Origin of the sequence: Roseateles sp. So40a, from assembly GCF_048081605.1 — a bacterium.
Classification (GTDB): Bacteria; Pseudomonadota; Gammaproteobacteria; order Burkholderiales; family Burkholderiaceae_C; genus Roseateles.
Map to the genome: position 1 here is coordinate 1347881 of NZ_CP182288.1, position 112896 is coordinate 1460776.

A 112896-nucleotide genomic window follows, 5' to 3' on the forward strand; every position below is an offset into this window, starting at 1 on the left:
AGTGGCACGCCATGCTGATGGCCGACGTGGAGGAGTTGACGATACGAGCTGATGGCGCTGGAGGCCTGAGTTCCGTAGTCAAGTCCGTTGAGCGCAGTTTTGGGGCGCGAGCAGGGCAGGCAGTCTTACAGCGAGGCAGTCAGCAGCGCGAGGACTACAGGACGCTTGGAAAGGCAGGCTTCGTAGTCGCCGGTGCTGTGCCGGTCGTAGCCAGCGCTCGTGGTCACACATATTTCGGTGGTCCGGAGGCATGAAGTTCCCGACCAAGCTTCCGTCGCTCGCGCAACGGCATGCTGAGCTCAACGCCATGAAGTGGCCGGATTCACGCCTATACCTCACGGCGGGCCGAGAACTTCGCTATGTCTTCAGCATCGCGCCGACTGTTCTGTCTCGCGTGTATCGCTGCATGGTGAAGCTGAAGGTGTCGGGTAGCCCGGAAGCGTTTGTCCTGGAGCCGGATTTGGTCGAGCTCGCCGGCGGGCGGCGGCTACCGCATGTGTACCCCCACGAGGGGCGCGGGACCAAGCTCTGCCTATGGCTGCCTCGTGCGGGCGAATGGAGCAGCGAGCTAACCATGCAGGAGTCCTATCTCCCCTGGACCGCCGAATGGCTGAACTACTTCGAGGAGTGGCTCGTGACGGACGAATGGGCCGGCGGCGGCGAGCATCCCGTAAATCGGCAGAAGCGTTGGATGAATCAAGGTCGATTCATGGTGATGAGGTGAGCATGATGAACGACATCGGAAGCAGGCAAAACGAGAACCGTATGGTTGCGCTTTTGCGCGCCAGGCGACGCCTGTGCTCACGACTCAAGGTCTATCAAGGCATGGTCGTGGCCGTTACGGCCGCGTTGCCAGTGGCAAGCTGGTGGATGGCGATTCATCAACCGTCGTTGAAGCCCTACGTCGCATCGTTGGCCCTCGTGTTCACGTTGTGCGAAGTCGTGTTTCTGGACCGATGGCTCAAGGGTCAGGTGAAGACGACGGCCAAGCTCCAAGAAGAATTCGACTGCCATGTGCTCGACCTGTCACCCAACGAGTTCCTCGTCGGCACCTACGTCGACCCAGAAGATGTGCACCACCTCGCGGCGAAGACCTTCGATGAAGTCGGTGAGAGGCAACTGCGCGATTGGTACCCGGTTGCTGTAGGTAGGGTCCCTCTGCATGTTGGCCGCATCTTGTGCCAGCGCGAGAACCTGATTTACGACGCGGACGTCCGCAAGTTCTACAGCCGTCTGTTGAGGCTGGCCTTGGTCGCGGCTGTCGTAGCGCTTCTATGGACGGGCATGCACGTACCGCTTGAAGATTTTCTGCTCACCTACGTGGCGCCAGCCATGCCAGCAATGACTTGGATGCTGCGAGAGTTCTTCCGCCAGAAGGACACCATCGAAACACTCACACGCCTAAAGGGCGAAGCCGAGAAGCTGTGGCGCAAGACCATGGATGGGTTGCTCCCGCAGGCAGCGGCGGAACGCTCTCGCGAGCTGCAGGACGCCATCTACAGCCATCGAGTGACCAGTCCGCTAGTCTTCGACGTCATCTACTGGCTCAACCGCGGTAGCCGCGAAGGAGCGATGAACGCCGGCGCGGACGCTCGCGTATCGGACTATCAGCTTAAGAACACGCCGACGAGCGTTTAAGACCAAGGATGCAGGCACTTCTCCAGCCGCAGTTCAATATGCTTGCGTTGGCCAAGCGCATTGAGCCGCTCGAATCAGCACTGCTTGCAGTGCAGTCCCACAAGGGCGCAGTCCGCGCGCGGTTACAGAGGTCGTTTGTTGTCAGCGGCATGAGGGACATAGGGAGTCACACGCGTGGCACGGCCATCCGCACCTACAGCGATGTGGACTGTATGGTGGTGCTGGCGAAGGACGAGATTACGTGGGGAGGCCGGATGATTGCCTCGAACACGGTTGTGGGTCGAGTTCTGGCGGAGCTCAGGAGCAGGTTCCCGGCTTCTGAGGTTCGCAAGGATGGTCTTGCCGCGACGATTTCCTTCGGTAGCACGAACCAGAGCATGGATGTGGTACCTGCAGTGTTCACCCGTTTTGATAGGACGCGCGCTCGACCAGTATTTCTCATTCCCGATGGCTTGAACGGATGGTTCGAGACCAGCCCACATGCCCATGACCACTACTTTGCCCAGGCACAAGCGGCTAGCGGCAACAAGGTGCGAAAGGTCTCGCAGCTCATAAAGTGGTGGAAGTACGCGCGTGCGAAGCCGTTGCCATTGGGGAGCTTTTACTCAGACATGGTGCTTGCATCGTCCAAGATATGCTCCATCGGGAAGTCACACGGTCAATGTCTGCACGACTTCTTCGAACTGTTGGCGCTGACCAAATGCGGCGCAGTGAAGGACCCCTGCGAAATCGTGGAGAGAATTCTGGCGACCAATACAGAGGCTCAGCGAGTTCAGCTCGTATCATCGGTTGAACATGCGTGGCGCCATGCTCGAGCAGCGCTTGATGCGCAGGCCCGCGGGCGCATCTCGGATGCCAACGCGCAGTGGGACATAGTGTTCAACGGCCGCTACTGAGCCGCAGTGGTTGTCGAGCACCCGGAGTGCGGTCGTTGACGCGTATTCCGCACTCGGAGACCGAAGAAGTCAACTTGAGGTCAATGAAGGTTGCCCCGGTGCCTGAACGCCAGGCGTCCCCATTAGGTCGAAAGGCCTGCCGATGCAGTTAAAGAAGTCCACTGCGCCGGCGCAGCGCGGCCCCACAAACCTAGACTTGCAACGCAGCAACTACTGCTGCAGCTCTGTCCTCCAGGCTACCGGCGGGCTGTGTAATCAAACGCTCCAGAGCTGGTCAAGTTCCGCTCAAGTACAGGCCAGAGTGACCTCGTGAACTGATTGTTACCCCTTCGTTCCAGCGAGCGGTCATCCTTTCGCCAGCTACGGTTTGGCGCGCATGATGACCAGCCGCCCTAGGTGCCCAACGCCGGCGTTAGATGGTGCCGTCCAGCAGGTCCAGCATCAGACAGATGTGATGCTCTAGTTGCAGAACCTTGTTGGCACCTAATCCAGGATAGTGCTTGCTCGCGACGTGCTTCGCGTATGTATCAAGTGCGAAGTTCGTACCGAACTCGTTAGGTCGGGCCTTCGCGGCTTTCACAAGCTTTCGAGCTGCCTGCAAGAATTTTTCGTCTGTGCTACCGACATCCTTGTCGGTGTCGTCAGACACAAAATGCTCAATCCAGACGTTGCCGGACTTGTGTTTGTAGATTGCGTGCGCTGCCACGGCCGCGGGCTTGCCGCCACCTGGCGCGAAAGCCGAGCCGATGGAGGCGTAGTCGCCAAAGCCCGCCCAACCCGGCTCGAAAGTCTTGTGTCGGTCGGTGAAGAGTTCGGTGCCGTCGTAATCGGAATTTCGGTCTAGCTTGTTGAAGTAGTCGCGGATGTCTACGCGTTTGGCAGCAGGCAGTGCCTTCTGCTCAGCGGCCGTCATCTTCTCGTTCAGCACGATGTGGAAGCGAATGCTGGCGTGGGCAGCCAGTGTTTTCAACTCAGCGTCGGTCAGTGACGGACTCGAGTAAGCCAGAGCGACCTCGCGCCCTTCAAAAGCATTGAGGAACGCCGTCACCTGCGCCAGTGTCGTAGAGGCAACGCAGCGGAAGGTCGGAAGGATTGAACTGTGCTCCTTGACTACCTTGATGACTTCCTTGCGCCAGTCCTTGGCCGCGTCCTTCGCTTTCAGCTCATGCTTGTCCGGGGTGAGGATGACCGCGAGTGTTTCGTCGGCCTTGCCGAAGGCCTCGATGCATCTGATGAGGTCAGCGCTCTTTCGCTTGACCGGCTCGATTACCGGAACCAGCGCATCGAGAGACCGATGGTCCTTGAGCATCGCGCGCAATGCCAAAAACTCGGACTGACGTCCGTAGACGAACGGGAAATACATGGAACCTCCCATCGCGCATTTGTAACGCGATTTAATAGTTAGGAGGCAAATGTAGTTGGACTAAATGGAAGCGGCAAGTGCGTCCAACAGACGCTGACGCATCGGTCGAGACAAGGGCGTCTCATAGGCCAAGACGCGCAAGCTCTCAGGAACGGCAGAAACGAACTGCACCATCTCTGCGTCAGTCGTGCGTGCGCGCATGGCGGACACGAGCACATCGTGGGCCTGCTCGCTAGTCAGAAGGCAGAAGAGCTTCTCGTAGTTCTGATGGACCAGACCGTTTGGCATCGGGGGTTGCTGCCCGAAGTGCTTGTGCACTGCATCCATGTACTCTGGACGTCGGAGCATGCGGAAGACGACCCGAGGCTCAATTCGAGAAACGTCGCGGATGGACTTGCGTACCTCTCGCAGGCTTCCCCTTTCGGTAAGGCAGAGGATGCCAACGCGGTCGTCGACCAGAGACGCATAGCGTTGAGCCAGGTCTGGGTGCGTCACAACGTAGACGCTGTCAAAGGCTTGCAGGTACGCGGGCGTCTGGGTGCTCAGGCGCCGATGGCTGTCGTACTCGGTCTTGACCTCGTACGCCGTGGAGGTTCCGTTGAAAACAGCCACGTCGATGATGGAGCCCGCTACGCCGAGCTCGATGCTCATGCTGGAAGTGCGCGGACTGTGCCGACCGAAGACTATGCGGTTGGCAATGGCCGCCTTGTAGACGTACTCGCAACGGAAGCTTTGTCCCAGCTCACCAAGCGACGCATCGAAGAGGTCTCCCACTACGGCCCCGCGACTTGCCGGCTGCACACCGAGCCCCGAGAGCTGCTTTGCGACGTGCGCTGCCGTCCCCCGGCGTGCGATGTCATCAAGCACGGGTCGGGAGAAGATGCGAGCAATCAGGCGGGAACGTTCGGTTTCGGTCATGGAGGTGGGCCGTGGTCGCTCAAGCTCCTGTGTAGGAACGACCGCTTAAACGCGCCAACCTGGCGGCGCAGCCGCGGAGTGTAACTTCCCCGACGGAGCCGCCCGGCGCAGCCTTGGTTAGGTGAAACCGCCGGGCAAGGCGGAGAGAATGGGCTCCTAAGATAGGCGCTGCCCCACGCTCCGGGAAACTTTCAATTGCCGACGCCTATGTCAACTGAAGTGCCACTGGTGGCCGAAGAACCCCCTCCTTTCAGGACTTACGAGCCTCCAGAGCGAATCTGGCGCTCGCTGAAGCGAATGGCGCGGCGAATCAGTTGGAAAACATGGCTGGGCGTTGTGGCTTGCATCGCCATCCCACCAAGTGTCTGGTACATCTGGGTGACTGCGGGAAGCTCTTGGGTGCTGAGTGAATTGAAGGACCCGAGGGGGGCCGCACCACGGGCCGTTCAGACTCCCGCTGCCGTAGCCTCCAGCGACATCGCCTCCGCGCCAGTAATAGGCATAAAAGTCAGAGGCGCGGAGACGCTGCTTTCATCGCAAGGCAAAGGAGGTGGCGCAGCTCCAACGACGTCACGCGCGGCGTCCTCCACCGAAATTGCATTCGAGGTGGTGGTGCCAAGGGAGCTCCTTCCCTCTCAAGAACAGCCCAGTCGATTGGGTGAACTTGGACTGGCTGGCGATTCTTTCGGTGGGTTGAATGCGTTGCTGTCCGCGGTTGCAGCTGGGCTTCTCACTATGACGGCCTGGTTTCAACATACGGCGTTGAAGGAGTCTCGCGCGACCAATCGTCGCCAAGCGCTCGACACCACCTTCTTTGAACTACTTACGCTGACGCGCGGGCTTGAAGAGCGGTTCCGACGGCCATACCCCCGGCGACTCGTTGGCCCCAATCCGTATCAACTTGGAGGAATGAGGATTGAGGTTCATCCGCCATCCCCACCAGCGCCGCCCCCGGACCTAGTGGGCGCGGATGCCGTGAAGGCTTGGGCTAGCGCCCTCGCGGGGGTGATAAAGGGTCACACGACGCCGGCCCGGACTACAGCACGCGACCAACTTCGCATGCTGGCCGAATACTTTCATCAATACATCTACAAGCCGCATTCCGGCGCGTTTGGCCCCTACTTCCGAACGCTATATCAGACGTTCAAGCTCATTGATGGAGCTGACATTCCAGAAGAAGATAAGGTCTCGTACGGGAAGATTGCCCGAGGACTGCTTTCGGAGGATGCAGTCTTCCTTCTGGCCGCTAATGCGTACGGTCCGTACGGAAGAGAATTCATTAAGTACATCGAAAAGTTCGGACTTCTGGAACACATGAATCCGCAGCACGGAGACGTCGTAAATCTGGCGCTTGCGCTGGGGTTCTCGCCGGCGGCCACGCAGGGCGGTGACGAGGAGTTTCCCTGGTGGGAGGAGTTCGTTAGACCGTCGAGAGAGGACGTCGACGCGGCAGCGGAGCCTCGCGAACTGCAGCCTGGCGAGCTGTTCTGAAGACCAACGTAGTTTGGGGCACCCGGGCTCAGCGGGATGCCGTACGCATCTACTTTGGCATCTCCTTCGTTATGTCGAAGATGTACAACCTGTTCGCCGCCAACTCCTTTCAGTAAATGTGCCACGGAGGTCTGGACATCACCTGAACCGAGATGTGCAGCGCCGCATCAGGGTTCTTTCCTCCCTCGTGACGTGCTGCGGTGATTTGCTAGCGCTTCGTTGCCATCTGCATCAATAGCTCTTTCGCACGCTCTCTGTCTCTCGGTCCCAGGCGGATACGAGCGCGTTTAGCGACATGCATGGTTCAACGGTGAGGGTGCTCAGCCTCAATGGCGCGCAGTCTGCGCTGGCAGCGATGCCAACAAGAAGTTCGTTCAGGACTTCGTCGCGGCCTAGGTGAAGGTGATGGAGCTCGACCGCGTTGACCCCTAGCGCGACTCAGCGCAGTGAGGGTGAATCGCCGCCGCGCGTGCGACGAAGGGCAAGTCGACACGAGCACCTTAGGCGGCCATGCGGCCGCTCTCGGTCAATCCTGCACCCGTCACTTGACAATGAGGTCGGCAAGACTTCCGCTCTTGATGCGGGAGAGGCTGTCGATGGCCTGCTGCCGGCGGCCAAAAATCTCGCCTGCGAGCGGTATGCTGACAACAAAGCTCCATCGGCCCTGGCTCGCTTTGGTGACCGCGAACGAATACCCGTCCCAGTGGAACATGGGGCCATAGCCAATCTTCCGCTCGTTCTGAGTGTCCGTGTAGCTTGCGGCCAGTGAGACGCCCCAACGGTTCTTCATCTTGGCTGAGCTCGGACCAGCCCAATCCCAAGAATAGAAGCCGATGAGCTCGACGGTGAGGGCAGGTTTGAGCTCATCCGAGCTCTTCGCCGTCCTGGAGAAGCGCAGTGCTGAATCGGGATGCAGTAGCACCAGCTGCTTGGTGGGAACGTCGCAGAAGCCAACTCGCGTTTCGCCCAAGTTGGCGCACGGCGCCGTACCTCCTTCACCAAGCAGGCTCGAGTCCATCAACCGGCCGTTGACGAAGACCTCCCACCAATACAAGGAATGGGCGTTGTCGCGGTAGGCCCCCCAACGGTCAAGCCGAACCTTTGCGTCGGCGAAGCTTGCAAGGGTCGCGTCCTTCTCAAGCTCCTTGTCGATAAAGGCCATGAGAGCTGCGACGCGTACCGTCGCGACCAAGTCCTCAAACTTCGGACACGGCGAGTTGGCGACGCAATCCTGGGGGACCGCGTCCAGTACGTACTTCTTGTCTCCAAGGACAAGGGCGCCATTGTTCGCGTTTTTCCAGCTGCTTGAGACGAGGAGCTCCGACCTCTTTCTAAAGGTGGCTTGGTCCGAGGGGTCGCCTAGTCGGCCTGCGTTGCTTGCAATCCGGCCCACTTCCGCAGCAATCTCCGCCCACATCGTGTCAGGGTTGCCCCTGCGCGCGCGCCTGCGCCTCGAGACCTATCGCATCAAGAGCTTTGACGATGCCTTTCGTGGACGGCGGCGGAGTCTCCAGAGCCGTTGCCACCTCCTTGGTGAGTGGGTACGGGTCACGAGTAGCGTCTCCAACGCAGAACTTCAGCGCGATGAGGCGAGCTTGGTAGTCCGCAACCGCCTCGCTGGGCGTAGGAACCGGACAAGGCGTACCAGCAGCCTGCGAAGCATTTCCGCAGACGAGCAGCAGGAGCGCAGCGCAGGTAGTAAAGATGTTGTTTGCTCTCTTCATCATGCGTCTCCGTCGGGGCTCTTCGACTGGGAATCAAGTGCAAGGGCGCGGAAGGCCTGAACCAGAGCCAGCTGGTCAATCAGGTTCGGACTGAGCTTGAGCAAGAGCGCGCCCAGCGTCTGTTGAGCTTGGTGCTTGAAGATGTCGTCCCGCTTTTTCCGCCAATCTTCGATTGCCTGCTCTTCGACCGGCTTGCTGATGGCGTTCGAGCTGACCAGATGACGGAGTATTGGGATGTGTACGCTCGGATGCCCTAGATAGTGGGATAGGGAGTGCACGTTCAGCTCTTGCACGTCGGTCTCCTTGAGCCAGACGTCCAGATAGGTGCTGTCCTTCATGCCCGGGTCAAACCAAGCCGTGGGAGGGTCGAAGGGCCGAAGCCTCGCCACGGGGTCTAGGCGGTGCCCGAAGTTGGCCATCTTGAAACACCATCCCCTGTCTGAAGCAAGGTTGGGAGCCACTTCCGGTCGATAGATGTCAGGCCCGCGTTGCCACAGTGCTGCCGCGGTGTTCGCAATCATGAACACGTTGTCTGGGCGCGACGCTGGGGGCAGCGGCTTCTTGCTGCTCAGATTTGCATGAAATGCCTCATACGCAACGACCGTTCCCAGCGAATGGGCGATGAGGCTATATCTGAAGCTCGGGTCGGTCTTGCTCCCCCCTGCATAGACCTTGCCCACCGTGTCGATGACCGTGAGCATCACCTCGTCGCTGATTTGTCGGCAGAAGCGGTACAGCGCGACATCGAGCACATGGGTTCTCAAGAGGCCGTCTCCTACAGGTGCGCCTGCAAGCTTTATCAAGTCGCTCGCGATTCCCTTGCTTATTCCAAGGGCGGTTGCGGCCGCAGCTGCGCTGGAGGAGTTCTTCTTCCAAATTTCTCGCCACTTCTCGAAGACGGTGTTGTAGTTGACCTCGTGGATTTGAAATTCGTCGGCGACAGGCGCTGTGTCTTTGTAGCCCTTGAAGAACCCCTTCAGCTGAGCCTGGACGCTTGGGTCACCGTTCTGGGACCACTTGTCTTTGAAGTCACCCATCCCGTGGATGAGGAATATGTGGTGTGCCATCTCGCTTCCCTGTCGCGACGTTTGGGTCGGCGATGTTACGGATGCGCGATGACATCGTCGTCAGCAATCTTGTGGACTTCCCGATGAGGTGGCACGTCGCTTCTAGCGGGATATCAGGGCCATACGGCTTTGCGCTAACGTTGGTTGGGTGACTCATCAAACCTGATGATTTCGCTGCTAGACCGTCAACTCAGAACTTCTGCGTCGAGGTGCCGACCATCTGCTCGGCAGGCGACGTGGCGCCGCCGCCCTGGGGTTAGCAGGTAAGTGGCACAGACCTGGGAGGTCTGCGATGTCGACTGGGCTGGAGCGCAGTTTCTCGGTCGCATACACGGGGGTGCTGGTACCTGACGGCCCAACACAGCGACATGTCGCTACTGCTTTGGGTCGGACTGGGACTGGTGGCCTTCGGACTGCTTCAGGCCGCCTACCAATGGTGGCGCAAAGAGCAGGAGGCACGCGCGCCCATCGCGCCACGTCTGCGGCCGCCGCAGCGCGCACGAAGTCCGAAGCTGCCGCGCCAGAGTGAGGCCCCCATTTCCCGTGGCGGCTACTCTTGGCTGAGGTTGCTGTTGGACTATTTCGCGAAGCAGGACTCGGATGACGGATAGGTTGAACTGTTCAGCGCCCGGGTGCTACGCATCGAGGCGCGTGGTGTGCTCATTGGCGGCGAGGAGGACTTTTGGAACCTAATGATTTGTAGCACCTACCGCCAAGCGCTGTGGGCATGGCCGAGCCCGCCAGACATGCCGGAGCCGCCGCCGGCCACGGGTGTGCGCAGTCCAGAGGTTCGCAAGCTGCTTGAGGCTTTGGATGCGATGGCTTGAACTGCTTGACGGCTTGATGGTGAAAGGCTACAGCTTGGCGGAAGGCTAGTTGCGGGTCATCGCTGCGAAGGCGTCGAGCGCCGCCCATTCGGCCGCCTCCGTTGAATCGTAATCCCCTGGGACTCGATAGCGAATGGGAGGGCCCACCTCCGATGGGGGCGTCAAAGTGAGGACGGCAGCGAACTTGCCCGAGGGCATTCGCTCCGCCGCTATATCTGCGGACCAGTCTTCGTCGAGAAGCACTTGTCACTCCTGAAGTGTGCTCGCCAAGGGCGGCAAAGGTCTCCAGAACCAAGAGTCGGAAGGGCCCTTGCCACTACAAACTTCGGCCGATGCGAGCCACCCCGGTCTTGATAGCGCGGTGACCGGCTCCGCTTTGCAGGTCGTAGCCTTGTTCAACCAAGGCAAGTATCAAGCAACGAACGGCGATGCCGGACGCCTCCGACTTGCTTCCGAGGTCGTCGCCCGGCACATAGAGTTCGCGTTCGAGCCTGTCGGTGCCCAGCATGAAGGTTAAGCACTGTGACCCAACAGACTGGACGGTCATGCCGAAGGGCAACTGCTGGGTCCATGGAGGTGAGAGGGGACTGACCATTTCTATGAATAGTCAGTCGCGTTTATCTGCTGGCAGCTCTCTCCTTAATGGGGCGGCGTTAGACAGTCTTGATAAGGAGGTTTTCTGCGGTCTTCCCTGCTTCCAATGCCTGGACGAACCAACTCGGGCACTTGCCTTGGCCCGTCCACGTCTTCGCGCCGCCGTCGCTGTACTTCGGTACTCCGACCTTCTTTGCCGGCTTGGTGGCCTTGCCGCGGCGTTTGGGCGATGGCTTGGTCGATGCAACCTCCGCTGCACCAGGATTGACCAGCAACTCCTCGGCGGTTTTGCCGGAGGCAGGTGCCTCGACGAACCAAGCAGGGCGCTTAAGGTGGTTTATCGGTCTTTGGTTTAGCCGTTGGCTGGGCACAAGGTGGCTGTGGGCACGGCAATCGCCGTGTAGTTTCTTAGTTCTAGCAGGAGCCACCCATGGCCATCTTTTCCGCGCCTTTCTCCATGGCGCAGGCCTGCGAATTCCTGGGCGTCACTGAGCTTCAAATTGAGGCCATGATTGCTCGTGGAGTCGTGTTACCCAGCCGTGGACGACGCTTCACCTACCAGGACTTGGTGCTTCTCAAGGCCGCGCAGCAGCTTACAGAGGCAGGCATCCCTGAGCATCGTCAAACATCGGCTCTCGTGGCGGTCCAGAACTCGTTGAGCCTGTAGCCGGTAGCCCTTGGACAGGACTGCCCGAAACGTGTGAGGCGCTCGAACGCAGACACCCTCGTGCGCTCAATGCAGTTGCTGCAGCAGATGCTGGTAGTCAGGAGACGACCGCAGTTGAATGCGGGCGTGTTGTCGCAGCGCTGAGACTTCCTCAGGAGTCAGCTGCAGCGTCGTAGGGATAGCCTGCAGCCTCTCGCTGAGCTCAGCGTCTCCCGCGGCAGTCAGATTCACTTCAATCACGAAGAACTGGATATCCGGAGCGAAGACGCTGTAGTCACTGCGCGCATGAGCGGAGCGAACCTCCTCCTTCCAATTATCGACGGTCGCTCTCATCTGGGTGAGGGCGGCCGAGGAGTTTCGGTTGATTGGGATGTCAGCCAGAGCTAGCGCAGTTCGCAGTGGACCGGGAACATGGGGGCTTCGGTCTTCGGGTGACCGGGCGCTGGTTTCTGCATTCACAACGATGAACACCATCCTTCGCAGTCCCCTATAGCCTGCGAACCTTGCGCCGTTGGCCAAACTGCCGAATTGGGCGATGTAGTCGGCCGCGCCGCGAGCGTTCACGTTGTCCGCGAGGCCTCCATCGATGAGGTGGATGAAGGGGCGCCGTAGCTCTCCCTTTCGCTGCTCTTTGTAGCCGTCCAGCTCCGCCAGCCGTCGGCTTTGGACGCCAAGGCGTGCCGCAGCCCGCTTGACAGTTGGCTCGCCACATCCGGCCTCGTTGGCATCAGCGCTGTGATTCCAAATGGTGATGGGGCTTAGCACCAGCGGCACGGCGCTCGATGCTGCAACAGCCCGAGCCAACTTGACTTGGCTAAGGTCGCTGCAGAGAAAGTCAAATTGGTCCTGAACGAACTCGAAGCGTCCGCCCGTCACCATGTCGGTGGCATAAATGACCGCGAAGGGCTTCCTCGGGGTCCTTGAGATGTCGCCGAAGGTCGCGCCCCGGTAGAGCCTCTGGTCGAGGAATCTTTCCAGGGCGTCGCTGCGACCAAAATTCGGCGAGGTGATGCGCCACAGGTTGGAGGGCCGAAGGAGGCGAGATTTGAAGTCGTCCTGAAGCGTGGCGCTCAGAAAGTCGGATTCGAACCGCTCGAGCGAATCAATGCCGTTCAGCGCGACGGCTGCGGTGAGCATGCTGCCACCGGAGACGCCCATGAGCACGTCGAGGTCGTCTATTAGGCGCTCGTGCTTCCCATCCCAGTGCACCCTCGTCGCCTTAAGCTCCTCCAGGACTCCGTATCCGAGGGTGGCCGCGCGCGCGCCTCCGCCGGAAACCGTGACCTGCATGAACATGTGGTCTTCGGGCTCCGTGTCGATGAAGCGCTGGAGGCGATACCCGACCTCTGGCTCCACCATCTTGATGGGCGGGTTGACCTCATAGTGAAGGGTGGAGCAGCCTGCCAGGGGCAGAATCGCCGCAGCAAGGAAGAGCTTGTTCGGTGGCAGCTTGCGTGTCTTCTCGCCCCGAAATGCTGTCGGTTCACACGAACGCCGCCAAAGGCGCGACCTCGCCGTGAAGAATGTGCTGCGAAGGAACGCGGTCAACGTCATGTTCTGCTTCTATACATTCCGTCGCGAGCCAGGTGTTGCCCCAGGCCTCTGAACGCAAGAGGCGATGGAGAACCGAGCTGGGGCGCGGCTCCAACTGCGTCTCAAACTCCGGCGAGTAGAGTTTGCAACCGACCCGAGCGGCGAACGTGCACAGGTCAAGTATGAAGTCGCCGGCGTAGAAGCTGGCATCAAGACGAATGTGAAGCTGGCACTCGTCGTCTTCATCCCAGACCAGCTCCAGCAGTGCTCCGTCCACGCTGGCGTAGACGTGCCAGCCTGTGGCGCGAACCGCGGGCCCCATGAATTCGCTTGCGAGCCAGACTTTGACCTGGCTGGCCATGACGCTTGTCAGGAGGAAGTCCTCTCGGCCATGGCAGAGGATGAGTTCGAAGAATCTCGTGCACATGGGGACCTCCTGAGGCGAGCGTTTTGTCGGGACTTCGGGCGGAGGGCTACTCACTCAGCCCGACTTCCAGTCCGTCTACTCGAGTGGCGTGGTCTCTACGAACGTAGCGATGTGGCGAGCCACGGCCTCGGGATACTGGTGCTGCGGTCCATGCCCAGAGGACGGGAACGTCAGCAGATGCAGGGTCGGGAGCACCTGGTTCAGGGCATACCAGTTCTCGACCGGGAAGATGATGTCGTGGTCACCGCCGATATGCAGGATGGGAATGTTGGTCGCCTTCATCGCGTCGAGAACCGGGTCCGCCGGGAACAAGGGGCTCTTCGGCTTATCACCGAGGTTCTCCTTGGCCCAGTCCAGCGGCACGGGGTTGCTGAGCCCTTCCTTGCGCTGGGCAATTCGGTCCACGGAACGCTTCGCCGCTGCACGGCTTTCGGCCGACTTGGGTTCGAAGAACAGGATGGTCTGGTCCTCCAGCGTGTAGTTGGGGATGACGGCCGTGTCGTAGAAGAGTTGCTCAGCGCCCTTCACATTCGGGCCTGCCGGAACTGTTCCGATAAGGACGGCATGGCTGATGCGCTGCGGGTGCGCGGCCACGACCACTTGAGCGGCCAAGCCGCCCAGCGACCAGCCGCTGATGACGGCGCGGCTGATGTCGAGCGCTTCGATGAGGTCAGCCGCATCCTGCGCCAAGCTCATCGGGTGCATGCTCTTCTCGCCAGTGGAGAGTCCGATGCCGCTGTAGTCGAACGTGATGACGCGGAAGCCGTTTGCGGCCAGCCCATCCAGGAAGGCCGGGTCCCAGATATCCATGTTGCCGCGGAAGCGCGCGCACAGCACGATGGGCGTGCCGGAGCCGATGGAGCGATACGCCAGGGTACGCCCCTTGGTCTCGACGCTCAGATTCGGGGCGTTTACTGCGGTGTATTGCGAAGCGGTCATGACTACCTCCTGATGAAATCACCCGCGAGACGACCGCGTTTCCGGGTGCGATGACGGACAACGCCCTGCTCGGGCAGGAAGTCCAATTTCGATGTGCTCAACTGGCTTTGAGCTGGGAGCCGATGGGCAGCGTTCGAATGCGCTTGCCGGTGGCAGCGAAGGCGGCGTTGACCACGCTCGGAATGGCTGCGGAAGTTCCAGGTTCACCGACGCCGCCTGGTGCCTCAGCGCTTGGAACGATGTGCACGTGGATTGCGGGAGCCTCGTTCATGCGCACCACGCGGTAATCGTGGAAATTGCTCTGCTCCACCCGACCAGCCGCTACCGTGATGTCTTGCCAGAGGACAGCCCCCAGCCCAAAAACGATGCCGCCCTCCATCTGGGCGGCTACCGTGCTGGGATTGATGGCAAAGCCGCAGTCCACGACGCAATCCACCTTGAGCACCTTGAGCTCGCCTTCCTTGTCGACTTCGACCAAAGAAACCTGCGCAACGTAAGTTCCGAAGGCGTGCATCAGTGCGACGCCGCGTCCCTGGCCAGTTGGCAGCGGGCTGCCCCATGCGGACTGCTTGGCAGCCAGCTCCAGGACGTTCCGCGCTCGCGGGTCTTTCGTCATTCCCAGGCGATATTCGACCGGGTCAACGCCGGCCGCCGCGGCAAGTTCGTCGACGAATCCTTCCACGACGAAACCGTTGTGGGTGGGACCCACGCCGCGCCAGAACGCAGTCCGAAGCGCGGCGGGCTCGACCCTCGTGTACTCCACCAGTTGTGAAGGAAAGGCGTAGGGCGTCTCGACAGCACCCTCGACGGCGTCTCGGTCCACTCCGTCCTTGAAGGCAGGCGGGAGGAAGCGGGCAATGATGGAGGACGCGGCAACGCGGTGTTTCCAAGCCTGCACCGCACCCTTCGAATCCGTCACCGCATTCAGCTGGTCGACGTAGTAGGGGCGGTACATATCCTGCTGCATGTCCTCCTCACGGGACCACACCACCTTCACGGGCGCCCGCACGTGCTTAGCGATTTCCGCCGCCTGAGCAATGAAGTCGACCTCCAGGCGGCGACCAAAACCGCCGCCCAGCAGTTGGTTGTTGATGGTGACCGCTTCTGGCCTGAGACCAAGCGCTGCAGCGACTACTGCACGTGCTCGGGTGGGCACCTGGGTACCGACCCAAACCTGCGCCACGCCGGGTCCGACGTCGACCGTGCAGTTCATCGGTTCCATCGTTGCGTGGGCCAAGAATGGCGCGTGGTACCTAGCGTCATGGCTCTTGCCGCCGGCGGACTTTGGCGCGGAGACGTCACCCACTTTGGCTGCGACTGCGCCAGGTGCCTGCACGGCTGCGTCGAGCGCGGCAATCATGTCAGCCGTGCCCACCGCCGTGTTGGGACCGTCCGACCAGCTCGGTGCCGCGGCTGTCAGGCCCTGCCGGGCGGCCCACGTGTTCCTCGCGACGACGGCCACCGCAGCGGTCAGTTGAACCACTTGCACGACGCCAGGGGTCTTGAGCGCGGCTTGTTCGTCGACTTTGCTGAGCTTGCCCCCTAGCACGGGGCTCGCCTGCACGCTTGCGTAGAGCATGCCGGGACGCTTCACGTCCATGCCAAAGACTGCTGAGCCATCAACCTTGATGCGGCTGTCGAGCCTTTTCAGACCCTTGCCGACCTGCCGGAAGTCTTTCGGGTCCTTGAGTGTGATGACCTTCGGAACCGGCAACTGAGCGGCCTCAGTCGCGAGTTCACCGTAGGACGCTTTGCGCCCGCTTGCCAAGTGTGTGACCGCGCCGTTTCGAGCGGTGAGTTGGTCGGCAGAGACGTTCCAGCGCCTCGCCGCAGCTTCCTTCAGCATCATGCGGGCGCATGCTCCAGCCTCTCGCATAGGGCGCCATGCGCCTCGGATGGACGTGGACCCGCCAGTCATCTGAAGACCACCGAACAGAGGTTCACCGTATCGGGAGTCATCGGCCGGAGCTTCTTCCAGCCGCACGGAGGACGCATCAACCTCAAGCTCCTCGGCGATGAGCTGAGCAAGCGCAGTGGAGATGCCTTGACCCATCTCCGCCTTCATCATTACCAGCACGACTTGGCCGGACGGCTCGATGCGGATGAATGCATTGGGAACGAATGCCCCTGCGACGGCGGCTGAGCCGGAACCGGTATAGGAGGTCGCGAGTACAAAGCCTCCGGCGGCAGACGCTGTGACCTGCAGGAAGGCTCTTCGCGAGAGCTGGGTGGGAGAAGACTTGTCCATGGTCAGGTCGATGCCGACTTAATGGCCCTGCGGATGCGCACGTAGGTGCCGCACCGGCAGATGTTTCCGGACATGGCGTCGTCGATGTCGCTGTCTTTCGGTTTGGGCTTCTCCGCGAGCAGAGCGCAGGCGGACATCACTTGACCTGATTGGCAGTAGCCGCACTGGACGACGTCTTCGTTCACCCAGGCTTGCTGGACACGTTGGCCGATAGCGGTGGCGCCGACGCCCTCGATGGTCGTCACCTGCTTGCCGGCGAGCGAGCCAATCGGCGTGATGCACGACCGGACAGCTTGACCGTCCACGTGCACCGTGCAGGCACCGCAAAGGCCCATCCCGCACCCAAACTTCGTGCCTGTCAGGCCGGCGACGTCTCGCAGAACCCAGAGAAGTGGCATCTCCTCAGGAACGTCCAGGTCGACGCTCTTGCTGTTCACCATGACTTTCATGGTGCCGCTCAGTTGGTGGCCATGGCAGCGATGACCGCTTCCGAAGTGAGGATGGCATGGGCATAGGTCGGCCCGTTGATTTCATGAGCCACCTTCATGGCCTCTTGAGAAAGTGCGGCCGTCGCATCCTTCACCAACGTCACGTGATAACCAAGCTCGACGCCGAACTTGCCGGTCGTTTCGATGCAAGTGTTGGCGATGAGGCCCACCAGAATCAGCTTCTCGATTCCATGCTGCCGCAATTGGATATCGAGGTCCGTATTTGCGAAGCCGCTGGAATTCCAGTGCTCCTTGACCATGATGTCCTCAGTCTGCGGCACGAAGTCCGGATGCCACTCGCCACCCCAGGTCCCCTCCTGGAAGATGAGGCGCTGGAAGCCCGCCAGCGTGTACGGCGACGGGCGCTTCCACATGCTCAGGTCCGAAGGGCGGAACCTGCGGTGGGGCACATAGATGACGCGGATGCCGGCTTCGCGGGCCGCATCCACGACCGCCCTCATGTTCTTGACGGTCCCCGTGGATTCAATGACCGCCTTGGCCAGCGGGAAGAGCTTGCCACCCTCCGAAATGAAGTCGTTGTAAGGGTCGACGAGCAGCAGTGCCGTGGTGGACGAGGCGTATGACTCAGACATGGGGTCGCTCCTGAAGGATTGCCACCTCGCGGAACTCGGATTGGCTCCTTGCTGGTGGCGAGCTTCAGCATCGACGTTCAACCCCGCTCGGTCATCGGTCTGGTGTTCCACTTAGTAGGGGTGCTTTGGCCCCCCTTTCGTCTCTCACCAAAGTTCTATGCGGCCGAGGCTCAACCTCTGGTGCGGACCTCAACGAGAACTGACATCCCCGGCCGCAGCCGTGCCAGGACCTCGGGCGATGCCTCAATTCCTATGCGCACCGGAACACGCTGAGGAATCTTGGTGAAGTTGCCGGTGGCGTTGTCCGTGCGCAGAACGGAGAACTCGGAACCGGTGGCTGGCGAAAGCTGTTCGACCTTCCCAGTTAAGGCAATGCCGGGAACGGCATCAACATGCAGCTCCGCAGCTTGCCCCTCGCGCATCTCAGCGGTCTGGGCCTCCTTGAAGTTCGCGATGACCCAGACTCTCCTCGGAACCAGAGACAACAGCTGGGCGCCGGGAGTGACGTACTGGCCCAGCTTGACGCCAATCTCCCCGGTTCGACCTGTTGCGGGGGCGCGTACTACGGTGTTTTCTAGGTCGATTTCCGCGAGCTTCACCGCTGCTTGTGCCGAGCGAATTCCTGCTTCAAGTGCTCGCCGATTGACCTTGACCGTCTCCAGGTCCTGCTGGGCGACGGCACGAGCCGCCCTTGACTGCTCGACCGCTGCGGCGGCCTGCAGTTGGCCCGCCTCGGCCGCTCGGAGAAAACCTTCGGATTGGTCACGCTCTCGAATAGAGATGGACCCGTCGCCGATGAGTGAATCCGCGCGCGCTTGGTCGGCACGTGTGCGGCTGAGCTGGGCCGCAGCATTCACCCCCTGAGCCCTTGCGGAGGTGACGGCAGCATCGGCACTGCGTATCGCGGCCTCTCGAGCCCGCATCGCCTGAGTCAGGTTGTCTAAGTTCGCCTTCGCCAGCTCCAGAGCGGCTTGAGCTTGCTCGAGTTTTTGTCGATAGTTGCGGTCGTCGAGACGGACCAGCGGTTGTCCCTTCTCGACCGGGCTGAAGTCGGAGACGAGCACTTCGGCGACATAGCCGTCCACTTTCGGAGCGATGACGGTGACGCTGCCGCGAAGATATGCGTTCTCAGTGCTGACTCTTCCGAATCCGAAGGGCGGGAGCCGCCAGGTGTAGAGCACCAGAAGAATGGCCGAAACCGCAACGGCTGCGATGGTGAGGGTGGTCCAATGGGTTCGCTTCACGATGTCGCCTTCAGTTGGTCGACGCAGGCGCGACTGCGGGAGTTGAGGCGCTGGTCGCCGACGAAGATGCTGCTTTGGCAGCCGCCGCGGCGACGCCGTGAGCAATTCGCCGCGCGCGCAGCATGAGGAAAGTGAACCACAGCAACATGCCGGTCCCGATGAGCGCTACTGCGTGAAAGAGGTCTACGTAGGCGAGCACCAGGGATTCCCGCTGGATAGATTGCGCGAGCAGAGATAGACCTTGGTGCAGCTGCTCGGAGCGGTCGCCGACCACGCGGGAGACGACTGAGGTGTAGGTGCGGAGCCGCGCGCCGACCGAAGGGTCGTCGACCCGAAGGTGTTGCCACAGCAGCTGCAAGTGATACTGCTGGCGCTCGTATACGTAGCTGCTGACCCACGCTGCTCCGATGAGACTTCCCATGAACTGAGCAAAACTAAACGCGGCAAGGAAGCTCACGATGTTGACGTTGCCCTCGCGAATCACAGGGCCGAAGCCTAGAAGGCAGGAGGCCGAGAAGAAGACCGCCAATGCAACCGCGAGCAGGGTCTGGCTGACGTAGAGCTGTTCCGGTCGGGTTAGCGCCGTAGCCTGCGCATCCATCAATCCGCTGATGACCACCAGGGCCGAGCCGAAGATGGCAAGCCAATATGGCCACCCCTTGATGGCAAACCAGATGGCCACGCCAAAGCCGAGCATGGTCCCAATCAGCACGTAGACGAAGAGCGCCTGCATCTGCTCGTTTGACTGGCCCAGAGCGGCCATCAGCCCGACAACACCAGTCGTCTGCTCGGAGAGAACAACGCGAAACAGGATGACCGACGCCATGAAGCGGAGCATGTAAGGACTGAAGGTCCAGCGCAGGTCAACCATCGGATTCGAGCGAGTCAGCTCGACGACCGCATACAGCGCAAGCAAGGCTATGCCAGCGACCAAGCACCAACCAAGCCAAGAAGCATCCGTCCACCAATGCGAACGCCCTTGCGAAACGACGATGCAGATGAGCGCCAGCCCGCCGGCGTACAAGGGCGCGGTGATTGCATCTGCGGGGCAGAACGCGTTGCGCTGCGGCATAGCGGGCAGCTTCACGACAGAGATGGCCGCCATACTGACCATGGCTAGCGCCACGTCGACGACGAATAGCCCATGCCATTGACCCATCTCCAGCAAATCTGTGGAGATGACCCGCGACAAAGGCATTCCGAGCTGCAACGTACCGAACCCCAGCAGCAAGCCGACAACGACCAACGGTCGGGGCATGGCTGCCATCATGTAGTACACGGCAAGGGTGCTCAGCGGCGCTGCGGCCAAACCTAGGGCGGCGCGCGCTGCAAGGGCCGTGGCTAGCGAGTTCGCATGGAGGTGGAGATAGCTTGCCGCAAGGAAGGCTAGAAGCCCGACAACCGCAAACGGGCGTAGACCGAAGTGCAGCCGAAACTTTGCCAGCAGCATCGTCGCGCTGAGCGCTGTTGCGAAGTACGCGGTCGTCAACCAGCCCGCCTCGGTGGCGGTGGCGCCTATAGAGCCTTGGATGTTGGACAGGTTTCCGCTGACCAGGTGAAGTCCGAGGCTTTGAGCTAGCCCGATGGTGAGCGAGGTGCCCGCGCACGCGAGCCGCCACCCTAGAGGCGCGTCCCCGCTGCCGGCCGAGGCAGCCGACGCAGCAGGAGACGTGGGTGCTGAAACACCCATTGCGACGTCAGGCGAGGGCCGCCGAGCGACGGACGCCGCGGTTCGCCTTGAGGCGCCGGACTTGATACACGACGCCGATGACGAAGAGAAGGAAGAACGCGCCTACAACCTTCTGCAGCGCCGGGTCCTCAGGGTTGGCAAAGAGCGGCTTGGCAGAAGGCAAGCGGGTGAAAGTCTCCGTGAGGGCCGGAATCATGTGCAGGAAGAAGGTGAACGTCAGGCTGACGGTCTCGACGTAGATTGAGGCGTTCCCAAACTTTCGCTTGTTGGCCAGCCAAGCGACGGCGAGCACGAGCAGGGTGAAGACGCCCAAAGCATGCGGTTTCCCGAACCCACCATGTCGGAAGAGAAAGAACCCGGTGACGCAGGTCAAGACCGTCATCCAGATGTACACACGGCCCGCGGTGGTCCCGGGCACGATGGCGCCGTCACGGAAGAAGTTGACAGCGCCGGCAATCACTGCAACCAGGCTGATAATGGTGTGAATGACGCCGAAGGGCGAGAGGGCGAGCGACGAGTCCATGGCTTTCTCCTGAGAGGTGCACCGCACTCTACGCAGCGGCTCCCGTTGTACGAGAGGCTGGGGACCATGGCAGGGGTAGAACTTTGGTTCTATGGTGAACTCGTCAATCTGTGCGAAGAAAACTGGACCTATAACTTTTGACTAGGATGAAATACACCGGAAAGTGTGATGTGAGCTTCTCGTGATGGGAGGACCCTGTAGAGCCATTTCGTACGTGGTACTTCACTACAGAGGAGAGCGCGATGAAGATTGTCAAGACAGGGTCGGTCGGTTGGTCCGGTGGCATCAAGGACGGCGCTGGAAGCGTTTCGACGAAGAGCGGTGCTTTGGCCGGGGTGCCGTACGGCTTCGGCAGCCGATTTGAGGGCGGTCCGGGAACCAACCCTGAGGAACTACTGGGCGCAGCCCATGCAGCCTGTTTCACGATGGCACTCTCGCTCATCCTCACGGAGGCGGGGCTGAAGCCAACCTCGCTAAAGACATCTGCCGATGTTGCGTTGGAGAAGGTTGGGGATGGCTTCGCCATCACGAGCATCCATCTCACGCTCCGTGGCGAGGTGCCCGGAATCGATAACGCGAAATTCATCGAGCTGGCGAACATGGCGAAGGTCGGTTGCCCGGTCTCCAAGGCGCTGAACACCGAAATCTCTCTGTCTGCTGAACTCGTTTAGCCGACAAGCGGTGCTGGACCGACCGGATACTCTTTCCAAAGCGGGTCGCCTGCCAGGAAGCGACTTGCTCGTTGCTCCTCCGAAGAGAGAGCGTCCGACTCCGTGAGATTGAAAGCTTCGACTACTTGCCCGAGCGCAGAGTTCTGCGGGGAAGCACATTCTTCCAAGGCGGCCAAGGACAGCGCAGCGCGCAGTTGCCATCCGTGCGCTCCCTGAATCCGCGCTAGGTCTATCGCTTGATGCAGCTGCTCGGAAACGGTCGCCTTAGATGAGCCGCTCGCGGCATTTCGAAGCGCTGCAACGCGAAGCACTTCGGGTCGGGCCCACTCACACTTTCCTCCCTCAGTGCGAGCTACCACCTCGGGAGAGCAATACCCAACGCCCAATGTCGCCAACATGTCTTTGTGGCTCGCGTTGAATCCAAACTCTGCGACCTCTGCGTCGGTGACGGCCTCCTTCAGACGGAGCTTTCGTAGCGCGAATTCGTAGAGGGTAGGCCAAAGTGACCAGAACGGCATGGCATTGCGCGTCGTGGCGTCGCGAAGCAGGGAGGTGTAATGCTCAGCCATTTCCAGCTTCCCCGCCCAAAGCATCACTGCGCACACGCCGTAGGAGAGAGCGTAGACAGGCGACTGCTTTCGGTCGGCCTCCATGGACTCCTGGTAAGCCTCCGCCGCAGCCTCAAGCGCCATCCGCGTCTTTCCGCTCAAGAACAGGATTCGCGACAAGTGGGTCAGGCTCGCGCTTCGGTGGTCCGATTGCTGCGGGTCGCCATGAAGAAGTCGCATTTCTACGCCGGCCATCGGAGCCAACGCCTTGCGCGCTTCGCCCAGGGCTTCGGGCTGCCGGCCCAGCAAGTGGCAGGATAGTGACCTCATGCGGTGGTAGACGAAGACCGCCTCCCGGTCGGACGCGCGCTCTGCGCGGGCTCGGAACTCCTCGCAAAAGCGCAGTGACGAAGCGTAGTCGCCGATGATGATGTCGCGGATGAAGTGCATCCAGGAGCTCTGCATGCGGAGAATCGGGCTGCCAGGCTGTTCAGCAAGCAAGTGCGCCCTCTGCAGACACTCGTCGAACTCCAGAGATGGGCCTTCGAGAATCGTTGCGACATGGGAATACGCGAGGGCAGTTCGCAGTTCTACGTCCACAGCGACGCTGGCTGCTGTTTGATGTCGAGCCGCCCATCGCAAGGCGCCAAGTGCTTCACTGAGAAGGCCGAGGTGGAACCAAAGGGGCGCCGAGTAGGCGACCAGCTCGACCAGATGCAGCCTCAATGACTCCCGGTCTCTGGCCCATTTGATTGCGGCGCGAACGTCGTCTATGCGGCCACCGTTGCGCTGGCGCCAAATGGTTGGATGAACGCGCGGGAGCGTCTTCTCCGCCGCGCACAAGGTGTCACGCAGCCACTTCAGATGTAGTTCTGAAATTGCCTCCTGCTCGCCTTCTCCGATGAGCCGCTCTTGACCGTAGGCTCGCGTCGTTGCAAGGAGGCGGTACGGTGCCGCTTCGTTGCGATGGTCGACTGAGACAAGCGACTTCGCTAGCAGTTCAGACAGAAGCTCTGGCACTCGATGCTCACCGCACGCTACGCCGACCGCGCAGACCGCCTCGAGAGAGAAGTTTCCGCGGAAGATGGAAAGGGCTCGGAGTAGCCGTTGCTCCTCCAAAGTCAGGAGGTCATAGCTCCAATCCAGCGCGGCTCGCAAGGTGCGGTGTCTTGGATGAGCCGAGCGACGGCCTTGTCCAAGCGATTCCAGTCGGTCACTCATACGAGCCACCAGCCCTGGAAGTCCCAACATGGAGAAGCGAGCCGCGATGAGTTCTATGGCCAGTGGAACCCCGTCCAGCTCACGACAAATCCAGGCCAGCGTTTCCACATCCGCATCAGAGAAGCTTGCATCGTCGGCCGACTGGCGAACTCGTTCGAGGAATAGCTGCACCGCGGGATAGAGCCTTGCTTCCTCAAGCGTAAGTTTCTCGCCTGGCTCAGGTGCTGGAAGGGGCGAGACACGATGAACCCACTCACCGCTGGCCCGGAGAGCCTCGCGACTAGTCGCGATGATTTGGACGCCTGGAGCGTGCGTCAAAACCTCTTCAGCTAGGGCCGATACGGCCTCGATGACGTGCTCGCAGTTGTCCAAGACAAGGAGTAGATTTCTGTCCTGCAACCCAGCCATGATGGCTTCACGAGGGTTGTCAGACAGAACTCGAATCCCTAGTGCTGCAGCGACCGCGCTATGTAGATGGCATGGGTCGGACAGCGGAGCCAAGTCTGCGAATCTGACGCCGTCATGGAAGCCGAGAGCCAACTGCGCGGCTGCCACCACGGCAATCGATGTCTTCCCGATGCCCGCTGGACCTACGAGCGTGACCAGGCGGCGCTCCGGCAATGCGTCTTGGAGCATCGCGACGTTGGACGACCTTCCGACGAGTTGCGTGATGCGGTGCGGGAGTGGAGCGCCGCCCTGGCGTAGCGACGCGAGGCCGACCATCCCGAGGACCTCGCCGGATGAGGGCGATGTGTCGACTCCGGCGTCGAAGTCGCCGCCGAGGGGCGCAACGAAGACGTAGCCCTGCAGCGGGATGGTCTGGATGTATCGGTGCGTCGCGTCTTCTTCAAGCGCCCGGCGCAGGGCGGTCATCTGTACTCGAAGGTTGTTTTCTTCAACAACCGTGTCCGGCCAAACTGCCTTCATCAGCGCCGCAGACGAAATGACGTTCCCCGGGTTGGAGACCAGCGCGATGAGGATGCTCATCGCCCGTGAACCGATGTTGACAGGAACTCCGTCGCGCAGCAGCAGACGCTGCTCGGGAATCAAGCGAAAGCGGCCAAAACCTAGCTGAGAGGGCTTAGTCTGATGCACCACTTTCTCCCGGTCCGGGCCTCTCACCATCGTTGCATGCGTTATTGCATGTCACCTATCATCCCATAAGACCTGAGACAGGCAATACCCCCTAGGCCAAGGATACGCATGCCCATCAGCAGAAGGAAGATGCTCCTCTCCATCGGGATAGGCTCAATCCACCCCTTACGGGAGAGTTTTGCCTCTCCCAGAGCATGTCATTTCGTCGTTCCTTACACGACGGGAGGCATCATGGATGTAACGGGACGGATGCTTGCGCCATATCTGGAGCACGCGCTCGCGGAGCAACTGTTGGTCGAGAACGTTCCGGGAGCCGCCGGCGTAATAGGACATCACCAGATGCTTACGATGGCTGAGCGCGTGGACGCCGCGTCGCTTGGGTCAGACAGTGACGCCATCTTGGCGCCGCTGGCGAACCCCTCGGCGCGAAGCATCACTGGCGCCGTGAAGCTGACAGGCGTCATTGGCAGTGGGCCGATGGCGCTTGTTGGGGCAGGTGATGTGACCCGAGTGGTTCGCATGTTGCGGGCCCGTGGTGAGCTCACCTGCGGAAACTACGGGGTCGACTCCAACTCACATCTGCTCGCCTCGGAGTTTGCTCGCCGTACAGGTGCGCGACTGACCCACGTGCCGTACAAGGGAATCGCTCCAGTGGTTCAGGATTTGGCAGGTGGCCATATCGACGTGGCGTTTCTGCCTTCCGCAGGTCTGCAACTCCATCTCGATGCTGGCCGAATTCGGTTGGTCGGACTCTGCTCGCCAGCGAGGTCTTCACAGTTTCTTGACGTGCCAACCGTCGGCGAGCTCTTCAGCATCGGAGACTTCAGCTACGAGACCTGGTCTGGATTGCTGGTGTCTCGAACTGCCCCAGCGTCCTTTGCTGAACGGTGCAACGCGGGAGTACGGGCGGCTCTTGCATCGGACGAGTTTCGACGCTCCATGGAGAAGCTTGGCGCGACGCTTGCCGCTCCGATGTCCATCGCGGAGGCTGAGGACTACTTCCGACGGGCGGTGGCCTCGGCGCTGCTCCTGCGAGGTGGCTAAACGGCCCGCCGCTCAAGATTTGGCAAGCTTTAATTTGAGAACCGCTCTCGGCTCTAGCAGGATGAAAGTACAGAACGACAGATAACGCCGAGGTCCAAAAACGCTTCGGCCCTTTCAGGAGCAGGAGCGGACCATGAGCAAGCTTGCAGCATCTTCGGTCAGGGTGTTCATCGACTACCCAACCCATCCCGTCATCGCACTTGGACTCAAAGCTGCGTTGGACCGGGTTTTTGACTTCGACGTTCAGTCCCGGACCGACGATGCGCTCCGATGGGCCGGCGAGTTCGCTGACGTCGTCGTGACCGGTTACAGCGAGGAACTGCGTCCCAGCAAGCGCCTGAGAGCCGACGGCGGCCCGCCGAGCCGCATACTCGTTGTCGCGACTGACGAGAAGGAGCGCGAAATCCGCGGGGCCCTGCAACGCGGTGTGACCGGCTACGTCCTTCTGGGCTCGGAGTTGAATGAACTCTCCGATGCGATTCGCGCTGTCAACCGTGGTCAGAGCTATCTCAGCGCAACGGTCGCCAGGCGCATCGCGGAGAGCTTCACGCGCGAATCCCTAACGCCGCGCGAAAGCGAAGTCCTGCAGCTTCTTTCTGATGGCGCGTGCAACAAGCACATCGCGCAGCAGCTCGACATCGCCATCGGAACAGTCAAGGCGCATGTCAAATCCGTGATGGAAAAGCTCAGCGCAAACAGCCGAACACAGGCGGCGCGCATCGCGGCCAACCGCGGCCTCGTGGTGGACCGCATGCCAATTCTGAATGTTCCACGCGCTGCGGACGTCGGGCGCCAGAAAGCGTTGATGTAAGTCGGTTGCGGAAGGCTGACTAGTAGGTGAGCTAGCTCATGTTGGCCGGCGAATGAACGCTTCTGAAGACCATGCAGAACGGAAATGGCAAGGGAAAAAGTGAGTCGGCCGCAGTGCGGGGGGTCACTGAGCTCGAAGTCGCTGAACATCTTCGCGAGCCATCGGATGCGCTGGAGAGAATGCGAGAACAGCTGCGAAAGCGATGGACGGCGGCTCTCAGCCTCGGCAACTATGAGGCAGCCTTTGGTCTGAGTGAGCAGTTCCAAGACGTTGAACTGCTGTTGCCGCCAGAGCGTACGTGCGACAGCCACCACGGGATGGCTTCTGTCGCCCTACATCTGCTGGGTCGGCACAACGATGCCAGCAAGCGGGCTCAGCAGTTCCTCAGTGCCGCGGTGTCCGAACGCCGAGCCCGACCCACGGCATTCTCACTTGAACTGCAGGCCGCCACCCTGGCAACCGTTGCGAGGATTTCGTGGTTGCAGGGCTTCCCTGAACGAGCGCGCGAAGAGGCTGGCAGAGCGCTCGAACTGGGTGAGAGGTCCAAGCACGACCTCGCGCATTGTTGCGCTCTCACGCTCGCGGCGATTCCAATAGCCTGGTGGAATGGGAACTACGGCGAGGCGCGCGCGTTCGTCGAGCAGCTGAGCGAAAAACCGGTGCTTGGGACGCTCTGGTGCTCTACCGGCGCTGCATATCGAGCTGCCGTGGACAGCTCGTCGCATTCAGCCCTTGGGTGGGGGCAGGAACGGGCGCCGCTGACCGACAGCATTCCGATGCAGGAGATTCTTGCCACCCTTCATCCGCATCTCATCACAGAAGAGCTATTGGCGCGCAGCAGGACTCCCGGAAGTGGATGGGCGTCGTGCGAAATCATCCGAGCCCATGGTGAAATCACTGTCGCTCGATTGGGTGCGGAGGGCTTCGACGAGGCGGAGTACGCGTTCTTGCATGCCATGAACCGCGCACGCCTTCAGGGTGCTCGGAGCTGGAGGTTGAGGGCGGCGACCAGCCTCGCAAGGCTTTGGTTGCTACGCGGGCAGTTCGAAGACGCCCGTGTGCTTCTGGGTCGGCTTACGGACGAGTACACGGAAGGCTTTGACACCGCGGATGTCAACGCCGCTGGAAAGTTGCTTGCGGAGGCTCGCAGCCGTCATCGCGGAGAGAGGTGAAGCGGCGAATAGAACCAAAGTTCAATGCCGCCAGCCTGCCGCAGTCAGATGCAGGTCCAATCTTGGCGGGCGAGCATGGGCTCTTCACAAGGAGCCAGCCATGACTCAAATGTTCGTCTTCGCCAACCTCTTTCGTATCAAGGTCGGTTCGCTCGCAGCGAGCGCCGCGGTAGTGCTGCTGTTGGCGACTTCCGGTGAAGCCAGTGCAAGCGAAGCCCTCGCGAAGAAGTACGCCTGCGCCGCTTGCCACCAGGCGGACAAAAAGGTGGTGGGTCCGGCCTGGCGAGAGATTTCATCAAAGTACAGTGACGGGAAGGTTTCTGCGGACCAACTGGCGGCTTCCATCAAAAAGGGCAGTTCAGGCAAGTGGGGGCCAATGGCGATGCCACCGCAGGCGCAAGTTCCGGAGGCGGACCTCAAGGCGCTTGCCGTCTGGATTCTGGAGGGGGCCAAGTGAGTCCCCGGCTGTTGTTGGCTTCCGTCGCGGGTCTGCTGGTTCTCTGCGCGTCAGCCGTTGTTGATGTGTGCGCAGCCGACGCCCCAGCGGCTGTCGATGAAAAGCGGTTGGTTGCGGCAGACACCGAGCCGGGCAACTGGATGTCGCACGGCCGAACCTACAGTGAGCAACGATTTAGCCCCCTCAAGCAAGTGGACGTGGGAAACGTCTCGAGGCTAGGGCTGGCATGGTCGGTCGACCTGAATACGAACAAGGGTCAGGAAGCGACTCCGCTCGTTATTGATGGTGTGATGTACGTCTCCACGGCCTGGAGCATGGTCCAGGCATATGACGCAGGGACCGGCAAACAGCTCTGGGATTTCGACCCGCAGGTTCCGCGCGACACGCTCGTGAAGGGATGCTGCGACGCAGTCAACCGAGGTGTAGCGGCTTGGGGCGGCAAGGTCTTCGTGGGCACGCTGGACGGCCGGCTGATTGCGGTCGACGCCAAGTCGGGAAAGCAGGTCTGGTCCACCGTGACCGTCGACCAGTCCAAGCCGTACACCATCACCGGCGCCCCGCGCGTGGTGAAGGGGCTCGTGCTCATCGGGAACGGCGGCGGGGAGTTGGGGGTTCGGGGCTACATCAGCGCTTACGACGCTGCCACTGGTGAGATGCGCTGGCGCTTCTACACCGTACCGGGCAACCCCGCTCAAGGCTTTGAAAATGCGGCGATGAAGCGGGCGGCCGAGACTTGGACCGGTGAGTGGTGGAAGCTTGGAGGCGGTGGAACGGTCTGGGACTCTATGGCCTACGACCCCAAGCTCGACCTGCTCTACATCGGGGTGGGAAACGGGTCGCCTTGGAATCGAGCCATTCGTAGCCCAGGCGGCGGAGATAACTTGTTCCTGTCGTCCATCGTGGCTCTGCGGCCATCGACGGGCGAATATGTGTGGCACTACCAAGAGACGCCTGGTGAGAGTTGGGACTACACCGCAGCCCAGCACATCATCGTCGCAGACCTAAAGATTGACGGACGCATGCGCGAGGTGCTTCTCCATGCGCCCAAGAATGGCATCTTCTACGTCATCGACCGCCGCAACGGCCAGTTGGTCTCCGCCAAGCCGTTCGTGCCAGTGACCTGGACGCGTGGGGTCGATATGAAAACAGGGCGACCCATCGAGAACCCGGACATTCGCTTCGGCGAGACAGGTCGTCCGGTTGACATGATGCCGGGTCCGTTGGGCGCGCATAACTGGCAGCCGATGTCCTTCAACCCATCTGCGAGGCTGGTCTACATCCCTGCCCAGGAGGTAGGCACGAAGTACACACCTCAGCCGGACTTCAAGCCTTCCAGCATGGGATGGAACGTCGGTACGGCACCTGGACAGTCCAGTGCAACGGATGTGAAGGGGTACCTCCTAGCCTGGGACCCCGTTCGGCAAAGGGAGGCTTGGCGCGTTCCTTATGCTGGGCCATGGAACGGAGGAACTCTCACCACGGCGGGCAACCTCGTCTTTCAGGGAACAGCCGCAGGCGAGTTCGTGGCCTACAACGCGACCGACGGAAAGCGGCTATGGGCGGCGCCTACTCAAACTGGGGTGATGGCCGCACCGGTGACTTACCGGGTTGGAGCAAACCAGTTCGTGGCGGTTGTGGTCGGGTGGGGCGGTTCGTTCGCTATGACTGGCGGTAAGCGTGCCGCGATGTCCGGCAACATCCGGAACATCAGCCGCATCCTTGTTTACAAGCTTGGGGCTAAGCAAGAGCTGCCTCCCGCTGACCCGCTCCTGGCCCTAGAACTTAGCCCGCCGCCATCTCAAGCGTCGCACGAAGTCATCAACCGAGGCGGTGAACTCTTCGGCCGCTACTGCGTTGTTTGCCACGGCGCGGGCGCTGTCTCAGGAGGGGCCGTACGTGACCTTCGCGCCTCGGCTTTTCTTTCCAACCCAGTGTGGTTCGACGTCGTGCTTCGAGGCGCAATGAAGGAAATCGGCATGGCTGCGTTTGACCCGGTGCTCACGGAGGAAGACGCCTCGGCTATCCGGGAGTACGTCATTCACCGTGCCAACCAAGACAAGCAAGCTGCGACGTCACCTAAGTGACACCTTGAGGTTTCCTGCTTGTTACTTACGGCGGGAGGTGGGTTTGGTCTCGGGACCTCCCGCCGCCAGCTGGAGAGCGGAACGAACGCCTTCGTCCAAGATGGCGTCGGACGCCGGCTCGTCACCCATGAGGCGGGCAATTTGCATCACTCCCACCATCAGCCCGAAAATCACCGTTGCTCGGCGCCAGCGTTCAGCCTTCGGGACCGTCGCGGGGAGCTCTTCGAAAATTAGTTCAACGAAGACGTCCAAGCCTTCCAGGAAGCTTTCCTTGGAATCCGCTGGTCGGCGCGCCATCTCCGCGGTCAGGATGGAGAAAACGCAGCCGTTGTGAGGCGAGTCGCGGCGCGCATCTCGTAGATAAGCCCTCAGCAACCCTTCGAGACCGCCCACGCCCACCTGCTTCTGAGAAGCCAAATAGTCTGAGGTAGCGGCAACCGCTGATGCCACCGATTCCTTGACCAGGGCTTCTTTGGAGGGGAAGTAGCGGTAGAAGCCGCCATGGGTCAGACCGACGTCGGCCATGACGTCCGCGACGCTGACGCTGGCGATACCTTCTGTCCGAAATAGACGCGCAGCGGCGCTCAGAATCTGAGCGCGTGTTTCGTCTTTGTGGTCCTTCGAATAGCGCATGTGCTTTCCAGCCAGGTCGCTTGGGATGATAGCCGCCAGCGCATTGCCCCGTGTGCGCTCTTCGCGTCGTTGGCGCTCGGTACGTGTATCACCTTTGCCCAGTATTTCCGGGCTGCTTAGGACTCAACGATGTTCGGTACCGATTCCCGATTCCACTTCGGTTCTCCTTGAGGAGCATGCACCCATCGTTCACTCAAGGGTCCTGCGGGACATGCGTCATGGAAATCAAGGAACTTGCGGGCAAGCACGCGGTCATTACAGGCGGGAACAGCGGCATTGGCTACGCGACCGCCAAACTACTGGTCGCAGCAGGTGCGAGGGTCGTTATCACCGGACGCGACAAGGCCAAGCTGGGCGAGGCCGCGGCGACTCTGGGCGCCGGCGCCATCCCCGTTGAGTGCGACACCACCGATGCGGAATCGCTCGTCCACCTGGCCGAAAGCGTTAAATCATCGCTCGGAACCGTGGACATCCTCTTCGCAAACGCAGGTATCTCCGGTGGAACGCCACTGGGTAGCACCGAGTGGGAGGCCTTCGAGCGCATCATCGGGACCAACCTGACCGCTGTGTTCTTCACGGTGCAGTCCCTACTCCCTCTTCTGAACGAGGGCGCGTCGGTGGTCCTCAACAGCTCGGTGATGCGCGAAGTCGGCGGACCCGGTAGTTCTGCCTATGCAGCGTCGAAGGCTGGCGTGACGTCCATGGCAAAGGCGATGGCTTCAGAGCTCGCGCCGCGCGGAATCCGCGTCAACACCATCGTGCCAGGCGCCACCGAATCGCCCATCTGGAGCCGCGGTCAGCGGGCGGGCACGGACACGGTTGCGACGGAGCGATTCTTCTCTGCTCGAACCTTGGTGGGCCGCTTCAACGAGGTGGACGAGGTCGCGAAGGCCATCCTGTTCCTGGCGTCCCCGCTTTCTTCGGGTATGACCGCCGCCGAAATCGTCGTTGACGGTGGCTGCATCGGTGCTCCGTGGGGTTACCAAGCACTGCGGCCAGCCTGAGGCGAGAAGCGTGTCTAGCGAGAGCCGAATTCTTCTCGCATTCGCGGCTGCAGTGCTCGCGGGGTGCGCCAAGTACGTCCCGCCTGAACCACCACTGGTCCCGCCACCCGACCAATGGAGCAGGGCGACCGGTTCAGCCAGCGTGGACAGCCAGTGGTGGATGCGCTTCGGTGACCCCCAGCTCAACGGCTTGGTTGCCGAAGCTCTCGCCAAGAACGTCGACATCAGGCTTGCTGCGTCTCGGCTTCGCGAAGCTCGAGCAGTCGCCTCAATCCAAGGCGCATCTCAGCTTCCGACTCTGGACCTCGCGGCGACGGGCGCAAGGGCGAGAACCATCAGCCCAGTCAACGGACTGCCGTATGAGGCGACATCACACCAAACGCAGTTTCAGGCAAGCTACGAGCTTGATGTCTGGGGTCGCGTCGATGCTACCGTTGAAGGCGCGAAGGCGGCTACGTTGTCTGCCGCGGCACAGCGCGACGCAGTTGCGCTGTCCATTGTGGCGACCTTGGCCGACACGTACTTCTCGCTGCTCCGTGTCGATGCACAGCTAGCCATCGCTCGCCAGACTCTTGGCACGAGGGAACGAAGCTTGGCGTTGATGCGCTCTCGTGAGTTACGTGGCCAATCGAGCGCGCTGGAAAGGGCGCAGTCCGAGGCGGAGCTGCACAACACTGCTCAAGCAATCCCAGCGCTCACGCAGACGAGGCAGCGGCTGCTGGCAAGCCTCAACGTCCTTTTGATGCGTCCTCCGGGAGACATCAGGCGAGGGGTCTTAAAAGACCTGCTCATGAAGCCAGAGCTTCCCCCTGGAGGACTTCCTTCTGAGCTGCTGCGCCGTCGTCCTGACATCTACGCCGCCGAGGCCGACTTGATGGCCTCGGATGCTCAGCTCGCCGCGGCACGTGCCCAGTTGCTTCCTTCGCTGCGAATCACCGGAACTCTAGGTCGTGCAGGTAGCACCATTCTTCATAGCGGACCATTCACCGTTTGGAGTCTCGGCGGTAGCGTTCTTGCGCCCATCTTCAACGGTGGGCGCCTACGCGCGCAGGTGACGATAGCTGACACGCATCGAGAGCGTGCACTTTTTGTCTACGAGCGCGCGGTAATGTCCGCTTTCTCTGAGGTCGAGACTCAGCTTGGCGGTCTAGAGAACACTGAGGCTCAACTTTTGAGCGCAAGAGCAGAGGAGGCGGCCCTCAAAGACGCTCTCCGGATTGCGACGCGTCGATATCAGGCTGGATATGCGTCCTTCCTGGACCAATTGCTAGCTGAGCGGAATCTCTTCCTAGCCGAACAGAACGTAGCGGCTTTAAGCGCTGGTGTTTTCCAAGCGGAGGTCGCACTCTACAGAGCCCTAGGAGGCGGCTGGGAGGTTGGCAGAGCTACGGCCGAGACACTAGCAACTGGGCTGGTACCTTGAGGGCGTCGGGCATTGCGCTCTTCCTGGCGCACTTGGCTGTAGGTTGCCTGTGGGTAGGGGCTGCGAGAGAGGTCTTGAGGCAGCCCCAGCCAGCCACTGGTGCGCAGGTGGCGAGAGTGCAGTTGCCGCGCTCGGCCGCGAGTTCAGGGCCGCATAAGAGCGGCTCGGTTGAGCCCACTTCGACTCAGGTTGTCGCGCAAGGCGCTCTACCTCGGGGAGAACTCCCGTAGCTTTCGCAGCCTTCCCATCGCAGCCCACCACCGCTTAACAAGTTCCTCGTCTGCCTCCCAAAGCTTCCCGCTCACACCGGCGAAGTAGTCGATTTCCAAGACCGGGGGGCCGACTACGGTCAAGCCTTCCATCCCAGATGAGCGAATTTCTGCTTCTAGCTCCTCACGAATGGCCGCTACGAGGTCAACGCGGCCGAGACGGAGCATCCCTAGAGACTGGCGAAGGTTGAGCGTGCTCTGGTCGATGCGGTACCCCATCGCGGCAAGTGGCTCTGAGACAGTGGACGTCCGTCGACGCACACCGACGACGGGAGCCTTGTCTGGTGGCAGGCCGTGACCAAGGAGATGAACTTTCTCGCCAGCCCTGGCCACCAGCACCACCTTCACATGTGCAATCCGTTCATCGGCCTTCGCCGCTCCTGCCGGGAAATGGGCAAACCGCCCGACTGAGGCAGTCGGGGCGCCAATCGTGGCGTCAACTTGGTTGCGCTCCAGAAGGGCCATGCAACGGGGCAGAGGGAAATGCTGGACCTGGACTTCGACGCCCACTTCGCGCCCCGCGGCAACCATCAGACGAGCCAGAAGCCCAGGATGAGCAGCGTCGTTGGTGAGATAGGGAGGCATCACCGCTTCAGGCAAACAGGTCACCCAAGTCTTGGCTTGCGCGTTAGCGCCCCAAGGCGTCAGCAGCATCATCGCCGTTACGGTGAGAAGTTCGACAGCACGCTTCACCAAGCGCTCAACGTGTGGATGCGACATTGGCCCAGCCTGCCGAAAACAATGCGAACCGCATCAGCCAAAGGTATTAGATGGAATCCCGTGTCGCGCAGGAGGTGCATGACCAGCGACACTCGCGCGCGCTGGATGGACGTCTCATCCGAGCAGGCGCAGGCGCGCCTCGCGCTCGCCAGAAAATCAATAAAAAAGAGCTCCGTGGCGGACCTGTCAAACCCTCTATTGCGCCGCATAGCGCGCGTTCTTCAAGTCACCCAAATCCTTGCCTTGGTGCTAGTCCTAGCAGCCGGTGCAGCGCTGTTGCTGAATATCCAAAGCTACAACTTGGCCGAAGACCAAGTCGAGCACACGCACGAGGTATTGGGAAAACTCAGCCATCTCCGGTCGACGCTTCTTCGAGCCGGCGTGGCACTGCGCGGATACGCCCTAAAGCCCCAGTCCGCGACCCTTGCATCGTTGAAGGACGCCGCTGCAGAAGCACGTGTTCTCGCAGACGTCTTGTCATCGCTCGTTGCGAAGGACGCAAGCCAGGCTGCTCGCGCCGCGGAGGTCTCCGCCGAGACTCAAGAAGTGACCGGGTGGTTCCTCGCATCAGGAGTCATCGCCGAACGAGATGGGGATGAGGCTCTGCTTCTGCAGCTACGCCGGAAAGATAGCCTGGACAGCTCCATTCGGCTGCGCCAAACGCTCAACTTGATGGAGGGCGCAGAAAGGTCCTTGCTGAACGAGCATCAGGCTCGACAACAGCGCCAGCTGTCGGCGGTGAAGAACTGGGCGTTCGGCCTGGGCGGATGCTTCGTGGCCTTCATGCTCTGGACCATCGGCTACTCAACGAGGCTCGTCCGTCTGGGCGACATGGACATTCAGCACTTGGCTGAGTGTGCCGACACCGACCCACTTACGGGGCTTTCGAATCGGCGAGCGTTAACGCGTCGGATGCGCGAGCTATCGGGCAATCCGCTCAGCCTTCTTGTGCTCGACCTGGACGACTTCAAACCGGTCAATGACCTGTATGGTCATAGCGCTGGCGACGAGGTGCTGAAGGAGGTCGCCCGGCGCCTGAGGCACCAACTGCGTGAGAACGACTTGGTCGCTCGCGTTGGAGGCGATGAATTTGTCCTGGTTCTTCCTGGTCTGGACGACCACATGAGCGTCAACTTGTTGCTGGAGCGGCTCGCCGACGCAATCTCTGAACCCATTGCCGTGGGACATGACTTCGTCCGCGTTGGCGCATCGTCAGGCTATGCAGTGTCGAGGGGAGACCGACCACTCGCCGACCTCGTCGACGCAGCCGACGGCATGGTGTACGAAGAGAAGCGACGACGTCGCATCCAACGTTGAGCGCTCTTGCTCAGTAGCCTGAGCGCCGCTTAGCGAACCAGTTGGCTCCGCCGCAAGAGGGCCAAAAGGGATGGAGGCAGACCATCCGGCGAGCGGCCGGCAAGCCGTCACATTGAGAGCTCGTGTGATTCAACCAGGCCAAGTTCCAGCGCCAAAGCTGCAGCTTCACTGCGCCGCTTTACGCCAAGCTTGCACATCAAAGTCGTGATGTGACTCTTCACCGTGGGTTCGCCAATGTCGAGGGCTCGAGCGATTTCCTTGTTGCTCAGTCCGCTCGCGATGAGCTGCAGGACCTCGGATTCTCTGGGGGAAAGCGACTCCCAGATGCGACTCTCGGATAGTCGCTCCCACATCCGCGGCGGGAGGAAAACCTCGTCTCGTGAAACTCGATGAACCGCGCGCAGGAGGTCTTGTTCATTGCAAGAGCTTGAGATGAGACCTTTTACGCCGCACTCGAGTGCAACCGTAGCGGGGTAATCCTTGACGTAGAAGGCGAGAACCAGCACCCGGGGATGGCGCTGCGACGACTCGTCAACTTTGGCTTCAATGGCCATGGCCAGTCCTTGCTGCAAGTCGGTTACGACTACATCCGTCGGAACTTGCTCGGACGAGAGGCCTTCATGCTCAACGAGAGTGACGCAACCGCTTCGGCGTAGCATCGATTCGGCGCCTGCCTGAAGGAAATGGTTTTGGTGGCGAACCGCGACTCGTAGGTTCGTATTGGCAGGAGAGTTCAAGATGAGGATGGCACGAAGGGCTTGTTGACGGCTTGCTTTGCAAGCCCTTCCTCGCAATGCCGCCTCAGGAATTTTTAGACCGGTTGCGGTCGTTCCAGGCACAACGCGATGCCTTGGCCGCCGCCAATGCACAGAGATACGACAGCACGCCTCTCTCCGGTCCGCTCCAAAGCGTGTGCCACCTTGGTGATAAGCACGGCGCCTGTTGCGCCGATTGGGTGGCCGTGGGCGATGGCTCCGCCGTCCACGTTGAAGCGAGCTGGGTCGACTCCAAGCTGGTCGCGCACGACCAAGGCGACTGCGGCGAATGCTTCGTTGACCTCAAATCGGTCCACTTCGGGCACAGACCAACCCGCCCGGTCCAGCGCGGTTCGAATGGCTGGGATTGGAGCTGCGCCGAAGCGTCCGGGCTCCAACGCAGAAACCGCGACGGACTTGATGACGAGACTTGGGGTGAGGCCAAGCGCGCCCCCGACTTCCAGGTCGGCGACGAGCATCGCGGCAGCGCCGGCGTTGACGCCTGGCGCGTTCCCCGCTGTGATGGTGCCGTCTTCGCGGAAAGCGGGACGCAGCTTCGCTAGTGTCTCGACGCTGGTTTCAGGGCGGTTTCCCTCGTCCTCGACGAAGGAGATTTGGCCTTTCTTCTGTTTCACTTCGACCGATACCACCTCTCGGTCGAACCAGCCAGCGAGCTTGGCCACCGCAAACCTACGCTGGCTTTCCGCGGCGTACTCGTCTTGCTGCTCGCGAGTCAGGCCGAACTCCCTGACAAGGTCTTCAGTGTGCCAACCGGAATGCTTGCCGGAAAAAGCGTCGTGAAGTCCGTCGACGAGCATTGCGTCGACCGCAGTTGCGTTGCCCATTCGCGCACCTGAGCGCATGGACGGCAGCATGTAGGGAGCACGTTCCATGTTCTCCATGCCGCCTGCGACCACGACTGCAGCCTGGCCGGACAAGATTTCGGCATAAGCCGAAGCCACTGCCTGAGCCCCAGAGCCGCAAACACGGTTGACCGTAAGGGCAGGCACATGGACCGGAAGCCCTCCCTTCAGCGCGGCCTGACGAGCCACGTTCATCGCGTTGCCCGCCTGAATGACGTTGCCCATGATGACCGAGGAAACGTCGGAGGACTTCAGGCCCGCGCGCGAAAGTGTGGCGGCGATTGCGTAGCCGCCGAGTTCGGCGGCGGGCACGTCACGCAACGTCCCTCCGAAGGAGCCGATTGGCGTGCGTACGGGAGCAAAGATTGCGATTTGCTTCGACATCAGGGCACCTGGTTGGTGTCCGCGCCGTCTGAGGTGCCGAGCGTAAGCCCTGACTATGAAAAGGCTAGGTGGCGACCATCTTCGCGCGCAGACTGTTTATGATTATGAGCAAAATCATTATATTTTTACGTTGGCTGAGCGCTGGGAACGGCGGATATCACCCGGGACCATGGATGGTCTTGCGAAAAATCCGAAGCAAGACGTCTGCCCCGGCGCTCTATCACTTAGGACCTACGTCCAAGTCTGGCTTCCGTTCGGGCGCCTGCATCTCACCGATGCGGCGAACAAGAACGCCTGCTAAGGGAGGTGGAGTGCAAGTTCTTCTCATTGACGACCATCCCATCATCCGCCTGGCGCTGGGGCGCTTAATCGCACATCGCTGGCCGTCCGCTCAAGTGCTTGAAGCGGACACATCGGCGGGGGGCTTACGCCTGCTCGACTGCATCACGCCTAGTGCGGTGGTCTGGAATCTTTCACTACCGGCCGCGATGCGCCGAGAGGGGATTCAGCGTATCCGTGACGGCGCATCGGGCGTTCCGATGTTGGTGCTGGGTGGAACTCGTGACGAGTGCTCTGACGCAGACCTGCAGTGCCGCGGATTGACGGTCGTGGTGCTCGATGACACCGGAACCCACCAAGTACTTGCTGCGCTGAGCAGCATCATCGACAACTGCGGACCGGAAGAGGCTTAAGGCCTTGCTCCGGCTGATTTTTGGCGGCATCACGACAGCAGGAGGAAGGGATGCAAATCGACTTGCACATCGAAGGTCTAGTGAACGCCCAGCCGCGATGGCAGAGGATGCTTGATTGCCTCGCGCTGCAGCTTGCGATGCCAGTAGCGATGGTCAGTCTCGTAGACGGTGCCGAGTTGACCATTGCCCAAATCACTTCTGAGGAGCAGGGGCCGCGAGCCGGCCAGCGCTTCGACCTCGCCGTCAACACCTACTGTGCCAACGTCGTACGTTCAGGCGAGGACCTCTTCGTCCAGGATGTACAGCGGATGCCGTCCGTAGAGCATCAAAATCCTACGGCCGCCCAAGGTTTGGTCCACTACTACGGCCAACCCATCAGAGATGACCAGGGCAGAGTGGTGGGGACGGTCTGCGTGATGGACCGGAGACCCCGCCCCGAATCTTCATCGGTCAAGCACTTCGTCACCATGGTCAGGGATGCCATCGAGGAGGACATCCGCAACTGCGTACGGGTGGCCCAGTACCAGGAGCGAAGGTTGTCCGCGTTGGACTCTTTGAACTGTGTGTTGCGAGCTTTCGAGCGAACCGGCATCGGTAGCAGGGCTTCACTGCAGGCGCTGGGTTTCACGCATGAAGAGGTGCAGCACTTCTGTGCGCTTTCGGCGCTGGGCGCTTCGATACGAAGTGATGAGGATGGGAAGCCTCAGGGACTGCCATGACAAGTGATATCGCCGTCTTAAGGCTCGGCGATGCTCATTTCTTCCGGTGCGCCCGCCCTTGTGGAGAGAACGAGGCACCGCCTGCGCATCGACCTAAAGGTGGTTGGCTACGCTCACCGTCTCGGTCTCTCCGCCCGGCCTCGTGCCCGGCTTTTTCGTTCATCCCTTCTGCGTGGTGTAGGGGAAATTCCGCAGATTTGTAGGCGGGATTCTGAACCTGTACTGGCTTTGACCACGGCAGATTCCGCCATGCGCCGCTTTCATCAAGACGTCCCGAGTTCAAGAATGGCATTGCCAACTCAAGTCCTAGCGCGAGTTGGTCCCTCGTTCTCCTCTCATGAGCAGGGAGACCACCGGAGGACCACCGGAGGTCGACTTTGGGCCCGGCGGTGCAAACGGCCGGGCCCCTTCTTTTTGTGCAAGCTTCGAGGGGCAGTCGCTCGACGGAGTCTGGAGTCGTTCTTGCCATGGTCTGCTCAAGGAGCCGACCATGAGCGAACCATCTACAGGCCAAATTGAACGAGTCTTGGTGGACTTGAAGGCGCACGCGAAGCTGATGAGCGAGGCCCTATATGCCCTACATGTGCAGGGAACCCATCTCCAAGCTGTCCTGTGTGCCCTCGTCGACACCCATCCGGAGCCAGCCTCACTGCTAGCGTCGTTCTCAGCTCAAATTGAGCACAGCCGCGCGGCCATTAGTCCTCAGGGCTCGGAAGAGTTTGACGTTCAGTCCGACGCCTGGAAGCAGCGAATCGCGGCCCGAGCGCTCGCAGTCGAACATGGCTTCGCTGGCCAAGGAAGGCAGGACGTGGGCGCGGCTCAACACTAACCACGGTCGACCTGCCTCAGGCGATGGCGTCTAGCGCCTCCAGCAATCTCGCTACTTCGGGGCTGCCGATTGACGCACGCGGGGGCTCATCTCTCAAAGGTGGAGGCTCCGGCCAACACCAGAGGACTTGCGGATAGCTCGTCTTCCTTTTTCGATTCCAGAAATCCTCCTCGCCACCGATGAGAAGGCCTCTGGGCTCGATGCGGATAAGTCGCGCGTCGAACAGCTCAACGAGCGGGCGTACTTCGCCGTTGTTCGGCATAAGCAAACACACGTCTTTTCCACGGCCGTCGCGGCCAGCGTAAAGGCTGCGATTCATGCGCAGGACCCCAGCCATCGGCGAGGAAGCTCTTAGCTCCTCGGCCGAGAGCTTCACGCCCAAGCGGCGAAGACAAAGCGCGCGAACCAACATGGTCTTGATACTGTATGAACATACAGTATAGTGGCTTCCTCAACCTTAGGAGCGAGCAACATGCTTCTGGACCTGAATGACGCGCAGAGCATCGTGGACTGGTGGTCAGTCTTCCCGGCCCGGCATGGCAGCCTTCTTTCGGACTGGGCGCGCAGGCGGCCTGAGCATCGTGCGGCCATAGCCGAGGCCCGCAGAATCATCGGTGCAGACCCCGGCCGACGAGCTCTGCTTGAACGTTCTCGGGACTCGGCAGCAGACGCATCCGGCCTTGCCGGCGAGGCGCCGTTGTCGCACGACGAGCTAGCCGCGGGTGAACTGGCTCACTGACGGACTCGATGCGCTCGATGACCAAGAAACCAGCCGATTCGGAGAGCTACGCGCTGTCCGGGCAGCAGAGCTGGCCTGCCAGCGCAACGCTTGAATTCGAGTTCACGCTGCGATATCAGCTTGACGAAGCAGATGGCTTGGCAGACCTCGTAATGGAGCGACTTGAACCGACTGGAATTTGCGACGCGATAGCTGGCGCTAGTCTCAACGGGCACCTGGAGCTGCAGTTCGTTCGCTGCGCGAGGTCGGCGGAAGAGGCTCTGGGAGGTGCGATGGCCGCGGTCAAGATGGCCTTCCCGTCTGCGCGCCTCGTCAAGATTGTCCCGGCACCGGACACGCCGAGGTAGCCGCTAGGCTGCTGTAGTGTAAGGCAAAGAAAAGGGCCCAGCCGGGGCTGGGCCAAGCCGTCGCTAGAGGGAGCTCCATGCAGCGAAGCCTTTGCGAACGACGGCATCACGCACTCTAGGCGGGCCACACCGTTTTCGCATCCGACTAAGGTCGGAGAGGATTTCGAAATCTGCTGAGCTCGCAGGCTGTCGATTACTTTATGAGCAGGTCGTCCGCTGTCTTGCCGCCTTCCAGGGCTGCGATGAACCACGCCGGCCTCTTGCCTCGGCCGGTCCAGGTCAGACCTTCTCCATTGTGAAACTTCGGAATCCCGCTGTTCTTACGAGGGGTCGAAGGCTTCCCGGCTTTCCGCTGACGGCGGCCGGGCTCGCCCACGCTCGGCTGCACCAGAAGCTCTTCTTTCGTCTTGCCGGCCGCGAGCGCCTCATTAAACCAACGCGGCCGCTTTCCCATGCCGCCCCAGCTATTGGTCCCGTCCGAGTACTTAGCCGACGCGGCTCCTTTGCGCTTTGCCGCACCCTTGCCGCTTCTGACCGACTTGGCGCTCGCGCCGAGGCTAGGTCCAAAGAGCTCCTCGGGGGTGAGAGAGTAGTGTCGAATAGCTTCTTGGATGCGAGCGACCACGCCGGCGACTTCTTTCGCCCGCAGTGTCTTGGCCTGCATCTGTAGCTTGTCGATTTGCTCCAGGACTTGTTTCAATGACTTTGCCAATTGGATGCTCCTGTCCTCTGAAGGGAACTAGTTCGCTGCATCTTCATTAGACCACCTGGGCTGCCGAAAGTGTGCCCACTCCGTCGCCACCCGGCGGTCTGGCTGGCCGGGGGCTTTACTTCCCTGTTTTCTTCTGGTCCTGCAGGCCTGCATGGCGTCATTGGAAGACTTTCCCTTCACCGATAACGACTCACGTCGGTCGCTGGAGTCGGCCTACGGAGCGAGGGTCTAAAGGTTGGGGAGCAACGCTCCATTGGGGGCGGAGCTCACTAGGAGCTCAGTGGAGCGGGCGAGGCGTTCACAAGGTGCGACGATGGAGGCTGCTCGTCGGGCATGACGCTTGCACGCGGTAACCATGGACGCGCAGAAGAACGAAGCGATGCAGCTGTGGCTAGAAGCCGAGGCAAAGTCAGCCAAACTGAAGTGGAAATTTGTCGCAGCGCTGCTGAGAGACGAGCCCGATGCCGAGCAACTTATCCTCCAGTTGCACGCGTGTCGAGTTGCTGAAATGGAGCTCCTGGACTCGTTGCGCGCGAGGGTCATCGCCTCTGAGCCCACAGTGGCGTCGGCCACTTTTTCGCCGGAGTAGTCCACCAGTCTCTAGTCGGGGGTGCCGTTGGCGAGGCGGTCAAACTGCCGTTTCAGCAGGCTCGTGGAGTCGACCACTAGGCCAACCAAGAGTCGAGAGTTGTGGTCCAAGCGTGACTTCAACGCGAGTGTAGAAACTTGTCGAACGGCGAGGGAGAGGTCATCGACCGCAGCCACCATCTCCTCGAACGACCGTTCCATCAGGATTGTGAGCTTTACAGATTCGCTGAGCGCGGCCAGGTCCTTCACTCCGGACTTCAAGGTAACTAGCTTCGAACGCCCAAGCGCCGCGCTCAACGCCAGGACTGCATGGTCGAGCTTCTGTACGACCCCAACTATCTGCAACGCTATGTCGGAGCGGAAGCGGGTGTCATGTTCGGTTGGGACGGCAAAATCTTTGTTCACGCTGTTGAGCCCAAGCGGAGCAAGTTGTGTGCCCTCGCACTTATGTGCGCGCGGGAGAACATATTCGCTGATTCGCCGAAGGGCTCCGGCTTTTCCGGTCGCGTCTCCCACTTTTGCCATAGAGAAGTGGCTAGCCGACGGCCGTCCTGCTAGGCGCAATCGGGCCCACTTAGGGTGGTTGCGAGCCCGCGGCCCGCATACGCCGGCGAGTTGGCGCGTAGGCTTTGTTGCCACGGGAGCAACGTCGTGAAGGATGTTGAGTCGATGGGTGGGGCGCTCCCCAGCTTCGAGCTGGGGCCGGTCGAGGTCGCCCGGTCGCTGATTGGCTGCACTCTTCTCATCCACGGTGTGGGCGGAAGGATTGTTGAGGCAGAGGCTTACGACTTCAATGATGAGGCCTCGCATAGCTTTCGTGGCGTCACGCCGCGGAATAAGGCTATGTTCGGTCCACCAGGTACCGCCTACGTGTACCTGTCCTACGGACTTCATTGGTGCTTCAACTTTGTGTGCCGACCCGTGGGACAAGGGGCTGCGGTTCTCGTGCGAGCGCTCGAGCCGACCCACGGCGTGGCCACGATGGAGATTCGACGGGGAACCACTGACCTGAAGCGACTTTGCGCGGGACCTGGCTGCGTTGCTCAGGCGCTCGGCCTCGACCGAAGCTTCGACGGTGCGGTCATCCGGCCGCCTGCGATAGAGCTTTTGCCGCCCAGAATGGAGGTTGAGCTTTCGATAGGGCCTCGCGTTGGAATCTCCAAGGCGGTGGAGCAACCTTGGAGGTTTGCTCTCAAGGATTCCCGGTTCTTAAGCCGGCGCATCGCACTTGTCTGACATGATTCTTTTCACCACTCGGCTGTCACCTGCGGATGGGGCCGCACCAATCGCGGTGACCATGCGTGTTAAGGCGGACCCTCCTGCGAGCTGCGGTGGGAAGCGGATTGGAACTCAGACTGGGCTCGCTCAGTTCAACTGGCCTGTGCGACTCCGCGCGACGATGAGCCGCTCATAGCGCGCCAGGTGTCGAGCCGAGGTGACTGGGTCGCCTAGGCGTGCACAAAGAAGCCCTAGGCGGTAGTGCGGCTCGGCGAGAGTTCTATCAAGGGCCAGCGCTCGCCCAAAAGCCTCAATCGCTGCGGCCAATCGACCTGCCGACTCCAGCGCATAGCCGCGGAAGTAGTGCAGCTTCGCGCTGCTGTCACAGTTGTCGAGCGCAGCGTTGATGACGTCCAGAGCCTCATCCTCCCGGCCCTGACGACAGAGAAGGGTGGCGAGGGCGCCGTAGGCGTTGACCATGCTCGGTTCGGCAGCGATTGCTTCGCGGTAAGCGGCTTCTGCACGAGCTTCGTCGGCGAGCTCGGTGAGAGCAGCCAAACTAACCAGCGCCTCGAGACCATCACGTCCCATCTGGTCCGGTTCGCCAATCTTTTCCGCGGACGGCAAATAGGCCTTCGTCTGAAGGACGGTGGAGGAGAACTCAGTGGTTTGAGCGGCTTCGGTCATGAGTGATGCGTTCGTCGCAGGATTTCCGACAAGGTAGCCCGACGCCCGCGCGTGCGCAGCCAGAGGGCGCCGCCCTTTCTTGTAGGCGAGGGCGCTGTGCCAAGAACTTGGTACAGCCCAATCCTTCGATGGCCCAACGAATCTTCCTGCCGGGGCGCGGTGTGTCGCCTGGAATCCGACTAGACCACCGACGAACTCGGCGCCTGCAGGAGGGGTTCCAAGCGCCACGGCTATCAAACTACCCGCGATGGCCCAGGGCAGAGTCCCGCTGCCGAGCCATTTCTCATCACCTGCACGTGCTCATCAGCTCGGGAGGCCGGCCCCCGACCCGCTTGCTAGAGGGTTTCACGGGTGTAATGCTGGATGCTCACGCTTGCTCAAGCAGCTACCTGACCCATCTCAAAGATGTGGTTGAGCACGGCCCCAATTAGCTCTTGGTAACTGCGTTGTACCAATCCGCATACGGGGTGTTCTGCACCATGTGCCGGTTCAGGTCGGGCGCCCCGTCATCCCACCAAACGTCACCGCGCTCTCCGAGCGCACGCTTGGCCGCGTCTACTCGACGGCGGGTCTGCACTCGCTCATCTTCGCCAATATTCTTGGTGGCGAGGCGACGGCGAGCATCCATGAGTTCAGACACCAGCGCCTGGACTTCGCTCGGAGGAAGGGCCGGATTGGAGCGCCTCCACAGGCGCCCCATCACTACGAAATACCGACCGTCAGGGGTCACGGGGTGGATGTCCTTCATAAGCAATCGCCTCGGTCACAAGACCTTCTTGGTCTCTTCCGCGTTTGTCGTTGAGCGTGAGCCCTTGAGGTGCTCCTCAACATCACTTGCAAACTGGCCGACCTGTTGGACCGCGTCGCGAATCTGTTTAGGGGATACGGCGAGCTTCTCGGCCCAGGACTGAACTTGAGCGTCGTTGGTGACGTCGATGCTGGAAGCGGCAGGTGCGCCGCCGTACGCGCCGCCGGGTGCGGCAAATCTAGCTTCCTCGGACATGTTGACTCCTTGAGTGAGACCAGGCGAGCGTGGCCATGAGTCATCAGGGCAGGCCGAATGCCAGCCTGCGTGCGGCGTGGCCAGACCCGGTGCCAGGATTTCGAGCATGCCCAAGCCGATGTCGCGAGCGTTGCTCACCTTCCTCCCCGCTGTTGCGGCATATGCCTGGGCGCTGCCGAGTGCAGCTGCGGCGGAGGGCGCGCTCCGCATCTGCGTCCCTGACACGCCGATTCCTCCGTATGTGAGCGGGAGCGCAGGACGGTTAGGCCAGACGGAGATTGCCATCGCGGAGGCGGCGCGAGCCGCAGGTTTTGCCGTTGAGCTCTTTTACGCGCCGCCGGCGCGCTGTATTCGGTTGCTCGACCGGACGGAGGTAGAGGCAAGCCTCGCCGCGCCAACCGCTGCGAACCTCGAACTCGCGCGGTTTCCCATGAAGGCTGGCAAGGTCATCCGCCGATGCGTCCGGGACATTGAGGCGGCGCGTGCGTTAAATCCGACGCGACTTGACATCGGGCAAGGGGAGCGCGAGCACATTCCGGCTGATACAAAGGTTGAACAAATCTGTAGGCCAGGGAGGCCACGTTCATGTTTGACTTCGACCCCATCAACAGCAAGGAAGCCGACGCTCAGCAGCGAAAGCTTATCGAGAGCCTTGTCTCGTTTAAGAACAGCTTCGTTTCCCTGAACACTGAGGCTGAGGCCCTCTACGAGGTTCGCGTAGGCGCTGCACTCGGCGTCATGACCAAGGTGGACGGACTCGTCAGTCGCTTCAGCAATCAGCCCCAAGAGTTCCCCAAGGCAATCAAGCAGTTCTGGGACGCAGATGCGCGTATTCGAGACTTGGCTGCGATGTTGCATGAGGCCGAATCGCTGACAGAGCAGATGAGGGTGGGACCGGAGTCCATCGCTCAGACCATTGGTATCGACGCAGCCGCAGCCTCTTCGATATTTATGTCGGCCCGGATGCTGACCTCGCTGGGCGGACCTACCATGAGAACGGTGCTCGGTATCCTCGGCGCATCCACATCGACGTACGGCATCGCCGGCGGTGCAAGCGCTGGTCTGATGAGCCTTCTTGGCGCTGGGGTCGGAGCTCGTGTCGTTGCTGCACCGACGATGGCCATGCCTCTAGTTGGCCAAATCATTGGAGCCGGCCTTCTTGTTCTGACAGGGAAGCAGCTGTGGGATGCCGCCAAGAAAAATGCGGAAATCGCTCGTCTGGCAGCCGAATCGCGGGCAAAGGTCCAGCTTGCTACCCAAGAGGTCCTGACGCAGGGAATCTACCTTGAAGGCATTCGGTCCTACACGGAACGACTCATCGGCGGCCTGCTTCAGGACCTCGAGGAATTTGAGGAACGCGGAGTTGTGGGCACGGACTTCACCGCGTTGTCGGAAGCCGCTCAAGAGCACTTGGCGTCAATCGTCAACAAGGTGATGAGCTTGTCTGAGATGCTGACCAAGACCGCAGCCGACGCGCTTGACGAAGCTCGAGCTGAGGCCGCCAAGCGGAGGGCCGTGGCATGAGCAAGAGCCGCATTGAACGGAGTGCCGTCGCCGACCAAGTGATTGGCGCGGCGGTGAACGGAGTCAACCTGCAGCGTCTGTCCGCTGAGCAAGCTGCACAGGCCCTGCAGGATGCCAGTTTTGATAGGGCGATGGAGCATGTGGGCTCCATGCGCGACTTCCTCGGCTCACCCGAAAAAATCATTGGGAACATCAAGACCAAGCACGGTGAAATTGCTGAGGCGTTGGAGGTCCATATCACCAACGCGAGAAGGTCACTTGACGGACAAGCTGCTACAGCGACCCTGGATGTCCCAGGCGGCCGCATTGGGATGGCTGACTACAGCATCGACGGCGTGGACTTCCAGTCGAAGTTCCACAACAACTTCAAAGATGGGCTGGCCGCCTTCAGCAGCCATGCTGAGAAGTATCCAGACTTCCTGGGTTCGGGCGGCAAGTACACCCTACCTAAGGACCAATTCGGGAAGCTAATTGCTATAGCCAACGGTGACCCTGTGCCAGGCGTGAAGCCCGGCAAGGCAGAAGAGATTCGCGCTTGGCTTGCCGACCTGGAAGCGAAGACAGGCAAGCCCTTTACCGAGACGGTCCAACCCGGAATTCCCACCTACGCCGATGTGCAACAGGGGGCAATTCATGACACGGTGGACCAACATGAACAGGAGCTGTGGGACAGAAACTACGAGCTCAAGGACGAAATCCACCTCGACCATCAAGCATCTTGGTCTGAAGGGCTCAAGGTCGCGGGGCAGGCCGCCGTCATCGCCGGCGGCATCACCTTCGCAACGCAGGTCTGGGCCTTCCATAAGGAAGGCCGCAACCTCTTCAAGGGCGAGCTGACCGCGGAGGATTGGAAGTCTCTAGGGCTGGAAGTGTCCACCAGCGCTAGTGTGGGCGCCGTGACCGCGGGTGGCATTTACCTGGCCACCAACTTCGCGGGGATGGCGGCTCCATTGGCCGCAGCGGTTGCCTCGGCTGCCAAGGGTGTGGGTTCGCTGGCGTGGGACTACCGCAAGGGCCGCATCACTCGCGATGAGTTCATCCGCACCGGTCTCTTCGTGTGTGCCGAGACCGCTGTGGTCGCGCTCGCGGGTGCTGCTGGGCAGAAGCTCATTCCGATTCCCGTGGTCGGGGCTCTTATCGGGTCGCTCGCGGGCAAGTACCTGGTCGGTCTGGCTAAGGACCTGGCTGACGAACTGGACCCGAAGATTCCCGAGTTGGAGGCTCTGCTTCAGGACGTCATTCGAAGCTACGACGTGGCGCGCGAGTTCCTGGAACTTCGGCAGCTTCGTGTCGAGGCGCTCATCGACGATGCGTTCAGGCCTGAACTGAATCGCACACTGTTAGAGGCTAGCGTCGCCTTGGCTGAGGAGTCAGGCGTCCACGAGACCCTCATCCTGCGTGGCAACGTGGAGGCTAAGGCGTTCTTCACCGGGAAGCACCCGCTGAACAAGCTGACGGCCGTTTCAGCTCCGCTGCAGGTGCAATTGGCGGCCGGATAGTCGCGCTCTCCGCCGCACGAGAGCAATCAAGAACAAGCGCCTGGGAGGGCAGTCATGAGAAAGTTGACGCTGGACCTGACCGCGAGGTCGCAGTTGGCGAAGGAATTCGCACGCCTCAAAAGAGACCACACGAAAGCCCTGCAGAGCAATGCTGCGCGGGTCATCCTTGGTTCGTCGGTCGTGAGGGTCTTCGCGAAGGGGAGCAAGGCAGACATGCTGAGCTTGCTTTCCACGATTTCGCTGGCGTCTCTTAGGTCTGTAGAGAGCGAAGCAGACTTCAAGCAGTGGTTCGTGGAGCACACCGCGACCTTGGAGCGCTGCCTAGCGGAGAAGAACGCCAACAACGAGCGTGTGCACCCTGGTCTCCGCTGGGGTCACTGCACGAAGGTCCTCGCGCTCTTCGCGCGCCAGATTGTGAACAGTCCCGGCTTGTTCGACCAAGCCGCGCTGTCAAAGATTGAGCCCTGGCTCTACGTGCCGGTCGACAGCATCGTGATGAACCGCCTCCGGCAGTGTGGGGTGCGCCCCTCGTTCTCGCGAATCAAGGAAATCTCGACGGCCGAAGAGTTCTTCGAAGTGCAGAACCTGCTCGGGGAGGTAGCGTCGGGAGCTGGGGTGCCGAGGATTTGGTTCGACGACAACTGGGGCCACCGAAATCGCGAAGGCGAGCTGATGGCGGCGTAGGGCTCCGCCTAGCCGCGCCGGGTTCGTCAGGCCACTGGAGGCTGCCTCTTACCGCGAACGCTTTTGACGAAGCGCAGCCAGTGTTCTTCGTCCTCCTGAACCGGATAGTCGCGCTCTTCGGAGCCCAGCCCCAGATGGTGCGGCTCGGCGAAGAGCGCGAGGTTCCATCCGCTGGGGTGAATGGTGCTGTCGTACGCGATGCCGTCGATGGGCCCGTCTTCAAACTTGAAGTCCCGCATGAACTCCGTGACGACCTGCGAGGGCAGGTAATCAAGGTGCGCACGGTCATCGCGCGCGACGGGCTTCATAATGTCTTCGCTGAAGCTGCGCAAGAAGCGCAGGGCTAGGCGGCCCTGACGAGAAGCTGTCGAAAAGATGCCCGGCACGTCCGGCAAGCGACGTAGGTCGAGAACTCGCAGGGGCCGCGCCGCCACCCATTGGCCAACGCGCGCTTCGAACGCACGAGCTTCAGTAAGCGCGGTAGCGAGCGTCGACGCGAGGTACAGCATAGGTACTCCAGCGGGGTTCATCCGGTTGGTCTGCGTCGCAAACTGACGAGGAGGCGGTCCGAAGTCTGCGGCTGTACCACGCTCGCCAACCGGGAGGTCGACGCGAGCTCGCCAGAAGCGTCTTCCCTCCGGCAACATCCTGATGAGGCCGCCGCTCTCGCAGGTCGTCGCGATGATTGAAAGCAAGGTTGCCGGTGTGAAGGTATCGGGGCCGTCGGTGCTCGTTGCCTGGAAGAAGAAGCGTCGACGGTGCTTTACCGTCTCACAGAAGTCTTCCCAGCTGGATTGCAGCGCCTGGTCATGGTTGAGCACTAGCCAATCGAACTCACACCAAGGCTCATCGGGGAGCTCGTCTAAGAGGGCCCAGCGCAGCTTGTCCGTGTGGTCGCGGGGAAGATTCAACCCCACGCTGTCAAAAAGTAGCTCGCCTGTGTCCCAGGTGGTGCCGATGTAGCCGCCCTCAGCACTTTCATACGGAAGCTGGTCGACCGCGAGCCCATAGTGCTGGAGCAAGCATTGCTCGATGTGGCGCGCTACGGCTTCAAGGCTCTTCGTGGGCGCGTCGAACCTCTTACAGAAATCGCAGCCTCGACGGTCTTCTCGTTCACGGATGAACTGCCGAAGGTCAGAGTCGTCAAAGCAGGAGGCGCAGACTCGCATGGAGAAAGTGAACCAGTTGGGATTCGACGGCGCACTTTAGTGCAGGAAATGAGTTGGTGGCTCGGTGCACGGGCGAGGGCGCAGACTTGAGGGTTACCTCCGGCGAGTACGCGATGAGGAGGTCGTCGGCGGTCTCGCATGAGTCGATGGCCGCGACGAACCGAGTCGGCCGTTTGCCAACTGCCGTCGAAGTCTGGCTTTCTAAACTCCGATACTTCGTCTGGCTGAGACCCTCCCTGCGTCCGCTGGCGGCACGTTCGCCCGAGGCGCGCTTGCGCTTGCTCTTGATTGCTTCGCCGCAGATTTTTGGAGGAGAAGGTCCCCAGGTGCCTTGCCCGGGGCGAGGGCCGCCTTGATTCAGTCCGGACGCTTGTCGAGGCGAAGCGGTACATGGGCTTATGGCGGACTACTGAAATGTGGGTAGTTTTGTCACCCGAGCGCAACTTGGTTGTCCCTGATGCCGGCCATCCGATTGGGTACGTCGAGAGTGCCGACGAGTGTCTGCAGCCGCAGTTCGCGCCGCACTTCTCATACATCTCTCTTCTCTATTTCTGGGATTTTCGGCACACGCTAAGGCAATCTTTTCCCTATTCACGAGGCGGACTTACGCCGGTCGACCCGTAGGCGGTGGGGGAGCGACAAGCTATGGTCTGGGGACCCGCTGTCTAAGCGTCAGGGAGCCGCGGTCTAAGGAACGGGGAGTGACTGTCTAGGCTCTGTCACCGAATTGGAGGCAAGAGGCTGCCCCAAGCGAGTTGAGAGTGCTTCAACTGCAATCTGCTCACTCAGACACCCGTCGATGCCAGTCAGCGGAATTCCGCAAGACCGAGCGAGGGCGTAGTACACCTGCTCGAGCTCGTCGGCGTTGAAAAGATGAATTCCAGGGAAGGTTGGATGCCAGTTCACAGAGCCGTTCCATTCGTGTTGCTTTGACGCGTTGTGTAGTCACGTAGCACCTGCCGCGATAGGCTTCCGGGCTCCAAACTGAACTTCAGAGAAAAGCTGGCGGACCTGCCGGCATCGAACCACCAGTCTTGAATGTCCCGCTCCTGAAGCAATCGGACGAGAGATTTCGGTGAAGCCCGCGGGAACCTCTCAGTAAGCGTTCCAGGAATTATGCAAGGGGAATCGAAGCCGAGCTGAGGCAACAACCAGTAGCCAATGTCGGGCTCGGCGCGCGAGTCGTTTTGGTTGGCATACGCGGGTGCAACCACCACCGTCGAGAAGCTAGAGACCGTCATGTTGCCTTGGACCGACAGCGTCTCTATCCCTTCGAGCTGCCGGGAGACGCTTCGGGCCAGGAAGCCTTGTCCTCGCGCTGTTGTGTGAAGGCGGATTCGTTGGTTGTGAAGGTCTATCTCACCGTTCGAGCTGAAGAAGAGCTGGCGTCGCATGTAGTCGACGCCGGGATGGCTAACATTTAGGCAGACAAAGCCGCCTTCGAGCCCAACTGTCACGACGCTGCAATCCGGCGCTCCGCTGAGTAGGACACAGATGTTCTCGGGGAGATGGCGTGCAAGCGAGGCATCCAGAGTAGAGATGAACTCAATGTCTCTGCCGTCAAAGGTAAACATCGGAATCAATAGTTGCTAGGGTTAAAGGTGACGCCGCGTGTGCATCGTTGAGCTAGTAGACAACTCCGGCGCATCTACACCTAGATTCGATGTTTATTCAGGGTGCTAATGATTGCCTCCCACCGGCCGCTTTTCTGCCATCGGTGGTATGCGATGGAGACGCTTGTGTGCGGAATTCCCTGCGCGTATGTGGTCTCAGTCCACGATGTACCCGCTGTGAGCTTGGCCAGGATGCCGTCTACGATGAGCCGCTGGTCGTGCACGTTGCCGGTCTTGCCGTCATGGCTTCCTCCACGCGAGAAGAGCGGGGCAATCTCTGACCATTCTGCGTCGGAAAGCGCAGACGTTCGGTTGCTGTGGAGCTTGATGGAATCGTCCTTGGTCCGTAGCGGTTTCAGTCCGCTGGCGACAACCTCTAAGGCTTCGTGGAACTTGATGACCCTCGCATGTCCGCTAGCGAACTCAAAGGGCTCCTCGCGCGGTTCTAGGGAAACGACAGCCAGTTGCGTGACATAGAAATTTCGAGCGTGCGCGACGCCGTGAACCACCATGTGCGACCAGGCATGGGGAAGCTGCATTGCTATGCGGCCATGCGTGGCGTGGGCGTAGATGCTGTTCCACATCTGGCGCGCCGACGGAAATGAGTACGCCCAGGAGAGCGGCTCCAGGATGGTCGCCTTGTTGCTCGTCGCAGCGCTATACCTATAGGACTGAACCACGGAAACGACGGTCTCCCCACTCGATAGCTCGGTGTCGCCTGTGTAGGTCACCATCGCGTCGATAGAGTGAGACTTGAAGGCCAAGTCGAACACCGGGTCATGCGGCCGTAGAAGCGCCCGCATGAGCACGAGAGCGGGGACGACCACGCGCATCCCGTTGTGAACGAATGCCCAAGTCTCGTGAGAGGGTTCCCCGTCCAAGTCCATCGAGAGAGCACAACAGTACTCCAACAGCGACGCTGGCTTCCAGTTCTTGAACTCGCTCTCCACGCGCATTCGGTCCGGCTTGTTGTTGGGGATGCCTTGAAACGTCAGATGGTCAGCGCCGATGCCTAGCCTGGCTCGACCGGTGCCGGTACCGTAGGCAACGAACTTGCCTTCAACCCGTTTGAGGCTCGTTACCAACTCCGCTCCGGCATTCGAGGAGCGCTTGTAGCGATTTCTCATGCGTCGTCTGTAGCTGGTGCACAGGTGGGCGACGGAGTCTCCCGCGACGTGGAGTGACGCTCACCGCGTAAGGAAGGGTTCGACACCTTGCTGGTGGCGGTGTCCGCACCTCCGGCCTTGCGTCGAGGGCGTCGCCCCAGCTTGCGTTCGGAGCTCTCGGATGACCTGAACCGCAAAAGTGCCGCGGTAGTCAGCGGGAACTTCGACCGGTCATGGCGATAGGTGGACCAGCGCCCCAACGAGGTCATCACTTCGGTGACTGTGGTTAGACGGCCAACACGCTCCGCCGCGGCGACGAGTTCTGAAACGCCCTCAGCCAACTGAACGTCGAGGGAGGCGTAATCGCGGGGAATCTTGCCGCTAGGTCGATATGAGAACGTCTTGGGTCCGTGGGTTGCGTGAGCAAAGAATGTGCGTAAGAGCACGTGCTTCAGTGGACTGAACGGGCCAACTGTGCCGGGACGCACCATAAGCGCCGGCCAAGAATGGCTCGGCCTGTCCACTTGGCAGCCCAGCCTACGGAGGAAGTCATTTCCGTACATCGCCTCAAGGTGCTTTGCAACCTGCGAACTAGCCACTTCTCCCCACTTGGCCGAGAAGCCGGTCGCATACGCGAAGAGCTGATACTGAGGCTGCCAGTCGTCATGCCAGTCCTGGCGCCGACGCACCAAGGACGCGCTGAGAACTGCTAATCCCTGCAGAACGCTGGCGGGGACCTCAGGCAGTTGGTTGGGGGCAGAGGACTGATACTGCGGAATGTCGCACTCATAGGAGCGCGCGGCCTGAACGAGGCTGATGTCGCTCTCGCATAGTGCCAGGCCATGCTTGTGGCACACGTAGACGCCCGGTAGCGTATGCGCACGGTGCCAGTAACTCTCGCCGAACCTCCTGATGTCCGACGCGACGCACTGCTGGCAGTAGCGAAGCGACTGGACGCCCTGCGTGGCCGCCTGAACCAACGCCGCAGAGCACCTCGCGTCGGCTCCATTGGTGCCCCAACGGGCGAGTGAGCGGTTGGCTTGCTCGTGCGCCGCGGCCACGGAGATGTGGGAAACGGCGTAAGGAAAGATGGTGTGGCCCCACAGGAGCCGCTCCGGTGAGATGCGCATCGCGTTCGCCAGACAGGAGATGTTGGCCGGCAAGAAGAACGAAAGGTTGGACATGCGCTTGCCGAAGATTTCCTTGAGGAAGCGCTTCTGAGGGAGAGCACAGCGGATGATGCCGCGCATAAGGACGCTGCCGGCAAGTTCGTCAGGGTAGGGCGTCGGCAGGCTCCTCGGCATGAATGGCCTTGACGGTGCCGGGAGGAACGTCTGCCAAGGCATCCGCCACCTCACTCGATGGGGATGAGCGACTCGATGTCGCGCACCATGCCGCGTTTGACGAGCGCGTCGAGAACGGACATCTTCTTCGAGCCCGTCGTTGCGGCCGCGCTCGCAGCTACTGCTGCGTCGACGAGCGCGTTGCGATAGTCCAGAGGGCGCTCGCTCAGGTCCAAGCCTTCAACTGCAGCGCTCAACTTATCAGCCTTCTTGGGGGACTTGGATGGTGCCTTGCGCAACGGCTCAGTGGCATTCTTGGCGAGCTGGGCCGCGGCTTCGTACATGTTCCTTGCTGTGCCTTGGTCCGCCACCACCTTGGCAGCTGCTTCGGCATCTGCCTCATTCATCCCCAGGAGACGAGCAGCGCCTTCCAGGCGCGCCAGAAAGTCGGGAGCTCCAGGACGAGCGGACGCAGCCGGGTTACGCTTCTTGCTCGACAGATAGCGGTTCACCATCCGCTGAACGTAGTCACTAAGGTCAAACGGTTCCACGTCCGGGAACTTCGAGAGCTTCTTCGGGTTGCCGGAGGCTAGGGCGCCGACGATTTCATGGACGAAGTGCATGTCCTTCCGGAAGACATCCAACAGCAATTCTTTGGATAACGTCTCGGTTCCGTCGAGCATGGCCCGAACCTGAGCAATGATGAAGAGCTTGAGCGCCAGGTCGATGACGCCTTGGGTGCAGTCGAAAATCGTGTTGTAGAGCTCCTCGGTCAGGGGTACGGACTTCCTGGTCCACTGATAGCGCCAGAGTTGGTCGATGAAATCGTGCCACTCGCCCGCGACGTTGACGAGTTTCCCGTCCACGTCCGCCCGGTTCCACTTTGGCAACGGTGACCAGTCCCCGAGGCCGGGTCCGATGGAGCGCCTAGCTTGGCGAAGGTCCTTGGTCAGAACCTTGGACGCTTGATTCGTGCCGACGTACAGCTGGGGAATCCGGCTAACGTTGCACAGGGACACCAGGTCGGTCATCATCACTTGGTCGTCACCACTGGACTTGGTGATGTTCTGAATCTCGTCCACAACGAGCAGGCCCAGGTAATGCTCGTTCATCAGTCGGCTCGCGATGTGGAGCAAGTTCAACCCGCTGAACCGACCCTTTGACACATACCGTTCGTAGTAGCCAGCATCTGGGATGAGTTGGTCGAGCTGGCTGATGATTTGGATTCCGAGGCTCTTGAAGCTTGCGCCTTCCCGCGGCATCTCGATGTGCAGATATGTGACTTGAAACAGGTGAGCATCGGGGTGGTAAATGACCTGGGGATAGCTTGCGAGCACCCGTCGAATGGTGGTCGACTTGCCCATCCCGGGGATGGCAAGGAGGGCCTCGGAGCTGGCTGTGGCAACGGTGTTATGGCTTTGTCGGAAGGGAATTCCTTCGCGCTGGAAGCGATAGATGTCTTGAAAGATGGCCGCATGATTACGAGAGTGCGGCTTGCGACCCACGAGACCCTCACGGATGCGAGCATCCAACGTCGTCGCCAAGTAGATGTGCGACGTCAGCGGAAACATGATGTTGAGCAAGCCCAGCGTTTCCTGGATGCGCTCGTAACCAATCCACTCGCGCTGGTCCTCCGAGAAGTCTGGGTAGAGCTCTAGTGCTTCAAAGATGCCCTGTTCGTCCAGCGGTGAGGGCAGGGCTTCGATAAGCTTGTTGTCTTGGTAGCGCTTGATGCGTTGCGGCCTGTAGCTCGCAACTTGGACGTGTGGAGGAAGGAGGTTCAGGTCAATCTCGACGGGCATGTCGCACTCCTCAAGGCGTGTTCTGGCGTCGGCGTATCGCAGCAACGCGCTCGCGCAAGGTCAGCGGTTGACTGTCGGAACCTGGCGGCGTGGCCTCTGCGGGTGATTCGTCATCTTCAGAATTGGATGTACGGGGCATGTCGTCGGGAAGACTTTCCTCAGACGTCTCCGAACTCACGAGTGAAGGAAGGGACGTTTCCGCGAGCCCCATCACTTGCTCTGACGCGTCGCTGCGGTCCGTAGGCTGTTGCTCAACCAGCGAGTTGACCGGGGCATCGTCCATGGCGGCATCGGCCGTGTTGCTACCGACTGGGGCGGCCTCATCGGGACGCGAGGTTCCGCTAAGGGGGAAAAGATTCGCCGGCACTTGTTCCCGTTCGTGGTCTGAAGATTCGACCATCTGCGCGGCCGCATGGCCGCCGTTCGCGCTGAACGCCTTCGCAGTCTCCATCCGTTCGTTGCGAAGCTCCTCGGTTCGAACTTCAGGGAGGTCTTTGCGACGACCGTTCTGCGACATTCCTTCCGCCTGTTTGCGCATCTCCTTAAGGGCATAAGCGTTTATGGGTGCGACATGCTGATTGAATTCAAACGTATCCTGACTCTTGAGCTGCTTGCTGGGAGCTGTGAGCTTGTCGACCTCGGCGAAGTAGCGCGCTACCTCAGCGAATGACATCCCTTGAAATTTCACGCTGTCCCCCACCAACTGCAGGGCCAGCCGTTCCCCGCTTGGCCCTGGCGCGTGAACGTAGACCTCATCAACCAAGCGGTAGTCGTAAGAGACTGTCAGATTCTTGCGTTTGACACGGCCCTCAACCAGCCAGCCGCGACGCCTGACTTCGTCTGAGCCGTAATACAGGCGGCTGAAGAGGAGCCCGTCTCCGGAAATTGACGTCTTGTCGCTTTGAGGTAGCAACTCCGAACGCACTTTGTCAAAGTCGATGATGTCGAGCAGGCCCATGCGCTTTTGGACTCCGTGGCGAAAGAGCTCACGGGGGCTCGGAGGGACCTTGTCTTCTACCTGCTGAAAGTTCAACGGGTAGTCGGTCTGCATCGTCCGGTTGTAGACAATGATGGCTTTGACAATAATTGACAGCAGTTCCTTGAGGATAAGCGACTGCTTGTCATTCTTCAGCGCCCGTCGTGCCCTGTTGTGGGCATCTGCCGCATAGCCATTAGTCGTAGGGGCAATTATTCGATGCAGCAATGCGAAACCACACTCGACCAAGGGCTTCATTTCAGGTCGAAGTCCAGGGACATTTGTCAGCATTGCCCGGATGGAGCGCGTGATTCTTCGCGCCTGTTTATGGACCAGCTCACCTTGGTCCGCAACGAATGACAGGGGGAGGATGCCATGGGCTGGCCAATCCAAGGGGTCGTATTCGATGCCAAGATATGCGCAGAGTCGCTCCTTGTTTTCACCGATGCTGAGGATTGCCAGCATCGCGGGGGTGTACGAGGGGTTTTCGAAGCCCAAGTACCAGCCCACAATCATTCGACTTTCACGGTCGATGATTAAGTAAAGCGTCGGCTTGCCGACTATCAGACTCCGGTTCTTGGTCGCTACCAGTTCGACGTCTACGATGGTTGCGTCGAACTCATACTGGTGGCCAACTCCGTGGGACTTTTGCTGAATTGAGCCTTCAGTTGAGCGGTGGTTTTGTTCGAACTCCTTGTCGCCCTTCCGCCTGCGAATCACGGTCTCCATGGGATAGTTTTCGTGCAAGAAGCGATACAGCTGATGGTAGCTCGGAGCTTCGGCTTCTGGCTTCAGGTATGAGCGCCCATTGCCGTCTACGTAGCTGTAGTACTTCTCTCTAAGGGCCTGACGGGTGTCGACCAGGTTCGCATCGGTGTTGAGCTTGAGGTAGACGGTCTCGATGACGTCCCGCATGTTCTCGTCATCGACCTGCGTGCGCTGGAAAGGGCGAACGTCTTCCTTTGTCCTTCTCCCGCGCAAGGCTGTGCCAGCGGCGTGGCCATGCGCACAGTTGGTGAAATGGCCACGCAGTGCATCCTGTGTTTGGCCGCCTTGCCAAAAGCTGCGGAGGTCCTTAAGAAGAGTTTTCGCCGTGCCGGTGACCAGCGGAGGAAACTCAATGTCAGGGGTCTTTGCTCGCGCTGTCAGTTGTCTACGCGCCTCCGCCTCATCCAACGCTTGAGCCTTCAAATCTTCAGAGCGCTGTTTGAGCAACTGATTTCGAATTGACGGCAGGAAGATGCCTGGTGCATTAATCAAGGGCTCGATGCGTGTCCAAGCTATGTCCGCATGCTGTGCTTCAGCAGCGGACAGCTTAAGACGAGAGGGCTTCTGGGCAACGTCTCCCTGCTCCAATGCGAATAGTCGAAATCTGGTGCGCAGCTCGGAGTAGTGGGCGTGATAGGGCAGGGCCAGTCTGGCGTGTTTGCCGACCAGAATCAACCAAGCCTCATCCCGGGCAAGGTCGAAGGTGAGTAAGCGGTGTACGCTGCCATCCTCATTGGAAACTAGCAGCTCATTCCGTTTGAACGGAACTTCAGTCATCAGGCTACGGCCGGTCCGTGTTTTCACGGTCCGAAGCGAGACGGAAAGTACTCATGTGAAGCCGTTCGGGTGATTCGCAGCTGAAGTCCATGTATAAGAAGCGCGAGAGAACGAGCATGCGTGCTACACGCAAGCCCGTACCCTTGTAAACCCCATTGCGCCGGTCGAAGTCTTCGCAGTAATCCGAAAGTGAGCCTTCGAATGTGAACGTGCTGAGCTCCTGCATCATGCGCGCCTTGTAGTCTTCGAAGTACCCCTCGTATTGCTCGACTGCGTTCTCCTCCAGTTGAGCGTTGCGCACCCATCCCAGGTTCTTCACCTTTTGCAGCGGGAGCAGTTCTTTCACGACAATGTGAAGTTCGATGCCGAGTCGCGCCAGACTCTCCCTAGAGACTTCCAACAATTCAAGAACTCGTGGTTGTTCGAGGTCATGCGCAACCTTGACTTCGTATGCCTCCAGCCGGGTCGTCTGGCCCACGTGTCGGTCGACCATGAAGTCGACGGTCATCACGTAGGGGACATGAGTTCCGTCGTAGAACTGGTGCTTGATACCAAGTGAGTGCGCCACCTCCATGGTGAGTTCCCGGTCTAGCGGAAACTGCTCGCGCACGTCATGTACGGCCGCGGAACGCTCCAGAATGTAGAAGAGCGAGAGCTCCCCATCCGAGAGCAATTGGTGCGTCCGACCGAACTTGTGGCTTGGTAGCTCGTGCGTCGTTCCGTCGTAATAGCCCTCGGTTGCAAACAACCACGGCGTGTAGGAGGCCAATCGACCCTTGCCACGGCCGTTCCGTTGAAGTTCAACAATGCGTTCTTCAGTGAAGAGCTGGATGCCTCGAGACATTCTTCCCTCCTTGGCGAGTAGATGGCGTCCGAAAATTGGTTCAACCACAGCGCAGCAACGGGCGTCTTCTTTGGGTGACCCTGTACTATCGTTTGTTGCCGGCTTTGGTGCAGATATTTATACAATAACCACTCGTTACAGTAAGTAATGTGAAATTGGCTAACTGTATTGTTTGTGCGATGTCCGGTTTTATTGAGTTTGACCTGACATCTTGGTCAGCTTAATTTATTCTCTAGTGTCTCAATTGACAGTTGGGGCAAGGATGGGAATCGAAAGCCGGCAGTTGGAGTTCATGTCAAAGGATGAACTCGCTTCGATACTTAAAGTGACAGTTCGAACGATTACCAATTACGTTCGTAGAGGCGCCCTTCCGGCGCCAGTAAAAGTCGGGCGTAAGGCTCTCTGGCGCCGGGCGACCATTGAGCGACTGCTGGAGTCGCTAGACTGTGAGGGAGCGCTTCAGTTGCAGGCGAACGCGATTGGCAAAGCGCTTGCCGAAGAGCGATTGCTGAGTGGAGAGTAGGAGCGTTTGCAAACGGTCGAGATGAGTGACTTGTCTAGCGTATGAGGCATTGCAAAGGCGGCGCTGGCGTAGAACCATTTGCATAGGCGTAGGGGCTGATTGCAAATCTCCACAGGCGTCGGACTGGGCCTTGTATCGCGACACCGGCGTGGCGCACCTGCTCAGCGTGAGCGGCCTGCACGTGACCATGTTCGCGTGGCTGGCCGGTGCGATCGGCGCGTGGGCCTGGCGACGCAGCGCGCGGCTGTGCCTGGCCGTCCCCGCGCCACGCGCGGCGATGTGGATCGGCGTGCTCGCCGCGACCTTCTATGCGGTGTTCTCGGGCTGGGGCGTGCCCGCGCAGCGGACGGTGGGCTTGCTGGCGCTGCTCGCGTTGCTGCGCCAGCTCGGCGCGCGCTGGCCCTGGCCGATGAGCCTGCTCGCGGCGGCGCTCGGCGTGTGCGTCGCCGACCCGTGGGCGCTGACGCAGGCGGGTTTCTGGCTGTCCTTCGGCGCGGTCGCGCTGCTGATGGCGGCCGACCACCGCGCCGAACCCGGCTGGCGCGGCGCCTTGCGCGTGGCATGGCGCACGCAGTGGCTGGTGACGCTGGGCCTGGCGCCGCTGACGCTGCTGCTCTTCCAGCAATTGGCCGTGGTGGGATTGCTCGCCAATGCGGCGGCGATCCCGCTGGTGTCCTACGTCATCACGCCGCTGGCGATGCTGGGCGCGATCTGCCCGCCGCTGTGGCAACTGGGCGCGTGGCTGGTGGCGGCGCTCAATGCCGGGCTGGAGCTGCTGAGGACCTGGCCCTTCGCGGTCTGGCATCTGCCCTGGGCGCCGGGCTGGGCGCAGGGCCTCGGACTGGCGGGCGGCGTCGCGCTGGCGATGCCCTGGGGCTGGCGGCCGAGGCTGGCCGGACTGGCGTTGTGCGTGCCGCTGTTCTGGCCGGCGCTGGATCGGCCCGCGTTGGGCCACTTTGAACTCTGGCTGCCGGATGTGGGGCAGGGCGGCGCGGCGGTGCTGCGCACGCACGGACACACGATGGCCTTCGACGCCGGACCGCGATGGGGACCGGGCTCGGACGCGGCCCAGCGCGTGGTGCTGCCGCTGCTGCGCGGCCTGGGCGAGCACCGGCTGGACGCGTTGATGGTCAGCCATGCCGATCAGGACCATGCGGGCGGCACGGCCAGCCTGCTGCAGGCCTTGCCGGTGACCTGGCGCCTGGGCGCGGTGCCCGGCGGGGAAGCGTGCCGGCGGGGCCAGCGCTGGGAGTGGGACGGCGTGCGTTTCGAGGTCCTGTGGCCGAAAGACGCGATTCAAGCTGCCGGGGCAGGCGCCAAGCGCAACGCGGCGTCCTGCGTGCTGCGGGTCGAGGCGGCCGGTCGGCGCGTGCTGCTGACGGGCGACATCGAAGCGGCGCAGGAGGCGTGGCTGACGCGCGAGGAGGGCGTCGACGGCCTGCGCGCCGAGGTGCTCGTGGTGCCGCACCACGGCAGCCGGACTTCGTCGTCATGGAGCTTCGTGCAGGCGGTGGGGCCGCGGGTGGCGGCCGTGCAGTCGGGTTTCCTGAACCGCTTCGGGCATCCACGCGCGGAGGTGCTGGCGCGTTACGCCGCGATCGGCGCGACGGTCGTGAACACGGCCGATTGCGGCGCGTGGCGCTGGCGCAGCGATCGATCGGGCCCGCCGATGCGCGATTGCGAAAGGGCGCTGCGGCGGCGGTACTGGTTGACGCCGCCGATCGCGCTCGGCGAGCCGTCCGAGACGGCCCTCCCTGACGAGGATCCGGACCCCGCGCCCTTCAGGCCGTGAACACGAGCGCGATCTGCTCGGGCTCTCGCGTCGCGCGCGCCTTGGTCGCGGTCTTCGTCGCGGGTGCCGTCGCCTCCAGGTGATCGACGAGGAAACGCGCCGTCTCCGGCGATCGGTTCATCTCCGCGGCCACCACCGCCTCAAGCTCCGACGCGCGCACCTCCATCGCCGCGCACAGCTTCAGCAGTCGCGCCTCGACCTCGAGGTAATGGCGCTCCACCGTCAGCTTGCGCGCGCACAGGCCGATCACCTGCGCCACGCGCAGCAGGTGCGCGTCCAGCAGCGCGACGTCCTCGGACGCCGACCAGCCGCGCACGATCGCCGAGGCGGTCTTCGGTCCCACGCCGGGCAGCGCCATCAGCCAATTGCGCACCTCCTGGCCCGAATCGAAGTCCGGCGCCGACAGCAGCGCCGGCATCACCGCCGCGAGGTGGCGCGCCTTCTGCGTCGCGAAGCGGAAACCCAGCGCCTTGCCCTGCACGTCCAGCGGCTCGCTGAGCCACGCGGTCAGCATGGCCTCGCACACGCCCGGCTGCACGAAGGCGCCGCGCTCGCGCACTCGCGTGAAGGCGGCCAGACCCACCGCCGCCGGGATGCCGGGGCCGCCCAGCAACGACGCGCCGACCTCCTCGGCCAGCGAGCGGCCCGACGCGCGTGGTGCCGGCGCCTCCAGGCGATGGGTCAGCGCCTGCTGCGTCCAGTACGCGGGCGTAGGGAATTCCTCGACGGCGCCCCAGCGCACGCCGGTGAGGATGGGTTGATGGGGATCGGGGAGTTCTCGGTGAAGGGTGCCGTGGCGGGAAACAAGGGCGACGATCTGGGTCATGGGAAAGCAATGCCGGGGAGGGCAACGCCGCCTCTCTGGGCGGCTGGATAGGTGGTGTTCAGCCATTGGGTGAACGCGGCGCGTTCGACCGGGTCCATGGCGTGGACACGCTCTTGAAGACGTTCGAGACGTCGCTTGAGGGTCTGGCGCTCGCGGAAATTGGCTCCGCGGTGCCGGCTGTCATGAAGCATCCGAGGCGGCTCGAAGTTGAACCACAAGGTCTCGGTGCGCACGTCGGTGTGGGTCTTCGCCCGGAACTCCGTCGTGCGCCATCCCCGCAGCAGCGCGTCGTACATCGGATGCGCATAGCCCGACACGATCACCGCGCACGGCAGGCCCACGAGCTGCGTCAGCAGGGCCTCGTGGTCGTCCGCGTCGTATTCATGCCGGTAGATGCGCGTCTGCCGCCGTGTCTCGGGGTGATAGGGCGGGTCCACATAGACCAGCTCGTCCCCCTGGAACACGTGCTGCGCGAGAAACGCCTCCGCACGCCCGTGAATGAACTCGACGTCCGGCATCGCCCTCGCGCGCCACTGCGCGATGACCTGCTCGTCCGCGTCGATCGCGATCGAACGCGCCGCGGGCAGCTTGTGACGCAGAACCGCGCCGCCACCCACATGCGTCTCGATGTACACCCGGTGCGGAGGCATGAGGTTGATGACGTGCTGGAACGTCTTCCCCTTGCCACCTGGATACTTCATGTGACGAATCATCGTCAGATCTGACGATGATGTCAAGGCGCTGGCAGCGTCAGCGCACCATCAACTCGACGTCAGAGCGCGGTGAGCCAGTCGCAGCGCAGCCGGCCCGAGCGGTGCAGCCGGCGCCGCCCGCCGGTGTACGCCATCGGCAACATCCACGCGCACAGGCACAACGGCAGTGCGATCCACGCCTGGATCAATAACGCGCCCGGAACGCCCATGAACCCCAGCATCCAGATGGTCAGCACCACGTTCCAGACCGCCAGTTCCACCGGGTGCCGCGTGCTGTGCATCACCATCCAGCGCTTCACCTGGCTGAGCTGCGTGAGGGTCATGACGGGCTCCTGGACGGCGGAAAACGAATGGGCGAGAGTGTAAGTTTCGAGTCAGGGTTATCCCATCCCCAGGACGTGGAGCCCGAGTGCGGCCCTGGGTTTTCCCGCGATGTGGCATGCAGACAGGGGGAGGGACGGGTGCCGATCGGCACGGGGTGCGGCGGCGTCCCTCGTGTATGGTTCGCCCCTTCTCAAAGAGGTGGACAGGAGTCCCGCGAATGAAACGAGTGATGTGGGTCGCATTGGCGCTGGGCGCCGCGGCCGGCGCCTCCCAGGCGCATGAAGGCATGTGGATGCCGCAGCAGCTCCCGCTGGTGGCCAAGGACATGAAGTCCCTGGGTCTGAAGTTCGACCCGGCGCGGCTCTCGCAGCCGCTGGGTTATCCGATGGGGGCCGTGGTCAGCCTGGGCGGCTGCACCGCGTCCTTCGTGTCGCCGCAGGGCCTGGTGGTGACCAACCATCACTGCGCGTTCGGATCGATCCAGTACAACTCGACGCCGCAGAAGGACCTGCTCAAGAACGGCTTCCTCGCCGCGTCGCTGGGCGAGGAACTGCCCGCCGCGCCGGGCAGCCGCATCCTGGTCACCGTCGCGCTGACCGACGTCACCGACAAGATCGTCGACAAGGCCACCGCGGCGCTGCAGGGCAAGGCCCGCATCGACGCGATCGAGGCCAACGAGAAGGCGATCGTCGCGGCGTGCGAGAAGGACGCCGGCCATCGCTGCTCGGTGGGCTCGTTCTACGGCGGCCTGATGTACCAGCTGACCAAGCAGCTCGAGATCCGCGACGTGCGCCTGGTCCACGCGCCGGCCGAAGGCGTGGGCCTGTTCGGCGGCGACACCGACAACTGGATGTGGCCGCGCCACACCGGCGACTACAGCTTCTACCGCGCCTATGTCGGACCGGACGGCAAGCCGGCCGACTTCAGCAAGGACAACAAGCCCTTCCAGCCTGCGCAGTTCCTGAAGCTGGCGAGCTCGCCGCTGAACGAAGGCGACTTCGTCGCGGTGGCCGGTTATCCGGGCCGCACCAATCGCCATCGCCTGCCCAAGGAAGTGGACTTCGCGTTCTCGTGGGACTTCCCGCACCGCGTCAAGGCCATGGGCGAGCAGCTCGAGCTGATCAAGGAAGCGACCGCCGGCCGGCGTGACGCCGAGATCAAGCTGGCCAACACGGTGGCCGGCGTCAACAACTACTACAAGAACTACCAGGGCCAGATGGCCAGTTACGCGGGCAGCGACATCCTCTCGCGCAAGCAGGCGGGCTTCGACGAGATGAAGGCCTGGGTGAACGCCGACGCCAAGCGCCGCGCGAGCTACGGCCCGGCGCTGGCCGAGGTCGATCGCCTGATCGTCGAGCGCCAGGGCATCGTGCGCCGCGAGTTCCTGCTGAGCTACGCGACGCCGACGCTGGTCAAGAGCGCGGGCGATCTGTACGAGCAGGCGCTGCAGCGTCAGAAGCCGGATGCCGAGCGCAAGTCCGGTTATCAGGACCGTGACCAGCTGCGCCGCAAGCAGGCCGTGGAGACGGTGGATCGCCGCTTCGACGAGATCACCGAGAAGAAGGTCGTCAGCCACTTCCTGACGCAGTACCTGTCGCAGCCGGCGGACCAGCTCAACACCGCGTTCCTGAACGCGCTGGGCGTGCGCGCCGGCATGGACGCCGCGGCGGTGAGCGCGCGCGTGGACGCGCTGTACGCGGGCACCAGGCTGACGGACAAGGCTGAGCGCACCGCGTGGCTGTCGCGTGACGCGGCGGCCTTCGAGGCCAGCACCGACACGCTGGTCAAGGCGGCCGTGGCGCTGCGCGCCGACGAGCAGGCGCGCGAGAACCGCGACAAGGAACTCGCCGGCAAGATGCAGCAGGCCTACGCGGCGACGATGCAGGCCGAGATCGACTTCAAGGCCAGCCGCGGTCAACCGGTCTATCCGGATGCCAACAGCACGCTGCGCGTGGCCTTCGGTCAGGTCAAGGGTCGCAACCCGGGCGTGGATGGCACGACCTGGACGGCGTTCACGACGCTGCGCGGCATCGTGGCCAAGCACACGGGCAACGGCGAGTTCAACGCGCCGGCCGAGCAACTGGCCGCGATCAAGGCCAAGCGCTTCGACAAGTACGGCGTGAAGGCGCTGGACTCGGTGCCGGTGAACTTCCTGGCGACGCTGGACACGACCGGCGGCAACTCGGGATCGCCGGTGCTCAACGGCAACGGCGAGCTGGTCGGCCTGCTGTTCGACGGCACGCTGGACGCGGTGATCTCCGACTGGGACTTCAACGACCACATGAACCGCAGCATCTGCCTGGATGCGCGCTACATGCTGTGGCAGATGAAGGTCGTCGACAAGGCGGATCGCCTGCTCAAGGAAATGAACGCGCTGTGATCGGCTGACCGATCCGACGTGACCACGCCCCGCGATGCGGGGCGTTTTTCATGGGGCGGCCCTTGTCTTGCGCGGGCGAGGCGACGGGGCGGTTTCCGGTCCTGACGTTCAGGTCGGGAAGGTGCCCGGCAACAGGATGCCGCGATCGACCTGGGCCAGTTCGCGATGGCCGCAGAACGCCATGGTCAGGTCCAGTTCGCGATGGATGATCTCCAGCGCGCGGGTCACGCCGGGCCGCCCCATGGCGCCCAGCCCGTACAGGAACGCGCGCCCGATGTAGGTGCCGCGCGCGCCCAGGGCCCAGGCCTTGAGCACGTCCTGACCGGAGCGGATGCCGCCGTCCATGTGGACCTCGATGCGATCGCCGACGGCATCGACGATGCGAGGCAGCGCCCGGATGCTGGACTCCGCGCCGTCGAGCTGCCGCCCGCCGTGGTTGCTGACGATGAGCGCATCGGCGCCGGTCGCGGCGGCCAGCCTGGCGTCCTCCTCGTCGATGATCCCCTTGATGATCAGCTTGCCGCCCCAGCGCTCGCGGATCCACTGCACGTCGTCCCAGCTGAGCTGCGGATCGAATTGCTTGGCGGTCCACTCGGACAGCGAGCCCATGTCGCCCACGCCCTTGACGTGGCCGACGATGTTGCCGAACTGCCGGCGCTTCGTGCCCAGCATGCCCAGGCACCAGCGCGGCTTGGTCGCCATGTTGATCAGGTTGGGCAAGGTCAGCTTGGGCGGCGCGGACAGGCCGTTCTTGAGGTCCTTGTGCCGCTGGCCGAGGATCTGCAGGTCCAGCGTGAGCACCAGTGCGTCGCACTTGGCGGCCTTGGCGCGGTCGATCAGGCTGTGGATGAAGCCGCGATCGCGCATCACGTAGAGCTGGAACCAGAAGGGGGCCGTCGTGTTCGCCGCGATGTCCTCGATCGAGCAGATGCTCATCGTCGACAGCGTGAAGGGCACGCCGAAGGCCTCGGCGGCCTGCGCGGCGAGGATCTCGCCATCGGCGTGCTGCATGCCGGTGAGCCCGGTGGGCGCGATTGCCACCGGCATCGCCACCGGCCGGCCGATCATCGTGGTGGCCGTGCTGCGGCCCTCCATGTTGACCGCGACGCGCTGGCGCAGCTTGATCGCCTGGAAGTCGGCCTCGTTGGCGCGGTAGGTGCCCTCGGTCCAGGAGCCGGAGTCCGCGTAGTCGTAGAACATCCGCGGGACGCGTTGCTGCGCGAGCACGCGCAGGTCTTCGATGCAGGTGATGACGCTCATGCGCCGGATGCTAGGTCAGCGGCGGGTCGGCGGGTCGGAAAGTTTGTCCGAGGGATCTGGAGAATCCTTCCGGGTGCCGGCGCTGAGCGACTCGCAATGGCGGGCGAGCCAACCGGAGAAGACGCGTGCGGCTTCGCCGTCGCCATGGCGCACGAGGCCATAGGGCATGGCCGCGGGCACGGCGAGGTCGAAGAGCCGCTTCAGGCTGCCGCCGCGCAGGTAGGTGGCGGCGAGGCTGGGGCGGCCCAGCACGATGCCTTGTCCGCAGGCGGCGGCTTCCAGCGTCAGGCCGAGGTCGACGAATCGCGTGCCCGAGGCGGGCTCCGGCCAGTCCAGGCCCGCCGCGCGCAGCCAGGGCGACCAAGGCTGCAGCGGCGTGCGCAGCAGGGGCGCCGAGGCGAGATCCGCCGGCGACTCGATCGTGCCGAGCCGCGCCAGCAGCGCCGGTGCGGCCATCGGGGCGACGACATCGTCGAGCAGGACCACGCCGCCGGCGGGGATCTCGCCCGCGAAGATCTCGACCTCCGCGGGTGGCGCGGGCTGGTCCAGGTAGGGCGTGGACAGCAGCAGTTCGAGCTCGACGTCCGGATGGGCCGCGGCGAAGCCGGGCAGGGCGGGAACGAGCACCTGCCGGGCGAAGGTCGGCGGGCTGCTGATGCTCAGGCGCGTGAGGCCTTGCTGCTCGCGCTGATGCAGCGGCACGGCGGCCAGCAGCGATAGCGCGGTCTGGACCTGGCCGAGGTACTCCTTGCCGGCGGCGGTCAGGCGCAGCGGCTGACGGGTCAGCAGCGGCTGGCCGAGGCGCTCCTCGAGCGTCGCGATGCGTTTGCCCACGGCGCTGGCGCTGATGTGCAGCGCGTCCGCGGCGCGTTCCAGGCTGCCCAGGCGCGCGGCGGCCTCGAAAGCCAGCAGGCCGTCGATGGACGGCAGGCGCAGGGAGTCGGTCGGGGCACCGAAGGGCGAGGCGGGGGCGGTGGGTGCGGCGGCGGGCGAGCTCGCGTGGGAGGAAGCGCTCATGGCGTGCGACTTTAGCGGCGCGGCTACAGTGTCGGGATGTCCGAAGTTTCCGATGCCACCAACTCCGCCGATGAGCGCGCGATGACCCGAGCGGAGGCGGCGCTGTGGCGGCGCGTGCCGTGGCTGGTGGCGGGCGTGTTGAGCCTGGTGCTGGGCGTGATCGGCATCTTCCTGCCCTTATTGCCGACGACGCCGTTCGTGCTGCTGGCCGCGTTCTGTTTCGCGCGCGGGTCGGCGCGGTGCGAGGCGTGGCTGCTCGGTCATCCGCGCTTCGGTCCGATGGTCGTGCAATGGCGCGCCCGGCGCGCCGTCCCCTTGCGTGCCAAGCAGATGGCCTGGGGAATGATGACCGTCAGCTCGGTGATCTCCTGGCTCGTGATGCCCGTCGTGCCGTGGCTGCCGGCGGTGTGCTGTCTGGCGGTGGGGATCTGGTTGTATCGACTTCCCACGGCGCGGTGACCGCGTCAGCCGCTTGCGGGCTTGTACGAGCGTCACACCGAGCGCCATGATCCCTGACATCGTGATCATCCCCCGTTGCCCCGAGAGGAGCGCAAGCACCGGCACTGAGGAGAAAACAGCCAAGCTCAACAGCGCATAGGGATAGAGCAACGCGCCCAGCGCGAAGTCGTCGACGGTTGAGCGGAGCATCGGCTTCCTCAGCCAAAAGCGTCGTCCCAACATGAAGAGGAGCGCCATCAAGGAGGCCACCATCTCGTGAATGTTTCCGTCAAGGAAGTCGGACATTGAAGTGGTCTCCTCACTTCAGATCGCGCCGCGGCGACGGGCAAATGCGAGGACGACGGCGGCGCCAAGCACTGCTGCGATGACATCCCGAGTGGCGCTCTGCGGTGCGACGAATCCGCTGAGCGCGATGCCCATGACGCCGCCAGCGCAGATCCGAGTGAACACGGCGAACCACCATTCGGACCGATCTGGCAGCGTGGATGGCTCGTCGATCGAGGTGTCCGGGTCGTCGGCGAACGCTTTCGAAGAGGTGAAATCGATGTGCATGAGGCGGCTCCGTGAGCAGGTGTTGAAGCCTGTCACTGTGCGCCGATTGCATGCATCGAAAATCGAAAAGCCGCCTCCCTCGCGCTTCAGCAACGCCAACCTTGCGCGATGCCGACTCGACCCATCCCCTGAATCTGTTGGTCAGTTTTCGACCGCGAACCCGGTCGTGGCGTCGGGCAAACAGCCTCAACCGAACAGCGTCAGGTTCTCCGGCTTGGGCATCGTCGGCGCGTCCGCCTTGGCGCTCGACGCCGACCGCGACCGCCGCTGCGGATCGACCTCGCCTGGCCGGCTCAGCTTGCCCACGCGCACGCCCAGCAGCCGCAGGCGCTGGCTCAGGTCGACGCGCTTGAGGCACAGGCCCGCCGCGTGGCGGATCGCCGCCGCGTCCTGCACCGGCGCGTCCAGCGTCAGGTCCCGCGTCACCGTGCGGAAACCCTCGAAGCGCAGCTTGATGCCGATCGTCCGGCCCAGGTAGCCCTTGCGCTGCAGATCGGACGCCAGCTGCTCGCACAGCGCGGTAAAGATGCGCGACAGCTCGGGGCGGTCGCGCTTGGCGTGCAGGTCACGCTCGAAGGTCGTTTCGCGGCTGATCGACACCGGCTCGCTGTGCGTGACCACGGGCCGCTCGTCCAGCCCCCACGCCGCCTGGTGCAGCCACGCGCTGTAGCCGGCCCCGAAGTGCTGCAGCAGCAGTTCAGGCGCGGCCAGCGACAGATCGCCGATCGTGTGGATGCCCAGCCCCTCCAGCTTCGCGCCGGCCTTGGGACCGATGCCGTTGATGCGGCGCACCGGCAGCGGCCAGATCCGCGTGGGCAGGTCCGCCATCGTGACGAGCGTCAGCCCGTCCGGCTTGTCCAGTTCCGACGCGATCTTGGACAGCAGCTTGTTGGGCGTCACCCCGATCGAGCAGGTCAGCCCCGTGGCGCTGTGCACCGAGTTCTTGATGTCGCGCGCCAGCGCCCGCACCCCGCCCAGCGGATCGTGGCCGACCGGATCGCGCGCGCCCGGCACATCGGTGAGGTCGATGTAGATCTCGTCGATGCCGCGATCCTCGATGACCGGCGCGATCTCGCGCACCGCGGCCTTGAACAGCCGCGAGAAATGCCGGTACGAGTCGAAGTCCGCCGGCAGCAGGATCGCCTGCGGCGCGCGCAGCGCGGCCTTCATCAGCCCCATCGCGGAGAACACGCCGAGGTCGCGTGCCGCGTAGGTCGACGTCGTCACGACGCCGCGGCCGGTGTAGTCGGCGAGCTTGAAGAACTCGCGCGTGCCGTCAGGGCGCTCCTGCGGCGTGTGGGCGCGTCGGCCGCCCACCACCACCGGCAGGCCCTTGAGCTCCGGATAACGCAGCAGCTCCACGGACGCGTAGAACGCGTCCATGTCGAGGTGGGCGATCAGGCGATCGGGCAGCGCTGGCGTCGGCTCGGCCATGCGGCGGATTGTGGCGCCGCCGGGTGTCACGCGCTGTCAGCAGGTCTTCGGATCGAAGCCGCGCTCGGTCATCGTGTAGACCAGCGCCGCGTCCATCATCTCGGCGTGACCCGGGAACCATTGCGACAGCTCGGTGCGCACGATCGTCAGCGGCTCGCGGTCGCCCAGGTCCTCGGCGTAGCGCACCACCTCGCGCATCACGTTGAGCACCATCGCGTGCTGGCTGCTGTGGCAGTTCTCCGGCTCGAAGCCGGTCGCCGCCATCCAGCGCTCCTCCATCGCGAAGTGCTCCTCGGTGTGCGCGAGCAGCGCCTTGAAGTCCGGCAGCGCGTCCTCGCCGCGGTCCAGCGTGGCGCCGTAGCGGTTGAGCAGCTCGACGAATTCCTCGTGCGTGTGGTCCAGCTCAGGCTGATCCAGCACGAGCTCCGGGGTCCAGGCCAGCGTGCTCATCGTTCAGCCACCCAGCCGCTGACGATGCCGTGCCACCTGCGCGCGGACCTGCGCCGGCGCGGTGCCGCCCAGGATGTTGCGCGCGTTGAGAGAGCCCTTCAGCGACAGCACCTCGTAGACGTCCTCGCCGATGCGGGGATCGAATTGCCTGAGCGCGTCCAGCGGCAGCGCCGACAGGTCGATGCCCTGCGCCTGCGCGATCTTGACCGCGTGGGCGACGATCTCGTGGGCATCGCGGAAGGCCAGGCCTTGCTTGACCAGGTAGTCGGCCAGGTCGGTCGCCGTCGCATACCCCTTGAGCGCGGCACGTTCCATCGCCTCGGGCTTCACCGTCAGACCGGCCATCATCTCGGCGAAGATGCGCAGCGTGTCGTTGAGCGTGTCGACGGTGTCGAACAGCGGCTCCTTGTCTTCCTGGTTGTCCTTGTTGTAGGCCAGCGGCTGGCCCTTCATCAGCGTGATCAGGCCCATCAGGTGGCCGACGACGCGGCCGCTCTTGCCGCGCGCCAGTTCGGGCACGTCCGGGTTCTTCTTCTGCGGCATGATGCTCGACCCGGTGCAGAAGCGGTCCGGCAGCGCGATGAAGCCGAAGGCCTGGCTCATCCACAGGATCAGCTCTTCCGAGAGGCGCGAGATGTGCACCATGATCAGCGCCGCGGCGGCGCTGAACTCGATGGCGAAGTCGCGGTCGCTGACGGCGTCCAGGCTGTTCTGCGCGACGCCTTCCATGCCCAGCGTGCGCGCGACGCGCTCGCGGTCCAGCGGATAACTCGTGCCGGCCAGCGCGGCCGCGCCCAGCGGCAGGCGGTTCACGCGCTTGCGCGTGTCAAGCAGGCGCTCGGCGTCGCGGGCGAACATCTCCACGTAAGCCAGCATGTGATGGCCGAAGGCCACCGGCTGCGCGACTTGCAGGTGGGTGAAACCGGGCAGGATCACGTCGGCATGGCGCTCGGCCTGGTCGACCAGCACGCGCTGCAGCTCGCCCAGCAGGCCGACCAGCGTGTCGATCTCGCCGCGCAGCCACAGCCGCACGTCGGTGGCGACCTGGTCGTTGCGGCTGCGGCCGGTGTGCAGCCGCTTGCCGGCCAGGCCGACCAGCGCGGTGAGCCGCGCCTCGATGTTCAGGTGGACGTCCTCCAGGTCGAGCTGCCACTCGAAGCGGCCGGACGTGATCTCCTCGCGGATCTGGGCCATGCCCTGCTGGATGGCGGCCAGGTCGTCGGCGCCGATGATGCCCTGCGCGGCCAGCATGTCGGCGTGGGCCAGGGAGCCCTCGATGTCCGCGGCCCACAGCCGCTTGTCGAAGTCGACGCTGGCGGTGTAGCGCTTGACCAGCTCGCTCATCGGCTCGGAGAACAGGGCCGACCAGGCCTGGGATTTATTCGCCAACTGGTTGTCGGCGGGCTGGTGGGCTTCAGGCGGCTGGGCAGGGGAGGAGGACATCGGCTTGCAAGGCGTTACGACTTGGCGGTGCCCCGGGCGCGCCCGCATTGGAAGCGGCGCGACGCCTGGGTGAGAATGAGCCGCCGATTCTAAAGGGGGCGCCGTCCGGGCGCTCCGGGGCCGCAGACAAGAGGGCGCGACAGTGCGGGGACGGGAGGATTCGATGTCCACAGAGGCAACGCAGGAGAGGGTGGCACCCGCCTGGGAAGAGACCCGCCTGGACGCCCGTCCCGTGGAGCCCTCGCGCCTGATCGATGCCCGCCGCCGATTCGACGTCTGCCACGTGGGCCTGGTGCTGCGCGCGGTGCTGGGGGTGCAGCTCGTGCTGGCCCTGGGGCTGGCGATGACCAGCAACACGCCGGCGCAATGGGTGTGGTCCATGGGCGGGGCGACGGTCGGATCGCTCAGCGCCGTGCTGGCCTGGCTGCTGATCGTGTGCGCGGCCAAGAACGTGCTGGCCCGCTGGCCCGAGTGGGCGCAGTGGGCCGCGCCGATCGGGCTCGGCGCCTTGTGCGCGCTGGGCGGCGCGCGGCTGCTGGAGGCGGTCGAGCTCGGCCGGCTCGGCGCGATGCAGGGCATGGCCGCGGCGCTCAGCGGCGCGTTGGCCGCCGCGGTGCTGCTGGGCTGGCTCAAGCTGCGAGAGCGCGCGCAGGCGCCGGCCGACGCGCTGGCGCGGCTCGTGGAGCTGCAGTCGCGCATCCGCCCGCATTTCCTGTTCAACACGCTGAACACCGCGATCGCGCTGGTGCGCGTCGATCCCACCCGCGCCGAGGAAGTGCTGGAAGACCTGGCCGAGCTGTTCCGGGTGGCGCTCGAGGACGCGGGACCGACCGCCGAGGGCGTGCGGCTGGATCAGGAGGTCGAGCTGGCGCGCCGCTACCTGGCGATCGAGCAACTGCGCTTCGGCGACCGGCTGCGCGTGCATTGGCAGCTCGACCCGCATGCGTCCGACGCGCGGGTGCCGCCGCTGCTGCTGCAGCCGCTGGTGGAGAACGCGGTGCGCCATGGCATCGAGCCCAACGACCTGGGCGGGGATGTCGACATCGTGACGCGCGCGCGGGGCAGCGAGGTCGAGATCCGGGTCTCCAACACGGTGGGGCTGCCCTCGCGCGGGCAGGGGCACGGGCTGGCCCTGCGCAACGTGCGGCAGCGGCTGCGGCTGATGCATGACGTCGCGGCGCGGCTGGAGGCCGGACCGGGCGAGGGTCGTTTCGTCGTGCGGATCGTGATGCCGCGCTGAGCCAGGACAAGGAAGGAAGACATGCTGACGCATCCCCCGCTGAGGGTCTTGATCGTGGATGACGAGCCGCTGGCGCGGCTGCGGCTGCGGGGGCTGGTGGAGGCCAACGAGGAGCCGCGCGCGGAGGTCAGCGCCGAGGCCGGGAGTGGCGAGCAGGCCCTGTCCTGGTTGCGCGACCACGCCTGCGACCTGATCCTGCTGGACGTGCAGATGCCGGGGCTGGATGGGCTGGTATTGGCGCAGGCGCTGCGCGGGCGGCCGTTCGCGCCGGCGATCGTGTTCGTGACCGCGCACGCGCAGCATGCGCTGCAGGCCTTCGAGCTGGAGGCGCTGGACTACCTGACCAAGCCGGTGCGCCGCGAGCGGCTGCAGGCCAGCCTGGCCCGCGCGTCGCAGCGGCTGGATGAGCGCTCGGCCGCCAAGGCGCGCGAGGCCCGCGAGTCCCAGTCGACGGGCGCGACGCCGGGCGCGGAGGCGCCGGTGATCAACATCACCGAGCGCGGCCGGCTGCTGCGCGTGCCGCTGTCCGAGGTGCTCTATTTCAAGGCCGAGCTCAAGTACCTGACGCTGCGCACGGCGACGCAGAGCCATGTGATGGACGGCTCGTTGAGCGAGCTGGAGCAGCGGTTGGGCGATCGATTCCTTCGCGTGCATCGCAACGCGCTGGTGGCGCGCTCGGCGGTGCGCGAGCTGGAAAGGCACGTACCGACCGACGGCCCCGCGGAGGGCGACGCGGACAACGGTGGTGAACTGGGATGGGCGGTGCGCATCGCCCATGTGAACGAGTGGCTCGCGGTGTCGCGACGGCAGGTCGCGGCGGTGCGGGAGGCGCTGGCGGGGCAACGCTGATGCGGCGCCGCGCAAGGGCGGGCGTGGTGGCTGGCGCGGTGGCGCTGGCCCTGGCCGGGCTCGCGTTGTGGTGGTGGCCGGGTGATCCTCGCGAGGCCGCGTTGCTGGCCGAGAGCCGACGCGTCGAGCAGGCGTCGGCCGCCGCGAGCGCGGGATCGGGCGCGGCCTGGGTGCAGCTCGCCGAGGCGACGCGGCTGGCGGACGGAGCAGCGTCAGGGCCGCAGCCCGTGTCCTCGGCAGCCAGCGAGGGCGAGCGCTTCTGCGGTGCGCCCTTCATGGATGAGGGGGCGAGGCCATCCCCCGCGATGGAACAGCGCCTGCAAGGGCACATCGACGCGGCCGTCGCGGCGACTGCGCAGCGCCTGGCGCTGGCACCGGACGACATGGGCCGGATGACGTCGGCGGTGCTGGCCAAGGACGCATCGCGGATCGCCTCGATCGCCAGTCAGACGCGGGATCCGGTCGCTTACGGGATTGCGGTGCATGCGTGCCGGCAGTTGCAGGCCGACGTCCTGTTCAAGCTGGCGACGGAGGCCGGGCGACGCGGGCAGAAGTCGCTGGTGAATCCGACGGTGCCGGGCTCGCCCTGCGATCAGGTCAGCGTCGCGCGATGGGTGGAGGTGGATCCCGGGAATGCGACGGCGTGGTGGATGCTCGCGTCGACCATGAGGAATCGCGATGAGGCGCTGCGGGCCATGCGCACGGCCAATGCGGCGCCGCGGATGGTGACGCTGGAGGGGCAGCTGTTCAAGCGCATCGCCGCGGATGGTGCTGCTGACGGTGCCACGCAGGCGGCGGCGCTGACGCCCTTGCTGGTGCACACGCGGGGCATCGATGACATGCGGTTGTCGCAGATCGGGCTGGCCTTCCATCAGGCATGTGGCCTGAAGCCCGAGGGCGACGCGTCGCGACGGGCGGCCTGCGAGGACGTGCTGGTCGATGCGATCAAGCGGCAGACGGCGATCGAGGAACAGGCGAAGCTGACCAACCTCGCGGTGACGATGTATGGCGTCGCGCCGGAGAAGGTGCCGCGGCCGCTGAAGGAACTGCAGGACTGGACGCGCGTGGTGAAGACCTGGCGATCGCTGGGCAATGCGCAGGCGGGTGACCGGCTCACGTGTCGGCGCGCGCGCAAGCTGCTGGCCTTCGACGTCGCCGCGGTGACCGAGGGGGATCTGCAGGCGTTCCGGCGGATGAACCCGAAGGCGACGACGACGATCGTGTTCCCGCCGCCGCCCGAGGACGACAGCGACGTGCTGGAGGCTCGTTGATGAAGCGAGCAGTGATCGCCGGCGTGGTGGTCGCGATTCTCGGAGGCCTCGCGCTCTGGGCGTGGATGCCCGCGCCGCACGATGGTGTCGTGCTGGCCAAGACCGCGCGAGCGACCACCGTGTCGACGGCCGCGAGCGCGAGGCAGGGTGGTGCTTGGTCCTTGCTGGCCAAGGCGACGCGGCAGACCGATGCGGCCGAAGGTCCTGGCAAACGCTTCTGCGGCGCGCCGTTCATGGATGAAGGCGACAAACCGACGCCGGCCATGAAGAAGCGGCTAGAGCAACACATCGACGCGGCTGTGGAAGCCACGGCGAAACGACTGGCCCTGGCGACCGATGAGATGGGCCAGATGACATCGGCGGTGCTGGCGCAAGACGACGAGCGGATCGCGTCGATCGCCGAGGCGACGCGTGATCCGGTGGTCTACGGCCTCGGCCTGTATGCGTGCGAGCAGGTCTACGTCGGTAAGCGGTTCCGGGTGCGCATGGAGGCGCAAGCCCGCGGCGAGAAGCATTGGGACGAGATCGAGATTCCGGGCTCGCCCTGCGAGCGTCTGTCATTCAAGCGATGGGTGGAAGTCGATCCCGGCAACGCGTCGGCTTGGTGGGCGTTAGCCGCGACGGCGCGTACTCGCGAGGACGCGCAGCGCGCCGTGCGCACGGGCAATGCCGCTCCACGAGTGGCCCAGTTGACCGGCCAGATGTTCAAGCGGATCTCCGCTGATTTCCCCGACGACACGGCGGCGCTCACGCCGCTGCTCATGCGAACGAGACAGTTGGATGGCGGCTTTGTTCCCAGGACCACCTTCGGCTTGGATGCGGCATGCGGCAGGTTCTCGGAGGCGACCCCTGAGCAACGAAAGACCTGTCAGGACCTGATGATCGGTGCGGCCGAGCGACAGACGTCGGTGGCGGCGCGCCGATCTGCCATGCGGGAAGCCATGGACGACCACGGCGTGTCGCCCGATAGGTTGTCTTACCGCATGAAGGCGTTGGAGGACATCCAACGGGAACTGCTCGCTTTGAAAAGGATGGGGGCGTCATGGACGGACGAACCTTTGGACTGCCAGAGCGCGAAGCGGCTGCAGTCGCTGGAGATCGCAAAAGCCAGTGAGGGCGAATTGGCGGCCTACCTCCGGCTGAGACCGACGAGCCTCGGGGCGTCCGATGCTGCATCGGGCGCCGTGACTGATTCAGGAAGCCGTCGATGAAGCGCGGCTTGATCGCTGGTGCGGTGATGTCGGCACTCGGCGCAGTGGCGCTGTGGTGGTGGAGCGCCGCGCCACATGACGCCGTCGTGCTCGCGCAGACGAGACCCGTCGCGCCGTCGTCGCACGCGGCCAGCGCCGGGCAGGGCGGACCTTGGGCCTTGCTCGCCGAGGCCACGCGGCAGGCCGATGCGGCGGATCCCAAGGGAAAACGCTTCTGCGGCGCGCCGTTCATGGATGAAGGCGCCGAGCCCACCGACGCGATGAACGAACGGCTCGAACGTCACATGAAGGACGCCGTTGCCGCCCAGGTCAAGCGTCTCGCGCTCGCGCCGGATGAACTGGGCCGCCTGACCGCGGCGATCCTGAGCAATGACGTCACGCACATCGGCGAGATCGGCCGCACGACGACCGATCCGCTGGTCTATGGCCTGGCCTTGCGCAGTTGTCCCCGCGCCTTCTGGATGACGCTGCTGCAGGAAGACCCGACACGTTTCGAGCGCAACGTCGACGACACCCGTCGCACGCACCCGGCCTGCGACGCGCTGACCGCGCAGCGGTGGACGGAACTCGACCCCGACAACGCCGCCGCCTGGTGGACGCTGGCCTCGCAGTCGACGCCGCAGGCGGCCGCGCTCCAGGCCATGCTCACCGCGAAGTCGGCCTCACGCGTGTCCGGCACCCAGGGGCAACTGATCACGCGCATCGCCGCGGACGGGCCGGTCGACCCGGCTGTCTTGCTGCCAGTGTCCATCGTGACCATGGGCGTCGATGGCGCGGAGTTCGCTGTCTCGTCCACCGGCTTGCGGCGCGCCTGCGGTCGCACTGGTCCTGCGCGATCGGCCAGTTCCGCCGGCGCCGCGATCCCGGCCACGCGAGAGGTCTGCCGAGACCTGGCACTGGATGTGATCGACAAGGACCCGGTCGTCATCAACCGCTTCATCGCATCGAAGCTGGCGATCTCGGAGTTCGGAGTGCCCGAGCCCGCTTTGCCCTACAGCCCCGATGTCCTGCGCAAGCTCGTGGCGGAGTTCGACGCCTGGCGCGCGCCGGAGTCGGCCAAGGGCAACCACGACATGGGCTGCCCCCAGGTCGCGCGTCTGGTCGAAGCCGACATCGAACGCGCCAAGGTCGGCGAGGTCGAGATCCTCAGACGCCTGGGCAAGATGCCACCGCCGCGCTCACGCGCCGCGGCGTCCGCGCCGGCGTCCTGATCCGACCTCAACCCGTATTCCGCAACCCCGCCGCGATCCCGTTGATGGACAGGTGGATGCCGCGCTGCACGCGCTCCAGGCGCGGATCTTCCTGGCGCTTCTCGGCCGGGATCGCTCGGTACCGCCGCATCAGCTCGACCTGCAAGTGGTTCAGCGGATCGATGTACGGGAAGCGATGCTCGATCGAGCGCGCCAGCGCGGGATTCGCCGCCAGGCGGTCCGACTCGCCCGTGATCAGCGCCAGCGCCTCCTCGGTGCGCGCGAACTCGGTCTCGATCGCGCCGAAGATCTTCTTCGCGAGACGCTTGTCCTCGACCAGCTCCAGATACCGCCGCGCGATGTCCAGGTCGGCCTTGGCCAGCACCATGTCCAGGTTGGACAGCAGCGTCTTGAAGAACGGCCATTGCTTGTGCATGCGCTTGAGCAGCGCGAGCTTCTCCTCACGCCCCGCCTTGTCCTTCCCGAGGAAGGACTGGATGCCCGACCCGAATCCGCACCAGCCCGGCAGCGTGATGCGCGACTGCCCCCAGCTGAAGCCCCACGGGATCGCCCGCAGGTCCTCGATCGCCCGCGTGGCCTTGCGCGACGCGGGCCGCGAGCCGATGTTCAGCTCCGCGATCTCGCGGATCGGCGTCGTGGCGAAGAAGAAATCAGCGAAGCCCGGCGTGTCGTACACCAGCCCGCGATAGGCCGCGAAGCTCGCATCTGACAGCGCCTGCGCCGCCGTCATGAAGGCCTGCGGCGCCGGCTTGGTCGGATGCAGCAGCGTCGCCTCCAGCGTCGCGGCCACCAGCGTCTCCAGGTTGCGCCGGCCGATCTCCGGATTGGCGTACTTGGAGTTGATGACCTCACCCTGCTCGGTCAGCCGGATCTGGCCGTTCACCGTGCCCGGAGGCTGCGCCAGGATCGCCTGATAGCTCGGACCGCCGCCGCGACCCACCGTGCCGCCACGGCCGTGGAACAGGCGCAGCGTCAGCGGAGCGTCCGCCCGCAGCTCGTCGAAGAGCTTCACCAGCGCGATCTCCGCGCGGTACAGCTCCCAGCTGCTGGTGAACACGCCGCCATCCTTGTTGGAGTCGGAGTAGCCCAGCATGATGTCCTGCTCGCCGCCCGATCGGCGCACCAGCGCGGCCATGCCCGGCAGCTCGTAGAAGCCGCGCATGATGCCCGGCGCGTTGCGCAGGTCGGCGATGGTCTCGAACAGCGGCACGACGATGAGGTCGCTCACCGCCTCGCCGTCCAGCGTGCCGCGCAGCAGCCCGACTTCCTTGAGCAGCAGCTGCACCTCGAGCAGGTCGCTCACGTCCTCGGTGTGCGAAATGATGTAGTGGCGCAGCGCCTGACGGCCGAAGCGCTTGAGCGACTCGCGCGCGGTCTCGAAGATCGCCAGCTCGCCCAGCGCGCGCTCGCTGTACTCCGCGCCCAGCACGCGCAGTGGGCGCGTCTGGTTGAGCAGGTCCACCAGCAGCGCGCGGCGTTCCTGCTCGCCCAGCGCCGAGTAGTCCTCGCACACGCGCGCCGTCTTCAACAGCTCGACGATGGTGAGCTCGTGCTGATCGCTGCTCTGGCGCAGGTCCAGCGTCGCGAGATGGAAACCGAAGACCTGCACCGCGCGGATCAGCGGCTTCAGCCGCGGCGCGATCAGCGCCTGCGCGTGGTGCCGCTCCAGCGAGTCCTGGATCACGCGCAGGTCCGCCATCAGCTCCTCGGGCGTGAGGTAGGGGTCCTGCGGCGCGACCGCGTGGCGCAGCGCCTCGGTGCCGGTCAGCGATTCCAGCGTCGCCGCCAGCCGCGCGTACATGCCGGTCAACGCGCGCCGGTAGGGCTCGTCCATCCGATGCTCGTTCTGATCGGGGCTGCGCTCGGCCAGCGCCTGCATCGCCGGCGTGACGCCCGCCAGGCGCAGCGAGATCGACAGCTCCGCGCCCAGCTCATGCAGCTCGGTCAGGTAGTGCCGCAGCGCCAGCTCGCTCTGACGGCGCAGCGCCAGGCGCATCGTGTCGGCGGTGACGTTGGGATTGCCGTCGCGATCGCCGCCGATCCATTGGCCCATGCGCAGGAAGGGCGCGACGTCCTCGCCCGGCAGCGCTTCCTCGAGCTCGGTGTAGAGCTTGGGGATCTCGCGCAGGAAGGTCGCGTGGTAGTAGCTGAGCGCGTTCTCGATCTCGTCGGCGACGGTCAGCTTCGAGTAGCGCAGCATCCGCGTCTGCCACAGCTGCGTGACGCGCGCGCGGATCAGGTGCTCGTTGGCGGTGCGCTCGCGCTCGGTGTGCAGGCGGTCGCGCGCGCCCACCAGCTCGGCGATCGAGCGCTCCGCGTCCAGGATGCTCTTGCGCTGGACCTCGGTCGGATGCGCGGTGAGCACCGGCGACACGAAACCGTTCTCCAGCGTCCTGGCCACCTCGGCCGGCCGCACGCCGGCGTCGAACAGGCGCTCCAGCGCGTAGGCCAGCGACCCGGGCTGCAGCGAGCCGTCCCGATCGTGCACCTCGCGCCGGCGCACGTGATGGCGGTCCTCGGCGATGTTGGCCAGGTGCGAGAAGTAGCTGAACGCGCGGATCACGCTGACGGTCTGCTCGCCCGACAGGCCCTTGAGCAGCTTGTCCATCTGCTTGCCGGCCTGCGCATCCCGCTTCAGGCGGAAGGCCACCGACAGCTGCCGCACCCGCTCCACCAGTTCGTAGGCCTCGCGGCCTTCCTGCTCGCGGATCACCTCGCCCAGGACGCGGCCCAGCAGGCGGATGTCATCCATCAGCGGCTGGTTCTTGTCCTTGATCGTCTTGATCGAGCGGCGCGTCGCCGCGTTGGCGGTGACAGGTCTTGCGGTCGACTTCACCGATGGCTTCACGGCGGGCTTCGCGACGGACTTGGGCACGGGCTTGGCCGCGGACGTCACGTTGGGCTTCGAAGTGGACTTCACGGCGGGCTTGGCAGGCTTGGTGGAGGACTTGGCAGGCATGGCGGCAGACGTGGTGATGTAACGGAGTTACCTCCGGCTGACTGTAGCAGTTTCTTCGTGCGCGACTCGCCCGGCGTCGTGGCGCGGGCGCCGCGACAAGCTCCGGTTTCGCGCAAGCGACGCTTCGCGGCAAGCGGTGGTCCCTCCATCGGGTGAAGGCGAGCGGGCGGGCTCGGCTAGCATCCCGGCCCATGAACCAAGAATTCGTGATCGCCACGCGGGAAAGCCGCCTGGCGTTGTGGCAGGCCGAGCACGTGCAGGCGCTGCTCGTCGCGCGGGGACTGGGCGTGCGGCTGCTCGGCATGACCACCCGCGGCGACCAGATCCTGGACCGCACGCTGTCCAAGGTCGGCGGCAAGGGCCTGTTCGTCAAGGAACTCGAAACTGCGCTGGAAGACGGCCGCGCGCAGCTCGCGGTGCATTCGCTCAAGGACGTGCCGATGGAGCTGCCCGAGGGCTTCGTGCTGGCCGCGGTGCTGGAGCGCGAGGATCCGCGCGACGCGCTGGTCTCGCCGAAATACGCCAGCCTGGCCGAGCTGCCGCACGGCGCCTGCGTGGGCACGTCCAGCCTGCGCCGCGTGACGCAACTGAAGAACCTGCGGCCCGACCTGCGCATCGAGCCGGTGCGGGGCAACCTCGACACCCGGCTGCGCAAGCTCGACGAAGGCCAGTACGACGCGATCGTGCTGGCCGCCGCGGGGCTCAAGCGCCTGAACCTGTCGGATCGCATCCGGCAGTACTTCGGTGTCGACGAGATGATTCCCTGCGCCGGGCAGGGCGCGCTGGGCATCGAGACCCGCACGGCACGGCCGTCCGCGGGCGCGCTCGGCGAGCACCTGCAGGCGCTGGCGCACCGGCCGACCTGGCTGGCCACGGCGGCGGAGCGCGCGGTGTCGCGCGCGCTGGGCGGCAGCTGTTCCATGCCGCTGGCCGCCCATGCGGTGTGGGCCGCTGACGGCCGCCTGACGCTGACCGCCGCCCTGGGGCATCCGATCCACCCTGAGCGGGCCTTGCTGCGCACGCAAGCGCAGGCCGAGGTCGGTGACATCGACGCCGCCGAGGCGCTGGGCATCGCCGCGGCCCGGGCTTTGGACGCGCAGGGCGCGGCCGAGTACCTCCGGGACGTCTGATGCCGGACGTGGACGCCCCCGTGCGCCTGCTGCTGACCCGCCCCGCGGCCCAGGCCGAGGACTGGGCGAGACGGATGGCGGCGCTGGGCGTGGTCACCGTGTCGCTGCCGCTGATCGACATCTCGCCCGGCGAGGACCGCCTGTCCATCGACAGGGCCTGGACCGCGCTGCCCGAGACCGACCTCGCGATGTTCGTCAGCCCGAACGCGGTCGAGCACTTCTTCGAGGGCGGATCCGAGCTCGACGGGGCGTCCTCCGACAGGAATCGCCTGAGCGTGGACCCGAGCGTGGGTCCGCGATCCTGGCCGGCTCGCACTTGGGCCGCCACCGTCGGTCCCGGCAGCGCGCGCGCGCTCGCCGAGCGCGGTGTGCCCGAGGCGCGGGTGGTCCAGCCGCCCACCGGTTCGGACAGCCTGGATTCCGAGCATCTCTGGCCGGAACTGCAGCGCGTCGCCGGCACGGATTGGACCGGCCGGCGGGTGCTGCTCGTGCGCGGCGACGGCGGCCGCGAATGGCTGGGCGACCGGCTGCGAGAGGCCGGGGCGGTGGTGACGGCCGTCAGCGTCTACCGGCGCACCTGCCCCCAGCCGACCGCCGGGGTCCGTGCCCTGCTGCGCGAGGCGCTGGCGGCCCCGGAACGGCACATCTGGCTGTTCAGCAGTTCTGAGGCCATCGGCCATCTGGACACCCTCGAACAAGGGACGCGCGAGGGGGGAAATCCCGCCGATTGGGGGCGGGTGAAGGCGCTGGCCACCCACGAACGCATCGCGGCGCGGGCACAAGCCCTCGGGGTGGGGCATGTGGTTTTGGTGCGACCCGATGCCGAGGCTGTCGCCGCCGGGTTCCAGATGCTGTCAGGGTCCACCCTAGAATCGCCGACGTGAGCGAGACCAACACCCCAGCGGCCGACGTTTCGTCGCCCCACAAACCCGCCCGGCCCGCCGGCGCCACCCTGACCCAGGCGGTCGTCGCCGGCGTCGGCCTCGTGGCCTTGCTGGCCCTCGGCCTGGCCTGGCAGAGCCAGCAACGGCTCAAGCAGGTCGAGCAGGAGCTCGTCCGGCGCCAGGACAGCAGCCAGAGCGAGGCCAACATCGCCCGCGACCAGGCGCGCCAGGCGCAGGACCTGAGCCGCGACACCGCGGCCAAGGTCGCGCTGCTGGACGCGCGGCTGGCCGAGGTCGCCGTGCAGCGCGAGCAGCTCGAGGGGCTGATGCAGTCGATGAACCGCTCGCGCGACGAGAACGTCGTCGGCGACATCGAGGCCTCGCTCCGCGTGGCGATGCAGCAGGGCACGATCACCGGCAGCGCCGAGCCGCTGGTGGCGGCGCTGCGCCAAGCCGACGATCGGCTGGGCCGCTACAAGCAGCCGCGCCTGGAGGGCGTGCGCCGCGCGGTCACCCGTGACCTGGAACGCATCAAGGCGGTGAGCGTCGTCGACGTGTCGACGCTGACGATCAAGCTCGACGAGGTGGTGCGCCAGGTCGACGACCTGCCGCTGCTGGCCGTCGCGCAGCCGGGTCGCGAGCTCGCGCCGGCCGCGGCCTCGCCAACAGCCGCCACGGCGGCGACCCGAGGCGCCTCGGCGCCGCGCAAGGCCGCCTCGGCGGGCGCGCAGGCCGGATCGGCCGCCGCGCTGGCGGAGGAGAGCTGGTGGTCACGCGCGTGGGATCACGCCGGCGAACGCTGGACGACGCTGTCGGGCGACATCTGGCGCGAGGCGCGCGGACTGCTGCGTGTCACGCGCATCGATCATCCGGAGGCGGCGCTGATGGCACCCGAGCAGGCCTTCTTCCTGCGCGAGAACCTCAAGCTGCGGCTCCTGAACGCGCGGCTCGCGCTGCTGAGCCGCCAGTTCGACACGGCGCAGGTCGACCTGCGCGAGGCGCAGGCGATGCTGGATCGCTACTTCGATGCACGTTCGCGCAAGCTGTCCCAGACGGTGGAGCTGCTGCGTCAGGTGCAGGGCCAATCGCGCCAGGTCAGCGTGCCTCGCCCCGACGACACCCTCGCCGCGCTGAGCGCGGTGGCGCGTTGAGGAGATCGCCATGCGGATGGTGATCTGGCTGGTGCTGCTGTTCGTCGCGGCCGTCGTCGCGGCGCTGACGCTGGGCAACAACGACGGTCTGGCCAGCTTCTATTGGCGCGGCTGGCGCATGGACCTGTCGCTCAACTTGTTCTTGCTGCTCCTGGTGGGCGGATGCTTCGCGCTGATGACGGTCATGCAGTCGCTGGACGCGCTGCTCACGCTGCCCAAGCGCGCGCGCCTGTGGCGCATGGCGCAACGCGAGCGCAGCGCGCAGGTCGCGCTTCGCGAGGCGTGGGCCGAGTACTTCGGCGCCCGCTACAGCCGGGCCCAGAAGGCAGCCCAACGCGCGTTGTCCATCCAGTCGCAGACGCCTGACCTGGCACAGGACGGCGCGTTCATGGCGCTGGCCCACCTGGTGGCCGCGCAGAGCGCGCACAAGCTGCAGGATCGTCGCAATCGCGATGAGCATCTGCGACAGGCGCTGCAGGTGGCGGCCACTTCCGCCGGAGCGCGCGTGCAGGAAGAGGGCGCCCGGCTGCTGGCGGCCGAGTGGGCGCTGGACGATCGCGACGCGCCCCGCGCGCTGGGTCTGCTGAGCGAATTGACGCCGGGCGTGGCCAGACGCACGCAGGCGCTGCGCCTGAAGCTGCAGGCCAGCCGGCTCGCGCACCAGCCGCTGGAGGCGCTGCGCACCGCGCGCTTGCTGGCCAAGCACCAGGGCTTCTCGAAATCGGCCGCGCAGGGCTTGTTGCGTTCGCTGGCTTGTGAGGCGCTGGACACGGCGCGCGACATCGATCAACTGCGTGGCATCTGGCAGCAGCTGGATGCCTCAGATCGGCGTGATGTGTTCGTGGCCTCGCGCGCGGCGAACTGCGCGGCCGGCCTGGGCGCGCCGGAAGACGGCCGGGGCTGGTTGCGTCCGTTCTGGGAAGCGATCGCCGAGCAGGGCGCCGATGAACGGCAGGCCTTGGCGGAGGCGCTGGTCCTGTGCACGCCGGGCCTGGGCCCGGAATGGCTGCAGCGGCTGGAGGGCGCGGTGCAGCGTTTCCCGCGCGACGGCACGATGGCCTTCGCGCTGGGGCACGCACTCGCCGAGCGGCAACTGTGGGGCAAGGCCCGCCTGATGCTGGAGCAAGCTGCGGACGACCGGGAGCTGACGCTCAATGCGCGCCGCCGCAGCTGGCTGCGTCTGGCGGAAATGGCGGATCAGGACGAGGACGCGGAGCGCCGTGCCCGCTGCTACGAAGCGGCGGCCCGGCTGGGCTGACGCGGGCTGGGGCAGCCGAGTGGGCGGCCCCGGCAAAGAGATTCAAAGATTTTTCTCAGAGAATCTTGCGCAGATCCAAAAACGCATGCTATAGTCACATTCTTTCAGCGGCTGTAGCTCAGTTGGATAGAGTACTTGGCTACGAACCAAGGGGTCGTGGGTTCGAATCCTGCCAGCCGCACCAGAAAAACTGTTGAATCCGAGGGAAACCAGAGATTCAGCAAACAAAAGAAAAAGTAACAAGAAAAACCAGGCATCGCTTCCACGACGGCGATCCTGATCAGTAAAAGTCGAGCGGCTGTAGCTCAGTTGGATAGAGTACTTGGCTACGAACCAAGGGGTCGTGGGTTCGAATCCTGCCAGCCGCACCAAATCGAAAGGCCACCGTTTCACGACGGTGGCCTTTTTCTTTTCCCCGCCCGAATCAGTATCTCGGGGCGCGCCGAAGTCCTCCGGCGCTCAATCGGTGCGAATATCGTCCGTCGCGGAGATACTCCCCTCGATATTGCTCGCAGACGTTGCCTTGCCGGGCCTTGCGGGCGTGCGGGAGAGTTTCGGCGCCGGCATGGGCCACGCGTGGCCGTCTTGCGTGAAGAAATTACGCCGGGCGAGTTGATGCGGATGGAAGGGCGCCTCCGTGGCGGACAGGACTGGAGCCGCGCACGCATCGGTGCCTTCGAATAGCTGGGCCCAGTGCGCGAGCGGGAGCTCCTTGAGCCGCGTCGCGACGGCGGCTCGCCACTCGGGCCAGCGTGTCGTGTCCTCGTCGGCGCCGATCGACGGCAGATCGAGCCGGCGCAGCAGTTCCTCCCGGAAGGGCCCCTCGATCGCGCCGAGCGACAACCAGCGGCCGTCCGCGCACTCGAAGCAGTCGTAGACATGCGAGCGATGCAGGAAGAGGTTGCGCGTGGGATCGTCCGTCCAATGGCCGCCAGCGCGCAGCGCCTGGATCAGCGTGCCCATGTAGCCGACGCCGTCAACGATCGCGGCGTCCACCACCTGGCCGCGTCCCGATCGGCGTGACTCCCACAAGGCGCACATCAGGCCGAACAGCATCGTCAGCGAGCCGCCGGCGACGTCGCCCAGCAAGGTGGCGGGCAGCGCCGGCGGCTGGCCGGGGCGGGCGGCATAGGGCAGCAGGCCGCTGAGCGCCACGTAATTGATGTCGTGACCGGCGCTTTGCGCCAGCGGGCCTGTCTGACCCCAGCCGGTCAAGCGCGCGTAAACCAGGCTCGGATGCGCGGCGAGCACGGTGTCGGGGCCCAAACCCAGGCGCTCCATCACGCCGGGTCGAAATCCCTCGATCAAGGCATCCGCCTCCGCGACGAGCTCGCGCGCCCGCGCGAGTCCGGCGGGCGACTTCAGATCGACTTGCTCGACGGACTTCCCACGGTTGAGCGCGGCGCCTCCGCCCAGGCGCTGTTCGCCGCCGGGGCGTTCCAGCACGATGACCTCCGCACCAAAGTCGGCCAGCATCAGCCCGGCGAAGGGCGTCGGGCCGATGCCGGCGAATTCCACGATCTTCAATCCGCTCAGCGGCCCACCGCAGCTGCGGTCCGTCGGTTCGACCATGCCTGGATCACCTCGCAAGTGCTGATCACTTGACGATAACCGGTCCGACGACCGGAGCGGGTTGGGGCATCCGCGAACCGGTTTCACCTGCATCCCTACTGCTTCGGCCGTGCGCAGGCGCGGTCGGTGGTGACATCGATCGGTGATCGCACCTTGATTCACCTACTTCGGAGGATTCGAAGACATGTATTTCAACAATTTCCGCCCGGGCTTCCCGTCGACCCTGCCGTCCTTTGGTGCGGTGCCGGTGGGCGGCGGCTTCCGCCCCTTTTTCGGTTTCGGAGGCGCGTGGGGCGGCATGAACAACTGGCTGGGCAATCAGTTCATGGGGTTCGGCTGCCAGGGGATGAACAACTGGTTCCGGCCGCCGCAACTTCGCCCGGGGTGGTCCTGGCAGAACCAGCATCAATGGAATCACCAGGGGCACTGGCACCACGGGCACGGGCCTGTCGTCGGACACCGCCCGCCGCATTCGCACGGTCCCTCCGGGGCTGGTGGCTGTCATGCGATGAGAGACGGCGGCTGGGACTCCTCTGCCGGCGGCTACCGAGTGGGCCCAAGTGGCGAACTGCAGGTGACGATCCAGAAGGCAGATGCCGACTTCAACAACAAGATCCAGTACCGCACGGAAAACGGAGAGTGGAAGGACTTGGGATGGTCCAAGGAAACTGGCAAGAACGAGACCATCCACGCACGGCCCGGCTCAACTGTCGAGTTCCGGATCCAGACGCCGCAGGGGAATAATTTCCAGGCCGGCACCACCGCCAACAGCGATGGACAGGATCACGGCAAGGTCAGCGCGAATGCGGATGGCGGCGTGCGGGTCGGATTCGAGGACTACGCCAACGACACGTCCTTCAACGACGCGATCATTGACATCAAGGACGTCCCGCGACGCTGGTGAGTTCGGTCTGACACGATCTTGACGACGAGCCGGTGGTTGAGCCACCGGCTCTTTTCTTTGGTGCCCCCATCCGAATGAATGCCCACCTGTTGGCGACACAATCACCGGATGAACAAGGCATTCACGAAGGAATCCGAGGGCGATGACGACGACGACGGACCGTCGCTGCCCGCGCTGCCGCAGGGAACGCGCAACTACATGACCCCGGAGGGCTACGCCCGCTTGCGCGCGGAGTTCATGCAGCTGCTGGACGTCGAGCGTCCGAAGATTGTCGAGATCGTGTCCTGGGCCGCCAAGAACGGCGACCGTTCCGAGAACGGCGACTACCTCTACGGCAAGAAGCGGCTGCGCGAGATCGACCGCCGCCTGCGCTTCCTGACCAAGCGCCTGGACATCGCCGAGGTCGTCGACCCGAGCGCGCATCACGGCAGCGACCAGGTCTTCTTCGGTGCGACCGTGACCTACGCGAACTCGAAGGGCGAAGAGCGGACGATCACGATCAAGGGCATCGACGAGTCAGACAGCCTGGCCGGAGAGGTGAGCTGGGTGTCTCCCATTGCGCGCACGCTGATCAAGGCGCGCGAGGGCGACGAACTGCAGCTGGTCACCCCGGTCGGCGTGGAGACGATCGAGATCGTCGAGGTCCGCTACCCGAAGCCGGCGGCCTGATCAGGGCTTCACGCGCCACACGCGCATGACGGCGCTGGAGCGCTTGAGCGTGCGCAGCGTGTCGGCCAGGTGCAATCGATCTCTCACCGCCAGCAGCAGCGTCATCTCGGCCGTCTCGCGCTGTTGGGAGTCGTCGCTCATGGCGATGTGGGTGATGTCGGCCTCGGCGCTGCTGACGGCCGTGGCGATCTGGGCGAGCACGCCCTTGCCGTTGCGCATCAACACACCGACCTCGGCCTCGAAGCTGCGCGAGAGCTCCTCCGCCCAGCCCACCGCGATCCAGTGTTCGCTGTCGCGCTGGAAGAGTCGTCGGCCGACCGCGCATTCGGAGGTGTGCACGACCAGCCCCTCGCCGCGGCCGAGGTATCCCTTGATGTCATCGCCCGGGATGGGGCGGCAGCAGGTCGCGAGTCTGACCGAAGCGCCTTCGCTGCCGTCGATCAGCACTTGGCCCTGGGCCGGCGCGTCGTCGGTGGAGAAACGGCCCATCGTCAACAGCACGGCGTCGGGGCGCTGGCCCTGATCGGACAGGGTGCGCGCGAGCTTCTTGGCCACGATCGTCGCGATCTTGCGTCCGAGGCCGATCTCCACGAGCAGCTCATCCACATGTCGATTACCCGCCCAGCGGGCGAGGTCCTGCCAGAGCGCCGCGGCGGTCTCGTCCTCGGGTTTGAGGCTGGGCAAGGCCAGACCCTCGGCGCGCAGCGCCTGCGCGAGCATCTTGTGCCCGAGATCGCGCGACTCCTCCTGCTCCAGGTTCTTCAGGAAGTGACGGATCTTGGACCGCGCCCGGCCCGTGCGCACGAAGCTGAGCCAAGCGGGGTTCGGTCTGGCGCCGGCCGCCGTGACGACCTCGATCACGTCGCCCGAGCGCAGCTCGGTGCGCAGCGGCACGGGCTCGCCGTTGACCTTCGCGGCCACGCAATGGTCGCCGACATCCGAGTGGATCGCGTAGGCGAAGTCCACCGGCGTGGCGCCCTTGGGCAGCGCCATGATCTTGCTCTTGGGTGTGAACACGTAGACCGCGTCGGGGAACAGGTCGATCTTGACGTGCTCGAGGAACTCGGTGGCGTCTCGGGTCTCGTCCTGGATGTCGAGCAGCGATTGCAGCCAGCGCGATCCCAGCTGCTGCGCGCCCTTGGCGTCGCCCTTGCTCTTGTAGAGCCAATGCGCGGCCACGCCCTTCTCGGCGACCATGTGCATCGCCTCGGTCCGCATCTGGAATTCGACCGGCGTGCCCAGCGGGCTCACCAGCGTCGTGTGCAGCGACTGGTAGCCGTTGGGCTTGGGGATGGCGATGTAGTCCTTGAACCGGCCCGGCTGCGGCTTGTAGATCTGGTGCAGGACGCCCAGCGACCAGTAGCACTGCGGCAGGTCCTGGACGATGACGCGGAAGCCGAAGATGTCGCTGACCTGGGCGAAGCTCAGGTGTTTCTCGCGCATCTTCTTGTAGATGCTGAAGAGCGTCTTCTCGCGCCCCTGGATCTCCACGCGCAGGCTGGCCTCGGCGAAGGCCTTCTGGACGTCGCGTTCGATGCGGGAGACCAGGTCGCGCCGATGGCCGCGGGCCTTGGTCACCGCCTTGGCCAGCGCGCCGTGGCGCCAGGGATGGATGTACTGGAAGGAGAGCTCCTGGAGCTCGCGGTAGATCTCGTTGAGGCCGAGCCGATGCGCGATCGGCGCGTAGATGTCCAGCGTCTCGCGGGCAATGCGGCGGCGCTTGTCGAAGGCCATGTGCTGCATCGTGCGCATGTTGTGCAGGCGGTCCGCCAGCTTGATCAGGATCACGCGGACATCGCGCGCCATCGCCAGCAGCATCTTGCGGAAGCTCTCGGCCTGGGATTCCTCGCGCGTGGAGAACTGGAGCTTGTCCAGCTTGGTCAATCCGTCGACCAGCTCGGCGGTCGGCGCCTCGAAGCGCTCGATCAGCTCGGTCTTCGTGACGCCGCAGTCCTCCATCGCGTCGTGCATCAGCGCGGCCATGATGGCCTGCGCGTCCAGGCGCCAGTCGGCGCACAGGCCGGCCACGGCGATCGGATGGGTGATGTAGGGCTCGCCGCTCGCGCGGAACTGGCCCAGATGGGCCTCGTCGGCGAACTTGTAGGCTTCGCGGATGCGCTTGACGTCGGCCTTGGGCAGGTAGTGCAGCCGGTCCACGAGGGCGTCGAAGGACGACGCCTCGGTCGACGGATCGGGCACGGTCCGGGGACCGGTCAGGCCGGTCAGGCCAGGAATGTGAGCAGTGGCGAAGGAGCGGAGACCCATGCGTGGCAATTTAACCGAAGGCGCCAGGGGTTTCCGACGAGTGGATTTCGCCGTGCGACGCTGATCTGCGACGCGAACCTAGGGTTTATCCCTATCAAGAAGGTGCGAAAGCGAGCCTTCCGGGCCTAAAGTCCGGAGATCGCCCGCCGATAAAACGAACATGCCCCGGAAGGGCTTTGGCCTGGAACGGTTTCCGGGCCCGGCAACCGCTGGCCGAAATGTGCGGACACCTCGCGGGAGGCTCGCCATGATTGCTGCCCTGAACAACACAACGACATTGAATGGTCCCGGTGCGACCACCGGGCAGTCGGCGCGCGTTCGCGAAGCCGGCGTCGACGATCCGTCGACCGCCTCGCAGGCCGAGGCGTCGGCCGTGGTGAGCCTGTCCGCCCAGGCGGCGAGCCTGGCCGTGGCCGGCGGCGCCAGCAGCTCCGCCGGTGCGCAGACGGCCACGGGTCCCTCCGCCGCCGTCCAGACCGCCACGGCCCAGCCCGTGACCGCCGCGCCCGCCGCGCAGGCGGCCTCGACCCAGACGATCACGACCGCTGCCGCACCGGCTGCCGCTCCCGCACCTGCTGCCGCCGCTCCGGCTCCTGCTGCCGCCGCCGCCGCTGCGCCGGCACCCGCTCCCGCCCCGGCTCCGACGCCCGCGGTGGCCGCCCAGACCACGTCCTTCCAGCCGTCCAACGCCCGTGCCGCGGCCACCGGGGAGAAGCAGGAATTCCCGCCGACCGTGAGCCTGGTGCCCAACCTCGTCTACGCCGAGGCCGATTCCGACCAGAACGGCGTGGTGTCGCCCTCCGAGCGGCGCGCGTACGACATCGTCCACCCCAAGCTGGGCGAGCGCCCGGCGGACGTGCCGCCCAAGCGGGTGGTCGACGCCGAGCTGCGCGAATACACCTCGATCGCCAACAACCGGTTCTGAGGCTGGCCGCGCTGACACCGCTCGGATCGTTCCGGGCGGGCTTCTCGCCCGAACGGGGGGATTCGCATCCGACACCCCCTTCCGAGGGCCCTCCTCAGTTGGGTAGGCAGCGTGCGAACCATCGCGCAAAGTTGACTCCATCGCGGCCACACGGCGGCCGCGCGTCCAGGAGCCAGCCATGCATTTCGCCGAAGTCGAGACCGGGGATTACCGCATCTATGCCGGCGCGATCGAGCGCCCGCGGCAGTTCGGCTACATCGCGGCCGTCGTGGTGGTGCGCATGGGGCTGACCGAGGCGCTGAACAAGCGGGAGGCCTTCCGCGACGAGAACCTGGCGGGTGGATATGGCTGGGCGACACCGGCAGAGGCGCTGCGTTTCGCCATCAACGCCGGCAAGGAAGCGGTGATGTGCCGCATCGGGATGTACGCATGAGCCCGGATCCGCTGTTTGACGAGTTCCTGGCCAGCCTGCCGAGGGTGTCGAGGGTCTCGGGCGGCCCGCGTGCCGTGGGTCAAGCCGGGGTGCAAGTCGTGGCGCAAGTTGTGGCTCAGGCCGTGGCTCAAGCGGCCCATCCCGTGCTTCGTCGCGTGAACGCCCGGGAAACCTTGGATCGAGGCAGAGGGCCCGTTATCGTGCGGGCATGTCGACCCCGGTCCTTCCCGCCATCTCGCCCGAACCGGCGCACCCGGCCTGGCACGGCTTCGTCTCGTACCTGACGCCGCAGCGCGTGTTGCTGGCGCTGGCGCTGGCGACCGTCTTCGCGCTGGCGCTGCAACCGATCTTCATCACCCCGTTCCCGGTGCTGCTGGGGCGGACGATGTTCGTCGGCATGCTGGCGCTGCTGGCCTTCTCGGCGGCCGGGCAATGGCCGCGGCGCCTGCCGCGCTGGTGGGCGCGCTGGTTCTTCCAGGTCATCGTGGTCGCCGCGGCGGTGCCGGTGGCGACGCTGGCGGTCTACATGGTGGCCGTCGGCGGGGACTTCTCGAGCTTCGTCGAATCCGAGTCCCGGATGATGGGATTCATGTGGATCGCCGGATCGGGGCTGGTGGTGGGGCCGCTGCTGGCGATGGGCGCGCTGTACCGGCAACGCGACGCGGAGGCCCGCAACCAGGCGCTCAGCTTCGAGCTCGAGCGCAGCGAGCTGGAGCGCCAGGCGCTGGATGCGCGGCTGCGGCTGCTGCAGGCGCAGGTGGAGCCGCATTTCCTGTTCAACACGCTGGCCAACGTCCGCGCGCTGGTGGAGACCGGCTCACCGCAGGCCGCGCCGGTGCTGCGCAGCCTGATCGCCTATCTGAGAGCGGCGATGCCCCGTCTGCAGGGGGAGTCGACGACGCTCGCGGATGAGGTCGCGCTGGTGCGCGCCTACCTGGAGCTGATGCACCTGCGGATGCCGGACCGGCTGGACTTCGTCGTGGACCTGCCGCCGGAACTGGGCGGTCTGCGTTTCCCGCCGATGGCGCTGCTCACGCTGGTGGAGAACGCCGTTCGCCACGGGATCGACCCGGGCGAGGAGGGCGGCCGCATCGAGGTCGGTGGCGAGCGGATCGATGGCCAGGTGCGGCTGTGGGTCAGCGACACCGGCGTGGGCATGACGCAGAGCATGGGCAGCGGGACCGGGCTCCGCAATCTGCGCGAGCGGCTGACGCTGTTCTACGGGCTCGGCGCCGGTCTGGCGCTCACCGAGAATCAGCCGCACGGCCTTCGGGCCGAAGTGCGTTTCACGCCGCAATGACATGACCCAATTTGCTGCTCCCGCTGCTTCCGCCGCTGACCCCGTGCCCGCCGGCACCGGTCCGACCGCCCTGATCGCCGACGACGAGCCCTTGCTGCGGGACAGCCTGCAGCGCAGCCTGGCGTTGCTCTGGCCCGAGCTGCGTGTGGTCGCGCAGGCGCGCAATGGGCGTGAAGCGGTCGAGCTGTTCGAGGCCCACCGGCCGGACATCGCCTTCCTGGACGTGCACATGCCGGGCCTGAACGGGATGGAGGCCGCGCGCCAGATCGCGCGCCAGGCGCATGTGGTGTTCGTCACTGCCTTCCAGGAGTACGCGCTGCAGGCCTTCGAGCGGGGCGCGATCGATTACCTGGTCAAGCCGGTCGAGGAGGATCGCCTGGCCGACACGATCGGCCGCTTGAAGGAGCGGCTGGCGGACCGCCCGCGCGGCGCCGAGCACGGAGCGGCCATCCGCCCGGATGCGGCGGCGCTGGAGGCGGTGATCGACGAACTGGCCAGACGCATGGCACGGCCTCCGGGCAGCGTGACCCCCTCGGGCGCATCGACGGCGTGGGCAGCGGGCGGACTCGCGTCGGACACGGGGCCGCTGCAATGGATCCGGGCCTCGGTGGGCGCGACGCTCAAGCTGATCCCGGTCGACGAGATCCTGTTCCTGCGCTCGGACGAGAAATACACGCTGGTCGTGACCGCGGAGGGCGAGGCCCTGATCCGCACGCCGATCCGGGAACTGATCGAGCGGCTGGATCCGCAGCGTTTCGTTCAGGTCCATCGCTCGGTGGTCGTGAACCTGCACGCGATCAGCCACGTCACCCGCGGTCCCAACGAGACGGCCGACCTGCACCTCAAGGCGCGCCCGGAAGTGCTGCCGGTCAGCCGCAGCTACCTGCACCTGTTCCGGCAGATGTGACCAGGCAGATGTGACCAGGCAGAGGACGGGACGCGCGGACGCGTCCCGCCGGGGGTGAATGCCGTTCAGCGGCGCGGCTGTGCCTGCTCGAGCGGCAACGGTGCCGCGGGCAGCGGCACTTGCTGCGCCTTGCCTTGCACGACGACCGGTTCAAGCTGCCACATCTGCACGCCGACATTGATCATCTGCACGACGGCCATCACGGCCACCGCGATGATCGCGGCCATCAATGCGGTGTGCATCGCGCTGTCGGAGAAACGATGCAGCGTGTGCTCGTCGTTGGCGGTCTGGCCGGTGCGCGCATGGGTGCGCCAACCGTGCCACGCCTGGGAGAGTCTGGTGTCCATGGCCTGCTCCTCGAAGTCCTCGGGTCCGGGTCTCTGCGAGGGCGGACGGCTTGCGAGCCACCCGCCTGCAACAACTTTAGGTGGCGCCTCGGAGGGCTTCCAGAAAGGCCGGAGGTAAAAAAGCGCGGCTCAGCCGCGCTTTTCGGTGCTCCGTCGCAAGGCCGGTCGGCATGGGTCTGAGACCCATCGCGACCCCGCTGATTTCAGCGCTTCAGCGCTTCAGCGGCTCGGTGCGCAGGTTCAGCCACGCGAGCGCCTCGCCGTCGACCAGCGGCGCCAGGCGGCGTCGGACCTCGGCGTGATACGCGTTGAGCCAGGCGAGTTCGTCCTCGCTCAGCAGCGCCACGGCGATGCAGCGGGTGTCGATCGGGCACAGCGTCAGCGTCTCGAAAGCCAGCATCTCGCCGAACTGCCCCTTTTCGGGGGTGTCCAGCGCGACATTCAGCACCAGGTTCTCGATCCGCACCCCCCATTGGCCGGGGCGATAGAGGCCGGGTTCGATGGACGTGATCATCCCGGGCTCCATGGCCATGTTGGCGTCGGGCACGGCCTTGGAGATGCTCTGCGGGCCTTCATGCACGTTCATGAAGTAGCCCACGCCGTGGCCGGTGCCGTGGCCGTAGTCCAGGCCGTGGGCCCACAGCGGCGCGCGGGCGATGGCATCGAGCATCGGGCTGAGCGTGCCGCGCGGGAACGCGGCGCGCGACAGCGCGATCGTGCCCTTGAGCACCAGCGTGTAGTCGCGCTGATGGTCCGCGGTGATGGTGCCGATGGGCCAGACGCGGGTGATGTCGGTCGTGCCGCCCAGGAACTGGGCGCCGGAGTCGATCAGCAGCAGGCCGTTGCCGTCGATGGGCGAGAACGCGTCCTCGGTCGCGCGGTAATGCGGCATCGCGCCGTTGGCGTTGAAGCCGGCGATCGTCGGGAAGGACAGGCCCACGAAGCCGGGGCGCTTGGCCCGCTCGGCGCTCAGGCGCTCGTCGATGGTCAGCTCGGACATCGCCTCGCCGCGGGCGAGGGCGGCCTCGAACCAGGCGTAGAAGTGGCACATCGCGGCGCCGTCCTGCTCCATGGCCTGGCGGATGAACTGGGCCTCGGCGGCGTTCTTGCGGCTCTTGAGCAGCGTGCTGGGGTTGATGGCCTCGACGACGGTCGCAGTGGCGGGCAGCGACTCGCGCAGGCCCAGCGTCACGCGGCGCGGATCGATCAGGACCTTCGCGTCGGCGGGCAGCGCGCCGAGCGTGGCGCGGGCGTCGGCGTAGGGGGCCAGGCGCACGCCGTCGGCGGCCAGCCGGGCGGTCAGCGCGTCGTCGAGCTTGCCGGGCTGGACGAAGAGCGTGGCGCCGGTGGTGTCGATCAGCGCGTGGGCGAGGAACACCGGGTTGTAGGTGACGTCCGAGCCGCGCAGGTTGAACAGCCACGCCACGTCGTCGACGCTGGAGATCAGGTGATGCGAGGCGCCGTGTCTGGCCATGCCATCGCGGACCTGGCGGAGCTTGTCGGCGCGGGAGACGGTGGCTTGCGGGGCGGCGTGCTCGTAGATGGGGGCGTCGGGCAGGCCGGGGCGCTCGTCCCATGCGTGGTCGATGAGGTCACGCGAGGTGTCGAGGGTGATGCCCTTGGGCGTGAGCGCGGCGCGCAGGGCTTGCGCGAGCGAGAGGCCGAGGACCTGGCCGTCGACGACGAGGGTCTGGCCGGACTTGAGCGTGTCGGCGATCCAGGTGATGTGCTGGAGCGAGGCGCCGGTGGGGATCTTGAAGAGCGAGATGCCGGAGTCGGCGAGTTCGCGCTCGGCCTGGGTCCAGTAGCGGGAGTCGGCGAAGAGCTGGGCGTCATCCAGCGTGACGACCAGCGTGCCCATGGAGCCGGTGAAGCCGGAGAGGACCTCGCGGGCTTGCCAGCGACGGGGCAGGTATTCGGAGAGATGGGGGTCGGCCGAGGGGACGAGGATGGCGTGGGCGCCGGCGTTGCGCAGCGCGTCGCGCAGCTTGGAGATGCGCAGCTTGATCTGGGAAAGGCGGGTATCCATGGTGGCCTCGGCGGGTTGGCGGGCGAAGCGGCGATTGTAGAAGTCCGCTCCCCATGACTTCCTTCCGGAAGTCATGGACCTGTGCGTTCAGAGTTCCGTCCGCAGCGCCCAGAGCTCGGGGAAGAGCACGACGTCGAGCATCTTGCGGAGGTAGCTGACGCCGCCGGTGCCGCCGGTGCCGCGTTTGAAGCCGATGACGCGTTCGACGGTGGTGACGTGTCGGAATCGCCAGAGCCTGAACGCGTCCTCGAGGTCGACGAGTTCCTCGCCCATCTGATAGAGGTCCCAATGCGCCTTGGGATTGCGGTAGACCTCGAGCCAGGCGGCCTTGACGCCGTCGTCGGCGGTGTAGGGCTCGCGCCAGTCGCGGTCGATGCGATGGGCGGGCACGCTGATGCCGCGTCGCTGCATCAGGCGCAGGACCTCGTCGTAGAGCGAGGGCGCCTCATGCGCGGCCTGCACATCGGCGAGCAGATCGGCGCGATGCGCGTGGGGCTTGAGCATGGCGGCGTTCTTGTTGCCGAGCATGAACTCGATGCGCCGGTACTGCGCGCTCTGGAAGCCGCTGCTGTTGGAGAGGTAGGGCCGGATGGCCGAGTACTCGGGCGGCGTCATGGTGCTGAGCACGTCCCATGCGTGGACGAGCTGCTCCATGATCCGCGACACGCGGGCCAGCATCTTGAAGGCTTCGGGCAGCTGATCGGCGGCGACGTGGGTCACCGCGCCGTGGAGCTCGTGCAGCATCAGCTTCATCCAGAGCTCCGAGGTCTGGTGCTGGATGATGAAGAGCATCTCGTTGTGGTCGGGCGAGAGCGGGTGCTGCGCGCTCAGCACCTGGTCGAGGTGCAGGTAGTCGCCGTAGCTCATGTCCTTGGAGAAATCGAGCTGCGCGCCTTCCTCGCGGACGATCGCCTCACCAGTGCCGGTGCCGGTGGCGGCGTCGGGCTTGTCGCCATGTCCCATCGGGCAACTCATGTGACGGCCGCCTTCTTGTTGAAGCGCGCCTCGCGCCATTCCCCGGTGGTGAGCACCTGATGCAGATGCTCGACCGCGTCCCACGCGTCGGCGAAACCGACGTACAGCGGCGTGAAGCCGAAGCGCAGGATGTGTGGAACCTCGTCGAGTCGCGACGGATCGCCGGCGCGGAAGTCGCCGATGACGCCGCGCTCGATCAGCGCCTGCACGACGGCGTAACCCGCCGCCTCATGCAGCGGCGCCTTGAGGGCGAGGCAGACCTGGCTGCCGCGCTGCGCGGCCTCGCGCGGCGACACCACGTAGACGCCGAGCTCGCCGCAGCGTTCCTCGGCCAGCCGCGCGAAGAGCTCGGTCAGCGCGATCGATTTCTCGCGCAGCGCGTTCATGCCGCCTAGCGGCTCGGCGGCGAGCAGCGTGTCGACGCCGCATTCCAGCGCGGCGGTCGACAGGATCGCCGGTGTGCCGCAGATGTAGCGCTTGATGCCGGCGGCGGGCGCGTAGTTCGACGTGAACTGGAACGGCGACGCATGGCCCAGCCAGCCCGACAGCGGCTGCCAGAAGCGGTCCGCGTGACGCGGATGCGCCCACACGAAGGCCGGCGCGCCGGGGCCGCCGTTGAGGTACTTGTAGCCGCAGCCAATCGCGAAGTCGGCGTCGGCGCCGTTCAGATCGACCGGGATCGCGCCGGCCGAGTGCGCCAGGTCCCACACGGTGAGGGCGCCAGCGGCATGCGCCGCGGCGGTGACCGCCTTCATGTCGTGCTTGCGGCCGGTGCGGTAGTTGACCTCGGTCAGCATCAGCACGGCCAGTCGATCGTTGAGCAGCGCGGGGATCTCCGCCACGTCGTCCACCAGATGCAGCGACATGCCGTGCTGCTGCGCGAGACTCTCGGCGATGTAGAGGTCGGTGGGGAAGTTGCTGCGCTCGGAGACGATGACGGTGCGGCGTCCTGCGGGATCGTCCGCGCGCACGATACGCAGCGCGGCGCTCAGCACCTTGTAGAGATTCAGCGAGGTCGAATCCGCGACGATGGTCTCGCCCGGCTTCGCGCCGATCAGGCGGCCGATCTTGTCGCCGATGCGCGTGGGCAGGTCCATCCAGCCGGCGGTGTTCCAGCTCTTGATGAGGTCGCGGCCCCATTCATCGGCCATCACCTGCTGCACGCGGGCCGCGGTGGCCTTGGGCATCGCGCCCAGCGAGTTGCCGTCGAGGTAAAGCGTGCCCGCGGGCAGCGAGAACTGGTCCTTGAGCGGCGCGAGCGGGTCGGCGGCGTCCAGGGCCAGACAGTCTTGTCGTGTGGTCATCGGGGTTCCAGGGAAGGAAGGCGGATCAGAGCGCGCGCAGCACGGCGCGCACCGGGGAAGCGCAGGCGCCGGCCAGCTTCAGCGGCAGCGCGATCAATTCGTAGTCGCCCTCGGGCACGTCGTCGAGCACGAGGTTCTCCAGCACGCGCAGGTCCAGGCGCAGCAGGCGCTGATGGCTGTCCAGCGTCTTGCTGGTGGCGGGGTCGACGCTGGGCGTGTCCAGGCCGATCAGCTTGACGCCGCGCGCGGCGAGCCACTCGACGGTCTCGGGCGCGTAGGCGCTGAACTCGGGATTCCACACGGTGTCGGCGCGCTCGTTGCAACGCACCAGCACACGGGGCGGCAGGTCGCGCGCGGCGTGCGCCAGATGCTCGATGCGGATCAGCGGACCGCAGCCGATCGCATGGATCACGCGGCAGGGCCCGAGGTAGGGATCGAGCGCCACTTCCGCCGCGCTGGCGACGCCGTCGGCGTAATGCAGCGGCGCATCGGCATGCGCGCCCACATGCGGCGACATCGTGATCGCGCTCAGGTTCACCGGGCACTCCGGCGACAGCCGCGCGGTCCACTTCAGCGCGTAGGGCTCGTCGCCAGGAAAGATCGGCGCGTCGGGCGCCACCACGGGCGAGATGTCCCAGAGCGAGCGGGCGCCACTGGTGGTGGCGGGTGGGGAAGGGGACTGACTCGTTGACTTCATCTGCTGCTCCTGCCGGGCTCTCGGCACGACGGCGCGCACCTTAGCGCGGGGTCCGGGGCCGTGGTGTCGGTTAATTCCAACAAGGCGGGCGCGTTTGTGCAAGCCGCTTCCCGCGGCTCAGGATTTCAAGCGCGATGGAAGTGCTCGATCAGCAGCTCGGTCAGCACCGCGATCTTGCGCGGCACGCGCTTGTCGGGCGGCCGGACGACATAGATGCCGATCGCGATCGGCGGGTAGTCGGTCATCACGGGAATCAGCGCGCCGGAGGCCAGTTCATGATCGGCGACGCCATCAGGCACGTAGGCCAGGCCGAGCCCCGCGACGGCGGCCGCTGCCAGCGCGACGACGTTGTCCGCCTTGAAGCGGCCCTTGGGCTGGACGGTGATGGTCTTTCTTCCGTCCACCAGCAACCATCGCTCCGTGCCTTGCATCAGGACCTGGTGGTGCGCGAGCTCATCGGGCGTCTGCGGCGCGCCGTGCGCACGCACGTAATCCGGACTGGCGACGATCTTTCCTTGGAAGGTGCCGACGCGCCTGGCGATCAGGCTCGAGGTCTGCAGGGGACCGAATCGGATCCCGCAGTCGAATCCCTCGGCGATCAGATCGACGCTCCGGTCGCTGTAGCAGGCGTGGATGTGCAGCAGCGGATGCCGTCGGGCGAGCGCCGCGAGCACGGGCGCGAATTGCGCGGGTCCGAAAGAAGCGGGCGCGGCGACGCGCAGATGACCGCGGAGGTCCCCGCCCGGTGTGATGGCGGCCCGTGCCGCCTCGTACTCCTCGACGATCCTCACCGCGTGATCGCGGAAGGCGATGCCTGCGTCGGTGAGCGCCGCGCCACGGGTCGTCCTCGCCAGGAGCCGGACGCCGAGCTCCGACTCCAGCCGGGCCAGCCGGCGGCTGACGATGGATTTCGACAGTCCCAGCCGCTGCGCGGCCGGGGACAGGCCGCCGGCATGCGCGACCTCGACAAACGTCTGAAGCTCTTCCAGGTCCATGCGACATCCATCGCCCCGCTGAAGAGCGGGGCAATGCGCGGCAGCCTACCCGCTCTTCAGGCGATGGCGCCAGCGTCGGCCACGAGCGCCGCGCCGGTGATCAGGCTCGCGGCCGGGCTGGTCAGGAAGACGACGGCGTTGGCGATCTCCCGGGGCTCGCCGAATCGGCCCAGCGACGTCATCGCGCGCTGGAAATCGGCGGCGGGACCGTCGGCCGGATTCGCGTCGGTGTCCGTGGAGCCCGGATGGACCAGGTTGACGGTGATGCCTCGCGGGCCGAGTTCTCGAGACAGGCCGCGCGTGAACGCCACCAGCGCCGCCTTGGACATCGCATAGGCGGTGACGCCGGGGAAGGGCACCCGCTCCGCCAGTCCGGACCCGATGGAAACGATCCGGCCGCCGGGCGTCAGATGGGGAATCACGGCCTTGGCGAACAGCACGGGTCCGCGGACGTTGGTGTCCATCAGGGTCTGGTAGTCCTGCAGGTCCAGCTCGGCGATCAGGCCGTTGTGACCGATGGCGGCGCTGTTGACCAGGATGTCGATGCCGCCCAGCGCCTTGACCGCCTCGTCCACGGCGCGCTCGATCGCCAGCGGGTCGGCGTTGTCGGCCCGGATCGCGAAGGCGCGGCGGCCCATGGCGTTGATGGCTCTGACCACGTCCTGGGCACGGTCCTCCGAGTGCCGATAGGTGAAGGCCACGTCGGCGCCGTTCTCCGCCAGGGCGATGGCGATGGCCGCACCGATGCCGCGCGAGCCGCCGGTCACGAGCGCCCGCTTTCCATTCAAACTGAACATCTGATTCCCTTGTTTCACGCGCTGGCGACAGCGCCGCGCGTCGGCGACAGACGCCGCCTGCAGCGAATCGTAGGGAGCCGTCGCCGCGGGTTGTAGCCTCGCGGCGCGCACATCAGAAGCGCGGAAAGTGGAACGCCGGCGGCCAACAGAATCCGGCGCCATGAACAGCAGATTGCGACAGCCGACAGCATCTTCAGACAGTGCGGGTGGGCAGGCCGATGCCGACACTCGCGACATGGCCGTCATGTCGCTTCTCCCGCCGTCCGGTGACATCGTCGTCGCCCATCGTCATCCGTTGTTGAGCGCCGGCCTGGCGGCTGCCCTCGGGTCCTCCCTGCGCGGCATGGATGCGAGCAAGGAAGCCGTCGGCCCCCGCGGTGCCAGGGCCTCCGCGCGACTGGTGATCGCCGATCACGACGAGGCGATCCGGGTCCTGTCGGCCCCGCGCCGTTTGCTGGATGGGCGAGACCTCAGCGATGCGCGGTGGCTGGTCGTCAGCGTCTCGATGAACGGTGTCCAGGTGCGGCAGGCCATGGCTGCGGGCATCCTGGGCTATGTCGACGCCAGCTGTCAGATCGACGAACTCCTGACCGCTGCCCGCGCGGTCCTCTCCGGACGCCGCTATCTGTGCCGCACGGCGGCGGTGCTGCTGGCCGAGCGCTGGCTCGGTGAATCGCTGACACCGCGTGAACTCGATGTGCTGCAAGGGCTCTGCGCGGGCCTGGACAACAAATCGATCGGCGCCAGGCTCGGCGTCGCGCCGGGAACGATCAAGACGCATGTGAAGACGGTGCTGGCCAAGCTGCGGGTGAGCAACCGCACGCAAGCCGCTACCGAGGCCCTGCGCCAAGGCCTGTTCAGCGAGCACGCCGTCCCCACGGCCATCGAGCCGACCGTCCCCGTGGCACCGCCGCCGCGCACGATCAGACAGCCCGGCGCAGGTTCAGACAGTGCCTCGGCGCGGCCCTTCTCTGACACTCGTCGACGACCCCTGCATCCCCAGCATCCCGCCCATCGCCGATGCCCCGCCTGGCGGGCCCGAACGTCAAGGAGACCCATGATCCCTGCACCGCAACCGGCCGCTCCGTCGGCCGCCGACGCCACGACCTATCCCGTCGGCCTGGTCTTCGACGTCACCTTCGATCAATTCGCCGTCCGGCTCACGGTGCTCTCGACCACACGCCTGCGCTTCGACATCGCCGACGGACCGTATGCCAAGTCCGAGGAGGTCGACCTCGTCGCCACCCTGTTGCGGCCCGGCGTCTTCCTCGTCAGCTGGATCGAGCACAGCGGCGCGACCGTTGTCCACGTCGAGGACTTCGCCGCCGGACAGCTGCACTCCCACGCCACGCTGCCTGACGGCCGCTTCCTGCGCATGCAGGGTCCCATCACCCTCGTTCCCGTTGCGACGGCCGCATGACGATGAGCGCCACGAGCGCCATGACCAGGATGACCACGATGACCACAACGACCACGACGATCACGACGACCTCCACCACCGAGCGCAACAAGGCGCTCGTGCTCGACGCGATGACGGCGCTCTTCCAGCGCCGGGACGCCTCGGCGGTCGAGCGCCTGTATGCGCCCGGCTACATCCAGCACAACCCCACGATCCCGCAGGGCCGTGATGCGCTCGCCGCGCTCATTCCGCAGTTGCCGGCGGATCTCTTCTACGAGCCCGGTCTGATGGTCGCGGAAGGCGATTACGTGGTCATCCACGGCCGCATCCGCGGCTGGGCGCCCAAGTCGCAGGTCGTCATCGACATCTTCCGCATCGAGGACGGCCGGCTCGCCGAGCACTGGGACGTCCTGCAGGACGAGGTCAGCGGCGGCGCGGCGTCCTCGGGCATCGCCATGTTCTCTCCCGACGAGCGCGCGACGCAGCTCGCCGGCAGCGGCTCGCGCTGAACGACGCCCGCGGGGCCGTCGCCTCGCTGCCCCGCTGCCCCGCTGCCTCGCGGCCTCTCTTTCCCCCCACGCGCCCCTGCGCTCAATCCCAAGGAGATCCCTCATGTCCACCAAGACCGGTCTGCAAGCGCTGCTGCGCCCCGAGGACAGCTATGTGGTCCTCATCGACCACCAGCCCTACCAGTTCGCCAACCTGCACAGCCATGAGCCGACGATGATCGCCAACAACGTCATCGGACTGGCCAAGGCCGCGAAGGTCTTCAATGTCCCGACCTTGCTGACCACCGTGATCGAGGAACGCGGCGGCTACCTGATCAAGGGCCTGCAGGATGTCTTCCCCGATCAGAAGCCGATCAACCGCACCTTCATCAACACCTGGCAGGACCCGGCCGTCACCGATGTCGTGAAGAAGAGCGGCCGCAAGCAGCTGATCCTGGCGGCGCTGTGGACCGAGGTCTGCCTGGCCATGCCGGCCCTTCAGGCGCTGGGTGAGGGCTACGACGTGTTCGTCGTGACCGACGCCTCGGGCGGTGTGTCCGTCGAGGCCCATGACATGGCGGTGCGCCGCCTGGTGCAGGCGGGCGCGGTGCCCATCACCTGGATGGCCGTGGCCGCCGAATGGCAGCGTGACTGGGCACGCGAGGAGACCGCCGTGCCGCTCAGCGGCGTGATCGGCGAGCACGGCGGCGGGAGCGCCATCGCCTACGCCTGGGAGATGCAATTGCTGGAGTCCGCCGCCAAGGCGGCCAAGGCCTCTGCACGCTGATCCCGTAGATCCCGTAGATCCCGGCGACCCGCCCGACGGCGGGCCGCGGCGCGATGTCGCGGCCCGGCCGTCTTGCGGGATCGCGCACCGGTGCGGAAGAATGCGCTGTCGTCTCCCTTCCGCCTCCGCCGCTGTTTGATGCCTGATCTGCCCACGCCCCCCGAGCTGCCGGAAAACGTACTGGACCTGAGCCTCAAGACGCGCGCCTGGAACGGCGTGCGTGTCGACGTGGTGGAGTACGCCTGCGCCGGCCGCGTGGTGCATCTGGTGGGCAGCGAGGAGGATGCGCGCCTGGGCGTGATCCTCGATGAGATCGGCCGCGGCCGTTGCGAGCCGCGCCTCGTGGCGAGCAAGCCGTGTGCGTTGCCCTACCGGCCGCGGCAGATGCATTTCGCGCCGGCGGGATTGCCCGTCTGGGGCTACACGGAGGACTCGCGTTTCGTGCGCGCGGTCAATCTCAACTTCGATGCCGCCGACCTGCAGGCGCGTCTGCGCATCGAGCCCAAGGGCGGCGCGGCGGACACGCCGCGCATGCGCTTCAACGATGACCGGATCTGGTCGCTGGTCAAGCTGCTGGCCGAGGCGGTGGACGACCCGGACCCGTCCTCCCAGCTGTATGGCGACTCGCTGATGGCGGCGATCGCCGCGCGGCTCTTCGCGGCGCCCGCGACGGCGTCCCGGGCCGGTGCGCGGCTCTCGGCCCAACAGTTGCGGGACGCGATCGCATTCATGGATGCGCAGCTGCCCACGCGCGTGGACCTGTCCACGCTGGCCGCGCTGGCGGGACTGTCCCAGTCCCATTACAGCCGCGCGTTCAAGGCGTCCACGGGCGTCGCGCCGTATCAATGGCAGCTGCAGGCGCGCATCGAGCGTGCCAAGCACCTGCTGTTCCACACCCGTGCCTCGCTCGAGGACGTGGCCGAGGCGACCGGTTTCGCGGACGCCGTCCACTTCGGCCGCACCTTCCGCCGGGTCGCGGGCATCACGCCCGCGGCGTGGCGCGCCGACCGCCTGAGCTGACCCGCGATCCCTGCGGGTTATCCATATCGTTGACACCTCAACTATCCAGGCCTAAAGTGATCGCGTCATGCAGTCACCGCCCGCCTTCGGCGCGGGCCTCACCCCATGCGTATCACCTGCATCGGCGGCGGTCCCGCCGGCCTGTACTTCGCGCTGCTGATGAAGCGCCAGGACCCCGCCCATGAGGTCAAGGTGCTGGAGCGCAACCGCGCGGGCGACACCTTCGGCTGGGGCGTGGTGTTCTCCGACCAGACGCTGGCCGCGTTGCGCGAGGCCGATCCCGAGACCGCCGAGCAGATCCTGCAGGCCTTCAACCACTGGGATGACATCGCCGTGCACATCGGCGGCCGCACGATGGTCTCGGGCGGTCACGGCTTCTGCGGCATCGGCCGGCGCCGGCTGCTGGACATCCTGCGCGCGCGCTGCGAAGCGCTGGGCGTGGACATCCGCTACGAGACCGATGTCACCGACGACGCCGGCATCGACGCTGATCTGATCATCGCGGCCGACGGCCTCAACAGCCGGCTGCGCCAGAAGTACGCCCAGACCTATCAGCCCGACGTCGACCTGCGCCAGTGCCGCTTCGTGTGGCTGGGCACGACCAAGCTCTTCGACGCCTTCACCTTCGATTTCCAGAAGACCGAGTGGGGCTGGTTCCAGGCGCATGCCTACCGCTTCGACGACACGCATTCGACCTTCATCGTCGAGGCACCCGAGCCCGTCTGGCGCGCCGCGGGCCTGGAGGACATGAGCAAGGAGGATGGCATCGCCTTCTGCGAGCGCCTCTTCGCGAAAGTGCTCGACGGCCATCCGCTGATCTCCAATGCCTCGCACCTGCGCGGCTCCGCGCAGTGGATCCGCTTCCCGCGCGTGGTCTGCCAGCGCTGGGTGCATCACAACGGCCGCGCGCCGGTCGTGCTGATGGGCGACGCGGCGCACACCGCGCATTTCTCGATCGGCTCGGGGACCAAGCTCGCGCTGGAAGACGCCATCGCGCTGGCCGCCGACATCGCCCGTCACGGCGGCGAGGTCGACAGCCTGCCCGCCGCGTTGCGCGAGTACGAGGCGACGCGCTCGATCGAGGTGCTGCGCATCCAGAACGCGGCGCGCAACTCCACCGAGTGGTTCGAGAACGTCGAGCGCCACGCGCGTCTCGCGCCGGAGCAATTCGCCTACTCGCTGCTGACGCGCTCGCAGCGGATCTCGCACGAGAACCTGCGGCTGCGCGACGCGCGCTACGTCGGCGAGTACGAGGCCTGGCTCTCGCGGCGCGCGGGCCTGGACCGCGCCGCGCCGCCGATGTTCACGCCGTTCACGCTGCGCGGCACGACGCTGAAGAACCGCGTCGTGGTCTCGCCGATGGCGCAGTACTCGTGCGTCGACGGGCAACCCGCCGATTACCACCTGACCCACCTCGGCGCGCGCGCGATGGGCGGCGCTGGCCTGGTCTTCGCGGAGATGACCTGCGTCTCGCCCGACGCGCGCATCACGCCTGGATGTCCGGGCCTGTGGAACGACGCGCAACGCGATGGCTGGCGGCGCATCGTCGATCACGTGCATGCGCGCTCCACCGCGAAGATCGCGATGCAGCTGGGCCATGCCGGCGCGAAGGGCTCCACGCGCGTGGCCTGGGAAGGCATCGATCAGCCGCTGGACGAGGGCAACTGGCCCTTGATCTCGGCGTCGCCCCAGCAGTACCTGGAGGGCGTCAGCCAGTGGTCGCGCGAGATGACCCGCGCCGACATGGACCGCGTGACGGCCGACTTCGTTGACGCCACGCGCCGCGCCGCCGAGGCCGGATTCGATTGGCTGGAGCTGCACTGCGCGCACGGTTATCTGCTGTCGAGCTTCCTGTCGCCGCTGACGAATCAGCGCAGCGATGCCTACGGCGGATCGCTGGAGAACCGGTTGCGTTATCCGATCGAGGTCTTCATCGCCATGCGCGCCGTGTGGCCGCAGGATCGCCCGATGTCGGTGCGGATCTCCGCCAGCGACTGGGTCAGCGGCGGCACGACGGCCGAGGACGCCGTCGCGATCGCCGAGGCCTTCAAGGCCGCGGGCGCCGACCTGATCGACGTGTCCTCGGGGCAGGTCAGCAAGCGCGAGAAACCCGTCTACGGCCGCATGTGGCAGACGCCGTTCAGCGAGAGCGTGCGCAACCGCGCGGGCATCGCGACGATCGCGGTGGGCGCGATCTCCGAGGCGGATCACGTGAACAGCATCATCGCGGCCGGCCGCGCGGACCTGTGCGCGATCGCGCGGCCGCACCTGGCCAATCCGGCCTGGACGCTGACCGAGGCGGCGCGCATCGGTTATCTGTCCGGACCGGGTCTGGACTGGCCGGTGCAGTACCTCTCGGGCAAGAGCCAGATGGAGCGCGACTTCGAGCGCCAACGCGCGATGGGCGGCGGTGCCGCCGCGCAGGAACAGGCCAACAAGGCGCTCGGCGTCTGAGACGGGAGGCATGGCCATGAGCAACAGGTATCCGCTCGAAGGGCTGCATGCGGTGGTGACCGGCGGCGGATCGGGCATCGGCGCGGCGGTCGCGCAGGCGCTGATCGCGGACGGCGCCCGCGTGACGTTGATGGGCCGGCGGCTCGATCGGCTGCAGGCGCAGCGCGATCGCATGGACGTCGACGGCGGACCGGCCGTGGCGCTGCAGGTCTGCGATGTGGGCGACGAGGCCAGCGTGCGCGCGGCCTTCGCCGCCGCCGCGGACGATTCCGGCCCGATCGACCTGCTCATCAACAACGCCGGTCAGGTGGAGACCGCGCCCTTCGCGAAGACTTCGCTCGAGACCTGGCAGCGGCTGATCAACGTCAACCTCACCGGCAGCTTCCTGTGCAGCCGCGAGGTCCTGCCCGGCATGACCGAGCGCCGCTTCGGCCGGATCGTCAACGTGGCGAGTACCGCGGCGCTCAAGGGATACGCCTACGTCGCCGCCTACTGTGCGGCCAAGCACGGCGTGCTGGGCATGACGCGGGCGCTGGCGCTGGAGACCGCGCGCAAGGGCGTGACGGTCAACGCGGTGTGCCCCGGCTATACGGAGACCGACATCGTCGCCGGCGCGATCGACACCATCGTCGCCAAGACCGGGCGCTCGGCCGAGGCCGCGCGCGCCGAGCTCGCGGCGGTCAATCCTCAGGGGCGGCTGATCGATCCGGTGGAAGTCGCCGCCGCCGTCGTCTGGCTCGCCCGGCGCGACAGCGGCGCCATCACGGGACAGGCGATCGCCGTCGCCGGCGGGGAGGTGATGTGATGCGCGAGACCGGTGCCGGCATGAATGGTCAGGACCACGGCCACGACCACGAGTGCGACCACGAGCGCGACGGCGGGCTCGGCCAGGACTTCGGTCCCGACCTGGAGTCGCGCATGCACGACGGCGACCACCAGGCGCTGCGCCTGTGGTTGCGACTGCTGGCCTGCACCACGCGCATCGAGGACCAGATCCGCCAGCGTTTGCGCAACGAATTCGGCACGACGCTGCCGCGCTTCGACCTGCTCGCGCAGCTCGAGCGCAGCCCCGACGGGCTGACGATGCGTGAGCTGTCGCAGCGGCTGATGGTCACCGGCGGCAACGTCACGGGCATCACCGACCAGCTCGAGGCCGAGGGCCACGTGGTGCGCGAGCCGCATCCGTCGGACCGGCGCAGCGTCACCGTGCGGCTCACGCCGGCGGGGCGCCGACAGTTCAAGCGCATGGCCGCGACGCACGAGGGCTGGATCGTCGAGCTGCTCGCCGGCTGGCCGCCCGAACAGAAGGCGCAGGTGTACACGCTGCTCGCGGGCCTCAAGGGCCACCTCGCGCAGCTCGACGCCGCACGCAAATGAACCACCCGAGCCCACACCACGCTTTGACTCCCTCGCCCGCGAAGCGGGAGAGGGCGGGGGTGAGGGCTCGTCTGAGGAACACAGTTTGAGGAGCACATCTTGATGGACAGCCATCTCATCACCGGCAACCGCCGCAGCCTGCAGGGCTTCGTGCCGACGCACTTCAGCTGGCGCCAGGAGGGCGCGGTCGGCGTGATCACGCTGAACCGGCCCGAGCGCAAGAACCCGTTGACCTTCGAGTCCTACGCCGAGCTGCGCGACCTGTTCCGCACGCTGGCCTACGTGGACGAGGTGAACGCGATCGTCGTGCAGGGCGCGGGCGGCAACTTCTGCTCGGGCGGCGACGTGCACGAGATCATCGGCCCGCTGACGAAGATGTCGATGCCGGACCTGCTCGCGTTCACGCGCATGACCGGCGACCTGGTCAAGGCGATGCGGGCCTGCCCGCAGCCCGTCGTGGCCGCGATCGACGGCGTGTGCGCCGGCGCGGGCGCGATCATGGCGATGGCCTCGGACCTGCGCGTGGGCACCGCGCGCAGCAAGACCGCCTTCCTGTTCACACGCGTGGGCCTGGCCGGTTGCGACATGGGCGCCTGCGCGCTGCTGCCGCGCATCGTGGGGCAGGGCCGCGCGTCGGACCTGCTCTATACCGGCCGCAGCCTGGGCGGCGAGGAAGCGCTGCAGTGGGGCTTCCTGAACCGCCTCGCCGATCCCGACGCGCTGGAATCGCAAGCGGTGAGCTGGGCCGCGGAGATCGCCGCGGGTCCCAACTTCGCGCATGCGATGACCAAGCGCATGCTGCATCAGGAGTGGACGATGGGTGTGGACGAGGCCATCGAGGCCGAGGCGCAGGCCCAGGCGATCTGCATGATGACGCAGGACTTCCACCGCGCGTATCACGCGTTCGTCGCCAAGCAGCGGCCCGAGTTCCAGGGCGATTGAGGACGGTCATGCAGCATCTGAGACACCTGGACTGGCCGTTCTTCGACGACCGGCACCGCGTGCTGGCCAGCGAGCTCGACGCGTGGTGCGCGAGGCATCTCGCGCACGGCGCGGTCGATCACGACGATGTGGACGCTTCGTGCAAGGCGCTGGTCAAGACGCTGGGCGAAGGCGGCTGGCTGACGCACGCGGTGGCGGGCGAGGGCGAGGCCATCGACACCCGCGCGATCTGCCTGCTGCGCGAGACGCTCGCGCGCCACGACGGGCTCGCCGACTTCGCCTTCGCGATGCAGGGCCTGGGGTCGGGCGCGATCTCGCTGATGGGCACGCCCGCGCAGCGTGCCGCCTACCTGCCGCGCGTCGCGCGCGGTGAGGCGCTCGCGGCCTTCGCCCTGTCTGAGCCCGAGGCCGGATCGGACGTGGCCGCCATGCAATGCGCGGCGCGCCTGGACGGGGACCACTACGTGCTCGACGGCGAGAAGACGTGGATCTCCAACGGCGGCATCGCCGATTTCTACGTGGTGTTCGCGCGCACGGGGGAGGCGCCCGGTTCGCGCGGCATCAGCGCCTTCATCGTCGACGCCGGCTCGCCGGGCTTCGAGATCGCCGAGCGCATCGACGTCATCGCGCCGCATCCGCTGGCGCGTCTGCGCTTCTCGGGATGCCGTGTGCCGAAGACCGCGATGGTCGGCGCGCCGGGCGAGGGCTTCAAGGTGGCGATGCGCACGCTGGACGTGTTCCGGACCTCGGTCGCCGCGGCGTCCCTCGGCTTCGCGCGTCGCGCGCTGGAGGAAGGCCTGCATCAGGCCAAGGAGCGCGCCATGTTCGGCGCGACGCTGGCCGACCTGCCGCTGACGCAGGCCAAGCTCGCGGACATGGCCTGCACCGTCGACAGCAGCGCGCTGCTGGTCTACCGCGCGGCCTGGGAGCGCGACCAGGGGCGCACGATCACGCGCGAGGCCGCGATGGCCAAGCTGATGGCCACCGAAGGCGCGCAGCGCGTCATCGACGCGGCGGTGCAGCTGCACGGCGGGCGCGGCGTGCGGCGCGGCGAGATCGTCGAATCGCTCTACCGCGAGATCCGCGCGCTGCGGATCTATGAAGGCGCCAGCGAGGTCCAGCAACTGATCATCGGACGCGATCTGCTGAAGAACGGATAAGGACGCCCCCCCATGCACCGCACCGCCCACGTCGACACCTTCGCCCGCGATCACCTGCCGCCGCCGGACCAGTGGCCTGAGCTGGTCTTCGACCTGCCGGAGCTGCAGTTCCCCGAGCGCATGAACTGCGCGTGGGACTTGCTGGATCGGTGGGTGGACGGCGGGCAGGGCGGGCAGGGCGCACAGGGCGGTGACGCGAGCCTTCTCGGTGGCGGCAACGGCAACGGCGGTGTCATCGTCGGCGCGGGCCGTCACGGTGTCGAGGTCCGATGGACCTACGCCGAGCTCCAGGCACAGGCCAATCGCATCGCCCATGTGCTGGTGAACGAGCTGGGCGTGGTGCCGGGCAACCGGGTGCTCCTGCGCGGCGCCAACACGCCGGCGCTGGCGGCGTGCTGGTTCGCGGTGATGAAGGCCGGCGCGATCGCGGTCGCGACGATGCCGCTGCTGCGCGCCAAGGAACTGGCCCAGGTGATCGACAAGGCGCAGGTCACGCATGCGCTGTGCGACGCGGCGCTGGTCGAGGAGCTGTCCGCCGCCCAGGCGCTGTGCCCGGTGCTGACCCGTGTCTGCCGTTTCCACGACGACACGCCCGATGGGCTGGAAGCCCTGGCGGAAAGGCAGTCGCCGCGCTTCGAGAACGTCGACACCGCCTCGGACGATTGCGCGCTGATCGCGTTCACGTCGGGCACGACGGGGCAGCCCAAGGGCACGATGCACTTCCATCGCGACGTGATCGCGATCTGCCGCTGCTGGCCGGTGCATTGCCTGCAGGCCCGGTCCGACGACGTCTTCATCGGCAGCCCGCCGCTGGCCTTCACATTCGGACTGGGCGGGCTGCTGCTGTTCCCGATGAGCGTCGGCGCTTCGGCCGTGCTGCTGGAGAAGGCGTCCCCCGATCTGCTGCTCGCGGCGATCGCCCGTCACCGTGCCACCGTGTGCTTCACCGCGCCGACGTCCTACCGCGCCATGGCGATGACGGTCGCGCAGGCCCGGGCCGAGGCGGGCAAGCCTGTGCCTGACCTGTCCTCGCTGCGCAAGTGTGTGAGCGCGGGTGAGGCATTGCCGGCCGCGACTCGCCAGTTGTGGAAGGACACGACCGGGATCGAGTTGATCGACGGCATCGGCGCGACCGAGATGCTGCACATCTTCATCTCCCACACCGAGGGCAGCGCGCGGCCCGGCGCGACCGGCAAGCCGGTGCCGGGATACCGCGCGCGCATCGTCGATGACGAGGGGCGCGAGCTGCCGCCCGGCGCCGTCGGCAAGCTCGCGGTGCAGGGCCCGACCGGATGCCGCTACCTCGCCGACGACCGACAGCTCAAGTACGTGAAGGACGGCTGGAACCTCACCGGTGACGCCTACCTCGTCGATGCCGACGGCTACTTCGTCTACCAGGCCCGTACCGACGACATGATCATCTCCGGCGGCTACAACATCGCCGGTCCGGAGGTCGAGTCCGCGCTGCTGGCGCATCCGGCGGTCGCGGAGTGCGCCGTGGTCGGCGTGCCCGACGAGGAGCGCGGCCAACTGGTCAAGGCCTTCGTCGTGCTCAAGCGGGACATCGCAGGCGGCGTCGGCGCCGACGCCCCCGACGCTGCCGATGCCATCGCCGCGCAGGCCGCGTTGGCCGCGTTGGCCAAGGCGCTGCAGGACTTCGTCAAGGCCACGATCGCGCCGTACAAGTACCCCCGTGCGATAGAGTTCCGCGCCGAACTGCCCAAGACCGAGACCGGCAAGTTGCAACGTTTCCGCCTGCGTCAGCAGTAAGCGCAGTCTTCCGACCGTCCCCTCCCTTTCTTCCCGGAGTCACCGATGAAGATGACGTCGAAGTCCCTCGCGATCCTGCTGGCCACGGCCGGCGCGTTTCCCCTGGCGGTGTCCACCGCGCAC

At 64.8% G+C, this 112896-nt stretch carries 105 protein-coding genes and 2 tRNA genes (2 of these 107 only partly in view); 56 read left to right on the forward strand and 51 right to left on the reverse strand.

The window, feature by feature from the left end:
* The 4 genes in view from ACNI65_RS06285 to ACNI65_RS06300 are tightly spaced (at most 8 nt apart) and all read left to right on the forward strand, a layout consistent with a single transcriptional unit that may run on beyond the window.
* A protein-coding gene (locus ACNI65_RS06285) for a nucleotidyltransferase (protein ID WP_416761850.1) crosses the window boundary here: on the forward strand, positions 1 to 254 show its 3' portion. Its footprint begins 985 nt before the window's first position; 254 of the gene's 1239 nt are visible here — the last part of the coding sequence; its start codon lies beyond the left edge, outside the window; its stop codon occupies positions 252 to 254.
* Positions 251 to 724 (forward strand): hypothetical protein, encoded by a 474-nt coding sequence (locus tag ACNI65_RS06290; RefSeq protein WP_416761851.1) that lies wholly within the window; start codon positions 251 to 253, stop codon positions 722 to 724. Before ACNI65_RS06285 ends, ACNI65_RS06290 begins: the two co-directional genes overlap by 4 nt.
* A 2-nt stretch (positions 725 to 726) precedes the next feature.
* Positions 727 to 1638, forward strand: a complete 912-nt coding sequence (locus ACNI65_RS06295; protein WP_416761852.1) for an S-4TM family putative pore-forming effector — start codon at positions 727 to 729, stop codon at positions 1636 to 1638.
* Positions 1639 to 1646: 8 nt separating this feature from the next.
* Complete coding sequence (locus ACNI65_RS06300; RefSeq protein ID WP_416761853.1) at positions 1647 to 2534, forward strand: SMODS domain-containing nucleotidyltransferase; 888 nt, start codon at positions 1647 to 1649, stop codon at positions 2532 to 2534.
* Between the two features lie 412 nt (positions 2535 to 2946).
* Here the strand turns inward: ACNI65_RS06300 and ACNI65_RS06305 are convergent, their stop codons facing one another.
* Both ACNI65_RS06305 and ACNI65_RS06310 read right to left on the reverse strand, forming a co-directional pair.
* Positions 2947 to 3897 (reverse strand): sce7725 family protein, encoded by a 951-nt coding sequence (locus ACNI65_RS06305; RefSeq protein ID WP_416761855.1) that lies wholly within the window; start codon positions 3895 to 3897, stop codon positions 2947 to 2949.
* Between the two features lie 60 nt (positions 3898 to 3957).
* The gene (locus ACNI65_RS06310) at positions 3958 to 4815 is read right to left on the reverse strand and encodes a sce7726 family protein (protein ID WP_416761857.1); all 858 of its coding nucleotides are present in this window, start codon (positions 4813 to 4815) and stop codon (positions 3958 to 3960) included.
* 1059 nt (positions 4816 to 5874) lie between these two features.
* Between ACNI65_RS06310 and ACNI65_RS06315 the strand changes: the two genes are divergently transcribed.
* The gene (locus ACNI65_RS06315) at positions 5875 to 6306 is read left to right on the forward strand and encodes a putative phage abortive infection protein (protein ID WP_416761858.1); all 432 of its coding nucleotides are present in this window, start codon (positions 5875 to 5877) and stop codon (positions 6304 to 6306) included.
* Positions 6307 to 6847: 541 nt separating this feature from the next.
* Here ACNI65_RS06315 and ACNI65_RS06320 read toward each other — a convergent pair.
* From ACNI65_RS06320 to ACNI65_RS06335, 4 genes are all read right to left on the reverse strand, one after another.
* Positions 6848 to 7468, reverse strand: coding sequence for a hypothetical protein (locus ACNI65_RS06320; protein WP_416761859.1), 621 nt, complete (start codon positions 7466 to 7468; stop codon positions 6848 to 6850).
* A gap of 561 nt (positions 7469 to 8029) precedes the next feature.
* A complete protein-coding gene (locus ACNI65_RS06325) occupies positions 8030 to 9097 on the reverse strand; it encodes a hypothetical protein (protein ID WP_416761860.1) in 1068 nt (355 codons plus the stop codon).
* A 1143-nt stretch (positions 9098 to 10240) separates the two neighbouring features.
* The gene (locus ACNI65_RS06330; protein WP_416761861.1) at positions 10241 to 10432 is read right to left on the reverse strand and encodes a hypothetical protein; all 192 of its coding nucleotides are present in this window, start codon (positions 10430 to 10432) and stop codon (positions 10241 to 10243) included.
* A gap of 145 nt (positions 10433 to 10577) precedes the next feature.
* A complete protein-coding gene (locus tag ACNI65_RS06335; protein WP_416761862.1) occupies positions 10578 to 10946 on the reverse strand; it encodes an H-NS family nucleoid-associated regulatory protein in 369 nt (122 codons plus the stop codon).
* A gap of 2 nt (positions 10947 to 10948) precedes the next feature.
* Here ACNI65_RS06335 and ACNI65_RS06340 point away from each other — a divergent pair, with 2 nt between their 5' ends.
* Entirely contained in the window at positions 10949 to 11185 is a 237-nt protein-coding gene (locus ACNI65_RS06340; protein ID WP_416761863.1) for a MerR family transcriptional regulator, read from the forward strand.
* A 66-nt stretch (positions 11186 to 11251) separates the two neighbouring features.
* On the opposite strand, the gene ACNI65_RS06345 is transcribed toward ACNI65_RS06340, so the two are convergent.
* From ACNI65_RS06345 to ACNI65_RS06385, 9 genes are all read right to left on the reverse strand, one after another.
* Entirely contained in the window at positions 11252 to 12739 is a 1488-nt protein-coding gene (locus ACNI65_RS06345; protein WP_416761865.1) for a patatin-like phospholipase family protein, read from the reverse strand.
* On the reverse strand, positions 12669 to 13145 hold the full coding sequence (locus tag ACNI65_RS06350) for a hypothetical protein (RefSeq protein ID WP_416761866.1): 477 nt from the start codon (positions 13143 to 13145) through the stop codon (positions 12669 to 12671). Before ACNI65_RS06350 ends, ACNI65_RS06345 begins: the two co-directional genes overlap by 71 nt.
* A gap of 75 nt (positions 13146 to 13220) precedes the next feature.
* Positions 13221 to 14084 carry an alpha/beta fold hydrolase gene (locus ACNI65_RS06355; protein ID WP_416761867.1) on the reverse strand — a complete coding sequence of 288 codons (864 nt, stop codon included), beginning with the start codon at positions 14082 to 14084 and terminating at the stop codon, positions 13221 to 13223.
* Between the two features lie 97 nt (positions 14085 to 14181).
* Positions 14182 to 16332: a molybdopterin cofactor-binding domain-containing protein gene (locus ACNI65_RS06360; protein ID WP_416761868.1), complete on the reverse strand. Its 2151-nt coding sequence runs from the start codon at positions 16330 to 16332 to the stop codon at positions 14182 to 14184.
* A 2-nt stretch (positions 16333 to 16334) separates the two neighbouring features.
* Positions 16335 to 16781, reverse strand: a complete 447-nt coding sequence (locus ACNI65_RS06365) for a (2Fe-2S)-binding protein (protein WP_416761869.1) — start codon at positions 16779 to 16781, stop codon at positions 16335 to 16337.
* Between the two features lie 8 nt (positions 16782 to 16789).
* Entirely contained in the window at positions 16790 to 17413 is a 624-nt protein-coding gene (locus ACNI65_RS06370; protein ID WP_416761870.1) for an isochorismatase family cysteine hydrolase, read from the reverse strand.
* Positions 17414 to 17583: 170 nt separating this feature from the next.
* Positions 17584 to 18657, reverse strand: a complete 1074-nt coding sequence (locus tag ACNI65_RS06375; protein ID WP_416761871.1) for an HlyD family secretion protein — start codon at positions 18655 to 18657, stop codon at positions 17584 to 17586.
* A gap of 10 nt (positions 18658 to 18667) precedes the next feature.
* Positions 18668 to 20146 carry a hypothetical protein gene (locus ACNI65_RS06380; RefSeq protein WP_416761872.1) on the reverse strand — a complete coding sequence of 493 codons (1479 nt, stop codon included), beginning with the start codon at positions 20144 to 20146 and terminating at the stop codon, positions 18668 to 18670.
* Between the two features lie 208 nt (positions 20147 to 20354).
* Positions 20355 to 20870 (reverse strand): hypothetical protein, encoded by a 516-nt coding sequence (locus ACNI65_RS06385; protein ID WP_416761874.1) that lies wholly within the window; start codon positions 20868 to 20870, stop codon positions 20355 to 20357.
* Between the two features lie 242 nt (positions 20871 to 21112).
* On the opposite strand from ACNI65_RS06385, the gene ACNI65_RS06390 reads away from it, so the two are divergent.
* Positions 21113 to 21541, forward strand: a complete 429-nt coding sequence (locus ACNI65_RS06390) for an OsmC family protein (RefSeq protein WP_416761876.1) — start codon at positions 21113 to 21115, stop codon at positions 21539 to 21541.
* On the opposite strand, the gene ACNI65_RS06395 is transcribed toward ACNI65_RS06390, so the two are convergent.
* Positions 21538 to 24405: a winged helix-turn-helix domain-containing protein gene (locus ACNI65_RS06395; RefSeq protein WP_416761877.1), complete on the reverse strand. Its 2868-nt coding sequence runs from the start codon at positions 24403 to 24405 to the stop codon at positions 21538 to 21540. The genes ACNI65_RS06390 and ACNI65_RS06395 overlap by 4 nt on opposite strands.
* Before the next feature lie 129 nt (positions 24406 to 24534).
* Here ACNI65_RS06395 and ACNI65_RS06400 point away from each other — a divergent pair, with 129 nt between their 5' ends.
* From ACNI65_RS06400 to ACNI65_RS06420, 5 genes are all read left to right on the forward strand, one after another.
* The gene (locus tag ACNI65_RS06400; RefSeq protein WP_416761878.1) at positions 24535 to 25449 is read left to right on the forward strand and encodes a tripartite tricarboxylate transporter substrate binding protein; all 915 of its coding nucleotides are present in this window, start codon (positions 24535 to 24537) and stop codon (positions 25447 to 25449) included.
* A 133-nt stretch (positions 25450 to 25582) separates the two neighbouring features.
* Positions 25583 to 26260: a LuxR C-terminal-related transcriptional regulator gene (locus tag ACNI65_RS06405; RefSeq protein ID WP_416761879.1), complete on the forward strand. Its 678-nt coding sequence runs from the start codon at positions 25583 to 25585 to the stop codon at positions 26258 to 26260.
* A 71-nt stretch (positions 26261 to 26331) separates the two neighbouring features.
* Positions 26332 to 27432 (forward strand): hypothetical protein, encoded by a 1101-nt coding sequence (locus ACNI65_RS06410; RefSeq protein WP_416761880.1) that lies wholly within the window; start codon positions 26332 to 26334, stop codon positions 27430 to 27432.
* Positions 27433 to 27532: 100 nt separating this feature from the next.
* Positions 27533 to 27889, forward strand: coding sequence for a c-type cytochrome (locus ACNI65_RS06415; protein WP_416761881.1), 357 nt, complete (start codon positions 27533 to 27535; stop codon positions 27887 to 27889).
* Positions 27890 to 27900: 11 nt separating this feature from the next.
* Entirely contained in the window at positions 27901 to 29973 is a 2073-nt protein-coding gene (locus ACNI65_RS06420) for a PQQ-dependent dehydrogenase, methanol/ethanol family (RefSeq protein WP_416761882.1), read from the forward strand.
* A gap of 21 nt (positions 29974 to 29994) precedes the next feature.
* Here ACNI65_RS06420 and ACNI65_RS06425 read toward each other — a convergent pair whose 3' ends face one another.
* On the reverse strand, positions 29995 to 30606 hold the full coding sequence (locus ACNI65_RS06425) for a TetR/AcrR family transcriptional regulator (RefSeq protein ID WP_416761883.1): 612 nt from the start codon (positions 30604 to 30606) through the stop codon (positions 29995 to 29997).
* Between the two features lie 218 nt (positions 30607 to 30824).
* On the opposite strand from ACNI65_RS06425, the gene ACNI65_RS06430 reads away from it, so the two are divergent.
* Positions 30825 to 31610: an SDR family NAD(P)-dependent oxidoreductase gene (locus tag ACNI65_RS06430; protein ID WP_416761884.1), complete on the forward strand. Its 786-nt coding sequence runs from the start codon at positions 30825 to 30827 to the stop codon at positions 31608 to 31610.
* A 10-nt stretch (positions 31611 to 31620) separates the two neighbouring features.
* The gene (locus ACNI65_RS06435; protein ID WP_416761885.1) at positions 31621 to 33033 is read left to right on the forward strand and encodes an efflux transporter outer membrane subunit; all 1413 of its coding nucleotides are present in this window, start codon (positions 31621 to 31623) and stop codon (positions 33031 to 33033) included.
* Between the two features lie 206 nt (positions 33034 to 33239).
* On the opposite strand, the gene ACNI65_RS06440 is transcribed toward ACNI65_RS06435, so the two are convergent.
* Positions 33240 to 34022: a substrate-binding periplasmic protein gene (locus ACNI65_RS06440; protein ID WP_416761886.1), complete on the reverse strand. Its 783-nt coding sequence runs from the start codon at positions 34020 to 34022 to the stop codon at positions 33240 to 33242.
* Between the two features lie 78 nt (positions 34023 to 34100).
* Here ACNI65_RS06440 and ACNI65_RS06445 point away from each other — a divergent pair, with 78 nt between their 5' ends.
* Complete coding sequence (locus ACNI65_RS06445) at positions 34101 to 35339, forward strand: diguanylate cyclase domain-containing protein (RefSeq protein ID WP_416761888.1); 1239 nt, start codon at positions 34101 to 34103, stop codon at positions 35337 to 35339.
* Between the two features lie 107 nt (positions 35340 to 35446).
* Here ACNI65_RS06445 and ACNI65_RS06450 read toward each other — a convergent pair whose 3' ends face one another.
* Entirely contained in the window at positions 35447 to 35893 is a 447-nt protein-coding gene (locus ACNI65_RS06450) for a response regulator transcription factor (protein ID WP_416761889.1), read from the reverse strand.
* Positions 35894 to 36150: 257 nt separating this feature from the next.
* Positions 36151 to 37341, reverse strand: coding sequence for a thiolase family protein (locus tag ACNI65_RS06455; protein ID WP_416761890.1), 1191 nt, complete (start codon positions 37339 to 37341; stop codon positions 36151 to 36153).
* 311 nt (positions 37342 to 37652) lie between these two features.
* Here ACNI65_RS06455 and ACNI65_RS06460 point away from each other — a divergent pair, with 311 nt between their 5' ends.
* A complete protein-coding gene (locus ACNI65_RS06460) occupies positions 37653 to 38033 on the forward strand; it encodes a hypothetical protein (protein ID WP_416761892.1) in 381 nt (126 codons plus the stop codon).
* 50 nt (positions 38034 to 38083) lie between these two features.
* Entirely contained in the window at positions 38084 to 38752 is a 669-nt protein-coding gene (locus tag ACNI65_RS06465; protein ID WP_416761894.1) for a GAF domain-containing protein, read from the forward strand.
* Between the two features lie 845 nt (positions 38753 to 39597).
* Here ACNI65_RS06465 and ACNI65_RS06470 read toward each other — a convergent pair.
* Complete coding sequence (locus tag ACNI65_RS06470) at positions 39598 to 39993, reverse strand: hypothetical protein (protein ID WP_416761895.1); 396 nt, start codon at positions 39991 to 39993, stop codon at positions 39598 to 39600.
* A gap of 60 nt (positions 39994 to 40053) precedes the next feature.
* Between ACNI65_RS06470 and ACNI65_RS06475 the strand changes: the two genes are divergently transcribed.
* Positions 40054 to 40320 carry a hypothetical protein gene (locus ACNI65_RS06475; RefSeq protein ID WP_416761897.1) on the forward strand — a complete coding sequence of 89 codons (267 nt, stop codon included), beginning with the start codon at positions 40054 to 40056 and terminating at the stop codon, positions 40318 to 40320.
* Between the two features lie 17 nt (positions 40321 to 40337).
* Positions 40338 to 40667 (forward strand): hypothetical protein, encoded by a 330-nt coding sequence (locus ACNI65_RS06480; RefSeq protein WP_416761898.1) that lies wholly within the window; start codon positions 40338 to 40340, stop codon positions 40665 to 40667.
* 193 nt (positions 40668 to 40860) lie between these two features.
* Here ACNI65_RS06480 and ACNI65_RS06485 read toward each other — a convergent pair whose 3' ends face one another.
* The gene (locus tag ACNI65_RS06485) at positions 40861 to 41379 is read right to left on the reverse strand and encodes an H-NS family nucleoid-associated regulatory protein (protein WP_416761899.1); all 519 of its coding nucleotides are present in this window, start codon (positions 41377 to 41379) and stop codon (positions 40861 to 40863) included.
* A 355-nt stretch (positions 41380 to 41734) separates the two neighbouring features.
* Here ACNI65_RS06485 and ACNI65_RS06490 point away from each other — a divergent pair, with 355 nt between their 5' ends.
* Complete coding sequence (locus tag ACNI65_RS06490; protein WP_416761900.1) at positions 41735 to 41968, forward strand: hypothetical protein; 234 nt, start codon at positions 41735 to 41737, stop codon at positions 41966 to 41968.
* Positions 41969 to 41979: 11 nt separating this feature from the next.
* Here the strand turns inward: ACNI65_RS06490 and ACNI65_RS06495 are convergent, their stop codons facing one another.
* On the reverse strand, positions 41980 to 42492 hold the full coding sequence (locus ACNI65_RS06495; protein ID WP_416761901.1) for a hypothetical protein: 513 nt from the start codon (positions 42490 to 42492) through the stop codon (positions 41980 to 41982).
* A gap of 126 nt (positions 42493 to 42618) precedes the next feature.
* Between ACNI65_RS06495 and ACNI65_RS06500 the strand changes: the two genes are divergently transcribed.
* Positions 42619 to 43203, forward strand: coding sequence for a DNA-3-methyladenine glycosylase (locus tag ACNI65_RS06500; RefSeq protein WP_416761902.1), 585 nt, complete (start codon positions 42619 to 42621; stop codon positions 43201 to 43203).
* Positions 43204 to 43332: 129 nt separating this feature from the next.
* Here ACNI65_RS06500 and ACNI65_RS06505 read toward each other — a convergent pair whose 3' ends face one another.
* From ACNI65_RS06505 to ACNI65_RS06515, 3 genes are all read right to left on the reverse strand, one after another.
* Entirely contained in the window at positions 43333 to 43872 is a 540-nt protein-coding gene (locus tag ACNI65_RS06505) for a tetratricopeptide repeat protein (RefSeq protein WP_416761903.1), read from the reverse strand.
* A 427-nt stretch (positions 43873 to 44299) separates the two neighbouring features.
* Positions 44300 to 44620, reverse strand: coding sequence for a hypothetical protein (locus tag ACNI65_RS06510; RefSeq protein ID WP_416761904.1), 321 nt, complete (start codon positions 44618 to 44620; stop codon positions 44300 to 44302).
* A gap of 15 nt (positions 44621 to 44635) precedes the next feature.
* Positions 44636 to 44875 (reverse strand): DUF3606 domain-containing protein, encoded by a 240-nt coding sequence (locus tag ACNI65_RS06515; RefSeq protein ID WP_416761905.1) that lies wholly within the window; start codon positions 44873 to 44875, stop codon positions 44636 to 44638.
* A gap of 585 nt (positions 44876 to 45460) precedes the next feature.
* Here ACNI65_RS06515 and ACNI65_RS06520 point away from each other — a divergent pair.
* From ACNI65_RS06520 to ACNI65_RS06530, 3 genes are read left to right on the forward strand one after another with little or no spacing between them, the layout of a single operon-like run.
* Positions 45461 to 46399 (forward strand): hypothetical protein, encoded by a 939-nt coding sequence (locus tag ACNI65_RS06520; RefSeq protein WP_416761907.1) that lies wholly within the window; start codon positions 45461 to 45463, stop codon positions 46397 to 46399.
* Positions 46396 to 47898, forward strand: a complete 1503-nt coding sequence (locus tag ACNI65_RS06525) for a hypothetical protein (RefSeq protein ID WP_416761909.1) — start codon at positions 46396 to 46398, stop codon at positions 47896 to 47898. Before ACNI65_RS06520 ends, ACNI65_RS06525 begins: the two co-directional genes overlap by 4 nt.
* A 54-nt stretch (positions 47899 to 47952) precedes the next feature.
* Complete coding sequence (locus tag ACNI65_RS06530; RefSeq protein ID WP_416761910.1) at positions 47953 to 48582, forward strand: hypothetical protein; 630 nt, start codon at positions 47953 to 47955, stop codon at positions 48580 to 48582.
* A 26-nt stretch (positions 48583 to 48608) separates the two neighbouring features.
* Here ACNI65_RS06530 and ACNI65_RS06535 read toward each other — a convergent pair whose 3' ends face one another.
* From ACNI65_RS06535 to ACNI65_RS06565, 7 genes are all read right to left on the reverse strand, one after another.
* Positions 48609 to 49751, reverse strand: a complete 1143-nt coding sequence (locus ACNI65_RS06535) for a HEPN-associated N-terminal domain-containing protein (protein WP_416761911.1) — start codon at positions 49749 to 49751, stop codon at positions 48609 to 48611.
* A gap of 902 nt (positions 49752 to 50653) precedes the next feature.
* Complete coding sequence (locus tag ACNI65_RS06540) at positions 50654 to 51325, reverse strand: hypothetical protein (protein WP_416761912.1); 672 nt, start codon at positions 51323 to 51325, stop codon at positions 50654 to 50656.
* Between the two features lie 80 nt (positions 51326 to 51405).
* The gene (locus ACNI65_RS06545) at positions 51406 to 52491 is read right to left on the reverse strand and encodes a transposase (RefSeq protein ID WP_416761913.1); all 1086 of its coding nucleotides are present in this window, start codon (positions 52489 to 52491) and stop codon (positions 51406 to 51408) included.
* Complete coding sequence (locus ACNI65_RS06550) at positions 52488 to 53774, reverse strand: TnsD family Tn7-like transposition protein (RefSeq protein WP_416761914.1); 1287 nt, start codon at positions 53772 to 53774, stop codon at positions 52488 to 52490. Before ACNI65_RS06550 ends, ACNI65_RS06545 begins: the two co-directional genes overlap by 4 nt.
* Positions 53775 to 53824: 50 nt before the next feature.
* Positions 53825 to 55555, reverse strand: a complete 1731-nt coding sequence (locus ACNI65_RS06555; RefSeq protein ID WP_416761915.1) for an ATP-binding protein — start codon at positions 55553 to 55555, stop codon at positions 53825 to 53827.
* 10 nt (positions 55556 to 55565) lie between these two features.
* Positions 55566 to 58076 (reverse strand): hypothetical protein, encoded by a 2511-nt coding sequence (locus ACNI65_RS06560; RefSeq protein ID WP_416761917.1) that lies wholly within the window; start codon positions 58074 to 58076, stop codon positions 55566 to 55568.
* Between the two features lie 4 nt (positions 58077 to 58080).
* On the reverse strand, positions 58081 to 58920 hold the full coding sequence (locus ACNI65_RS06565; RefSeq protein WP_416761919.1) for a TnsA endonuclease N-terminal domain-containing protein: 840 nt from the start codon (positions 58918 to 58920) through the stop codon (positions 58081 to 58083).
* A 292-nt stretch (positions 58921 to 59212) separates the two neighbouring features.
* Here ACNI65_RS06565 and ACNI65_RS06570 point away from each other — a divergent pair, with 292 nt between their 5' ends.
* Both ACNI65_RS06570 and ACNI65_RS06575 read left to right on the forward strand, forming a co-directional pair.
* Positions 59213 to 59443 (forward strand): helix-turn-helix transcriptional regulator, encoded by a 231-nt coding sequence (locus ACNI65_RS06570; protein ID WP_416761920.1) that lies wholly within the window; start codon positions 59213 to 59215, stop codon positions 59441 to 59443.
* A gap of 25 nt (positions 59444 to 59468) precedes the next feature.
* Positions 59469 to 61235 (forward strand): DNA internalization-related competence protein ComEC/Rec2, encoded by a 1767-nt coding sequence (locus ACNI65_RS06575; RefSeq protein WP_416761922.1) that lies wholly within the window; start codon positions 59469 to 59471, stop codon positions 61233 to 61235.
* Here the strand turns inward: ACNI65_RS06575 and ACNI65_RS06580 are convergent.
* Positions 61225 to 62061 (reverse strand): hypothetical protein, encoded by an 837-nt coding sequence (locus ACNI65_RS06580; RefSeq protein WP_416761924.1) that lies wholly within the window; start codon positions 62059 to 62061, stop codon positions 61225 to 61227. The two genes, ACNI65_RS06575 and ACNI65_RS06580, sit on opposite strands and share 11 nt — an antisense overlap.
* The gene (locus ACNI65_RS06585) at positions 62058 to 62762 is read right to left on the reverse strand and encodes a DNA adenine methylase (RefSeq protein ID WP_416761925.1); all 705 of its coding nucleotides are present in this window, start codon (positions 62760 to 62762) and stop codon (positions 62058 to 62060) included. The genes ACNI65_RS06580 and ACNI65_RS06585 overlap by 4 nt, the downstream gene beginning before the upstream one ends.
* A 553-nt stretch (positions 62763 to 63315) precedes the next feature.
* On the opposite strand from ACNI65_RS06585, the gene ACNI65_RS06590 reads away from it, so the two are divergent.
* The gene (locus ACNI65_RS06590; RefSeq protein ID WP_416761926.1) at positions 63316 to 65478 is read left to right on the forward strand and encodes a S46 family peptidase; all 2163 of its coding nucleotides are present in this window, start codon (positions 63316 to 63318) and stop codon (positions 65476 to 65478) included.
* Positions 65479 to 65586: 108 nt separating this feature from the next.
* On the opposite strand, the gene ACNI65_RS06595 is transcribed toward ACNI65_RS06590, so the two are convergent.
* Both ACNI65_RS06595 and ACNI65_RS06600 read right to left on the reverse strand, forming a co-directional pair.
* On the reverse strand, positions 65587 to 66738 hold the full coding sequence (locus tag ACNI65_RS06595) for an alpha-hydroxy acid oxidase (protein WP_416761927.1): 1152 nt from the start codon (positions 66736 to 66738) through the stop codon (positions 65587 to 65589).
* A 15-nt stretch (positions 66739 to 66753) separates the two neighbouring features.
* A complete protein-coding gene (locus ACNI65_RS06600; RefSeq protein ID WP_416761928.1) occupies positions 66754 to 67755 on the reverse strand; it encodes a LysR family transcriptional regulator in 1002 nt (333 codons plus the stop codon).
* A gap of 36 nt (positions 67756 to 67791) precedes the next feature.
* Here ACNI65_RS06600 and ACNI65_RS06605 point away from each other — a divergent pair, with 36 nt between their 5' ends.
* Positions 67792 to 68214 (forward strand): YbaN family protein, encoded by a 423-nt coding sequence (locus ACNI65_RS06605; RefSeq protein ID WP_416761930.1) that lies wholly within the window; start codon positions 67792 to 67794, stop codon positions 68212 to 68214.
* 303 nt (positions 68215 to 68517) lie between these two features.
* On the opposite strand, the gene ACNI65_RS06610 is transcribed toward ACNI65_RS06605, so the two are convergent.
* The 4 genes from ACNI65_RS06610 to argH all read right to left on the reverse strand — a co-directional run bounded on the left by ACNI65_RS06610 (position 68518) and on the right by argH (position 72093).
* A complete protein-coding gene (locus ACNI65_RS06610) occupies positions 68518 to 68766 on the reverse strand; it encodes a hypothetical protein (protein WP_416761931.1) in 249 nt (82 codons plus the stop codon).
* 186 nt (positions 68767 to 68952) lie between these two features.
* Positions 68953 to 70200 (reverse strand): DNA polymerase IV, encoded by a 1248-nt coding sequence (gene dinB, locus ACNI65_RS06615; RefSeq protein WP_416761932.1) that lies wholly within the window; start codon positions 70198 to 70200, stop codon positions 68953 to 68955.
* 36 nt (positions 70201 to 70236) lie between these two features.
* Positions 70237 to 70650, reverse strand: a complete 414-nt coding sequence (locus ACNI65_RS06620; protein ID WP_416761934.1) for a hemerythrin domain-containing protein — start codon at positions 70648 to 70650, stop codon at positions 70237 to 70239.
* Between the two features lie 3 nt (positions 70651 to 70653).
* Entirely contained in the window at positions 70654 to 72093 is a 1440-nt protein-coding gene (argH, locus tag ACNI65_RS06625; RefSeq protein WP_416761935.1) for an argininosuccinate lyase, read from the reverse strand.
* A 163-nt stretch (positions 72094 to 72256) separates the two neighbouring features.
* Between argH and ACNI65_RS06630 the strand changes: the two genes are divergently transcribed.
* Genes ACNI65_RS06630 through ACNI65_RS06650 form a run of 5 tightly spaced genes read left to right on the forward strand, consistent with a single transcriptional unit; the run spans position 72257 to position 77875 of the window.
* The gene (locus ACNI65_RS06630) at positions 72257 to 73333 is read left to right on the forward strand and encodes a sensor histidine kinase (protein WP_416761936.1); all 1077 of its coding nucleotides are present in this window, start codon (positions 72257 to 72259) and stop codon (positions 73331 to 73333) included.
* A 21-nt stretch (positions 73334 to 73354) separates the two neighbouring features.
* Positions 73355 to 74182: a LytR/AlgR family response regulator transcription factor gene (locus ACNI65_RS06635; protein WP_416761937.1), complete on the forward strand. Its 828-nt coding sequence runs from the start codon at positions 73355 to 73357 to the stop codon at positions 74180 to 74182.
* Positions 74182 to 75453 carry a hypothetical protein gene (locus tag ACNI65_RS06640; protein ID WP_416761938.1) on the forward strand — a complete coding sequence of 424 codons (1272 nt, stop codon included), beginning with the start codon at positions 74182 to 74184 and terminating at the stop codon, positions 75451 to 75453. The genes ACNI65_RS06635 and ACNI65_RS06640 overlap by 1 nt, the downstream gene beginning before the upstream one ends.
* Positions 75453 to 76664 (forward strand): hypothetical protein, encoded by a 1212-nt coding sequence (locus ACNI65_RS06645; RefSeq protein WP_416761939.1) that lies wholly within the window; start codon positions 75453 to 75455, stop codon positions 76662 to 76664. Before ACNI65_RS06640 ends, ACNI65_RS06645 begins: the two co-directional genes overlap by 1 nt.
* The gene (locus ACNI65_RS06650; RefSeq protein WP_416761940.1) at positions 76661 to 77875 is read left to right on the forward strand and encodes a hypothetical protein; all 1215 of its coding nucleotides are present in this window, start codon (positions 76661 to 76663) and stop codon (positions 77873 to 77875) included. The genes ACNI65_RS06645 and ACNI65_RS06650 overlap by 4 nt, the downstream gene beginning before the upstream one ends.
* 7 nt (positions 77876 to 77882) lie before the next feature.
* Here ACNI65_RS06650 and ppc read toward each other — a convergent pair whose 3' ends face one another.
* A complete protein-coding gene (ppc, locus tag ACNI65_RS06655; RefSeq protein ID WP_416763580.1) occupies positions 77883 to 80627 on the reverse strand; it encodes a phosphoenolpyruvate carboxylase in 2745 nt (914 codons plus the stop codon).
* A gap of 398 nt (positions 80628 to 81025) precedes the next feature.
* On the opposite strand from ppc, the gene hemC reads away from it, so the two are divergent.
* From hemC to ACNI65_RS06685, 6 genes are all read left to right on the forward strand, one after another.
* Positions 81026 to 81964 carry a hydroxymethylbilane synthase gene (hemC, locus tag ACNI65_RS06660; RefSeq protein WP_416761941.1) on the forward strand — a complete coding sequence of 313 codons (939 nt, stop codon included), beginning with the start codon at positions 81026 to 81028 and terminating at the stop codon, positions 81962 to 81964.
* Positions 81964 to 82848 carry a uroporphyrinogen-III synthase gene (locus ACNI65_RS06665; RefSeq protein ID WP_416761942.1) on the forward strand — a complete coding sequence of 295 codons (885 nt, stop codon included), beginning with the start codon at positions 81964 to 81966 and terminating at the stop codon, positions 82846 to 82848. Before hemC ends, ACNI65_RS06665 begins: the two co-directional genes overlap by 1 nt.
* Complete coding sequence (locus ACNI65_RS06670) at positions 82845 to 83999, forward strand: uroporphyrinogen-III C-methyltransferase (RefSeq protein WP_416761943.1); 1155 nt, start codon at positions 82845 to 82847, stop codon at positions 83997 to 83999. Before ACNI65_RS06665 ends, ACNI65_RS06670 begins: the two co-directional genes overlap by 4 nt.
* A 10-nt stretch (positions 84000 to 84009) precedes the next feature.
* Positions 84010 to 85257, forward strand: a complete 1248-nt coding sequence (locus ACNI65_RS06675) for a heme biosynthesis HemY N-terminal domain-containing protein (RefSeq protein WP_416761944.1) — start codon at positions 84010 to 84012, stop codon at positions 85255 to 85257.
* Positions 85258 to 85364: 107 nt separating this feature from the next.
* Positions 85365 to 85441 (forward strand) — tRNA-Arg (locus ACNI65_RS06680).
* A 110-nt stretch (positions 85442 to 85551) separates the two neighbouring features.
* A tRNA-Arg gene (locus tag ACNI65_RS06685) sits at positions 85552 to 85628 on the forward strand.
* Between the two features lie 88 nt (positions 85629 to 85716).
* On the opposite strand, the gene ACNI65_RS06690 is transcribed toward ACNI65_RS06685, so the two are convergent.
* Positions 85717 to 86922 carry a CaiB/BaiF CoA transferase family protein gene (locus tag ACNI65_RS06690; protein WP_416761945.1) on the reverse strand — a complete coding sequence of 402 codons (1206 nt, stop codon included), beginning with the start codon at positions 86920 to 86922 and terminating at the stop codon, positions 85717 to 85719.
* Positions 86923 to 87013: 91 nt separating this feature from the next.
* On the opposite strand from ACNI65_RS06690, the gene ACNI65_RS06695 reads away from it, so the two are divergent.
* Both ACNI65_RS06695 and greB read left to right on the forward strand, forming a co-directional pair.
* Positions 87014 to 87733 carry a hypothetical protein gene (locus ACNI65_RS06695; RefSeq protein ID WP_416761946.1) on the forward strand — a complete coding sequence of 240 codons (720 nt, stop codon included), beginning with the start codon at positions 87014 to 87016 and terminating at the stop codon, positions 87731 to 87733.
* 108 nt (positions 87734 to 87841) lie between these two features.
* A complete protein-coding gene (greB, locus tag ACNI65_RS06700) occupies positions 87842 to 88402 on the forward strand; it encodes a transcription elongation factor GreB (RefSeq protein WP_416761948.1) in 561 nt (186 codons plus the stop codon).
* On the opposite strand, the gene ACNI65_RS06705 is transcribed toward greB, so the two are convergent.
* A complete protein-coding gene (locus tag ACNI65_RS06705) occupies positions 88403 to 90667 on the reverse strand; it encodes a RelA/SpoT family protein (protein WP_416761949.1) in 2265 nt (754 codons plus the stop codon).
* Positions 90668 to 90914: 247 nt separating this feature from the next.
* Here ACNI65_RS06705 and ACNI65_RS06710 point away from each other — a divergent pair, with 247 nt between their 5' ends.
* The 4 genes from ACNI65_RS06710 to ACNI65_RS06725 all read left to right on the forward strand — a co-directional run bounded on the left by ACNI65_RS06710 (position 90915) and on the right by ACNI65_RS06725 (position 94232).
* Positions 90915 to 91592 carry a hypothetical protein gene (locus ACNI65_RS06710; RefSeq protein WP_416761951.1) on the forward strand — a complete coding sequence of 226 codons (678 nt, stop codon included), beginning with the start codon at positions 90915 to 90917 and terminating at the stop codon, positions 91590 to 91592.
* 178 nt (positions 91593 to 91770) lie between these two features.
* Positions 91771 to 92025: a hypothetical protein gene (locus ACNI65_RS06715; RefSeq protein WP_416761952.1), complete on the forward strand. Its 255-nt coding sequence runs from the start codon at positions 91771 to 91773 to the stop codon at positions 92023 to 92025.
* 208 nt (positions 92026 to 92233) lie between these two features.
* Entirely contained in the window at positions 92234 to 93325 is a 1092-nt protein-coding gene (locus ACNI65_RS06720) for a sensor histidine kinase (RefSeq protein WP_416761953.1), read from the forward strand.
* Position 93326: 1 nt separating this feature from the next.
* A complete protein-coding gene (locus ACNI65_RS06725; protein ID WP_416761954.1) occupies positions 93327 to 94232 on the forward strand; it encodes a LytR/AlgR family response regulator transcription factor in 906 nt (301 codons plus the stop codon).
* A gap of 65 nt (positions 94233 to 94297) precedes the next feature.
* Here the strand turns inward: ACNI65_RS06725 and ACNI65_RS06730 are convergent, their stop codons facing one another.
* From ACNI65_RS06730 to ACNI65_RS06760, 7 genes are all read right to left on the reverse strand, one after another.
* Positions 94298 to 94579: a hypothetical protein gene (locus ACNI65_RS06730; RefSeq protein ID WP_416761956.1), complete on the reverse strand. Its 282-nt coding sequence runs from the start codon at positions 94577 to 94579 to the stop codon at positions 94298 to 94300.
* A gap of 211 nt (positions 94580 to 94790) precedes the next feature.
* Positions 94791 to 96608 (reverse strand): aminopeptidase P family protein, encoded by a 1818-nt coding sequence (locus tag ACNI65_RS06735; RefSeq protein ID WP_416761958.1) that lies wholly within the window; start codon positions 96606 to 96608, stop codon positions 94791 to 94793.
* Positions 96609 to 96695: 87 nt separating this feature from the next.
* Positions 96696 to 97583 (reverse strand): tryptophan 2,3-dioxygenase, encoded by an 888-nt coding sequence (kynA, locus tag ACNI65_RS06740; RefSeq protein WP_416761959.1) that lies wholly within the window; start codon positions 97581 to 97583, stop codon positions 96696 to 96698.
* The gene (gene kynU, locus ACNI65_RS06745) at positions 97580 to 98887 is read right to left on the reverse strand and encodes a kynureninase (protein WP_416761960.1); all 1308 of its coding nucleotides are present in this window, start codon (positions 98885 to 98887) and stop codon (positions 97580 to 97582) included. The genes kynA and kynU overlap by 4 nt, the downstream gene beginning before the upstream one ends.
* Before the next feature lie 25 nt (positions 98888 to 98912).
* The gene (kynB, locus tag ACNI65_RS06750; RefSeq protein WP_416761962.1) at positions 98913 to 99584 is read right to left on the reverse strand and encodes an arylformamidase; all 672 of its coding nucleotides are present in this window, start codon (positions 99582 to 99584) and stop codon (positions 98913 to 98915) included.
* Between the two features lie 125 nt (positions 99585 to 99709).
* A complete protein-coding gene (locus ACNI65_RS06755) occupies positions 99710 to 100579 on the reverse strand; it encodes a LysR family transcriptional regulator (protein ID WP_416761963.1) in 870 nt (289 codons plus the stop codon).
* Between the two features lie 56 nt (positions 100580 to 100635).
* Positions 100636 to 101376 (reverse strand): SDR family NAD(P)-dependent oxidoreductase, encoded by a 741-nt coding sequence (locus ACNI65_RS06760; protein ID WP_416761965.1) that lies wholly within the window; start codon positions 101374 to 101376, stop codon positions 100636 to 100638.
* A gap of 160 nt (positions 101377 to 101536) precedes the next feature.
* Between ACNI65_RS06760 and ACNI65_RS06765 the strand changes: the two genes are divergently transcribed.
* From ACNI65_RS06765 to ACNI65_RS06815, 11 genes are all read left to right on the forward strand, one after another.
* Positions 101537 to 102796 (forward strand): DNA-binding response regulator, encoded by a 1260-nt coding sequence (locus ACNI65_RS06765; RefSeq protein WP_416761966.1) that lies wholly within the window; start codon positions 101537 to 101539, stop codon positions 102794 to 102796.
* A 38-nt stretch (positions 102797 to 102834) separates the two neighbouring features.
* Complete coding sequence (locus ACNI65_RS06770) at positions 102835 to 103284, forward strand: nuclear transport factor 2 family protein (RefSeq protein WP_416761967.1); 450 nt, start codon at positions 102835 to 102837, stop codon at positions 103282 to 103284.
* A gap of 103 nt (positions 103285 to 103387) precedes the next feature.
* Complete coding sequence (locus ACNI65_RS06775; protein WP_416761969.1) at positions 103388 to 104050, forward strand: hydrolase; 663 nt, start codon at positions 103388 to 103390, stop codon at positions 104048 to 104050.
* A gap of 138 nt (positions 104051 to 104188) precedes the next feature.
* Entirely contained in the window at positions 104189 to 105070 is an 882-nt protein-coding gene (locus tag ACNI65_RS06780; RefSeq protein WP_416761970.1) for a helix-turn-helix domain-containing protein, read from the forward strand.
* A 105-nt stretch (positions 105071 to 105175) separates the two neighbouring features.
* Positions 105176 to 107524, forward strand: coding sequence for a bifunctional salicylyl-CoA 5-hydroxylase/oxidoreductase (locus ACNI65_RS06785; RefSeq protein WP_416761972.1), 2349 nt, complete (start codon positions 105176 to 105178; stop codon positions 107522 to 107524).
* A 10-nt stretch (positions 107525 to 107534) separates the two neighbouring features.
* Positions 107535 to 108329 carry an SDR family NAD(P)-dependent oxidoreductase gene (locus ACNI65_RS06790; protein ID WP_416761974.1) on the forward strand — a complete coding sequence of 265 codons (795 nt, stop codon included), beginning with the start codon at positions 107535 to 107537 and terminating at the stop codon, positions 108327 to 108329.
* A 113-nt stretch (positions 108330 to 108442) separates the two neighbouring features.
* On the forward strand, positions 108443 to 108901 hold the full coding sequence (locus ACNI65_RS06795) for a MarR family winged helix-turn-helix transcriptional regulator (protein WP_416763581.1): 459 nt from the start codon (positions 108443 to 108445) through the stop codon (positions 108899 to 108901).
* Between the two features lie 102 nt (positions 108902 to 109003).
* On the forward strand, positions 109004 to 109843 hold the full coding sequence (locus ACNI65_RS06800; protein ID WP_416761976.1) for an enoyl-CoA hydratase family protein: 840 nt from the start codon (positions 109004 to 109006) through the stop codon (positions 109841 to 109843).
* A gap of 8 nt (positions 109844 to 109851) precedes the next feature.
* The gene (locus tag ACNI65_RS06805) at positions 109852 to 111003 is read left to right on the forward strand and encodes an acyl-CoA dehydrogenase family protein (protein WP_416761978.1); all 1152 of its coding nucleotides are present in this window, start codon (positions 109852 to 109854) and stop codon (positions 111001 to 111003) included.
* A 12-nt stretch (positions 111004 to 111015) separates the two neighbouring features.
* Positions 111016 to 112773, forward strand: coding sequence for an AMP-binding protein (locus tag ACNI65_RS06810; protein WP_416761980.1), 1758 nt, complete (start codon positions 111016 to 111018; stop codon positions 112771 to 112773).
* Positions 112774 to 112818: 45 nt separating this feature from the next.
* Positions 112819 to 112896: the 5' portion of an ABC transporter substrate-binding protein gene (locus tag ACNI65_RS06815; protein ID WP_416761982.1), read on the forward strand. Its footprint extends 1110 nt past the window's final position; only the first 78 of its 1188 coding nucleotides appear in the window; its start codon is at positions 112819 to 112821; its stop codon lies off the right edge, out of view.

Coding starts and splice junctions, on each gene's coding strand:
- ACNI65_RS06290 (WP_416761851.1), top strand. CDS start 251: ATGAAGTTCCCGACCAAGCTTCCGTCGCTCGCGCAACGGCATGCTGAG.
- ACNI65_RS06295 (WP_416761852.1), top strand. CDS start 727: ATGATGAACGACATCGGAAGCAGGCAAAACGAGAACCGTATGGTTGCG.
- ACNI65_RS06300 (WP_416761853.1), top strand. CDS start 1,647: ATGCAGGCACTTCTCCAGCCGCAGTTCAATATGCTTGCGTTGGCCAAG.
- ACNI65_RS06305 (WP_416761855.1), bottom strand. CDS start 3,897: ATGTATTTCCCGTTCGTCTACGGACGTCAGTCCGAGTTTTTGGCATTG.
- ACNI65_RS06310 (WP_416761857.1), bottom strand. CDS start 4,815: ATGACCGAAACCGAACGTTCCCGCCTGATTGCTCGCATCTTCTCCCGA.
- ACNI65_RS06315 (WP_416761858.1), top strand. CDS start 5,875: ATGCTGGCCGAATACTTTCATCAATACATCTACAAGCCGCATTCCGGC.
- ACNI65_RS06320 (WP_416761859.1), bottom strand. CDS start 7,468: ATGGCCTTTATCGACAAGGAGCTTGAGAAGGACGCGACCCTTGCAAGC.
- ACNI65_RS06325 (WP_416761860.1), bottom strand. CDS start 9,097: ATGGCACACCACATATTCCTCATCCACGGGATGGGTGACTTCAAAGAC.
- ACNI65_RS06330 (WP_416761861.1), bottom strand. CDS start 10,432: ATGCTGGGCACCGACAGGCTCGAACGCGAACTCTATGTGCCGGGCGAC.
- ACNI65_RS06340 (WP_416761863.1), top strand. CDS start 10,949: ATGGCCATCTTTTCCGCGCCTTTCTCCATGGCGCAGGCCTGCGAATTC.
- ACNI65_RS06345 (WP_416761865.1), bottom strand. CDS start 12,739: ATGACGTTGACCGCGTTCCTTCGCAGCACATTCTTCACGGCGAGGTCG.
- ACNI65_RS06350 (WP_416761866.1), bottom strand. CDS start 13,145: ATGTGCACGAGATTCTTCGAACTCATCCTCTGCCATGGCCGAGAGGAC.
- ACNI65_RS06355 (WP_416761867.1), bottom strand. CDS start 14,084: ATGACCGCTTCGCAATACACCGCAGTAAACGCCCCGAATCTGAGCGTC.
- ACNI65_RS06360 (WP_416761868.1), bottom strand. CDS start 16,332: ATGGACAAGTCTTCTCCCACCCAGCTCTCGCGAAGAGCCTTCCTGCAG.
- ACNI65_RS06365 (WP_416761869.1), bottom strand. CDS start 16,781: ATGAAAGTCATGGTGAACAGCAAGAGCGTCGACCTGGACGTTCCTGAG.
- ACNI65_RS06370 (WP_416761870.1), bottom strand. CDS start 17,413: ATGTCTGAGTCATACGCCTCGTCCACCACGGCACTGCTGCTCGTCGAC.
- ACNI65_RS06385 (WP_416761874.1), bottom strand. CDS start 20,870: ATGGACTCGTCGCTCGCCCTCTCGCCCTTCGGCGTCATTCACACCATT.
- ACNI65_RS06390 (WP_416761876.1), top strand. CDS start 21,113: ATGAAGATTGTCAAGACAGGGTCGGTCGGTTGGTCCGGTGGCATCAAG.
- ACNI65_RS06400 (WP_416761878.1), top strand. CDS start 24,535: ATGCTCCTCTCCATCGGGATAGGCTCAATCCACCCCTTACGGGAGAGT.
- ACNI65_RS06405 (WP_416761879.1), top strand. CDS start 25,583: ATGAGCAAGCTTGCAGCATCTTCGGTCAGGGTGTTCATCGACTACCCA.
- ACNI65_RS06410 (WP_416761880.1), top strand. CDS start 26,332: ATGCAGAACGGAAATGGCAAGGGAAAAAGTGAGTCGGCCGCAGTGCGG.
- ACNI65_RS06415 (WP_416761881.1), top strand. CDS start 27,533: ATGACTCAAATGTTCGTCTTCGCCAACCTCTTTCGTATCAAGGTCGGT.
- ACNI65_RS06425 (WP_416761883.1), bottom strand. CDS start 30,606: ATGCGCTATTCGAAGGACCACAAAGACGAAACACGCGCTCAGATTCTG.
- ACNI65_RS06430 (WP_416761884.1), top strand. CDS start 30,825: ATGGAAATCAAGGAACTTGCGGGCAAGCACGCGGTCATTACAGGCGGG.
- ACNI65_RS06440 (WP_416761886.1), bottom strand. CDS start 34,022: ATGTCGCATCCACACGTTGAGCGCTTGGTGAAGCGTGCTGTCGAACTT.
- ACNI65_RS06445 (WP_416761888.1), top strand. CDS start 34,101: ATGACCAGCGACACTCGCGCGCGCTGGATGGACGTCTCATCCGAGCAG.
- ACNI65_RS06450 (WP_416761889.1), bottom strand. CDS start 35,893: ATGGCCATTGAAGCCAAAGTTGACGAGTCGTCGCAGCGCCATCCCCGG.
- ACNI65_RS06455 (WP_416761890.1), bottom strand. CDS start 37,341: ATGTCGAAGCAAATCGCAATCTTTGCTCCCGTACGCACGCCAATCGGC.
- ACNI65_RS06465 (WP_416761894.1), top strand. CDS start 38,084: ATGCAAATCGACTTGCACATCGAAGGTCTAGTGAACGCCCAGCCGCGA.
- ACNI65_RS06470 (WP_416761895.1), bottom strand. CDS start 39,993: ATGTTGGTTCGCGCGCTTTGTCTTCGCCGCTTGGGCGTGAAGCTCTCG.
- ACNI65_RS06475 (WP_416761897.1), top strand. CDS start 40,054: ATGCTTCTGGACCTGAATGACGCGCAGAGCATCGTGGACTGGTGGTCA.
- ACNI65_RS06480 (WP_416761898.1), top strand. CDS start 40,338: ATGACCAAGAAACCAGCCGATTCGGAGAGCTACGCGCTGTCCGGGCAG.
- ACNI65_RS06490 (WP_416761900.1), top strand. CDS start 41,735: ATGGACGCGCAGAAGAACGAAGCGATGCAGCTGTGGCTAGAAGCCGAG.
- ACNI65_RS06495 (WP_416761901.1), bottom strand. CDS start 42,492: ATGGCAAAAGTGGGAGACGCGACCGGAAAAGCCGGAGCCCTTCGGCGA.
- ACNI65_RS06505 (WP_416761903.1), bottom strand. CDS start 43,872: ATGACCGAAGCCGCTCAAACCACTGAGTTCTCCTCCACCGTCCTTCAG.
- ACNI65_RS06510 (WP_416761904.1), bottom strand. CDS start 44,620: ATGAAGGACATCCACCCCGTGACCCCTGACGGTCGGTATTTCGTAGTG.
- ACNI65_RS06515 (WP_416761905.1), bottom strand. CDS start 44,875: ATGTCCGAGGAAGCTAGATTTGCCGCACCCGGCGGCGCGTACGGCGGC.
- ACNI65_RS06520 (WP_416761907.1), top strand. CDS start 45,461: ATGTTTGACTTCGACCCCATCAACAGCAAGGAAGCCGACGCTCAGCAG.
- ACNI65_RS06525 (WP_416761909.1), top strand. CDS start 46,396: ATGAGCAAGAGCCGCATTGAACGGAGTGCCGTCGCCGACCAAGTGATT.
- ACNI65_RS06530 (WP_416761910.1), top strand. CDS start 47,953: ATGAGAAAGTTGACGCTGGACCTGACCGCGAGGTCGCAGTTGGCGAAG.
- ACNI65_RS06535 (WP_416761911.1), bottom strand. CDS start 49,751: ATGCGAGTCTGCGCCTCCTGCTTTGACGACTCTGACCTTCGGCAGTTC.
- ACNI65_RS06540 (WP_416761912.1), bottom strand. CDS start 51,325: ATGTTTACCTTTGACGGCAGAGACATTGAGTTCATCTCTACTCTGGAT.
- ACNI65_RS06545 (WP_416761913.1), bottom strand. CDS start 52,491: ATGAGAAATCGCTACAAGCGCTCCTCGAATGCCGGAGCGGAGTTGGTA.
- ACNI65_RS06550 (WP_416761914.1), bottom strand. CDS start 53,774: ATGCCGAGGAGCCTGCCGACGCCCTACCCTGACGAACTTGCCGGCAGC.
- ACNI65_RS06555 (WP_416761915.1), bottom strand. CDS start 55,555: ATGCCCGTCGAGATTGACCTGAACCTCCTTCCTCCACACGTCCAAGTT.
- ACNI65_RS06560 (WP_416761917.1), bottom strand. CDS start 58,076: ATGACTGAAGTTCCGTTCAAACGGAATGAGCTGCTAGTTTCCAATGAG.
- ACNI65_RS06565 (WP_416761919.1), bottom strand. CDS start 58,920: ATGTCTCGAGGCATCCAGCTCTTCACTGAAGAACGCATTGTTGAACTT.
- ACNI65_RS06570 (WP_416761920.1), top strand. CDS start 59,213: ATGTCAAAGGATGAACTCGCTTCGATACTTAAAGTGACAGTTCGAACG.
- ACNI65_RS06580 (WP_416761924.1), bottom strand. CDS start 62,061: ATGACCCAGATCGTCGCCCTTGTTTCCCGCCACGGCACCCTTCACCGA.
- ACNI65_RS06585 (WP_416761925.1), bottom strand. CDS start 62,762: ATGAAGTATCCAGGTGGCAAGGGGAAGACGTTCCAGCACGTCATCAAC.
- ACNI65_RS06590 (WP_416761926.1), top strand. CDS start 63,316: ATGAAACGAGTGATGTGGGTCGCATTGGCGCTGGGCGCCGCGGCCGGC.
- ACNI65_RS06595 (WP_416761927.1), bottom strand. CDS start 66,738: ATGAGCGTCATCACCTGCATCGAAGACCTGCGCGTGCTCGCGCAGCAA.
- ACNI65_RS06600 (WP_416761928.1), bottom strand. CDS start 67,755: ATGAGCGCTTCCTCCCACGCGAGCTCGCCCGCCGCCGCACCCACCGCC.
- ACNI65_RS06605 (WP_416761930.1), top strand. CDS start 67,792: ATGTCCGAAGTTTCCGATGCCACCAACTCCGCCGATGAGCGCGCGATG.
- ACNI65_RS06610 (WP_416761931.1), bottom strand. CDS start 68,766: ATGCACATCGATTTCACCTCTTCGAAAGCGTTCGCCGACGACCCGGAC.
- dinB (WP_416761932.1), bottom strand. CDS start 70,200: ATGGCCGAGCCGACGCCAGCGCTGCCCGATCGCCTGATCGCCCACCTC.
- ACNI65_RS06620 (WP_416761934.1), bottom strand. CDS start 70,650: ATGAGCACGCTGGCCTGGACCCCGGAGCTCGTGCTGGATCAGCCTGAG.
- argH (WP_416761935.1), bottom strand. CDS start 72,093: ATGTCCTCCTCCCCTGCCCAGCCGCCTGAAGCCCACCAGCCCGCCGAC.
- ACNI65_RS06630 (WP_416761936.1), top strand. CDS start 72,257: ATGTCCACAGAGGCAACGCAGGAGAGGGTGGCACCCGCCTGGGAAGAG.
- ACNI65_RS06635 (WP_416761937.1), top strand. CDS start 73,355: ATGCTGACGCATCCCCCGCTGAGGGTCTTGATCGTGGATGACGAGCCG.
- ACNI65_RS06640 (WP_416761938.1), top strand. CDS start 74,182: ATGCGGCGCCGCGCAAGGGCGGGCGTGGTGGCTGGCGCGGTGGCGCTG.
- ACNI65_RS06645 (WP_416761939.1), top strand. CDS start 75,453: ATGAAGCGAGCAGTGATCGCCGGCGTGGTGGTCGCGATTCTCGGAGGC.
- ACNI65_RS06650 (WP_416761940.1), top strand. CDS start 76,661: ATGAAGCGCGGCTTGATCGCTGGTGCGGTGATGTCGGCACTCGGCGCA.
- ppc (WP_416763580.1), bottom strand. CDS start 80,627: ATGGATGACATCCGCCTGCTGGGCCGCGTCCTGGGCGAGGTGATCCGC.
- hemC (WP_416761941.1), top strand. CDS start 81,026: ATGAACCAAGAATTCGTGATCGCCACGCGGGAAAGCCGCCTGGCGTTG.
- ACNI65_RS06665 (WP_416761942.1), top strand. CDS start 81,964: ATGCCGGACGTGGACGCCCCCGTGCGCCTGCTGCTGACCCGCCCCGCG.
- ACNI65_RS06675 (WP_416761944.1), top strand. CDS start 84,010: ATGCGGATGGTGATCTGGCTGGTGCTGCTGTTCGTCGCGGCCGTCGTC.
- ACNI65_RS06690 (WP_416761945.1), bottom strand. CDS start 86,922: ATGCAGGTGAAACCGGTTCGCGGATGCCCCAACCCGCTCCGGTCGTCG.
- ACNI65_RS06695 (WP_416761946.1), top strand. CDS start 87,014: ATGTATTTCAACAATTTCCGCCCGGGCTTCCCGTCGACCCTGCCGTCC.
- greB (WP_416761948.1), top strand. CDS start 87,842: ATGAACAAGGCATTCACGAAGGAATCCGAGGGCGATGACGACGACGAC.
- ACNI65_RS06705 (WP_416761949.1), bottom strand. CDS start 90,667: ATGGGTCTCCGCTCCTTCGCCACTGCTCACATTCCTGGCCTGACCGGC.
- ACNI65_RS06710 (WP_416761951.1), top strand. CDS start 90,915: ATGATTGCTGCCCTGAACAACACAACGACATTGAATGGTCCCGGTGCG.
- ACNI65_RS06715 (WP_416761952.1), top strand. CDS start 91,771: ATGCATTTCGCCGAAGTCGAGACCGGGGATTACCGCATCTATGCCGGC.
- ACNI65_RS06720 (WP_416761953.1), top strand. CDS start 92,234: ATGTCGACCCCGGTCCTTCCCGCCATCTCGCCCGAACCGGCGCACCCG.
- ACNI65_RS06725 (WP_416761954.1), top strand. CDS start 93,327: ATGACCCAATTTGCTGCTCCCGCTGCTTCCGCCGCTGACCCCGTGCCC.
- ACNI65_RS06730 (WP_416761956.1), bottom strand. CDS start 94,579: ATGGACACCAGACTCTCCCAGGCGTGGCACGGTTGGCGCACCCATGCG.
- ACNI65_RS06735 (WP_416761958.1), bottom strand. CDS start 96,608: ATGGATACCCGCCTTTCCCAGATCAAGCTGCGCATCTCCAAGCTGCGC.
- kynA (WP_416761959.1), bottom strand. CDS start 97,583: ATGAGTTGCCCGATGGGACATGGCGACAAGCCCGACGCCGCCACCGGC.
- kynU (WP_416761960.1), bottom strand. CDS start 98,887: ATGACCACACGACAAGACTGTCTGGCCCTGGACGCCGCCGACCCGCTC.
- kynB (WP_416761962.1), bottom strand. CDS start 99,584: ATGAAGTCAACGAGTCAGTCCCCTTCCCCACCCGCCACCACCAGTGGC.
- ACNI65_RS06755 (WP_416761963.1), bottom strand. CDS start 100,579: ATGGACCTGGAAGAGCTTCAGACGTTTGTCGAGGTCGCGCATGCCGGC.
- ACNI65_RS06760 (WP_416761965.1), bottom strand. CDS start 101,376: ATGTTCAGTTTGAATGGAAAGCGGGCGCTCGTGACCGGCGGCTCGCGC.
- ACNI65_RS06765 (WP_416761966.1), top strand. CDS start 101,537: ATGAACAGCAGATTGCGACAGCCGACAGCATCTTCAGACAGTGCGGGT.
- ACNI65_RS06770 (WP_416761967.1), top strand. CDS start 102,835: ATGACCACAACGACCACGACGATCACGACGACCTCCACCACCGAGCGC.
- ACNI65_RS06775 (WP_416761969.1), top strand. CDS start 103,388: ATGTCCACCAAGACCGGTCTGCAAGCGCTGCTGCGCCCCGAGGACAGC.
- ACNI65_RS06780 (WP_416761970.1), top strand. CDS start 104,189: ATGCCTGATCTGCCCACGCCCCCCGAGCTGCCGGAAAACGTACTGGAC.
- ACNI65_RS06785 (WP_416761972.1), top strand. CDS start 105,176: ATGCGTATCACCTGCATCGGCGGCGGTCCCGCCGGCCTGTACTTCGCG.
- ACNI65_RS06790 (WP_416761974.1), top strand. CDS start 107,535: ATGGCCATGAGCAACAGGTATCCGCTCGAAGGGCTGCATGCGGTGGTG.
- ACNI65_RS06795 (WP_416763581.1), top strand. CDS start 108,443: ATGCACGACGGCGACCACCAGGCGCTGCGCCTGTGGTTGCGACTGCTG.
- ACNI65_RS06800 (WP_416761976.1), top strand. CDS start 109,004: ATGGACAGCCATCTCATCACCGGCAACCGCCGCAGCCTGCAGGGCTTC.
- ACNI65_RS06805 (WP_416761978.1), top strand. CDS start 109,852: ATGCAGCATCTGAGACACCTGGACTGGCCGTTCTTCGACGACCGGCAC.
- ACNI65_RS06810 (WP_416761980.1), top strand. CDS start 111,016: ATGCACCGCACCGCCCACGTCGACACCTTCGCCCGCGATCACCTGCCG.